The organism is Belnapia sp. AC561 (assembly GCF_979252845.1).
The window spans coordinates 57672-165589 of the sequence record NZ_CEEDBP010000005.1 but is presented as its reverse complement, the minus strand read 5'-3'; the positions used below and the strand labels follow the sequence as shown (position 1 = coordinate 165589).

Genomic DNA, 107918 nt, shown 5'->3' with positions numbered 1-107918 from the left:
CGGGCCCGCCATGCCGGCGCTGGAGGCGGCCGCCCGGCCGCATGCGACGGTGGTCCAGGCCGAGCGCCTCGGCACCGGCCATGCCGCCGCCCAGGCCGCCGGGCTGCTGCGGGACTTCCCCGGCGACGTCGCGGTGCTCTATGCCGACAACCCGCTGATCCCGGTCGAGACGCTCCGCCGCCTGGTCGCCCGCCGCGCCGAGGCCGGCCTCGCCCTGCTGGCCATGTGCCCGGCCGACCCGGGCCGCTACGGCCGCGTGGTGACCGATGCCGCCGGCGACGTCGCCGCCGTGGTCGAATGGGCCGATGCGACCGAGGCCCAGCGGGCCATCCCGCTCTGCAATGCCGGCGTCGTCTGCGGCCCCGCCGCCGATCTGTTCCGCTGGCTGGACGCGGTGCGGCCGGAGAATGCCAAGGGCGAATACTACCTGACCGACATCGTCGCGCTCGCCGCCGCCGATGGCCGCCGCGTGGTCGCCGAGGAAGCCGCCGAGGCCGACCTCGCCGGCGCCAACAGCCGGGCCGAGCTCGCCACCCTGGAGGCCGGGATGCAGTCCCGTCTCCGCGCCGCGGCGATGGCGGGCGGCGCCACGCTGGTTGCGCCGGACACCGTCTTCCTCGCCTGGGACACCGTGCTGGGCCAGGACGTCACCATCGGCCCCCACGTGGTCTTCGCCCCCGGCGTGACGGTGGAGGACGAGGTCGAGATCCGCGCCTTCAGCCACCTCGAGGGCTGCCTGGTCCGCCGCGGCGCCGTCATCGGCCCCTATGCCCGGCTGCGCCCCGGCACCGAGGTCGGCGAGGCCGCGCATGTCGGCAATTTCGTCGAGCTGAAGGCCACCACGCTCGGGCGCGGCGCCAAGGCCAACCATCTGAGCTACCTCGGCGATGCGGCCATCGGCGCGGGATCCAACATCGGCGCCGGCACCATCACCTGCAACTATGACGGCGTGAACAAGCATCGCACCGAGATCGGCGCCGGCGCCTTCATCGGCAGCGATACCGCGCTGGTCGCGCCGGTCCGGGTCGGCGACCGCGCCCTGGTCGCCGCCGGCAGCGTCATCACCGAAGACGTGCCGGATGATGCGATGGGCATCGCCCGGGGACGGCAGGCGAACAAGCCGGGGCGCGGCTTCAAGGGCAAGAAAGGCTAGTCATCATGTGCGGCATCGTCGGCGTCATCGGCAAGGCGAGCGCGGCACCCCTGCTGCTGGAAGCGCTGCGCCGGCTGGAATACCGCGGCTATGACAGCGCCGGCATCGCCACCCTGGTGGAGGGCGAGATCGACCGCCGCCGTGCCGAGGGCAAGCTCGGCAACCTCGCCGCCGTGCTGGAGCGCGACCCGCTGCCCGGCACCACCGGCATCGGCCATACCCGCTGGGCAACCCATGGCGCCCCCACCGAGCGCAACGCCCATCCGCACAGCACCGCCCGCGTCAGCGTCGTGCATAACGGCATCATCGAGAACCACGCCGAGCTGCGCGCCGAGCTGGAAGGGAAGGGCGCCGTCTTCGAGACCGAGACGGATACCGAGACCTTCGTCCGCCTGGTCGATGACTTCCTGCACCAGGGCTATACCCCGCAGGCCGGCTTCGCCGCCGCGCTGAAGCGGGTGCATGGCGCCTTCGCCCTCGCCGCCATCTTCGCCGGCCACCCGCGCCTGCTGCTGGCCGCGCGCCAGGGCGCGCCGCTCGCCATCGGCTACGGGGAGGGCGAGATGTTCGTCGGCTCCGACGCGCTGGCGCTCGCCCCGCTCACCCGCCGCATCGCCTATCTGGAAGAAGGCGACTGGGCCGAGCTGACCGACGACGGCGCGCAATTCTACGACGCGACCCATCAGGCCGTCTCGCGCAAGGTGGTCGTCACCGCCGTCTCCGGCGCCGCGGTCGGCCGCGGCAACTACCGACACTTCATGGAGAAGGAGTTGCACGAGCACCCCGCGGTGCTCGGCGATACGCTGCGGCAATATCTCGACCCGAAGACCCTGGAGGTGCGCCTGCCGCGGCTGCCCTTCGACCCCGCGAAGATCACCCGCCTCACCATCTCCGCCTGCGGCTCCGCCTTCCTCGCCGGCATGGTCGGCCGCTACTGGATCGAGCAGCTCGCCCGGCTGCCGGTCGATGCCGATGTCGCCAGCGAATTCCGCTACCGCAACCCGCCGCTGGCCGAAGGGGGTGCTGCCATCCTCATCAGCCAGTCCGGCGAGACCGCGGACAACATGGCCGCGCTCCGGCTGCTGAAGGACGCGGGGCAGCATGTTCTCTCGGTGGTCAATGTCCCGGAATCCTCGATGGCGCGGGAAAGCCATGGCGCGCTGCTGACCGTCGCCGGGCCGGAGATCGGCGTCGCCTCGACCAAGGCCTTCACCGCCCAGCTCGCCGTGCTCGCCTGCCTCGCTATCGGCTTCGGCCGCGCCCGACGGGAGCTCTCGACGCTCGACGAGGGCCGCCTGGCCCAGACCCTGCTGGAGGTGCCGAGCCAGGCCGCCGCCATCCTCGAGCAGGATGCCCAGATCCGGGCCCTGGCGGTGGAAGTGGCCAAGGCGCGGGACGTGCTTTTCCTCGGCCGCGGCGCGCTATTCCCTATCGCCCTCGAGGGCGCGCTGAAGCTGAAGGAGATCAGCTACATCCACGCCGAGGGCTATGCCGCCGGCGAGATGAAGCATGGCCCGATCGCCCTGATCGACAGCGAGGTGCCGGTCATCGCCCTCTGCCCCTCGGGACCCTTGTTCGAGAAGACCGCGAGCAACCTGCAGGAAGCCGCGGCCCGCGGCGGCCGGGTCATGGCCTTCACCGATGCCGATGGCGCGCCGGCCCTCTCCCGTTTCGCCGAGCGCGTCATCATCCTGCCGAAGGTCGGCGAATTCTCGACGCCGATCCTCTACGCCATCCCGGTGCAGCTGCTGGCCTATCACGTGGCGGTGCTGAAGGGCACGGACGTGGACCAGCCACGCAACCTGGCGAAGAGCGTGACGGTCGAATAGGGCGCCTAGCCGTCGAGGATCGCCACCGCCCGGGTCCAGCCGGCCGAGCCTTCATGCACCTTCACCGGGAAGCAGGAGACCATGAAGCCATCGGCCGGCAGCGCCTCCAGGTTGTGCAGCTTCTCGATGTGGCAATAGCCGATCTCGCGCCCGGCCCGGTGCCCCTCCCAGATGATGTCGGGTGAGGCACCCTCGGCCAGCCGCCGCTTGGTCACGCTGAAGGGCACGTCCCAGGACCAGGCATCGGTGCCGCAGAGCCGGATGCCCTGCTCCAGCAGGAACATCGTCGCTGCCTTCCCCATGCCGCAGCCGACATCGACGTAGTCGTCCTCGCCGTAGCGCAGCCCCGCCGCGGTATTGACCACCACGATCTCGAGCGGCGCCAGCACATGGCCGATCCGCCGCAGCTCCGCCGCCACGTCGTCCGGCTGCACCGTGTAGCCATCGGGGAAATGGCGGAAATCCAGCTTCACCCCCGGCTGGAAGCACCAGTCGAGCGGCACCTGGTCGATCCGCATCGAGGGCTCGCCGCCCGGCACCAGCCTCTCGTTCATGCGGGGGAAGAAATGATAGGGGCTGTCCAGATGCGTCCCCGCATGGGTCGAGATCTGCACCTGCTCCCGCGCCGCATACTTGCCCTCCGGCAGCGCATCCAGCCCGATGCCAAAATAGGCGGCGATCGGCGGCGCCGTCATGTCGTGATCGTGGTACTCGATCTTCGGCAGCGCCCAGGGCGGGTCGGATTTGATCCCCGCCTTGAGCGGAACCGAGATATCGATGATGCGACGCGGCATGGGCGGGCTCTCCCGGATATTGTCCGGAGCCTAGAGCCTTTATCGCCCGCCGCACCAGCCAGCGTCGCCGGCCGCGCTAGGTCAGGGCCACCTGCGTGCCGAGGAAGGTCGCCGAGGCCGGGAAGTGCGTCACCAGCTGAATGTTGCTGCCGCCGGTGGCGATGACTAGCACCATCGTGGCGCAGGGCGAGGACTGCTTCGGAAAGACCCTGCCGCCACCCTCGAAGGTGAAGCCCGCGTAGCCCGTGGGGATGCCGACGGCAAAGAGGAATTTGTCGGCATCCCGGTTCACGTAGTAGGCCGGGCTCGCCATGTAGATCGAGGACCAGAGCATGTCCTTCTCCTCATCGATCGAGATGTCCGAGAGGGTTGCGACCGTCGAGTAGAGCGGTTGCGCGCTGGGCGGCTTGCCCCAGACGGTCTTCATGATCGTGCCGGTCTGGACCTGTGCGGTGCCGGTCTTCTGGTAATAACCCTGTGGTGCGTTCGGGTCGGCCGCGTCGTGGTTCGCGGCATAGGCCTTGGCGGCGCAACGGTGCTTGTCGTCATGGCCGGCGGCGTAGGACAGATAGGCCGCCTCCAGGGCGGATTTGCTGCGGAGCGCGGTGATTGCGCCCCTTGCGGTTGCCAGGCTCATGGAATTCCCTCCGGGGTTTAACAGCATGATGCCAGGGCAACGATGCGGTTCCCAGTGCTTTCCTGGCGTCACCTTCGCCAGCTCGGCCGGACGCTGACAGGCCGGGTCCCAGCGCCTATGTTCGGGCATCGGGAAGGAGACCCATCATGCTCGACGCGCTCTCAAAGCTGCCGCTCAAGGATCCGGAGCTGTTCCGCCAGGCCAATTGCATCGATGGCCAGTGGGTCCAGGCGGATAGCGGCAAGACCATCGCCGTCCGCAACCCCTCCACCGGCGAGGTGGTCGGCACCGTCCCCGCCATGGGCCAGGCCGAGACCCGCCGCGCCATCGAGGCCGCCCACCGCGCGCAGCCCGCCTGGCGCGCCATGCTGGCAAAGGACCGCGCGGTGATCCTGCGCAAGCTCTACGAGCTGATGCTGGCCAATACCGACGACCTCGCCGCCATCATGACCGCCGAGCAGGGCAAGCCGCTGGCCGAGAGCAAGGGCGAGATCGCCTATGCCGCCAGCTTCCTCGAGTGGTTCGCCGAGGAAGGCAAGCGCGTCTATGGCGAGACCATTCCCCAGAACGCCAAGGGCCGCCGCATCATCGTGACGAAGGAGCCGATCGGCGTCTTCGCGGCGATCACGCCCTGGAACTTCCCGGCGGCGATGATCACCCGCAAGACCGGCCCCGGCTGGGCTGCCGGCTGCACCGGCGTCATCCGCCCAGCCTCGCAGACCCCCTTCAGCGCGCTGGCGCTGGCGGTGCTGGCTGAGCGCGCCGGCATGCCGCCCGGCGTCTGCAACGTCATCACCGGCCCCTCCGGCGAGACCGGCAAGGAACTGACCAGCAACCCGCTGGTCCGCAAGCTGACCTTCACCGGCTCCACCGAGGTCGGCCGCCTGCTGCTGGCGCAATGCGCCCCGACCATCAAGAAGACCAGCATGGAGCTGGGCGGCAATGCCCCCTTCATCGTCTTCGACGATGCGGACCTCGATGCCGCCGTGGTCGGCGCCATGGCCAGCAAGTATCGCAACACCGGCCAGACCTGCGTCTGCGCCAACCGCATCCTGGTGCAGGACGGCGTCTACGACGCCTTCGCCGCCAAGCTGAAGACCGCGGTCGAGGCCCTGAAGGTCGGCGACGGCATGGAGCCGAACGTGACGCAGGGCCCGCTGATCAACCCGGAAGCGGTGGAGAAGGTGGAGGAGCACATCGCCGACGCGACCAAGCGCGGCGCGACCATCGTGACGGGCGGCAAGCGCCACAGCCGCGGCGGCAATTTCTTCGAGCCGACGATCCTCGCCAATGTCCCGCATGACGCGATGATCTTCACCGAGGAGACCTTCGGCCCGGTCGCCCCGCTGTTCCGCTTCAAGGATGAGGCGGAGGCCATCGCCCTGGCCAATGATACGCCCTTCGGGCTGGCCGCCTATTTCTACGCCCGCGACATCGGCCGCATCTTCCGCGTGGCCGAGGCGATCGAGAGCGGCATGATCGGCATCAACGAGGGGCTGATCAGCACCGAGGTCGCCCCCTTCGGCGGCGTCAAGCAATCCGGCCTGGGCCGGGAGGGCAGCAACCTCGGCATCGAGGAATACCTCGAGGTGAAGTACCTTGCCCTCGGCGGCATCGGCACCTGAGCCGAGTATCACGCTATGTGGGCGTGATTTCTTAGCCATGCACGGATAGCAGGGCGGGGTTTCGCGCCTCGTCCTGCTTTCCCTGGTGGAAAGCGGACCACGCCTGTCCTATTTCCCTCGGCACCACGCCAGGGAAAGCCTTGCCGATGTCCGCTTCCACCTATGCTGCCGCGCCGGCTCCGGCCCGGCCGGTCGCCATCAATGCCCCGGCCGCCTTGGCCTCCGGCGCCATCCTGCTGCTTGGCGCCGGGCTGCTCGGCCAGGTCGTCAGCCCGCGCCAGGCGGAGCTCTACCTGCTCGGCGCGGCGCTCGGCCTGGTGCTGTATCACGCGGCCTTCGGCTTCACCTCCGCCTGGCGGGTCTTCATCGCGGATCGCCGCGGCGCCGGGCTGCGCGCCCAGATGGTCATGCTGGCCGTCGCCGTGCTGCTGTTCTTCCCGGTGCTGGCGGCCGGCAGCCTCTTTGGCCAGCCGGTGCAGGGGCTGGTGGCGCCGGTCGGCGTCTCGGTCGTCGCCGGTGCCTTCCTGTTCGGCATCGGCATGCAGATGGGCGGGGGCTGCGCCTCGGGCACGCTCTATACGATGGGTGGCGGCTCGGTGCGGATGCTGCTGACGCTGGCCGCCTTTGTCGCCGGCTCGGCCCTGGGTGCCGCGCATCTGCACTGGTGGTCGGCGCTGCCGCATCTGCCCCCCATCTCCCTGGTCCAGCTCTGGGGCCCGGTCCCCGCCATTGCCGTCAACCTCGCCGTCTTCGCCGGCATCGCCTGGCTGACCATGGTGCTGGAGCGCCGCCGCCATGGCCGGCTAGTCGAGCCCGAGGCCGCGCCGCGCCAGGGCCTCGCCCGGCTGCTGCGCGGGCCCTGGCCGCTGGTCGCCGGCGCCGTCGCCCTGGCCCTGCTGAACTTCGCCACCCTGGCGCTGGCCGGCCGGCCCTGGGGCATCACCTCCGCCTTCGCCCTCTGGGGCTCCAAGGCCGCGGCCCTGGTCGGCTTCGACCCGGCGAGCTGGCCCTTCTGGTCCAGCCCGGCCCAGCGCTTGGCGCTGGAGTCCAGCGTGCTGCAGGACGTCACCTCGGTGATGGACTTCGGCATCATCTTCGGCGCCCTGCTAGCCTCGGCGCTGGCCGGCCGCTTCGCCCCGAAATGGGGGGTGCCGCTGCGCTCGGCCCTGGCCGCGGTCTTCGGCGGGCTGCTGCTCGGCTACGGCGCCCGGCTGGCCTATGGCTGCAACATCGGCGCCTATTTCTCCGGCATCGCCTCGGGCAGCCTGCATGGCTGGGTCTGGATGGTCGCCGCCTTCTTCGGCAACGTCCTCGGCACCCGCATCCGGCCCCTCTTCGGGCTGGAGGTCGAGCGGCTGCCGCGCCAGACGGGGTGCTGAACCGGCTGCTCCATGGGCCGGGGTTACCATCGGCGGCCTTCCGTCGCATATGATGGCCGAAACGGAGGGCTGACCATGGCTTACGACTTCGACCTCTTCGTCATCGGCGGCGGCTCCGGCGGCGTCCGCGCCGCCCGCATCGCCGCGACCCATGGCGCCCGGGTCGGCATCGCCGAGGAGCGCTTCTGGGGCGGCACCTGCGTCAACGTCGGCTGCGTGCCGAAGAAGATCATGGTCAATGCCGCCGAATACGGGATGTGGGCCGATGACGCCGCCGCCTTCGGCTGGGAGGTCACGAAGGGCCCCTTCGACCTCGCCAAGCTGGCAGCACGGCGGGATGCCGAGGTCGCCCGGCTGAACGGCATCTATGGCCGCCTGCTCGGCGGCGCCGGCGCCACCAGCTTCGATGCCCGCGCCACCTTCATCGATGCCCATACGCTGGACGTCGGCGGCAAGCGCGTCACCGCCGAGAAGATCATCATTGCCGTCGGCGGCCGCGCCACCCGCCCGGACCTGCCCGGCGCCGAGCTCGGCATGCTCTCCGACGATGTCTTCACCCTGCAATCCGTGCCGAAGCGGCTGCTGGTGATCGGCGCCGGCTATATCGCGCTCGAATTCGCCTGCGTCTTCCAGGCCCTCGGTGCCCAGGTCGATGTCGTCTTCCGCGGCGACCTGCCGCTGCGCGGCTTCGACCAAGATATCCGCGAGGCATTGCCCGAGGCGCTGGAGGCCCAGGGCATCCGCCTGCACCCCAATACCAAGCCGGCCCGGCTGGACCGCCAGGGCGATCACCTCCGCCTCAGCATTCTCGGCGGCGCCAGCCTCGAGGCCGATGCCGTGCTGTTTGCCACAGGGCGGGAGCCGAATACCCATGGCCTCAACCTCGCCGCCGCCGGCGTCGACTGCACCACCAACGGCGCCATCGAGGTCGATGCCGACCACCGCACCACCGCCCCGCATATCTGGGCGATCGGCGATGTCACGGACAAGCTGAACCTCACCCCCATGGCGACCGCTGTCGGCCATGCCCTGGCCGATACCCTCTTCGGCAACAAGCCGCGCCGGGCCAGCTACGAGAACGTGCCGACCGCGGTCTTCACCTCGCCGCCCATCGGCACCGTCGGGCTGACCGAGGCCGATGCCGTGGTGCATGGCCCGGTCGATATCTACCTCGCCCGCTTCAATACCATGCGCCACGTCATGACCGGCCGGCCTGGCCGCAAGACGCTGATGAAGCTCGTCGTCTGCCAGCAGAGCCGGAAGATCCTCGGCGCCCATATGCTGGGGGAGGATGCGGCCGAGATCATGCAGGGCATCGGCATCGCCGTCGTCATGGGCGCAACGAAGGAGGATTTCGATCGCACCATCGGCATCCACCCGACCGCGGCGGAAGAATTCGTGACGCTCCGCACCCGCACCCGGGAAGCCGGGCTGCGTGCGGCCGCCGAATAGCCGCCCCTGCAGCCTGCGGGTTCACCAAGGCCGCGGCATGGGTTAGGCTGGGAAATTCCAAGGGAGAACGCAGTCAATGGTTGCGCGCGGCTGGCACCCCGGTAGCTGGCGGGACATGCCGATCCGGCAAGTGCCGGACTACCCCGATATGGCGAAACTCGCCGAGGTCGAAGCACGCCTGGCGCGCTTTCCCCCGCTGGTCTTCGCCGGTGAGGCGCGTCGCCTCGAGGCCGCACTGGCCCGGGCCGGCAATGGCCAGGGCTTCGTCCTGCAGGGCGGCGATTGCGCCGAGAGCTTCGACGACTTCACCGCCAATATCATCCGCGACACCTTCCGGGTGCTGTTGCAGATGGCGGTGGTGCTGACCTTCGGCGGCGGCACCCCGGTGGTGAAGCTCGGCCGCATGGCGGGCCAGTTCGCCAAGCCGCGTTCCTCGGATACCGAGACGGTCGATGGCGTCAGCCTGCCCTCCTATCGCGGCGACATCATCAACGGCCCCGAATTCAACGCGGCGTCCCGCATCCCCGATCCGTCGCGGATGGAATTCGCCTATATGCAGTCGGCCGGCACGCTGAACCTGCTGCGCGCCTTCGCCACGGGCGGCTATGCCGACCTGCACCAGGTCCATCGCTGGAACCTCGGATTCGTCGAGCGCAGTCCGCTCGCCTCCCGCTACCAGGACCTCGCCTCGCGCATCGACGAGACGCTGAGCTTCATGCAGGCCTGCGGCATGTCGGACAGCCCGCAGGTGCGGGAGACGGATTTCTATACGTCTCACGAAAGCCTGCTGCTGCCCTATGAGCAGGCGCTCACCCGCGTCGATTCCACCACGGGCGACAGCTATGCCTGCTCGGCGCATTTCCTCTGGATCGGCGACCGCACCCGCCAGCCGGATGGCGCGCATGTCGAATTCCTGCGCGGGGTGAAGAATCCCATCGGCATGAAGGTCGGCCCGAGCATGGAGGCCGACGAGCTGGTGAAGCTCACCGAGATCCTCAACCCGGCCAATACCATGGGCCGCTTGACGCTGATCACCCGCATGGGCGCCGACAAGCTGGAGGCCAAGCTGCCGCCGCTGCTGCGCGCGGTGAAGCGGGCCGGCCGCAACGTGGTCTGGCTCTCGGATCCGATGCACGGCAACACCACCACCGTCGGCGGCTACAAGACCCGGCCCTTCGATGCGGTGCTGACCGAAGTCCGGCGTTTCTTCGATGCGCATGCCTCCGAGGGCACCCAGCCCGGCGGCGTCCATGTCGAGATGACCGGGCAGGAAGTCACCGAATGCCTCGGCGGCGCCCATCGCCTGAGTGAGGCCGATCTGGCGCTGCGCTACCAGACCTTCTGCGACCCGCGGCTGAATGCCGAGCAGTCGCTGGAACTGGCCTTCCTGATCGCGGCGGAGCTGAAGGCGCGGCGCGCGCCCAATGCCTCGCTGCCGGCCCAGGCTGCGCAGTAGGATGGACGCGCTGCCACCACCGGAAGACCCGGATGCGGCGATCACCAGCCACACCGACGTCTACTTCAACCGCACAAGGCACATCGTCCAGCGCTTCGGCGATTGCCAGGTCACCTATGCGGTCTTCCTCCGCCGTCCGGTGGTCAGCGCGCCGCGGCTCATGCTCGACTGGCTGGAAGGCGTGGCGCGCGACCGCGGCACGCAGTTCAAGATCGAGGTGATGCACCCCGAGGGTACCTGGGTCGGGGCCGGTGACCCGATCCTCTACCTCACCGGCTCCTTCGCCCAGCTCGCCGACCTCGAGACCCTCTATCTCCAGAAGCTCGGCCCGCCCTGCGTCGCCGCGCACAACGCCTACCAGATGTGCCTGGAACTGCCCGCCGTCTCCTTCCTCGCCATGGATGCCCGGCACTGCGCCGGGGCCGAGATGGCGAACATGATGGCCTATGCCGCCAGCGTCGGCAGCGCGGCGGCCAAGCGGGAAGGGGCCCAGGGCTTCGTCGGCAATGCGACCGACGCGACGGCGCATTGGTTCGGCGCCCCGCGCGGCTTCGGCACCATGCCGCATGCCCTCATCGGCTATGCCGGCAGCACCCTCCGCGCCGCCGAGATGTTCCACGAGAGCTACCCGGAGGAGAATCTCACCGTCCTGGTGGATTACTTCGGCCGCGAGGTGACCGATGGCCTGGCCGTCTGCCAGCGCTTCCCGGACCTCGCCGCCGCCGGCCGCATGGCCTTCCGGCTGGACACGCACGGCGGCCGCTTCCTCGAAGGCCTCGACCCGGCCGAGAGCTATGCCGTGCTGGAACGCCACGCCCCCGGCGCCATCCGCCGCTACCGGTCGGAGACCGAGCTGCGCCATCTCGTCGGCACCGGCGTCTCGGCGGCGGCCATCTGGAAGATGCGGGAATCCCTGGATGCCGCCGGCTTCCCCAAGGTCCGCATCGTCGCCTCCTCCGGCTTCGGCGTCGGCAAGTGCCGGGTGATGGCCGAGGCCCGGGCGCCGATCGATGTCGTCGGCACCGGCAGCTTCATCCCCGATAGCTGGTCGGAAACCTATGCCACGGCTGATATCGTCGCCTATGACGGGGTGCCGCGGGTGAAGCTCGGCCGCGAATTCCTGCTGCGCCGCAACGGCGAGCGCAAGCGAAACGGCGGCGCCCGCTAGGCGGGCCTTCCGCTCAAGCCGGCACGGGCGCCTTCGGCTTCTCCAGCACGCAGAAGGACTGGCCGAGCACATGCATGCCGGCCGGTACCTTCTCGGTCGCCGTCTCCGGCGTCACCTCGATCGCCGCCTCATCCCCGCGCTTCATCGCCACCACCCGGAAGCCGAGCCGCTTGGCCCATATGCGCAGGTCGGCGGCATGCATGAAGACGTTGATGTGGCCGAGGAAGGAGCGCTTGCGCACCCAGTCCACATTGCCCTCGAAGACGCTCCACTGGTTCTCCACCGCGAATTCGAAGAAGGAGAAGACCACCCGGCCGCCCGGCGCCAGCACCCGGTAGGACTGCTCCAGGTAGGCGTAGGATTCCTCATGCAGCAGATGCGTGAAGACCGAGAAATAGGTGATGAAATTGGCCCAGTCGTCCGGCGCCGGGATGGTATTGCCAGCCACCAGCTCCAGCCGGAAATCGGACCGCGCCGCCTTCCGCCGGTTATAGTCCAGCAGCTCCGGCACCACATCGAGCCCGATGTACTGCAGCTTCGGATAGGCGGCCAACTGCTTGGTCAGCCGGCCGGCGCCGCAGCCGACATCCACCACCTTGTTTTTCGGCTTCAGCCCGTATTGCTTCAGCAGGCTGTGCTCCAGCACGCCGAAATGCTCGAAGGCCCCGCCCACCGCGCGGGCCACCGCCTCGTCTTCCGGATAGGCCGCCAGATAGGCCCGCACCATGGCGGCGTAGCTCTGCACATACTGGAACTGGGTGCTCATGCGCGCTCCGGCCCGATCTGGACGGGGAAATGTCCCGGCCGGCTGCTATCATGGCGTGCACCGCCAGGTCCAGGCATGCGCCAGGCCCCGGCACCTGGCCCTGGACACCTGGCCCCGGACACCTGACCCTGGGCACTTGGCCGTGCCACCTGGGCCATGCCCGCGCGTTGACCCCGGCGGACCGCGGCGAATACAACCCGCCCTGGCCAATCGGCCGCGCGCCTGCGGGCCCAGCCTGCCTTCTGCGACCTTCCACTGCCAAGCGGGGCTGCCATCGTGAGCGACGACGACGAGGATCCGATCTTCCAGCCCAACCCCTTCCTGCAGAACGGATTGTCCGTCCGCATCATGGACCTCTCCGGCGCCAATGGGGCCGAGCCGGTCGAGACCGTGACCGGCTTCCGCACCTTCGAGCATGCCAATGCCTTCGCCCGCCGCTATGTCCGGGACAGCGTGGAGCGGTGCCGCGCCCCCGGCCTCAAGCCGGATGAGGTGATGTCCACCTGGTTCGCCTTCGGCGAGGACGCGACGGTGGAAGGCGCCGGCGAGCACGCCTGGACCAGCGCCGCCGAGCTGGCCGATTTCGCCGCCCAGCCGGTGCGCGACGCCGAGGACCGGAACTGGCGCGCCCTCGACCCCCGCCGCGACGAGGACGACCTGCCGGCGGAGGAGCCGTCCGGCGAGGAGGAGCCGTGACCCGTCACGCCGTCCGCTGCGGCGACTACGCCGATTTCGGCGACCCGGACGAGGAATGGCTGGTCGAGGGCTTCCCGAGCGCGGAGGCCGCCGCCGAATATGCCCGCCGCTTCGTCCGCGCCCAGATCGAGGATTTGCGGGCCGAGGCCGGCACCGCCGAGGAATTGAAAGACATGTACTTCCGCTTCGGCGAATATGCCTTCGCCGCCGGGCTCGACCACGATGCCTGGGTCGCCCATTGCATCGCGACGCCGGCCGGCCGCAAGGCCGAGGTCGATTACGCCGCCGCTGAGCCGAAGGGCCGTGGCGCATGAAGCTCCGCTTCGCCCCGTCGCCGACCGGCCTGCTGCATGTCGGCAATGCCCGCGCCGCCCTGGTCAACTGGATGTTCGCCCGCCAGCGCGGCGGCACCGTACTGCTCCGCCTCGACGATACCGACCTCGAGCGCTCCAAGGCCGAATACGCCGTGGCGCTGGAGGAGGACCTGCGCTGGATGGGCCTCGACTGGGACGAGAGCTTCCGCCAGTCCGACCGTCTGCCCCTGTATGCCGCTGCGGCGGAGAAGCTGAAGGCCAGCGGCCACCTCTACCCCTGCTTCGAATCCGAGGACGAGCTGCGGGTCAAGCGCGAGCAGCGCCTGAAGCAGGGCCGCCCGCCGCTCTATGACCGCGGCGCCCTGAAGATGACGCCGGAGCAGTTCGCCAAGGCGGTCGCCAACGGCAAGTCGCCCTACTGGCGCTTCAAGCTGAACAACCGCACCGTCGAATGGCAGGATGGCGTGCTCGGCAAGCGTGGCGTGAAGCTGCCCAGCCTGTCCGACCCGGTGCTGATCCGCGCCGATGGCTCGCCGCTCTATACCTTCACCTCGGTGGTGGACGACCTCGACAGCAAGGTCACCCACATTATCCGCGGCGAGGACCACGTCACCAATACCGGTGTTCAGCTCGATATCTGGGAGGCCCTCGCCGGGCCGAAGGATATCCGGGCGGAGGCGCTGTCCTTCGCCCATCTGCCGCTGCTGACCGATGCCGATGGCGGCCCGCTCTCGAAGCGTCTCGGCAGCCTCTCGCTCCGCCAGCTCCGCCGCGACGGGGTGGAGCCGGCGGCGCTGGCCGGCTACCTCGCCGCCCTCGGCACCTCGCAGGACCCGGTGGTCGGCATGCCGGCCGAGCTGGTGCCCGGCTTCGCGCTGACCGCCATCTCCCGCTCCCCGGCCCGCTTCGATGTGCAGCAGCTGCTCGGCCTGAACCGCAAGCACCTGCATGCCGCCCCCTTCGAGGCGGTGCGCGCGCATCTGCCGGACGGCGCCGACGAGGCCTTCTGGCAGGTCATCCGCGGCAACCTCGACCTGCTGGGCGAGGCCAGGTCCTGGTTCGAGGTCACCAACGGCACCGTGGTCCCGCCGGTCCAGGACGGCGAGGCCGAATTCCTCCGCACCGCCCTGGCCGCCCTGCCGGCCGAGCCCTGGGACACCACCACCTGGGGCGCCTGGACGGATGGGCTGAAGGCCAGCACCGGCCGCAAGGGCAAGGCGCTGTTCCTGCCGCTGCGCCTGGCCCTGACCGGGGAGGATCACGGTCCCGACCTCAAGGCCCTGCTGCCGCTGATCGGGCGGGAGCGGGCGGCACTGCGGCTCAGGCTCGGCGCCGAGGCTTGAATTTCCGCGCCCGAGCGGCGTAGAATGTCAGCCATGTTCCAGGGCTGTCGCTGCCGCTGCTGATCTCACCCCGCGCGCGGGCTTGACCCGCGCGCCCAGCCGCGTGCCTGTTGCGACCAAGCCATGGATGCCCCGATGCCCGACCTTCTGCTGCACAATAGCCTGACCCGCGCCAAGGAAGCCTTCGCGCCGATCGACCCCGCGCATGTGCGGATGTATGTCTGCGGCCCGACCGTCTACGACCTGGCGCATCTCGGCAATGCCCGCCCGGTCATCGTCTTCGACGTGGTCTTCCGCCTGCTGCAGCGGCTGTATCCGCGGGTGACCTATATCCGCAATATCACCGACGTGGACGACAAGATCAACGCCCGCGCGGCCGAGAGCGGCGAGTCCATCGCCGCCATCACCGCCCGCACCACGGCGGATTTCCACGCCGACATGGCCGCGCTCGGCAACCTGCCGCCGACCGACGAGCCCCGCGCCACCGCCGCCATCGCCCCGATGATCGCCCTCATCGGGAAGCTGATCGACCGCGGCCATGCCTATGCCGCCGAGGGCCATGTGCTGTTCAGCGTGGCCTCCTACCCCGACTACGGCGCCCTCTCGGGCCGCACCCCGGACGAGCTGGTCGCCGGCGCCCGCGTCGAGGTCGCGCCCTACAAGCGCGATGCCGGCGACTTCGTGCTCTGGAAGCCCTCGGACGAGGCGACGCCCGGCTGGGACAGCCCCTGGGGCCGCGGCCGCCCGGGCTGGCACATCGAATGCTCCGCCATGTCCTGGCAGGCGCTGGGCGAGGTCTTCGACATCCACGGCGGCGGCCATGACCTGCTCTTCCCGCACCACGAGAACGAGGTGGCGCAGAGCCGCTGCGCCTTCGGCACCGCCGCCATGGCCAATACCTGGCTGCATAACGGCATGCTGCGGGTCGACGGCGAGAAGATGTCGAAGTCGCTCGGCAATTTCCTGACGGTGCGGGACATCCTGGCGCGCGGGTCCTGGGCCGGTGAGGCCTTCCGCCTGCTGGTGCTGAAGACCCACTACCGCTCGGCGCTCGACTTCACCCTGGCCGGCCTGGATGAGGCCAAGGCCGAGCTGGACGACGACTATGCCATGCTCGCCCGCGCCGTGACGGCGCCCGACCTCGAGGTGCCCCGCGCCGAGATGGTGGCCTGGGCGCTGGAGCCGCTGCACGACGACCTCAATACCGCCCTGGCGCTGACCCGGCTGCGCGACCTCCGGACGCTCGAGAATGTCGCCAGCGTCGGCGGCAGCGCCGCGACCGTGTTGCACCGCGCCGGCAAGCCCTGGCCGGTCGTCCCCGGCCTCGCCGCCAGCGCCTTCCGCGAGGTCGCCGGCGTGCTCGGCCTGACCCCCTCCGATCCGCAGGCTTGGCTGCGCGGCGGCGACGACCATGCCTGGGTGGATGCGGCCATCGCCGCCCGCCTCGCCGCCCGCAAGGCGCGCGACTTCGCCGAGGCCGACCGCATCCGCGCCGACCTCACCGCCAAGGGCATCATCCTGGAAGACGGCCCGCAGGGGACGGTCTGGCGCCGCGCGTGAGCCAGACCGCCGAGGACTGGATGGATGCGCTCAAGCGCATCGCCCTGACCGACCCGAAGCGGGCCTGGCTCCGCGCCCACCTGGATGCGCCGGACTGCACCGCGACCGAGGCTGTCCTGGCCGCGGCCGCCGGCCAGCCGATCGCCGACTACCATGCGCTCGCCGCCGAATTCGCGGTGGCGCTGGACGTGGACCTGCCGGCCGCGCCGCTGGACCTGCTGGCCGAGCGGGCCCAGGGGAGCATGGGGGAGGCCTGGCGCCTCCGCACCCCACTGGCCTTCGCGCTCGGCATCCACCGCGTCGTACCGGATGCCTGGACCCGCGGCGGCAAGGAAGCGGCCAAGCTGCAGGCCGCGCCGGGCGAGAGCCCCATCGTCGTGCTGGTCCGGCCGCAGCTGGCCGAGAACATCGGCACCACCGCCCGGGCCATGGCCAATGGCGGGCTCTTCCACCTCCGCCTCGTCGCCCCGCGCGACGGCTGGCCGCAGGATCGCGCCTGGCGCACCGCCTCCGGCGCCGATGCCATCCTCGAAGCCGCCGAGGTCTTTCCCGACGTCCCCAGCGCACTGGCCGATTGCCACCGGGTCTTCGCCACCTGCCCGCGGCCGCGCCACATGATCAAGCCGCTGCGCACCGCCCGCGCCGCCGCCGAGGATACCCGCGAGATCAACGGCCGCGGGCTCCGCTGCGCCGTGATGTTCGGTCCGGAGCGTGCGGGGCTGGAGGCCGAGGACATGGCCCATGCCGATACCCTGGTCCGCTACCCGCTGAACCCCGCCCATATGTCGCTGAACCTGGCCCAGGCGGTGATGATCTTCGCCTATGAATGGTGGACCGCGACCGAGCCGACCCCGGCCCGGAAGCTCGTCACCAATGGCACACCGGTGGCGACCAAGGGGCTGCTCGAGGGCTTCCTCGACCGCCTCATCAGCGAACTCGATGCCTCCGGCTTCCTCGAGCCGGAGAAGAAGCGGGCCAACATGGTCCGCAACCTGCGCCACTGGTTCGAACGCGGCGAGGTGACGGAGCAGGAGCTCCGCACCCTGCATGGGGTGGTGACCGAACTCTCCGTCGGCCGGATGCGGCGCGGCCGGCCGGACTAGCGGGGCGCGGGCTTAGCGGGGCGTGGGCGCGAGCTTCTTCGCCAGCTTCCGCGCCAGGGCATAGCCCAGCATGCCGGCGACCGGCCCGGCCGGCAGCACCAGCAGCCAGCCGATATGGACGTTGTTCACCACCAGCCCGAGCCCGACGCCGAGCATCAGCCCGCCCACCAGGCTGCCCACCACGCCCGCCGTCAGGCCGAGCACCAGGATTTCTTCGCGTGTCACCATGCAGCGGATTAGGCGCTGCGCCGCCGGTTTGACAAGCATCCCCCCGGACCCTATACGCCCCGCTCTTCCTGGGAACGCGGACGCAGCTTCGGGCTGTGCGCCCGTCCTTGCCTGTTCGGGGCTTGGGCCTACCGGGACAACATCGCGATGAAGGGCCGCAGCCGGAAACCGGCGTGGCACACTGGACCGTATGACCAAACGCGCTGAATCCAAGTACAAGATCAATCGCCGCCTCGGCGTCAACCTCTGGGGCCGCGCCAAGTCTCCGATCAACAAGCGTGAGACGATCCCCGGCCAGCATGGCGCCCGCCGCAAGCAGAAGCCGACCGACTTCGGCGTGCAGCTGATGGCGAAGCAGAAGCTGAAGGGCTACTACGGCAACATCGGCGAGAAGCAGTTCCGCAAGTATTACGAGGAGGCCGTGCGCCGCAAGGGCGACACCTCCGAAAACCTGATCGCCCTGCTCGAGCGCCGCCTGGATTGCGTCATCTACCGCATGAAGCTGGCCGTCACGCCCTTCGCCGCGCGGCAGTTCGTCAACCACGGCCATGTCACCATCAACGGCCGCCGCCTCAACATCCCCTCCTACCAGGTCAAGGACAACGACCTGATCGAGGTGAAGGAGAAGTCGAAGCAGCTCACCGCCGTGCTCGATGCGGCGCAGAGCGGCGAGCGCGACGTGCCGGAGTACCTGGAGATCGACCATCGCGCGATGCGTGGCCGCTTCCTCCGTGCGCCGAAGCTCTCCGATGTGCCCTATCCGGTGCAGATGGAACCGAACCTGGTGGTCGAGTTCTACTCCCGCTAAATCGGCCACAACCGATCCTGGAAAGCGCCGGTCCCGCGAGGGGCCGGCGTTTTTCGTTTGGAAAGCCGCATCTCTCGGGCCATCTCGTCGGGATGCCCCTGCTCAACCTGCTGCTTGCCGCCCTGCTGCCGGTCGCCGGCGTCCTGTCCAGCCTGCTCGGCATCGGCCATCCGCTCTGGGCCATGCCCGGGGTGCGCACCCTGGTGGTGCCGGCGCCCTATGCCTTCAGCATCTGGGGGCCGATCTTCGTCCTCGCCCTGGCCTGGGGCTTCTGGCAGGCCCGTCCGGCCCAGCGTGCGGATCCGCAGGTCGCCCGGCTGCGCGGCCCGGCCGCCGCGGCCTTCGCCGCGATGCTGGCCTGGATGGTCGCCGCCCAGCTCACCCTCAATGGCTGGCACCTGCTGGCCATCATGCTGGTCCTGCTGGCGGCGGCCCTGCTGGCGCTCGGCCGCGCCACCGCGGCAGCGCGCGACACCCCCGGCTGGCGCTGGATCGCCCGTCCGCTCTTCGGCCTGCTCGCTGGCTGGATCTCCGCCGCGGCGGTGGTGAACCTCTCGGGCGCCGCGGCGGCGGAGGGCTTCGGCTGGTTCGGCCTCGCCCCCAGCGTCGTCGCCATGGGCCTGGTGCTGCTCGCCGCCTGGATCGCCACCACCGTCCTGCGCCGCAACCGCGGCGACCGCTGGTATGCCGGCGCCGTGCTCTGGGCCCTGGCCGCCATCATCGCCGCCCAGCTCAGCGCCCGCATGCCGGACTATGCCGTCGCCCTGATCGCTGCCCTGGGCCTGCTGATGGTCGCCGCCGCCAGCCGCCTCGCCGGCCGCCAGCAGCCCGGGGTGCAGCCGGAAGCCTATCCGGGATAGGCGGCGAAGGGCCCATGCAGCGGCCGCGGCAGCAGCGGCATCGCATGCGCCGCCGCCAGCAGCACCGCCCGCTTCGGCGAGGGCGCCGCCGCCACCGAGGCCCGCAGCCGCTCCAGCCCGCTGGCCCGCTCGCCGTGCCGGATCAGCTCCCGCCCGACGATCCAGGCATTCTCCGCCTCCGCCCGGCGCCGCATGCGTTCCAGCCGGCCGGCGCCGAGCCGGTCCGCCAGGGCCGCGCTGCCGTAGATGGCCGCCATGGCCGGGGCGAAGGCCGCCGGATCATGCGCCATGCGCCGATAGGCACTGCCCTGGCGCTCCCGCACGTACAGCAGCGGCTCGCTGCCCTCGACGCCGACGAAGGGCCCCTGCAGGGCCAGCCGGATCCAGTATTCCCAGTCCTCGCCGTAGCGCAGCTTCGCCAGGAAGGGCCCGGCCCGCAGCAGGGCCTCCCGCCGCAGCAGCATCTGCCCGCCGTTGACGAAGAGGTTCTGGATCAGCAGCCGATGCAACAGGTCGCCGCTGGGGGAGGGGCTGGCCTTCAGCCGCAGCGGCGCATCGCCCGGCCCGGCGCTCTCGGCCATGACCGCATAGCCGCCATGGGCGCCCACCGCCTGCGGCTGGCCGGACAGTGCCGCGACCAAGCGTTCCAGCGCATCCGGCGCCAGCCAGTCATCCGCATCGAGGAAGAGCACCGCCTCGCCCCGCGCCTCCGCCATGGCCCGGCTGCGGGCCGCCGAGACGCCCTGGTTCTCCTGCCGCAGCAGCCGCAGCCGGGGATCCTGCCGCGCCGTCACCTGCTCGGCGGTGCCGTCGCGGGAGCCGTCGTCGACCACCAGCATCTCCCAGTCGGGAAAGCTCTGGCCGATCACGCTATCGACCGCGGTGCCGATGAAGCGGGCCACGTCATAGGCCGGGGTCACGATGGAGACGGCGGGTGCCGGAAGGGTAAGGTCGCGCATGGTGCAGCGTTGGCACGCCGCACCGCCGCGGCGGAATCACGGCCGCGGGGGCGCGCGATCTTGTGTGGGCTTTAGGGCGGCAATGCCCCCGGCAGCCCCGCGCGGGAAGGCCCTCCTCCGGCCTAGAGATAGACCCCCTTCATGCCCCCCGCCGGATACCGCGTCCCCGCCGCCGCCCCGGCCGGGACGGCCGCCGCCAGCCGCGACACCTCCGCAGCGCTCAGCGTCACCGCCAGCGCCCCGAGGTTCTCCTCCAGCCGCGGCCGGTAGCGGGTGCCGGGGATGGCCACCACATCCTCTCCCTGCGCCAGCAGCCAGGCGAGGGTGAGCTGCGCCGGGCTGCAGCCCTTCTCCGCCGCCATCGCCTCCACCTGCGCCACCAGCGCCCGGTTGGCGGCGAAATTCGCCTCCTGGAAGCGGGGATGCGCGGCGCGGCGGCCGTCCACCTGGGCGAAGTCCTGGATCGCTCCGGTCAGGAAGCCCCGCCCGAGCGGCGCATAGGCGACGAAGCCGATCCCCAGCGCCCGGGTGGTGGCGCGGGTCTCCTCCGCCTCCTGCCGGTAGAGCAGCGAGTATTCGGTCTGCACCGCGGCGATGGGATGGGTCGCATGCGCCCGGCGGATGGTCTCCGGCGCCGCCTCGGACAGGCCGAGGAAGCGCACCTTCCCCTGGTCCACCAGCCGCGCCATGGCGCCGACCGTCTCCTCGATCGCCACCTTCGGATCGACCCGGTGCTGGTAGTAGAGATCGATCACCTCGACCCCCAGCCGCTTCAGCGAGGCCTCGCAGGCCGCCTGCACATGGGCCAGCGAGCCATCCACGCCATTCGGCCCGCCCGGGTTCTGGACCTGCCCGAACTTGGTCGCCAGCACGACCTTGTCCCGCAGCCCCTTCAGCGCCCGGCCCAGCACGCCCTCGTTGTGCCCCCAGCCATACATGTCGGAGCTGTCGAAGTGGTCGACCCCCAGCGCGACGGCATCCCGGATCAGCGCCTCGGAGGCGGCATCATCCGCCTCCCCGTAGACCCCCGAGAGCGACATGCACCCAAGCCCGATGCTGCCGACCGCCAGGCCGCCGAGGTTGCGCTTCGGGATGGTCACCATGGGCCTCTCCTTTGTCTCAGGCGGCGCGCAGCACCCGCCCCGCCACCGCATCCAGCTTCGCCAGCATCGCCGGGTCCCGCTTCTCGGGCGCGGTGATCAGCGCATGATCCAGCGCCCGGTCGCAGCCGGCGGGGCAGGGGCCCCTGGTCGGGTGGGGCGGGGCGGCCAGCTTCGGCACCACCGCCTTCACCAGGGCCCGCGCCTTGTCGGCATTGGCGAAGAGCACCTTCACCACTTGGTCCACGGTGACATGGTCATGGTCGGGGTGCCAGCAATCGAAATCCGTCACCATGGCGACGGTCGCGTAGCAAAGCTCCGCCTCGCGGGCGAGCTTGGCCTCGGGCATGTTGGTCATGCCGATGACGCTGCAGCCCCAGGACCGGTAAAGCTCGCTCTCGGCCTTGGTGCTGAACTGCGGGCCTTCCATCACCAGGTAGGTGCCGCCCCGCGTCACCGGCAGCGACAGCCCGCGCGCCGCATCCTCCAGCGCATCGCCGAGCCGCGAGCAGACCGGATGCGCCACCGAGACATGCGCCACGCAGCCGCAGCCGAAGAAGCTCTTCTCCCGGGCGAAGGTGCGGTCAATGAACTGGTCGACGATGACGAAATGCCCCGGCGGCAGCTCCGCCTTCAGGGACCCGACGGCCGAGAGCGAGAGGATCTCGGTCACGCCCGAACGCTTCAGCGCATCGATATTGGCCCGGTAGTTCAGCGCGCTCGGCGGCGTCGGATGCCCCCGGCCATGCCGCGGCAGGAAGACGCAGCGCACCCCGTCGAGCCGGCCGAACAGCAGCTCGTCCGAGGGGTCGCCCCAGGGCGTCTCCACCTTGCGCCATTCCCGATCCTCCAGCCCGTCGATGTCATAGAGGCCCGAGCCGCCGATGAGGCCGATGACGGGTTCGATGCGGTCGGACATGGAATGCTCCTCGGGGGGTCGTGCAGCGGCTTTTGGAACACGGTGGCGCCGGGATCAACCGCATGCTGCGGCGCGGCGGTGGCCGGGCGGGCGATCCGCAGGCATCCTGGTCCGGCCCCCGCGACCGGCGGGGCCTGATCCGGAGCCCCGCCATGACCCCCCGCCTCGCCCTGCTCCTCGTCGTGGTGGCGCTCACCGCCTGCGGGCCGACCACTGCGCCGATCGAAAGCAAGCTCATCGAGCGCGGCACCGCGCTGCCGCCGCCCGGCCTCACTCCACCAACCCGGAATTGAAAAGAGCCGCCCGAGGGCGGCTCCTTCCGTCAAGCTGGGACTTGGTGCCAAGCCCTAGTGGACGTCGGCCCAGACCTTGCGCTTCACCGCATAGGCCAGCCCGCCGAGGATCGTCAGGAAGAGGATGATCTTCACCCCCATGGCCTTCCGCTGCTCGAGCTCCGGCTCGGCCGCCCAGGTCAGGAACTGGGAAACGTCGCGCGCCATCTGCTCGACCGTCGCCTTGGTCCCGTCGTGGTACTCGACCTGGCCGTCGGAGTTCAGCGGCGCTGGCATGGCGATCTGATGGCCGGGGAAGTACTTGTTGTAGTGCATCCCTTCGCCAAGCTGCATGCCGGCCGGCGGATCCTCGTAGCCGGTCAGCAGGGCGTGGAGGTAATCCGCACCGCCTTCGCGGGCCTTGGAGATCACCGACAGATCCGGCGGATAGGCGCCGTTGTTGGCGGCACGGGCCGCTTTCTCATTGGGGAAGGGCGCGCGGAAGCGGTCCGAGGCGCGGCCCGCCCGCTCGGCGAACTGGCCCTCGTCGTTCGGCCCGTCCATCACCTGCACGGTGGCGGCGATGCCGGCGACCTCGTTCTCCGACAGGCCCAGCTCCCGCAGGTTGCGGTAGGAGAGCTGGTGCATGGCGTGGCAGGAGGAGCAGACCTCCTTGTAGACCTGGAAGCCGCGCTGCGCCGAGGCCCGGTCGAAGTGGCCGAAAAGCCCATCGAAGGAGAAGCGGGTATCCGGCAGGTGGATTTCCTCGCCCGCGGCGAAGGCCGGGGCCTGGACCCCGAGGCCGGCCACGAGGCCGACCCCGAGAACCAGTGCCTTGAGGCTAGGGGCCTTCAGGCTGCGAAAACCGACCATCAGGCCTTCTCCATCGGCTTGCTCATGGCGCCGGCGGGCAGCGGCCCACCGCCGCGCAGAACCGGAAGGGAGATGCTTTCCGGCAGCGGCAGCGGCCGCTCCAGCCGCCCGAGCAGCGGCAGGATCACCAGGAAGTACAGGAAGTAGTAGGCCGCCGCGACGCGGCTGACGGTCACGTAGGGCTCCTCGGCCGGCTTGCCGCCGCAGTAGAGCAGCACGAAGAAGGACACGACCCAGACGATGAAGAAGGGCCGCGCCAGCGGGCGGAAGCGCATGGAGCGCACCGGCGAGGTATCCAGCCAGGGCAACACGAAGAGGACGGCGATGGAGCCGAACATCATCAGCACGCCGCCGAGCTTGTCCGGCACCGCGCGCAGGATCGCGTAGAAGGGCAGGAAGTACCATTCCGGCACGATATGCGGCGGCGTCACCATCGGGTTGGCCGGGATGTAGTTGTCCGGGTGGCCCAGCGCATTCGGGAAGAAGAAGACCAGGATGGCGAAGACGGCGAGGTAGGCGACGATGCCGACGCTGTCCTTGGCCGTGTAGTAGGGGTGGAAGGGCAGGGTATCCTGCGGCCCCTTCGGGTCAATGCCGAGCGGGTTGTTGGACCCGGTGATGTGCAGCGCCGCCACGTGCAGGAACACGACGCCGAAGATCACGAAGGGCATCAGGTAGTGCAGGCTGTAGAAGCGGTTCAGGGTCGGGTTGTCGACCGAGAAGCCGCCCCAAAGCCAGGTGACGATCGTCTCACCCACCAATGGGAAGGCGCTGAAGAGGTTGGTGATGACGGTCGCGCCCCAGAAGGACATCTGGCCCCAGGGCAGCACGTAGCCCATGAAGGCCGTCGCCATCATCAGCAGGAAGATGACCACGCCCAGCATCCACAGCAGCTCGCGCGGGGCCTTGTAGGATCCGTAGTAGAGGCCGCGGTAGATGTGGATATAGACCACGATGAAGAACATGCTGGCGCCGTTCGCATGCGCGTAGCGCAGCAGCCAGCCGTAGTTCACGTCCCGCATGATGCGCTCGACGCTGTCGAAGGCCATGCCGGTATGGGCGGTGTAGTTCATCGCCAGGAAGATGCCGGTGGCGATCATGATCAACAGGTTGATCATGGCCAGGGCGCCGAAATTCCAGAAGTAGTTGAAGTTGCGGGGCGTCGGAAACGTCCCGTACTCCTTCTGCATCATGGTGAAGATCGGCAACCGGCTATCGACCCAGCGGATGACCGGGTTGGCAAAGTCGCTCTTGTGAAGGCCGATGGACATCGATTGCTCCTCAGCCGATCCGGATCTGCGTATCGGAGGTGAAGGCGTAGGTGGGCACCGCCAGGTTCAGCGGCGCCGGCCCCTGGCGGATACGGCCGGAGGTGTCGTAGGCGCTGCCGTGGCAGGGGCAGAACCAGCCGCCATAGGGGCCGCGCTGGTCGGTCGGCCGCTGCCCGGACGGGATGCAGCCCAGATGGGTGCAGATGCCGATCAGCACCAGCCACTGGTCCTTCTTCACCCGCGACTGGTCGGTCTGCGGGTCCTTCAGCTCGGACATCGGCACGTCGCGTGCCGCCTTGATCTCGGCCTCGGTCCGGCTCCGGACGAAAACCGGCTTGCCGCGCCAGACCACCGTGATGGCGGCGCCGGCGGCGATCGGTTTCAGGTCGACATCGGTGGTGGAGACGGCAAGCACGTCGCGGGCCGGATTCATCGAATTGACGAACGGCCAGGCGAGGGCGCCGACGCCCACCGCCACGAAGGAGCCTGTCACGAGTTGCAGGAAATCCCGGCGGGTCTCGCCGTCCTGCGGCGCCCCATGCTGTGACGCCGTTGGCGCCAGACTATCGGCCATGCCTCATCGTCCCTGATCGCGGCCACGCCTCTGTCCCGGGGCGGGACGGGCGGGGGCCGAATGCGATTGTTGCGCTCGGGAGTTAAGGGTCCGGCCAAGTCTGGACCCGCGCTCCCCAACGCGCCGCGCCGCATATAAAGGTACGCTATGCAGGGTGGCAATCCGCCGGGGTCGCAATCAAGCTGCTATCTTCGGCGGTTTTCGCCCGACCGGCCCGCCAGGAGGAAACAGTGACCGAGGCTTCCCACGCCACCCCCATGCCCCCCTCGCACGCGGCGCCACTGGGTCCTCCCCCCGGCGACCACCGCCTCGCCGTTCCGGCCCGTGCCTGGTTCGAGGAATTGCGCGACCGCATCTGCGCCGCCTTCGAGTCGCTGGAGGATGCCTGCGATACCGGTCCCCATGCCGACCTGCCTCCCGGCCGCTTCGTCCGCACCCCCTGGCAGCGGGAGGGTGGCGGCGGCGGCACCATGGCGGTGATGAAGGGCCGGGTCTTCGAGAAGGTCGGGGTGAATTGCTCCACCGTCCACGGCGAATTCTCCCCGGAATTCCGTGCCAATATCCCGGGCGCCGAGGCCGACCCTCGCTTCTTCGCGACCGGCATCTCGCTCGTCGCGCATCTGCGCAGCCCCCGCGTCCCGGCCGCGCATATGAATACCCGCTTCCTCTCGACCTCCCGCGCCTGGTTCGGCGGCGGCGGCGACCTGACGCCGATGGCGATGGATGCGCCCGAGTCGCTGGCGGATGCCGCCCGCTTCCATGCCGGCTTCAAATCCGCCTGCGACCGGCACGACCCGGCCTACTATCCCCGCTTCAAGCAGTGGTGCGAGGAGTATTTCTACCTGCCGCACCGGGGGGAAACCCGCGGCCTCGGCGGCATCTTCTACGACTGGCTGGGCGACCGCACGCCCGGCCACGGCGCCGATGCCGACTTCGCCTTCACCAGGGACGTCGGCCTCGCCTTCCTCGAGAGCTATGCCGGGATCGTCGTCGACCGGATGCGGGAGCCCTGGACCGCGGCCGAGCGGGAGCACCAGCTCATTCGCCGCGGCCGCTACGTCGAGTTCAACCTGCTGCACGACCGTGGCACGCTGTTCGGTCTGAAGACCGGCGGCAATGTGGAGGCGATCCTGATGTCGCTGCCGCCCGAAGCGAAATGGCCATGAAGGGATACGAAACGCCATGAAGGCAATCTGGTACGACCGCCAGGGCCCCGCCGCCGAGGTCCTCACCTATGGCGAGCTGCCCACCCCGACTCCCGGCCCCGGGGAGGTGCTGGTCCGCCTCGCCACCTCCGGCGCCAATCCCTCGGACTGGAAGTCCCGCAGCGGCAAGGGCCGGCCCATGGCCTTCCCCCGGGTCATCCCCCATAGCGACGGCGCCGGCCAGATCGAGGCGGTGGGCGAGGGCGTCCCCCGCCAGCGCGTCGGCCAGCGGGTCTGGATCTGGAACGGCCAGTGGAAGCGCCCCTTCGGCACCGCCGCCGAATACATCGCGCTCCCCTCCGACCAGGCGGTGCCGCTGCCGGAGACCGTCGGCTATGCCGAAGGTGCCTGCCTCGGCATCCCGGCGCTGACCGCCCTCCATGCCGTGCTGACCGATGGCGGCGTCACCGGCCAGCGGGTGCTGGTCACTGGCGGCGCCGGCTCGGTCGGCCACTACGCCATCCAGTTCGCCCGGCTGCTCGGCGCCGCCCAGGTCATCGCCACGGTCAGCGGGGAGGCCAAGGCCGCCCATGCGATGACCGCCGGCGCCGACTACACGGTGAACTACCGCAGCGAGGACACGGTCGAGCGCGTCACCGCCCTGACCGGCGGCCATGGGGTGGACCGGGTGGTCGATGTCGATATCTCCGGCACCGCGCCCATGCTGCCGGGCCTCATGGCGCCGGGCGGGATCTGCGCCGCCTATGGCGCCAATGCCGGCACCTCCACCATCAACTTCGGCGCCGCCATCATGAAGGGCATCGCGGTCCGCCACTTCATCGTCTACGAGCTGAACGCCACCCAGCGGGCGACGGCGATCGGCGCGCTCACGCCCTGGCTGGAGCGCGGGATGCTGACCCATACCATCGCCGCCCATGCGCCGCTGGCGGATTGCGCCGCGGCGCATGATGCGGTGGAGCGCGGCGACTACATCGGCAACCTCGTGTTGGACTGCTGAGCCGCCGGCAACCGCGCCTGGATCGCCGCCAGCTTCTCCGGATTGCGGATGATGTAGATGGCGGCGATCCGGCCTTCCCGGATCTCCAGCGCCGTGGTCTGCGGCAGCCCGTCCGGCTCCAGCGTCACGAAGCCGGGCAGGCCGTTGATCCGGCCGAGATGAAGCAGCGGGGCAGGGGGTAGCTGCCCCTTCCGCGCCAGCCCGGCGAAGAACCGCCCGACCTTCGCCTCGCCGAGGATCGGGTTGAGCGCGGCCGGGCGGATGCCGCCGCCATCCGTGTGCAGCACCACGTCCCGCGCCAGCAGCGCCCGCAGCCCCGCCTCGTCCCCGCCGCGGGAGGCCGCGAGGAAGGCCCCGGCGATCCGCTGCCCCTCCGCCTCGCTCACCGCCTGGCGCGGCACCGCCTCGCCCAGCCGGACCCGCGCCCGCTCCGCCAGCTTGCGGCAGGCGGGTTCGCCGCGGGCCAGCAGCGCGGCGATCTCGGCGAAGGGCGTCTCGAAGAGGTCGTGCAGGATGAAGACCGCCCGTTCGGCCGGGGAGAGCCGCTGCAGGGTCAGCAGGAAGGCGACCGAAAGATCCTGGGCCTGGGCATGCGCCGCCTCCTGCGGCGGCGTCTCCTGCTCCAGCAGCGGCTCCGGCAGCCAGGGGCCGACGTAGCGTTCCCGCCGCACCCGGGCGGACTTCAGGTGGTCCAGGCTCAGCCGGGCGGCGGCCTTCAGCAGCCAGGCGCGGGGCAGGTCCACCCGGCCGCGGTCGGTGCCGTGCCAGCGCAGGAAGACATCCTGGGCGATGTCCTCCGCCGTCGCCAGCGACCCGGTCATGCGATAGGCGAGGCCGATCAGCTCGGCGCGGAGGGGGGCGTAATCCGCGGCCGGATCGGCCTCGCCCGGCATGCTCAGGCCACCTGGCCGGCCGCGGGCACCGCCCGGAAGCCGATCGCCAGCCGGTTCCAGGCATTGATCGTGGCGATCAGCAGGGACAGCTTCACGATCTCCTCCTCGGAGAAATGCGGCAGCAGCCCGGCGTAATCCGCATCCGGGGCATGGGTCCGGGCCACCAGCGTCAGCGCCTCGGTCCAGGCCAGCGCCGCCCTCTCCCGCGGGGTATACTGCGGTGCTTCCCGCCAGGCATCGAGCAGGAAGAGCCGCACCGGCGCCTCCCCGGCCTTCAGCGCATCCCGCGTATGCATGTCGATGCAGAAGGCGCAGCCGTTGAGCTGCGAGGCACGGGTCTTCACCAGCTCGATCAGGCTGTGCTCCAGCCCGCTGGAGACGACCGCCTTCTCCAGCGCCAGCATGGGCTGCAGGGCCTTGGGGGCGGCGGCGAAGTAGTCGAGGCGCGGCGTCATGGCGACCATCCTATGCGAGGGGTTCGGCCATAGGACGAGGCAGCGGGGCCGGATGTGACGGCCCGGCCGCGGAATTGCGAACCGGCCCCGGCATGCGCTTGCAATTCTCCCCTCGATACGGCATAGGAAATATATCCTCGATACCATCGCCGACCGGCCGGGCCCCGCCATGGCCAGGGTGCGCCTGTCCGGCCCGATAATAAATTCGCTCCGCGTAAGGCCTTGATCGCGGCCGATTTTATCGCGGAGATCGGCCGGAAATTGAGCCGAATTGAGCGAAATTTAGCAGAATTTAGTCGAATTGAGCTGGTTTGAGCGATGTTGAGCAGGATTGCGCGGCGGCGGTTCCGGCTCGCCCTGGCATCTTCCACCCATGCCGGTCCGGGCCCATTCTCATCGGCAAGACCTGTCCATGCCGGGAGAAACAAAACCATGATCGATCGCCGCACCCTGCTGCTGGGTGCCCCCTTGGCCGCGGCCTCGCTGGCCGCCCCCGCCCTCGGCCAATCCTACGGCGACTGGCCCAACCGGCCGATCCGCGCCATCATCCCCTGGCCGCCCGGCGGCTCCACCGATGTCCTGGCGCGGCTGGTCTGCGAACAGCTCGGCACCCGCCTCGGGCAGAATTTCGTGCTGGAGAACCGGCCCGGCGCCGGCGGCAACATCGGCATGGACGCGATCGCGAAATCCGCCCCCGACGGCTATACCCAGGGGCCGGCGACCATCGCCAACCTGTCCATCGCCCAGTTCCTCTACGCCAAGCTGCCCTTCGACCCGGAGAAGGACTTCTCCGTCATCTCGATGCATTGGGAGTTGCCCAATGTCCTGGTCGCCCCGGCGCAATTCTGCCCGGCCAATACCGCACAGGAATTCATCGCCTGGGCCAAGTCGCGCCCCAATGGCGTCAGCTTCGGCAGCCCCGGCGTCGGCACCACCGCGCATCTCTCGGGCAGCATGTTCTGCGACCGGCAGAAGATCGATGGCCAGCACGTCCCCTTCCGCGGCGCGGCACAGATCATCCCGGCCATGCTCTCGGGCGACCTGACCTTCGCCCTCGACAACCTCGCCAGCTACATGCCGGTGATCCAGGAGGGCCGCATGAAGGCCTTCGCCGTCACCAGCCCGGAGCGCTGGCCCTCGCTGCCGCAGGTGCCGGTCATGGCGGAGGCGGGCATCCCGGATTTCGTCATCACCTCCTGGTGCACCTGGGTCGGCCCGGCCGGCATCCCGCGCCCGATCGTCGACAGGATGAACGCCGCGCTGAAGGACGTCGCGGCCGACCCGGCGATGCAGGCCCGCTTCCTGCAGACCGGCGCCAAATGCGTCTGGAGCACGCCGGAGGCCGCCAGCGCCTATGCCGCCAGCCAGCGGCCGATGCTGAAGGAGATGGTCCGCATCTCCGGCGCCCGCATGGAATAGGGGCCGGTCACCGGGTGCCGCAGGCGGCACCCGGCTTCGGCGTCAGGATTTTTCCTTGGTGTCGTGGACGTGGTGGCGGTCGCGTTCGCCGCCGCCGCCCGAGACCCGGCTGCGGTCCGGGTTGGTCGATTCGCCCGGCACCGGGCCCTGATCGTCGCGGTCCCGATGCGCCGCGCCATGCGCGCCGCCCTGATGGCTGCTGCCCGGCCCGCCCTTGTCGCGCTGGACCTCGTGCTCGCCGCGTTGCTGCGTCATCTCACCGATCCTGCTGATAGCCCTGGTTGGTGGTATTCTGCTTGATGTCGCCCTGGCGGCCCTGCTCGGCCAGGTTGCGGTCGTGGCCGGACTTGTTGGCCTCCGCGGCCTGGGCGGAGAGATCGCCCTCCTTGCCCTGGGCACCCGGCCCATGCGGACTGCGATTGGCCGGCGGCACCGGCGGCAGATGCGATTTCGTCGACATGGCCTTGCCTCCCTGTTGCGACGGGCCCGGCTCCTCGCCCCGGGCCACCGCCCATCGAACGCCCCGCCGCGGGCCACCGTTCCCCGGCCGGGCACCTGTGTCTGTGCCGAGGTCTTTTATTCGCCCCGGCTTCGCCCCATACCCCGGGAATGTCCGCATCCCCCGCCGAGGCCGCCCCGGGCCGCCAGGCCTGGCTCAACAGCCTTTTCGTCGACCATTCCCTGCTGCGGCTCGGCTGGCGCAATTGGGGGGTGGTAGCGCCGGGCCGGCTCTATCGCTCGAACCACCCGCTGCCCTGGCAGCTGCGGGCGGCGACCCGGCGGCTCGGCCTGCGGACGGTGATCAACCTGCGCGGCGAGCGGGTGGACTGCGGCTCCGACCGGCTGGCCCGGGCGGCGGCCGCGGACCTCGGCCTGGTGCAGATCGATGCTCCCTTCGAGAGCCGCGGCGCCCCGCACAAGGACCGCATCCTGCGCCTCGCCGCGATCTTCCGCGGGCTGGAGGAGCCGGCGCTGATGCACTGCAAGTCGGGCGCCGACCGCACCGGCCTCGCCGCTGGGCTCTGGATGCTGCTGCAGGGCCGCCCGCCGGCCGAGGCGCGGGCCCAGCTCTCGCTGCGCCACGGCCATATCCGCCAGAGCCGCACCGGCATCCTGGATGCCTTCTTCGCCGCCTATGCCGCCGCCCATGCCGAAACCGGCAAGCCCTTCCTCGACTGGCTGCAGGAGGACTATTCCGAGGAGGCGCTGCGCCGCGGCTTCCAGTCCCAGGGCTGGGCCGACCGGCTGGTGGATGGCGTGCTGCGGCGGGAATAGCCTAGCCGAGCAGCCCGAAGCGCAGCGCCCACTGGTGGATGCGCCCGACCAGCAGGTTGCACAGCACCGTCCGCGTCAGGTGGAAGCCCAGCACCAGCGGCACCCCGAGCTCGAGCGCCTTGGCGGTCAACGCCATCTCCGGCATCCCGCCCGGCGCCATGCCGAGGATCATCGCCGCGCTGGGCAGCCCGGCCAGCCAGCCGATGCCGACCGCCAGCAGCGTCAGCAGCACCGAGAGCACCCCGGCCGAGATCACCGAGGCGATCGCCAGCCGGCGCGAGGACATCAGGAAGCTGCGGGTCAGCCGGGTGCCGAGCGAGGCGCCCATCGCCACCTGCGCCGCATCCACCAGGCCGGAGGGCACGCCGGAGGGCAGGTGCCCGGTCGCCGCCAGGGTGATGCCGAGCGCGCAGGGCCCGAGCATCCAGGGATTGGCCAGCCCCAGCAGCCGCAGCGGCCAGGAGGCCAGCAGCCCCGCCGCCACCATGAGCGCGAGGCCCGGCCACCAGACCGCCACCCGCGCGCCAGTGAAATCCGAGAAGTCGCCATGCGGCGCCAGCCAGCCGAGCAGCGGTGGGAAGGTCAGCACCACCACCAGCACCCGCATGGTCTGCGCCAGGGTGACGGTGGCGACCGAAGCGCGGGCCTCCTGCGCCAGCACCGCCATGACGATGACCCCGCCGGGCACGGCGCAGAAGAAGCCGGTCTGCAGGTCCGTCCCGGCCATGCGGGTGAAGAGCTGCGCCACCACCAGGCCCGAGAGGATGGCGAGCACGCCGCAGCCCAGCATCACCGGCAGCGCCGCCGTCACCGCCGCCAGCACCGGCCCGGTGAAGGTGCTGCCGAGCCCGAGGCCGAGGAAGATCAGCCCCGCCGGCCGGGCCCAGCCCGGCACCGCCACCGGGCGATGCCAGGCCAGCGCCGCGGTCGCCGTCATGGCGCCGATCATCCAGGCGAGCGGCACGTGCAGCAGGTGCATCAGCCCGCCGCCGAGCGCGGCGGCGGCCATGGTGAGGAGCTGGATGCGATGGCGGGGGGGCGGGGCAGGGAGCGACAAGGCCGCTACCCTCGCGCCGCTGGTGCAGCGCGTCAAACCAGGACGGCTTTACGCTTCGTTCATCCGGCCCGGGATAGTCTCCGGCTCAACCGCCATGATAACCCCCAGCGCCACCCCCCCGACCACCGGCCGCACCACGGAGCCCCTGCACGGGACCTCCTCCGGTGCGGGGATGCCGCCACCCGCGGCGGCCAGGCCGAAAGCGACCGAGGCCGATGCGGCCTCCGCCTGGCCCAATCCCAGCCTGCGGCTGGACCCGGCGCTCGGCATCATCGTGATGGAATTCCGTGACAAATCCGGCGGCGTCGAATCGACCCTACCGACCCAGCGGGAGCTGGATGCCTATCGCTCCGCCGCCAGCCGCAGCCACCCGGATGCGGCCGGATCGACGGCGCAGGCGCCCGAGGCGCCACGCCATGCACCGGTCGCCCCCAATGCGGACCAGGCCTCACTCACCCTCGGCGGCTAGCGCTTCGGGCGGCTGGTGATGGGTGCTGCACGCATGTCCCGTCATCCCGCATCAACCTGCAGGGCGCTTGCCGGGGCGGCCAAGTCCTGGCCGCCACGCCCTCTGGCGCCTCAGGGATAGGGTACCGGAAGCGGCCGTGCCTCGCCCTCCGGCCGGGCCGTCGCCTGCCGGGCCGGCGGCACCGGGGCCAGGCCCAGCACCTCCTCCTCATGCCGCATCACCCGGCGGGCCAGCTTCAGCGCCTGGTAGCAGTCATCGGCCTCGGCCAGGATCAGCGCCTGGTGCAGCATCTCCCGCGCCAGGCCGGAGGTGGTCGCTACCTGGAATTCGGCGATCAGGGCCCGGGCGGCGTCCAGCCCGCCGGCGCGCTCCTCATCGGTGCCGATGTAGGCGGTCTGCAGCGCGAAATAGATCCGCCGCGCCGGCGTGGTCGCGGCCTCCGGCGGCATGATCTGCTTGCCGAAGAGGAAGCGGGCCTTGGCCGCCAGCTCGATGCGGGTGCGGTTGCGGAAGCGGATCGGCGCGCCGTTGACGACCATCATGTCGCCCTGCCGCAACTCGAGGACCAGCGTGGACATTCTTGTTCCTTTCGAATCCGCGCCGCGGAGATTTGGCGGATGGTCGCATGGCGGGCTTAACGGCGGCTGAAACCGGGGCGCCGATGCGGCGCCGCCTCATCGCAGGAAACGGCTGAGGCTGAGGGTGCCGAGCGTGCCGATGGCGTTGTAGCTGGCCTCCAGCGTGGTCCGGGTCGATTGCAGCCGGGTCAGCACGGCGGCGAGGTCGATCTCCTCGATCCCGGCCAATTGCTCCTGCAGGCTGTCCCGCATCTGGACATGGCGGGTCTGCAGGCCGGTCAGCTGTTCCTCGGTCAGGCCCAGCGCCCCCTGCTCGTCGGCCAGGGCATTCGCCGCGCTCTGCAGCCCGCCCCGGATGGTGCCGGCGAGCTCGGTGAAATCCGTCGGCCAGGCGGCCGAGGCCGGGGTCAGCGCGGCGATGCTGGCCAGGCCGCGCAGCAGATCCCGCGCCCAGCTTCCCGTCGTCTCCCCGGTGGAGGTCGCCGCCGCGTTGCGGCTGGCGAAGAGCCCGATCTCGGTGCTGGTGCCATCGGCCGAGGGCAGGCTGCGGCGCGGCTCCCCGCCGCCGGCCGCCGGGTCGACGATGAAGGCGGAAAACGGCGTGATGCCGGCGCTGTCGTCGAGCGCCGCGGCCCGGGTCGCGGCGGCGATCGAGGCCGCATTGCCCGGGCCGATGCTGCCGATGGCGGCGGCGATCCGCGTCGCCAGGCCGCCGGCCGGCAGCGCCGCCGGGTCCGGCACCGGCGGATTGCCGAAGTCGCTGCCGCCGAAGATGTATTCGTCGCCGGTCTTGGTGTTCAGCAGCTGGCCGACCTCGACCATGGCATTGCGCGCCTGGGTCGCGGCGAAGGTCAGCGAGGCCGGGTCGTTGGCATCCAGCTTCATGGCGACGGTATCGCCGAATTGCCGGGCGATGGCGCCGAGCCGCGCCAGGGTCGATTGCGCCGCGGTGGTGCGCGACAGCGCCTGGCCGATCGCGGTGCCATAGGTATCGCGCCGGCCGATCTCGGCCCGCAGGTCGAGCGCCCGGGGCATCTGCGGCGCCAGGTCGCCGACCGCCTCGGCCTTCAGGCCGGTGGTCACCTGCCGCGTCAGCGACTGCATCCGGGCGCGCAGCACGGCGGCATCCGCATCCAGCCGGCCCATTGTGTCGATCCGCGCCACTGGCTCCTCCTACCCGCCCTGCCGGCTCATGGCTTGGCGGCGAACAGCGCATCCCACATGGCCTGCAGGGTGCTGATCACCTTGGCATTGGCCGCATAGGCATTCTGCAGGGTCACCATCCCCGCCATCTCCGCATCCACGTCGACGCCGGAGCCGCGGGCGAAGCGCGCCTCGAGCGCCGTCTGCAGGCTTTCCGCCCCCGCCTTCGCGGTGGTGGCATCGGCCCGGTCGCCGAGCTGGGCGACGGTGACGCCATTGGCATAGTCGGCGATGGTGGCGGGCGGGGCGAAGGGCGAGCGGAGGCTGCCGTCCGGGCCGAGGCCGGCGCTGGCGATCGGCGTCCAGGGCCTGCCCGCCGCGGCCTCGCCGCCGAGGCTGAAGGTTAGCACCCGGTCGAGCAGGCCGGTGAAGCCGGCCGGGCCATCCGGCGGATTGGGGGTGAAGGCATCCGGCCCGCCCGCGCTGGCCGCCACCGACTGGGTGCCGTCGCGCAGCAGCTGCGGCGTGCCGACCACCGCCTGGCCGACCCGCAGCCGCCCGGCCAGCCCGATCTGCGGGCTGCCGGCATAGGGCTGCGACGGCTCCGGCACCGTCGTGCCATCCGCATCGGTGAACAGCGCCAGGCCCTGGCGGGCGAAGCGATCCGCCAGCGTCGCCGCCACCAGGTCGGTCTCCGCCTGGTAGCGCGGCAGGGTCCTGTCCCGCAGCGCGATGTATTCGCCGAGCCGGCCGCCGGTGATCTGGCTGGTGATGTCGCTGCCGTTCAGGCTGATCCCGGGCAGGGAGCCACCGGGGCCGCGATAGGTTTCCGGGCCCGCCGTCGCCTGCGCCGTGCGCAGCACGTCCCGGCCGGGGTCGAGCGGCAGCACGACGCCGCCGCGGGCGATCAGCATCAGGTCGCCGTTCGGCTTGCGGATGGCCTGGACCTCCAGGCTTTCGCCGAGGCTGCTGATCGCCAGGTCGCGCTGGTCCTCCAGCCCGGCAGTGCCGCCGGCCGGGTCGGACTTGATCTGGATGGTGAGCGCGGCGATGTCGCGCAGCGCCGCATTGGCCGAGGCGACTTCCGCCACGATGCCGTCCTGCGCCCGCTGCCGGGCGGTGCCGATCGCCTTCGAGACGTCCTGGAGCCGGGTGGTCACCGTGGTCGCGGCGACCAGCACCGCATGCTGCTGGCCGGCGTCGGCCGGCGCCGCCCGCAGCAGGGTGAAGGCATCGCCCAGCGCCGCGACCGCATCGCCCAGCGTCGCGCCATCGCCGGCGGCGCCATGCGCCTGCTCGATGCCCTGCAGCAGGGCTTCCCGCACCGTCGCGGCGGCGACCGCGCCGCGGCTCTGGTCGAGCTGGGCCAGCACCGCGGTATCCACCGCGCGCTGCGCATCGGTGTTGCGCAGGCCGAGCGGCATGTCCCCCGCCACCAGGGCCTGCTGCGGGACGGTCTTCCGGGTATAGCCGGGGGTCTCCGCATTGGCGATGTTCTGCGCCGTCTGCGCCAGGTTGCGCTGGATCGAGGCGAGGCCGCTGCGGGCGATGGTGAGGGCGAGGTCGAGGCTCATGCCGGGCTATCCACCGGCGCCTCAGCGCCGCATGTTGATGGTGTCCTGCAGCATCTCGTCGCTGGTGGTGACCACCTTGGTATTGGCGGAATAGGCGCGCTGGGCGACGATCAGCTTGGTGAATTCGCTGGCGATATCAACGTTCGACTTCTCGATCGAGCCGATGACCAGCTTGCCGACGCCGTTCGAGGCGGCATCCGTCACCTTGGCGTCGCCCGCTTCCGGGGAGCGCAGGAAGGCCTGGCCATCCTGGCGCTGCAGCTTGTCCGGGTTGTTGAAGGAGACCAGCGGGACGCGCGCGATGACCCGGCTCTGGCCGTTGTCGTAGCTGACCGCGACATCGCCGTTGGTGCGGGTGGTGAGGCTGGAGAAGGCGCCGAGCGGCACGCCGTTCTGTTCCAGGTTGCGGAGCGAGAATTCGGTGCCGGCATATTGCGTCAGCCCGGTCGCCTTGCCGAAGTCGCCGAGCGAGAGGCTGACGGTCTGCGAGCCCTGGCCGAAATCCACCGCGAAGGTGACCGCGGCCGGATCCCCCAGCGCATTGGTGGCCGGCGCGGTGAGCGAGCCGGTGACCGAGCCGATGGTGCCGATGGTGCCATCGGCGGCGACCGGCGTGGCACCGGTGCCGAAGTCCAGCGCCGCGGTCCCGCGCGCGGTATTGTTGATGTCGTCGGGCACGTCGATCGACATGCTCCAATGGTTCTGCAGGGCGCTGGTGAAGGTGAGGTTCACCGTGTGCAGCCCGCCGAGCGAATCATAGAGCTGCGCCTGGGTGGTGATCGGGTCGGCCGGGATCACCGCCGGCAGGTTGGCCGAGAGGGTGATCTCGGTGGTGGCGACCGGGTTGAAGACCTGCTGGTCCACCTGGATCGGGTTGATGGTGGTGCGGTCCGGGTTGCCGGTCGCATCCACCGTCCAGCCCTTGAGGTAATAGCCTTCCGAATTCTTCAGGTAGCCATTCTCGTCGCGGCTGAAGTCGCCGGCCCGGGTGTAGAATTCGCGGTCGTCGAAGGTCGGCTTGCCGTTGAGGGTGCCCTTCGAGAGCGCGACGTTGAAGAAGCCCTGGCCGCCGATGGCGAGCGCGAGCTGGTTGTCCGAAGCCTCGATCGTGCCCTGCACCGTATTGGTATAGGCGGGCCGGGCGATGACCGAGCCGGGCCGGTTGTCGGTCTGGCTCGAGGCGGTGATGTAGGACTGGAAATTGGTATCGACCCGCTTGTAGCCGGTGCTTTGGCTATTCGCGATATTGTCGGAGATATTGCCCAGCGCGCGGCTTTGCGCCGTCAGGCCACTGATGGCCGCGGTCAGTGAGCCGAACAGGGACATAATCCAACCTCCGTCGTGCGCCATGGCCCAGGGCCGCCCGGCCTCCAGCAGGCACCGTGCCAGCCCTGGGGCCGGGCCGGGCTGCGGCAGCTGCCGGGCGGGCGGCAGGCTTTGCCGGTGGTCCGGCGAGGCTTGCCGGCGGCTGGCATGCCGAGGCTGGCCCGGCGCTCGCATCGACCCCGGCGCAGCTGGACCGGACCGAGATGGACAATACCGCGACCCTTCCGCCGCCCGCGGCCCATGCCGCCGGTCCCGCCATCCGCCGGCGCGAGGGCGCGGCCGGGGAGGGCTTCGCGGCCGCCCTGAGGCTGGCCGAGGCGCCGGGTGCCCCGGCGGCTGCGGCGGCCGGGCCGGGTCCTCCGGCTGGTCCCGTGGCAGCGGCAGGTTTGCCCGCGGTGCCCGGCCAGGCGGCCGCGGTCCCGGTGCTGCCCCAGCCTGACGGGACGCCGGTGAACCCGGCGCCGGTGGCGGGGGAGGCTACGGTCCCGGCCAGGCCCGATGTCCCGCCCGATACCGCCCAGGTGCCGCTCTCCGCGGTGCATCCGGCCTCGCTCCATGCGGAGAAGCGCCCACCGGTCCCCCATCTTCTGCAGGGTGCGGCCGTGGCGGCGCCACCGCCGATGCTGCCGGTCCCGGATGCCGCGGTGGATCCGGCTCCGGACCGGGAGGTCCTGGCCCTCGAGGAGCCTGCCGGGCCCGACGCCGTGCCTTCCATGCCCGAGGCCATGCCCGAGGCGCTGCCACCACCCTTGCCGGTGGCAGCGCCACTGCTGCCAACCCCGATGGTGACCTTACCGGAAGCCGCCCCCGGCCGCCCCGAAGCCGCGGAGGCGGCGCCTGTCGCGGCTTCGGGGCCAAGCGGCGCGCGGCGCCCGCTGGAGGCGACGGATCGCCTCGCATCGGCCGCGCCCGCTGCTCCGGGCGCGGCGCCGCGCCTCAGCATGACCGACCCGGGCGCCATTCCCGGGTCCCAGCCGATGGGCGACGCGAGGCCCGCCGCTCCGACCATGGCCGCCATGCCGGAGACTGCTCCCGTCACCGATGCCGAGGCACGGGGCCAGGCCAGCGTACCGGACGCCACCAGGCCAGCGGCGACCGGCCTGACGGCGGTGGCACGGCCCGGCCAGCGGGTGCCTGATGCGGCATCGCCGCCGTCCGGCACTGTCCCGGCCCAGCCTTCGGTGGCATCCAGCCCTCCGGCCGCCGCGGCCCATGGCCTCCAGCCGGACCCGCCGCCCAGGCCTGCGCCCGGGACCGGCAGCCGGGCCGGACCCTTGCCACGCGACCGGCCGATGATGGTGGCTGCGACGACGGGGCAGGCGGCTGCCATCCAGGCCACGGCCGAGGCCGCGCCGGCCGCCGTCACGGCCGAGGCTCCCCCGGAGCGCCTGGTGGAGCCCCTTGCCCTGGCCGAGCCTCCCTCCGCCGGCGCCACGCTGCCGCGGCCCGAGGCGCCGTCGCCGGCCAGCCCGAGGCTGCAGGCCGCCGAGGCCGGCATCGCCGCCCCCGCCGGACCGGGCCCGGCGCCGGCCGCCGCCCCGGCCGAAGCTCCCGCCCCCAGCCGCCCCGCGACGCCGCCGCCGGCCCGGCAGGTCGCGCAGGTCGCCATCGCCCTCTCGCTCGGCACCGGCCGGGCGCCGCGGCTGACGGTGACGCTGGAGCCGGAGGCGCTGGGCCGGGTGGAAATCCGCGTCGAGCGCGGCGCCGAGGGCGAGGCAGCCTCGGTGCGCGTCCTGGCGGAACGGCCGGAGACCCTGGCCCTGCTGCAACGGGATGCGCGGTCGCTGGACCAGGCGCTCGGCCAGGCAGGGGTGCCCCTGGCCGAAGGCGCGCTGCAATTCGGCCTGTCCTCCGGCGACCCGAACCAGGGCGGCGGCCGGCAGCCTTCCGGATCGGGCGGTGGTGGCGGCTGGGGGCCACGCAACCCGGCCCTGCCGCCGGAGGCGACCCGGCCGGCGCCGCTCGCCCTCTCCCTTCTCGATATCGCGGTATGACGGAGCACGACCGATGAGCGGCACCATCCAGGCAGGCGGCGCCGGCACCGCGGCGGCGGCGGCCACGGCGGCCAAGCCGGCCGGCATCGCCGGGGATTTCAACACCTTCCTCACGCTGCTGACGACGCAGCTGAAGAACCAGGACCCGACCAAGGCCATGGACACCAACGAGATGACCAACCAGCTCGTCGCCTTCGCCTCGGTCGAGCAGCAGATCGCCGCCAACAGCAACCTCACCAGGCTGATCGGCCTGCAGCAGACGGCGCAGCTCACCGCGGCGGCGCCGCTGATGGGACAGACGGTCGAGGTCAGCAGCGACCGGCTCAGCCTGCAGAACAGCGTGGCGACCCTGCGGCTGCCCGCGGCGGATGCGGCGAAGCAGGCGACGGTGCGGGTGACGGATGCGGGCGGGCGGATCCTGCGGGAGGATACGGTCGCCCTCGGCACCACCACCCAGGACTGGCGCTGGGACGGCAGGAATGGCGCGGGCGTGCGCCAGCCCGATGGTGCCTATGGCTTCGCCGTGGCCGGGCGGGATGCCGCCGGCGGGGCGCAGCCGGTCACCGCCACCGTGGTCGGCACCGCAACCGCGGCGGCCCGGCCGAGCGGCGCGGAGCTGCAGCTCATGCTCGGCCGGCTCGCCGTGGGCTTCGATGCGGTGCGGGGGCTGGCCGCGAAATAGCCGGCTGCCGCCTCAGCGCGGCGGCAGCGCCGGCGGCGTATTCACCGAGAGCGGCGGGGGCGCGGCCTCCGCCAGCGGCTGGGCATTGGCGACGACGGTGCGGACGCCGCTCGCCGCTTCCTCCGCCACCGCATAGGCGATGTCGCCCCAGAAGCGGGCGAGCCGGCCGGTCGGGACCTCGTTGATCTGGACCACGCGGCCCAGCTCCTCGCCATCCCGGCGGCTGACGATCCACTGGATCTCGACCCGCTGCACCCGCGGCGTCGCGGCGGTGGCCAGGGTGACATCCGCCTCCAGCGCATAGGCGGCGCCATCGGCCACGTCCTGCACGATGAAGCCTTCATTGGCCAGGAATTCGCGCATCCGGGCGGCCAGCGCGACATTGCCGTCGCCGGTCGCGCCCTTGACCTCGGCCAGGCGGATGCGTGGCGGGCCGGCCGCGAGGGCCTGCGGATCGGTCGACTTGCGCGCCGCCTCCACCTGCATCAGCAGCCGGGTCAGGCTCGGCACCGCCTGGGCGGCGACGGTGTTGAACATCGGGGTGGAGGCCTCGGCCCAGGTCCCGATCGGCACCGGCTGGCCTTCCGTCGCCGCCTGCAGCTTGCCATCCGCATCCAGCAGCCGGAAGCGCGGCAGCACGGCTTCGCCGCGGCGCTCGGCCAGGATCTCCACCTGCCAGTCGAGCGGCAGGGGCCGGGGCAGGGCGATGGCGGGCACCTCCTCGGCCTGCAGCGCGGCGGCGACCCGTTCGGAGAGCTCCTGCGCGCCGGCATCGGTCAGCAGCGCCTCGCTCGGCGGCGGCACCACCAGGCGGATGGCCAGCGGCACCGCCAGGCGCGTCGCCTGCGCCCCCGGCCGGCCGCGGAAGGGCTGGGGCAGGTCGCCGCAGCCGGCGAGCACCAGGGGCAAGAGCAGGAGGAGCCTAGAGAATTGCACAGGCGACCATGATGGTGAGAAGGGTGAGGACGAAGAACTGAACCATGTAGGGCACGACAGGCCTCCCTCAGGCCGGAATGGCAATGGCGGAGAGCTGGTGCCCGATCGGCCCGCCCCCCGCCAGGGTGCGCCGCCGGTGGCTGAAGAAGCGCTCGGTCTCGGCCAGGGTATCGGTATCGGCCGTCTCCACCGTGCCGATGCCGGCGGCGGCGAGGCGGGCGGCGCAATAGCCCTGCAGGTCGAATTGCCAGCGGTCCGGTCGCAGGCCCGGGCCGAAGTGGCGGGCATCGGCCGCATCGCGGGCCAGCACCGCATCGCGCAGGTCGGCGCCGACCTCGTAGCTCGCCTGGCCGATGCAGGGGCCGACCGCGGCCAGCATCCGGCCGGGGTCGGCGCCCAGCGCGGCCATGGCGGCGATGGTCGCCTCGATGACGCCGCCGACCGCGCTGCGCCAGCCGGCATGGGCGGCGCCGATGACACCGGCGACCGGATCGGCGAAGAGCACCGGGGCGCAATCGGCGGTGACGATGCCGAGCACCACGCCGGGACGGCGGGTGACCATGGCATCGGCCCGCGGCCCCTGGCCTTCCAGCCAGCCGGCGGCATCGACCTCGGCCACCGCGATCCCATGCACCTGGGTCAGCCCATGCAGCGCCGCCAGCGGCAGGCCGAGTTCCCCGGCGGCGCGGCGGCGGTTCTCCCGCACCCGGTCGCGGTCGTCCTGGCCCGAGAGGGAACAGTTCAGCGCCGCCCAGGGGCCTTCCGAAACCCCGCCACGGCGGGTGAAGAAACCGTGCCGCAGGCCGGCGACGGCGCCGAGCGCCGGGGTGGTCAGGAATTCAGCGGAATTCATGCTGGCTCGAAGCCCGGAGGAATGGCGAGCCCGGGATGGCACAGGCAGAGCGCCTTGAACAGCCGCCCCATGCCTTCGGGCGCCACCAGGCGCTCCGCACCCGACAGGATGGTCCCGGCATGGCGGGGCGAGAGCCGGGCCAGGATCGCCGCCCGGCTCATCAGCCCGAGGCGCTGCAGGAAGAGGCCCATCGGCAGCGGGCCATGCGCCGCGGCCCCGGCCTCCCGCGCCGCCGCCGCCAGTGCCGGGAAGGCGACATGGGCGGTAAGGTCGACGCTGCCGGGGGCGGCGAGGGGATCGGCCCGGCGATGCGCCGCCATGGCCTGGAGGCTGTCGCCGAAGCCGGCCTCGGCCGGGCCGTAGTCGATCGCCAGCAGGGTGGCGCCGCGTGCCGCGAGCTGCCGCACCATGGCGAGTGCCGCCGCGCAATGCTCCAGCACCGCGCCCTCCGGGGCGGCCTCGGGCAGGGGGGGCGCCGCCTCGGCCGGCTGCTCCCGCCAGTGCCCGGCCTCGACGAAACGCTCCTGCCAGCCCCCGCCGCGGCGGATGAACTGGCGGATCGGCAGGGCATCGAAGAACTCATTGGCGAGGACGATGGCGGGGCCGGGCGGCAGCGCCTCGATCCCGTCGTGCCAGGTGGCATCGGGCACCAGCCGGGCCTGGGCGGCGCGGAGGGCGGGGGAGGCCTCGACCAGATGCACCGAGAGGGCGGCGCGGAAATCCGGCATCATCTCGGCGATGGCGCGCAGCGCATCGGCCATCAGGGTGCCGCGGCCGGGGCCGAGCTCGGCCAGCAGCACCGGCACCGGCCGGCCCATGAGCTCCCAGGTGACGGCGGCCCAGAGGCCGAGGCATTCGCCGAAGGCCTGGGAGATCTCCGGCGCGGTGGTGAAGTCGCCGGTCGCGCCGAAGGGGTCGCGCCCGGCGTAATAGGCCGCCGCGGCCCGCGCCATGAAGGCGTCGAGGCGCTCCGGCCCCGTCGATGCCGGGCCGGTCAGGCGGCGACCGCCGGGGCCGGTTTCGCCCGCAGCATCAGCCAGGCGCCGACCAGCACCATCGGGACGGAGAGCAGCTGCCCCATGGTGGCACCGGCAAACAGGAAGCCGAGATAGGCATCCGGCTGGCGGAAGAACTCGCCGATGCCGCGGGCCACGCCGTAGCCGGCCAGGAAGGCGCCGGCGACGAAGCCGCGGCGGGCCCGGATCGACGGGATATGCACCAGCACCTGCAGCAGGACGAAGAGCGCCACGCCCTCCAGCCCCGCCTGGTACAGCTGGCTGGGATGCCGCGGCTCCGGCCCGCCGGTCGGGAAGACCATGCCCCAGGGGACATCGGTGACGCGGCCCCAGAGCTCGCCATTGATGAAATTGGCCAGCCGGCCGAAGCAGAGGCCGATCGGCACCACCGCCGTCACCCGGTCGCCGAAGGCCAGCGGATCCAGCTTCTGCTGCCGGCAGAACAGGAAGACCGCGACGAGCACGCCGAGCGCGCCGCCATGGAAGCTCATCCCGCCCTGCCAGACCGCGAGGATCTCCAGCGGATGGAACAGGTAGTAGTCCGGCCGGTAGAAGAGCACATAGCCGAGCCGGCCGCCGAGGATGATGCCGAGTGTGGTCCAGGTGACGAAGTCGTCGATCTGCTGGCGGTTGGCGACGACCGGGGGCAGGGCGACCAGCCGCCGCGCCAGCCACCAGCCGCCGACGATGCCGGCGATATAGGCCAGCGCATACCAGCGGATGACCAGCGGCCCGACCGCGACCAGCACCGGGTCGATGACGGGGAAGGGAATGGCGAACAACATCAGCGGAATGGGTCTTCCTGCATGAGGAAATCCTGCACGGTGCGGCGGACGCCATCCTCGAGCGGCGTCATCTGGGCGTTGAAGCCCGCCGCGCGCAGCCGGTCCAGCGGCGCTTCCGTGAAGTACTGGTACTTGCCGCGCAGGTCGGCCGGCATGTCGACGTAATGGATATCGGCCGGGCGGCCCATCGCGGCGAACATCGCGCCCACCAGGTCGCGGAAGGTCCGGGCCCGGCCGGAGCCGAGGTTGAACAGGCCGGAGACGCCGGGATTGTCCAGCAGCCAGAGCATCACCGCGACGCAGTCATCCACATGGACGAAGTCGCGCCGCTGCTCGCCATCGGCGATGCCCTCGCGGTCCGAACGGAACAGCGTCGCCGGCTCGCCCCGCATCACCTGCTGGTACTTGTGGAACAGCACGCTGGCCATGCGGCCCTTGTGCGCCTCGTTCGGGCCATAGACGTTGAAGAAGCGCAGCCCGGCCCATTGCGGCGGGCAGGGCGCGCCGCGCCGCAGCAGGTCGGCGACGCGGCGGTCGAAGGCCAGCTTCGACCAGCCATAAAGGTTGAGCGGCCGCAGCCGGGCCAGTGCCGCGGGCGCGGCATCATCCTCGAAGCCGAGCGCCCCATCGCCATAGGTCGCGGCGGAGGAGGCATAGATGAAGGGGATGCCGCGCGCGGCGCAGCCGGACCAGAGCCAGAGCGGCAGGGTCAGGTTGGTCGCGGCGACAAGGTCGGCATCGGTCGCCGTGGTGGCGCTGATGGCGCCGAGGTGCAGCACGGCGGTGATGGGCGGCCGGGCGGCCCAGAAATCCTCCAGCGCCTCCGGCGGCAGGATGCCGGCGATAGGGTGCTTCGCGAGGTTGCGCCATTTCTCGCCCTGGCGCAGGCGGTCCACCACCATCACCTCTGCACCGCGGCCACACAGCGCCGCGACAAGGTTGGAGCCGATGAAACCGGCCCCGCCGGTGACGAGATACATCGGGCAACCCCCAAGATTCCTGGCGCCGATTGGTTCCGCCGGGCGGCGGGGGTATAGGCCCCGGCGATACGGGCTGTGAAGAGGAACAGGACCATGAGCGACACCAGCGGCAGCGGCAAGAAGCGCGGCGGATTGTTCGATGACCTCGCCGGAGTGGCCGGCGGCGCCTTCTCCGCCCTGGCCGGCGTGCGGGGGGAGGTGGAGGCGGCGGTGCGCAGCCAGGTGGACCAGATGGTCCAGCGCCTGGAGCTGGTGAAGCGGGAGGAGCTGGACGCCGCGATGGAACTGGCCCGCCGGGCCCGCGAGGCGCAGGAGCTGCTCGAGGCCCGCGTCGCCGCGCTGGAGCTGAAGCTGGCCGCGGCGGCCCCGCCGGCCGCGCCGGAGGATACCTCCGAGGTTGCCCCGGCGGCGATCCATCCGGAGGCGACCGGCAGCAGCACGTCGAGCCCGCCGCCGATCAGCGGCACCATGACCAACCCGCCGCCGATCGGCGGCGGCTGACCCGCCGCTTGCTCCCGACCCGCCGGTGACAAGGCCGTGGCCAGACTTGCAGCCGCGTTTGTCCCCTGCGTAGTCTAGCCCTGGTGGTTCCCGGCGCCGATTCACCCAAGATATCGGCGCCGGTGCCCTTCGGACGAGTGAGGAGGTGCGCGATGTCTGGCCTGCTGGCCCTTGAGCGCGAACACGCGATCAACCCCCTCGATATCCTCGAACAGATCATCGCCGCCAATGAGTGGTCCTTCGAGCGCCGCTCGGATGGCGAGATGGCGGCCGAGGCGCCGGGCAAGTGGTGCGACTATGGGCTGTACTTCTCCTGGTCCTCGGAGATCAGCGCCATGCATTTCTCCTGCGCCTTCGACCTGAAGGTGCCGCCGGAGGGCCGAGCCAAGCTGTTCGAATTGCTCGCCTTGGCGAACGAGAAGCTGTGGATCGGCCATTTCGGCCTGGAATCCGAGGATGGCGTGCCGGTCTTCCGCCATTCCGTGCTGCTCCGCGGCGCCCCCGGCGCCAGCGCCGAGAGCCTGGAGGACATGGTCGACATCGCCCTGACCGAATGCGAGCGCTTCTTCCCGGCCTTCCAGTTCGTGCTCTGGGGCGGCAAGCCGCCGGCCGATGCCCTGCAGGCCGCCATGCTGGACTGCGTCGGCGAGGCCTGACAGCCTGCCTCCGAATCGAGGGGATGGGCCATGGGTGAGACTGCATTGCCCCCGCTGCTGCTGGTCGGCTGCGGGAAGATGGGCGGGGCCATGCTGGCGGGCTGGCTGGAAAACGGCCTGGCCGATTCGGTGGTGGTCGAGCCCTTCGCCGCCGCGGTCGCCGGCTTCGCCGGCCGGGTGACGCATGTCGCCAGCCCGGCGGAGATTCCTGCCGGCTTCCGCCCAGACGCCGTGGTCCTCGCCATCAAGCCGCAGGAAGCCGCCGCCACCCTGCCGGCCTTCGCCCATCTGGCCGGGCCGGAAACCCTCTTTGTCTCCATCATGGCCGGGCGCAACACCGCCGGGATGCGCGCCCTGTTGGGCGAGGGTGCCGCCGTGGTGCGGGCCATGCCGAATACGCCCGCCGCCGTGCGCCAGGGCTTCACCGTCGCCTTCCCCGGACCCGGCGTGACCGCGACGCAGCGGGCGCTGGCCGACCGGCTGCTCTCCGCGGTGGGGGAGGTGGCCTGGGTCGAGCAGGAATCGCTGATCGACCCGGTCACCGCCGTCTCCGGCGGCGGTCCCGCCTATGTCTTCCTGCTGGCCGAGGTGATGGAGGCGGCGGCGATCGAGCAGGGCCTGCCGCCCGATCTCGCCCGACGCATGGCCCGCGCCACCGTCGCCGGCTCCGGCGCCCTGCTCGGCGCCAGCCAGGATGATGCGGCGACCCTGCGCAAGGCGGTCACCAGCCCCAAGGGGACGACGGAGCGGGCGCTGGCCGTGCTGATGGAGAGCACCGCCTGGCCGGCGCTGATGTCCCGCGCCATCGCGGCGGCGACCGAGCGTTCGCGCGAACTCGGTGGCTGAACCCCCTTCCACCGCTGCGGGCTATGCCCACACTCTATGGCCATGAGCGAGACATACGAGACCGATAGCCGCCTGGTCGCCGGCCTGTGGCAGGTGGTGGCGGCCCATGGCTGGCCCGGGTTGAGCATGCGCCGGGTCGCCAATGCCTCCGGCGTCCCGGCGGCCGAGATCCGCCGGCGCTGCCCGAGCCCCTGCGACCTGCTGGCGCTGCACGGCAAGGTGATGGACCTGGCGGTGCTGGAAGGCACCGTCCCTGGCGCGCCGGTCGATACCAATACGCCGCGCGACCGGGTCTTCGACGTGCTGATGCGGCGGATCGACGCCATGCAGCCGCATCGCGCCGGCATCCTGCGGCTGTTCGAGGACCTCAAGCAGGATCCGCTGCTGGCGCTGCTGCTGCTGGCCTCCCTGCCGAAATCCATGGCCTGGATGCTGGAGGCGGCGGGGCTCGGCTCGGGCGGGCTGGCCGGGCTGGCCCGGGCCCAGGGGCTTACCGCCGTCTGGCTGGCGGTGGTCCGGGCCTGGAAGGATGACGACACCGCCGATCTCGGCCCGACCATGGCGGCGCTGGACCGGGCCCTGGACCGGGCCGAGCAGGTGGCGCGCAGCCTGCGGCTGAGCCCGGACGAGACCGCCTGAGCGGATTTTGTTGCGGTGCAGCATTCGCTTTGACCCCTGCGCGGCGAAGGGGTAGCGTGGTTCCGCCAACTGGCGGATGGGCCGCGGGCACTTGGGGCCGGCGGCGAACAGGGCGGAGAAAAGCAATGTCAGACAACAGCGGCTTCAAGCCGGAAACCGATATCATGCGGATGCTTGCCGATTTCCGCCTGCCCGGCATGCCGGACATGGAGGCCCTGGCCTCCGCCCAGCGCCGCAACCTCGAGGCGCTGTCGGCGGCCAACCGGGTCGCCCTGGAAGGCGCCCAGGCGGTGGCCCGCCGGCACATGGAAATCCTGCAGTCCGCCATGTCCGAGATGACCGACGTGGTGAAGGCCATGTCGTCCCAGGACACCCCGCAGGCCAAGGCGGCCCGCCAGGCCGAGCTGCTGAAGAGCGCCTATGAGAAGGCGGTCGGCAACATGCGGGAGGTCGCCGACCTCATCCAGAAGTCCAATACCGAGGCGCTGAGCCTGCTCAACCACCGCTTCACCGAGGCGATGGACGAGGTGAAGTCCCTGGTCGCCAAGCAGGGCTGAGCCCGGCCGGGTTCAGATCCGCGTCGCCATGGCGATGGCGGGGGGCTGCCGCCCACCGGTCGGCCGTCCCGCCGCGCCATAGGCGCCGCTGCCGCTGCGGGGCAGGGCCGCCCCCGCGATGGTCTCGATCACCCGGGACTGGATGGCGATGGCCCGTTCCAGCAGCCGGCGGTTCTCCTCGCCGAGGTGCTGCAGCCGGTCGGTGAGATCGGCGGCGGTGCGGCGCTCCGGGCCCTCGGCCCGGGCGCCGGTCTTGCGGGCCGCGGCGAAGGCGGCGGCGAAGGCATCCGCCGCCTGCATCTTGGCGGTGGCGAGCCCCGCCGCACTGGGCAGGTCGAGCGCCGAGAGCGCCTCGTTCTCCGCCCGCAGGGCTTCGGCGAGGCGCTGGCCGGTGGCCAGCAGGGCATCCATCATCGATCGGTTTCCCCATTCCGGGCGCCGGCGGATTGCCAGCGCAGCATTTCCCGCAGCACCGCATCGGCCAGGCCGAGGCCCCGGCCGGCCCGGGTGATCGATTGCGCCATGGCATCCACCAGCATCGGCTGCCACTGCGCCTCCGCCATGCCGCCGCCGAAGGTGGATTTGCCCGGCTGCAGCGTGGCGAAGATCGGCTGCAGCATCTGGCCGAGCGCCTGGGCCTCAAAGGCGCGGGCGGCGCGGCGCAGGCTGGCCATCTGGACGGGTGGGGCCGCGGCCTCCCGCGCGGTGAGCGGCGCGGGCATCAGCGCAGCTCCATCTCGGCCTGCAGGGCCCCGGCCGCCTTCACCGATTGCAGGATGCTGATCAGGTCGCGCGGCCCGACGCCGAGCGCATTCAACCCGCGCACCAGCTCCTGCAGGGAAACCCCGCCGCTCAGCACGCCGACCCGGCGCTCCGCCTGGTCGTCCACCTCGATGCCGGTGCGCGGCACCTGCTGGGTCTCGCCCTGGCCGAAGGCATTGGGCTGGCTGACCTGCGGCGTCTCGGTGATGCGGATGGTCAGGTTGCCCTGGGCGATGGCCACGGTGGAGACCCGGACATTGGAGCCCATGACGATGGTGCCGGAGGCTTCCTCGATGACGACCCGGGCGACCTGGTCCGGCTCGACCCGGTACTGCTCGATCTCGGCCAGGAAGCCGACCGGCTCCCGCCCGGCCATGGCCAGCACCACGGTGCGCGGGTCGGTCGCCGTCGCCGCGGTGCTGCCGGTGCCGCGGTTGATGGCGGCGGCGATGCGCCGTGCCGTGGTCAGGTCCGGGTTGCGCAGCGCCAGGCGGATGCTCGGCCGGCCGGTCAGCGCATAGGGCACCTCCCGCTCGACGATGGCGCCGCTGCTGATCCGGGCGCTGGTCGGCACGCCGCGCTGCACGCTGGCCCCGGCGCCGCGCGCCGCGACCGCGCCGGTGGCGACGGCGCCCTGGGCCACCGCATAGACCTCCCCATCGGCGCCGAGCAGGGGGGTGACCAGCAGGGTGCCACCCTGGAGATTGGTCGCATCGCCCAGCGCCGAGACGCCGATGTCGATCCGGCTGCCGGGGCGGGAGAAGGCGGGCAGGTTGGCGGTGACCATGACGGCGGCGACGTTGCGGGTATCCAGCCGCGCCTCGTTGTCCCGCGTATTCACGCCCAGGCGTTCGAGCATGCCGATGAGGGATTGCCGGGTGAAGATGGCGGTCCGCAGCCGGTCGCCGGTACCGGCCAGGCCGACCACCAGCCCATAGCCGACCAGCTGGTTGTCCCGCACGCCCTCGATATCCGCGATATCCTTGATGCGGACCGATTGCGCCGCCGCCCCGGCCGGAAGCACGGCCGCCAGGACGAGCAGGCCCCAGGCCATGAACATCCGGGCCATGGCCATCTTCGCCCTTGCGTAAGCAATTTTCGCCACGCTGCACTCCGCCTCAACGACAGCGGGTTTCAGCAATGCCCATGCCAGCGAAAGCCCGGGGTCGGGCCGGCAAGGCTTGCCGGGCGGGGCGGAACAGGGGGCAGATCATGCAGGGTATCGGCAGGATTGCGGGGGCCAGGGGCCCCGGCGCGGCGCGCGGCACCGGCCGGCGGGGCAGCGGCTTCCAGGTCCAGGCCGAGGCCGGCGTCACCACCACGGAGGCTTCGGCGACGGCCGAGGTCGCGGCGCCCGGCCTCGGGCTGCTGTCGCTCCAGGAATCCGGCTCGGATGCCGAGCGCGATGCCGCGGCACGGCGTCGGGCCGGCGACATCCTCGAGGCGCTGAACGGCCTGCAGATCGACCTGCTGGCCGGCGGTACCGGTGACCCGGCCCGGCTGGCACGGCTGGCGGCGCTGGAGTCGGGGGAGGACGGGGCCGATCCCGGATTGCGGGCGGTGGTTCAGGCTGTCGTGCTGCGCGCAAAGATTGAATTGGAAAGGCGAAACCGCGGCAGCGCTACGACGCTTTCGTGAATGGAGCCGTTATCAGCAATTTGCGTTGCTGCAACCCCTTGGCGTGGAGGCGGGCCTACTTGTATGGTCCGGCCGCCTTCGGTGCCAGGGCGGTGGGCCCCGGTCTCCGGCGGAATTGGGGCCGTCCAGACAATGTTGATCACCCTGCCGCCCGATTATCGTCCGACAGACGACGAAGAATTCATGAACGCCCGTCAGCAGGAATACTTCCGTCAGAAGCTTCGGCGCTGGCGGCACGACTTGCTGCGTGAGGCTGGCGACACGCTGGCCAGCCTTTCCGCCGGCGGCATCTCCGAGGCGGACCTGACCGACCGGGCCAGCGTCGAGACCGACCGGGCGCTGGAACTGCGGACCCGGGACCGGGCCCGCAAGCTGGCTTCCAAGATCGACCAGGCGCTCGAGCGCATCGACAACGGCACCTACGGCTATTGCGAGGAAACCGGGGAGCCGATCGGCCTGCGCCGGCTGGAAGCCCGGCCGATCGCCACCCTGTCGATCGAGGCGCAGGAGCGGCATGAGCGCATGGAGCGGGTCCACCGCGACGACTGACTTGCGCCCATCCGCGTGATGGCGACAGCCTGCCCCACCAGGATGGGGGGGCGGCGATGCGGTTGCAGGGACGACATGCGGTGATCACCGGGGGCGCCTCCGGGATCGGCCTCGCCAGCGCCCGGGCCTTCCTGCGGGAAGGGGCGCGGGTTGTTCTGCTGGACCGGGATGAGGCGGCGCTGGCCGCCGTGGCGGCCGGACTGGGCGTGGCCGGCATAACCGTGGACGTGGCGGAACCGGGCTCGACCCAGGCCGCGGTCGCGGCAGCCGCCGAGGCGCTCGGCGGCATCGATGCGGTGGTGAATGCCGCGGGCATCAGCCGGCTGGCCCCCTTCGCCGAGACCGGCCCCGCGCTCTGGCGCCAGGTGATGGCGGTGAACCTCGACGGCCCCTTCCATGTCTGCAGCGCCGCCCTGCCGTATCTGCGCGCCGCGGGCGGCGGCAGCATCGTCAACCTGGCCTCGGCGGCGGGGCTGACGCCGCGGCCGAACTATTCGGCCTATGGCGCTTCCAAGGGCGGGCTCATCATGTTCACCCGCAGCCTGGCGCTGGAGCTCGCGGCCGAGAATATCCGCGCCAACGCGGTCTGCCCCGGGGCGATCGAGACGCCGATGCTGGCCGCCACCATCGCCGATGCGAACGAGGCCGCCATCCTCGCCCGCTATGCCCTACGGCGCTTCGGCACGGCGGCGGAGGTTGCCAACCTCGTGTTGTTCCTGACCAGCAGCGAGGCCAGCTACGTCACCGGCGCCGCCTATACGGTGGATGGCGGCTCGGTCTTCCACTGAGCCTCAGGGCACGCGGATGTTGCGCGCCTTGATGATGCCGGCCCACTTGGCATTCTCCCGGGTGAAGTAGTCCGGCCATTGCTCCGGCCCCTCGGCCAGGATGGTGATGCCGGCGGCTTCCAGCTTGGCCTTCACCTCCGGCGCCTGCAGCGCCGCGGCGCTGGCGGTGGCGAGCTTGCGCACCACCGCATCCGGCATGCCGGCAGGGCCGAGGAAGGCGAAGTCGGTCGAGGACTCGAAGCCGGGCAGCCCGGCCTCGGCGATGGTCGGCACCGCCGGCGCCAGCGCCGCGCGGCGCAGGGTGGAGGTGCCGAGCGCCCGGACCTGGCCGCTGGCGATGAAGGGCAGGGCGGTGATCAGGTCGATGAAGGTGACCCTGGTCTCCCCGGTGAGCAACGCCTGCGCCGCCGGGCCGCCGCCGCGATAGGGCACGTGCAGCATGCTGATCCCGGCCATGGCCATCAGCATCTCCGTCGCCAGGTGGCTGGTGCCGCCGATGCCGGAGGTGCCGAAGCTGAAGGCATCCGGCCGGGCCTTCGCCAGGGCGAGGAACTCCTTCAGGTCCCGCACCGGCACCGCGGGATGCACGCAGAGGATCTGCGGGCTGCTGGCCACCAGGGAGATGCCGGCGAAGGCGGTCGCGTTGTCATAGGGCAGCGAGGTCGTCAGATGCGGCGCGATGGCATAGGTGCTGTTGGTGCCGAGCAGCAGGGTGCCGCCATCCGGCCTGGCGCGGGCGACGTAGTTGTGTCCCAGGGTCCCGGTCGCGCCGGGCCGGTTCTCCACCACGAAGGGCTGGCCCAGGTCGGCCGACATCCGCTGCATGAGGATGCGGGCGACGCTGTCCGAGGAGCCGCCGGCCGGCCAGGGATTGACCACCGTCACCGGCCGGTCCGGATAGGCTTGCGCCTGCGCCCGGGCCAGCCCCGGCGCGACCGCGAGGCCGAGCAGTAGTCCGCGCCGCCGCATCACGCCGCCTCCAGCACGAGGTTGAGGTCGCCATCCACCGAGACCTGCGTCGCCGGGCCGATGACGCAGGTGGATTCCCGTTCCTCGACCAGGGCCGGCCCGTCGAAGCGCATGCCCGGCCGCAGCGCGTAGCGGTCATAGACCGGGCAGGCCAAGGGGAGGCCATTGGCGCCATGGCCCTCGAAGGTGACGGGCCGCTCGCCGCGCGGGGTCGGCTGCCCGCTGGCCGGGGCCGCGGTGCCGCCGAGGCGGATGCGGATATCCTGGCCCGGCGCGGCGCAGGCGAGGCGCCAGGACAGCGCCTCGATCGGCTGGTCCTCGACGATGCGGCCGAAGCGGGTGCGGTAGCTGTCGAAGAAGTTTTGGCGGATCGCCGCGATATCGGCGTCGCTCAGCGAGATGCCCGGCAGCGGGACCGAGATCTCGAAGCCCTGGCCGACGTGGCGCATGTCGGCGCTCGGCTTCAGGATGATGGTCGCCGGATCGGCTCCGGCCTCGGCCAGCAGCGCGCGGCCGGCCGCCGCCATCTCGGCGAACAGTCCGTTCACCACCGCCCAGTCCAGCCGGCCGAGCCGCCCGACATGGCTGCGCACCATGTCGGTCGCCGGCGGCGCCACCAGGAAGCCGAGCGCCGAGGCGACGCCGGCGCCGAGCGGCACCAGGATGCGCCGGATCTTCAGCAGCCGGGCCAGGTTCCAGGCATGCACCGGCCCGGCGCCGCCGAAGGCGATCAGCGTATAGTCGCGCGGGTCGCGGCCCTTCTCGGCCAGATGCATCCGGGTCGCCGCCGCCATGGTCTCGTCGACGATCCGCTGCACGCCAAGCGCGGCATCGACCGGCGCGAGGCGCAGGCTTTCCGCCACGCCTTCGGCGAAGGCGCGGCGGACCCGGTCGGGGTCGAGCGCCATCTCGCCGCCGAGGAAATAGGCCGCATCCAGCCGGCCGAGCAGCAGGTCGGCATCGGTCACGCAGGGCTCGGTGCCGCCGCGGCCGTAGCAGACCGGGCCCGGCATGGCGCCGGCGCTGCGCGGGCCGACCTTCATCAGCCCGGAGCCCGGCTCGATCCGGGCGATGGAGCCGCCGCCGGCGCCGATCTCGATCATGTCCACGACCGAGACCTTGAGCGGCAGCCCGCTGCCCTTGACGAAGCGGCGGACACGGCCGGCCTCGAAGTCGAATTTATGATCCGGTGCTCCATCCTCCACCAGGCACATCTTCGCCGTGGTGCCGCCCATGTCGTAGGAAACCACGCGGTCGAGCCCTGCCAGCTTGGCAATGAAGGCCGCGGCCATGGCGCCGGCGGCGGGGCCGCTCTCGATCAGCCGGATCGGGAATTCCTTCGCCTCCCGCACCGCGGCGATGCCGCCGCCCGAGAGCATGACATAGAGCCGCCCCTCAAAGCCGATGCCGGCGAGGTCGGCCTCCAGCTTGTCGAGGTAGCGGCGCATGCGCGGCTGGACATAGGCATTGGCGCAGGCGGTGGAGCTGCGTTCGTATTCGCGGATCTCGGGCGCGACCTCGGCCGAGAGGGTCAGCGCCAGCTTCGGGTACAAGGCCCGGACGATCTCCCCGGCGCGCCTCTCGTGCCGGGGATCGCGGTAGCTGTGCAGGAAGCCGATCGCCAGCGCCTCGATCCGCTCGCCCTCGACCAGGTCGGTGACCTCGCGGGCGATGGCGATCTCGTCCAGCGCCAGCAGCTCGGCGCCATCGGCATCGAGCCGGCCGGGGATCTCCCGCCGCAGGTGGCGCGGCACCAGCGTCGGCGGCGCTTCCAGGAAGAGGTCGTAGAGATCGTAGCGAATCTCCTTGCCGATCTCGATGGAATCGCGGAAGCCCGCCGTGGTCAGCAGCCCGACCTTGGCACCGGTGCGTTCGATGACGGTATTCGTCACCAAGGTCGTGCCATGGACGATGCTGTGCAGGTCGGCCGGCACCAGCCCCGCCTCGCGCAGGATGCGCTGCGTGCCCTCGATGATGGCGCGGGAGGGATCGTCCGGCGTGGTCAGCAGCTTGCCGGTATGGACCCTGTCCCGCTGCGGATCATGCAGCACCAAGTCGGTGAAGGTGCCGCCGACGTCCACGCCGATGCGCGCCGTGCCCGCCATCTCAGCGCTCCCCATAGGGCGCGGCGTCGGTCACGTAGCCGTCGCGCAGATCGGCCGCCAGCGCCGCCGGGTCGCGCGCCGAGGCCGGGCCATAGCCGCCGCCGCCGGCATAGCGCATGACCAGCTTCGTCCCGGGATCGATGGTGGTGCGGGACTTCGGATGCGGCTTCGTGCCGTCGCTCATCACGATCTCCGCCGCGCCGCCCGGCCCGCCGCCGAGCACGCCCTGGGCCGGATGCTCACGCCGGTCCGACAGCAGCGAGAGGCGCAGCGGCGCCGGCGAGCGCACCTCGATCACCGCCTCCTGCCCCAGCCCGCCGCGGAACTGCCCGGCGCCGCCGCTGTCCGGCCGCAACTGCTTCGCCCAGACCACCAGCGGTGCGACGCTTTCGAAAGCCTCGATGCTGCCGGCGCCGGCATTGGTCGGGAAGGCGGTGGTCGCCAGCCCGTCGCGGTGCGGGCAGGCGCCCATGCCGCCCGAGGCGAACAGCACCTGGCTGAACCGGTCACCCTGCCGGTCGAGACCGGAGAACAGCGCCCGCATCGTCGGCGCACCGCCGCATTCGGCGATGACCTGGCCGGGAATGACCGGGCTCATCGCCTTGTAGATCGCGCCCGCCAGAAGGTGACCGGTGAGCTGCCGGGCACTGACCGGGGCGGGGAAGCGCGGGTTGAGGATGCTGCCCTCCGGCGCGCGGACCTCGATGGCGCGGTAGCTGCCCTCGTTGCGCGGGGTAAAGGGGTCGAGCGCGCATTTCACCGGATAGACCGCATAGGCATGCGTGTAGTTCATCACGCAATTGATGCCGCGGTCGATCTGCGGGCTGCTGCCGGCGAAGTCGAGCAGCATGGTATCGCCGCTGACCGTCACGGTGACGGCGATGGTGGTGACATGCTCGTCGAAGCCATCCGCCTCGATGGTCGCGGACCAGCTACCGTCGGGCAGCGCTGCGATCGCCTGGCGCATGGCGCGGTCGGCCCGCGCATGCAGCGCGCGGCCGAGGCCCTGCATATCCGCCAGCTTGGCGTCGTCGAGGAATTCGGTGACGCGGGTGGCGCAGACCTCATTGGCAGTGATCTGCGCCTCGAGGTCGCCCAGCACCTGGTTCGGCACCCGGACGTTGTTCAGGAACAGCTCCAGCAGCGCCTCGTTGCGCTGGCCCTCGCGGATCAGCCGCATCGGCGGGATGCGGACGCCTTCCTCGAAGACTTCCCGGCAATCCGCCGACCAGAGGCTGCCGCCGACATCCGGGCTATGCGCGATCGATCCCGCGAAGCCGACCAGCGCGCCGGCGTGAAAGATCGGGGTGACGGCGGTGATATCCGGCAGGTGGCCGGTCGCCAGCCAGGGGTCGTTGGTGATGACGCAATCGCCCGGGCGCCAAGTTTCGGCCGGGAATTTCGCCAGGAAATGCTTGGTCGTCTTCGGCAGGATGCAGGAGAAGCTGGCGATGCCGCCGGTATTCTCCGAGATGCTGTCGCCGTTGCGGTCCATCAGCACGCAGGCGAAGTCGTTGGACTCGCGGACGATGGTGGAGAAGGCAGTGCGCAGCAGGGCCGCCGCGGCCTCGTCGGCGATGGAGATCAGCCGGCTCCAGAGGATCTCCAGCGTGATCGGGTCGAAGCCCTCATCGTCAGCCATGCAGACCATCCCTTCGCAGTTGCGGAACGGTAGGGCGCGGCGCCGGGCCGGGCAAGGTGGCGGCATCCGATTGACACCGGAGCCCGGGCCATGCTCGCCTTCGTATCAAGCCCGCGCAGAGGGCAGGAGGACGCGCATGCCCGGCTCCCTTTCCGCCGCCGAGGTCGAGGCGTATCGCCGCCGCGGCTACCTCTCCCCGCTCCGTGCCTTCAGCCCGGAGGCAGCGGCCGGCCAGCTCGCGGGCCTCCGTGCCGCGGAGGCCAGGCTCGGCGGCAGGCTGGAGGGGCGGATGAACCAGAAGCCGCATCTGCTCTTCCCCTGGATGCACGAGCTGGTCTGCCATCCCGCGGTGCTGGATGCGGTGGAAAGCGTGATCGGCCCCGACATCCTCTGCTGGGGCAGCCAGTTCTTCATGAAGGGCGCGGGCGACAGCGCCTTCGTCTCCTGGCACCAGGACGGCACCTATTGGGGCCTCTCCTCCCCGGATGTGGTCACCGCCTGGGTGGCGCTGACGCCGAGCGTGCCGGAAAGCGGCAACATGCGCGTCGTCCCCGGTACGCACCTCGCCCCGGTGCCGCATGCCGATACCTATGCGAAGGACAACCTGCTCTCCCGCGGGCAGGAGGTGACGGTGGAGGTGGACCCGGCCACGGCGGTCGACATCACCCTGCAGCCCGGCGAGATGAGCCTGCACCACGTCCTCATCGTGCATGGCTCCGAGCCCAACCATGCGAGCTGGCCGCGCATCGGCTTCGCCATCCGCTACGTGCCGACCCATGTACGGCAATTGTCCGGGGAGAAGGACAGCGCGATGCTGGTCCGCGGCACCGATACCCACCATAATTTCGAGCATGAGCTGCCGCCGGAGGCCGAGCTGCATCCCGATGCGCTCGCCCGGCACGCGGCAATCCTCGACCGCCAGCTCGCCATCCTCTACCGCGGCGCGCAGCAGGCGGGGAAGCTGGGGGCGACCGTCCAAGCGGGGTGAACCCGCGGGCCTTGGGGAGACGCAAGAATGATAAGAAAACGCACGCTGCTGGCCGCCACCCTGGCGATGCCGGCCATCGCCCGCGCCCAGTCCGAGATCCGCATCCGCTTCGCCCATAGCCTCTCGACCGTCGAGCCGGCGCATCAGGCGGCCGAATTCTTCGCCCGCAACATGGCGGCCCGTACCAACAACCGTGTCCGCATCGAGGTCTTCCCCGGCGAGCAGCTCGGCTCCGGCCGCGACGTGAACGAGATGATCCGCCAGGGCGCCAATGTGATGAACATCACGGACCCCGGCTACCTCAGCGATTTCGTCCCCGATGTCGGCATCCTCAACGGCCCCTATCTGGTCGACAGCCACGGCCAATTCGCCAAGCTGCTGAACAGCGACTGGTACCGCGCGGTCGATGCCAAGCTGCAGCAGGGCGGCTTCCGGATGATCATGCAGGGCGCCTATTTCGGCGCCCGCCACATGATCGCGGAGAAGCCCATCCTGAAGCCGGCCGACATGGCGGCGATGACGGTGCGGGTCCCGCCGAACCAGATGTGGATCGAGACCTTCCGCAGCCTCGGCGCCCGGCCGACCACGGTGCAGTGGAGCGAGATCTACAACGCACTGCAGCAGAACGTGGTGCAGGCCGCCGAGGCGCCCTATGGCTCGCTCTGGGGCGCGCGGCTGCAGGAGGTGCGCAAGGTCATCTCCACCACCGGGCATTTCCAGGCCCTCACCGGCTGGCCGATGAGCAATGCCGCCTTCAACCGCCTGCCGGCCGAGATCCGCACCATCATGTTGGAGGAAGGCGCCAGGGCCGGGCTCGAGCAGACCCGCCTGACGAACGAGCAGGAAGCCGGCTTCGTCGAGCGCTTCAAGGGCGCCGGCGTGCAGATCGCCACTGATGTCGATACCGCCGCCTTCCGCGAGGCCTCGGCGCCGACCTACCGTGCCTTCCCGAAATGGACCCCGGGCCTGCACGAGACGGTGCGGAAGATCCTCGGCACATGAAGCGCCAGATGGCCCAGGCCTGGCGCGCCCCGGACGAGGTGATCGCCGTCGCCGCGCTGCTGGTCACGGTGGGCGCGGTCGGCTGGGGCGTCGTCACCCGCTACGTCACCGCGCAGCCGGCGGTCTGGGCCAGCGAGGTCGCCGCCATCGCCTTCGCCTGGCTGACCTTCTTCGGCGCCAGCGCCTGCTTCCGGCACAATGCGCATCCCTCGATCGACACGCTGGTGGGGCGGCTGCCGGCCGGGCCGCAGCGTGCGGTACGCGTCGGCGTGGATGCGCTGGTCGCCGCCTTCCTCGGCTATTTCTGCTGGATGGGCGTCGCATTCTCCATCGCCGCCTGGGACAACCCGACGGCGGTGCTGCGGCTGCCGATGACCATCGTCTATGGCCCCATCACCTTGGCGACGGCGATGATGCTGGTCCGCCACCTCATCAACATGCGGCGGCCGGTGGTGCTGCCCGAGCGGGCGATGGCATGAGCGTCGCGCTGCCCTCCATCCTGCTCGCGGTGCTGTTCGCGCTGAACGTGCCGGTGGCCTTCGCCATCGCCATGTCGGCGCTGTCCTTCTTCTTCCTGACCGATGGGCTGCCGCTCGACATCTTCTTCCAGAAGATGGTCTCGACCACCGAAAGCTATCCGCTGCTGGCGGTGCCCTTCTTCGTCCTCGCCGGCAGCCTGATGAATGCGGCGGGCATCACCCGCCGGCTGCTGCATCTGGCGGATGCGCTGGTCGGCCACCTCACCGGCGCGCTGGCGCAATCCTGCACCGTGCTGGCGACGCTGCTGGGCGGCCTCACCGCCTCCTCCTCGGCCGATGCCGCCATGCTGGCGAAGCTGTTCGGGCCGGAGATGGTCAAGCGCGGCTATTCCGCGGCCTTCGCCGCCGCCATCACCTCCTCCGCCGCCATCATCACCGCGCTGATCCCGCCGGGCATCGGCCTGATCATCTACGGCTATCTCGCGGATGTCTCGGTCGGGCGGCTGTTCCTGGCCGGGGTGGTGCCGGGGATGCTGCTGGCGGGCTCGCTCTTCCTCACCACCTGGATCATCGCCAAACGCCGCGGCTATGCGCCGGCGCGGCCGCATTTCGCCGGCTGGGCGGAGGTCGGCGCGGCGGCGAAGGATGCGGTCTGGGCGCTGCTGATCCCGGTCTTCATCATCGTCGGCCTGCGCTACGGCCTTTTCACCACGACGGAGGCCGGCGCCATCACCGTGGTGGTCACCATCGTCATCGGCGCCTTCATCTACCACGAGCTGACCTGGGCCAAGGTGCCGCTGGTGCTGCGGGAGACGGTGCTCGATACCTCCTCCGTCATGCTGCTGATCTGCGCCGCCTCCGCCTTCGGCTTCTACCTGGCCTGGGAAAGGCTGCCGCCGCAGATGGCGGCCTGGATGGTCGGGCTGACCAGCGACCCGACCATGCTGCTGCTGATCATCAACGTCATGCTGATCGTCCTCGGCACCGCGGTGGAGGGCACCGCGGCGCTGATCATCCTGACGCCGATCTTCGTGCCGGTGATCATGAAGTTCGGCATCGATCCGGTCCACTTCGGCATCGTCCTCGTCACCAACCTGACCATCGCCGGCATCACCCCGCCGGTGGGGCAGATGATGTTCATCTCCTGCGCGGTGCTGCGGGTGCCGATGGAAGTCTATACGGTGGAGATCATGCCCTTCCTCTTGGCGACCTGCGCCGTCCTGGGCATCATCACCTTCGTGCCGGGGGTCTGCCTCTGGCTGCCCGACCTCATCATGGGACCGTGATCATGCCAAGCATCGTGCCGACCGGCGGCATCCTCGGGGCCGATGTGCTGGGCCTCGACCTCGCCCGGCCGCTGGCCGATGCGGATTTCGCCCTGCTGCTGCGGGCGCTGGGCGAGCACGGCGTGCTGCGCGTCCCCGCCCAGCGGATCGATGCGCGGGCGCTGCGGGACTTTTCCCTGCGCTTCGGCCCGATCCAGACCGGCGTCGCCGACCGCTTCCGCGACCCGGAGGTGCCCGAGGTCGGCATCCTCTCCAATATCCGCCGCGACGGCGCGCCGATCGGCCTGGCGGATGCCGGGCAGGATTGGCATACCGACATGACCTATACCGCGACGCGCGGCTTCGTGAACGTGCTCTATGCCGTCGAGGTGCCGATGCGGGACGGCCGGCCGCTGGGCGATACCCTCTTCGCCAATATGCACGCCGCCTACGACGACCTGCCGGCCGGGATCAAGGCGCGGCTGGACGGCATGACGGCGACGCACGACTTCAACATCTTCTGGGAACGCATGCGGACCCGCCCCGGCAGCAGCCGGCCGCCGCTGAGCCCGGCGCAGCGCGCCGCGCGGCCGCCGGCGGTGCATCCGGTCTTCCTCACCCACCCGATCACCGGCCGCCGCGTGCTCTACTGCAACCCCGGCTATGCCGAGCGCATCAACGAGCTGGAGGAGGCCGAGAGCGCCCGCATGCTCGAATTTCTCTTCGCCCATCAGCTCCAGCCGAAGTACCAGCATGCGCATCGCTGGTCGGTCGGCGACGTGCTGCTCTGGGACCATCTCGGCACCCTGCACAATGCCATCCCCGACTACGGCCCGGACGAGCATCGCCTGATGCTCCGCTGCCAGGTGATGGCCGGGCAGATCTTCGACCCCGCTTTCCGGCAGCATTGGCTGAAGGCCGCCTGACCCCATGAAGTTCACCCCATGAAGATCATCAGCTTCTCCACCATGTCCGGGCCCTCCTTCGGCCTGGTCACCGAGGCCGGCATCAGCGACGTCGGCGCCCGGCTGTTCGGCCGCTTCGCGGATATCTCCGCCGTGCTGGCGGCCGGCGCCCTGGACGAGGTCGCCCGCCACATCGGCGCGACGCCGGATTTCGCGCTGGAGGACGTGACCGTCCTGCCGGCGGTGCCCTCGCCGCTGCGCAAGGTGCTCTGCGTCGGCCTGAACTACCGCGCCCATGTGGCGGAATCCGCGGGCCGCGCGGTGCCGGAGCAGCCGCGCATCTTCGCCCGCCTCGCCGATACCATCATCGGCCATGGCGAGCCGATGTGGTGCCCGCCCAATTCCTCGCATTTCGACTACGAGGGCGAGCTCGCCGTCGTCATCGGCAAGGCCGGGCGGCGCATCCCGGCCGCCCGCGCGCTGGACCACGTCGCCGCCTATACCTGTTTCAACGACGGCAGCCTGCGCGACTACCAGAAGCACTCGGTCACCGCCGGCAAGAACTTCCCGCGGACCGGGCCGCTCGGTCCCTGGCTGGTCACCAAGGACGAGATCCCCGATCCCGCCGCGCTGACCCTGACCACGCGCGTCAACGGCGAGCAGCGCCAGCGGACCAGCACCGGCGACATGATCCTCGATGTGGCGGCGCTGATCGAATACATCTCCGCCTTCACCCCGCTGAGGCCCGGCGACGTCATCGCCACCGGCACGCCTGAGGGCGTGGCGCATGCCCGCAAGCCACCGCCCTGGCTGGTGCCGGGCGATGTCGTCGAGGTCGAGATCAGCGGCATCGGCATCCTGCGCAACCCCGTGGTGGCCGAGCCATGATCGGCCGCCGTCCGCTCCTCGCCGCCGCACTCGCGGCACCTGCCATTGCCCGGGCCCAATCCGGCTGGCCCAACCGCCCGGTGCGGGTGGTGGTGCCATTCCCCCCCGGCGGCTCCAACGACGTCATCGCCCGGCCCCTGGCGGAGCGGCTCCAGGCCAGGCTCGGCCAGGCCTTCGTGGTGGAGAACCGGGGCGGGGCCGGTGGCGCCATCGGCGCCGGCCAGGTCGCCCAGGCGGCGGCGGATGGCTATACGCTGATGGTCACCTCCTCCTCCTTCCCCACCACCGCCGTGCTGCAGAAGACGCCCTGGGATGCCGAGGGCAGCTTCGACGCGGTGGCGCTGCTGGCCCGCGCGCCCTTCTTCCTGATGGTCAACCCGGGCTTCGCCCCGCGCAACGTCGCCGAGCTGGTTGCCCTGGCGAAGGCCAGGCCCGGCAGCATCGACTACGGCACCTCCGGCGCCGGCGGCATCAACCACTTCATCTCGGAGTATTTCTGCCTGGCGGCCGGGATCAAGATGAACCACATCCCCTATCGCGGCACCGCCCCGGCGGTGACGGACCTCGTCGCCGGCACCATCCCGCTGATGATCACGACGGTCGCCAGCGCCAATGCCGCCATCCGCGAGGGGCGGGTGAAGGTCATCGCCGCGACCGCCGAGGGTGGCGGCCTGCCGCCCGACGTGCCGCCGGTCACCACCGTGCAGCAGCAGGGGCTGGACTACGAGGTCTCCATCTGGTGGGGCCTGCTGACGCCGAAGGGCGTGCCGCCGGAGATCCGCGCCGCCATCCATGCCGCGACCAATACCGCGCTGGCCGATGCCAACCTCAAGCGCATCTACGACGCCGAAGGCGCCACGCCATCGCCGGTCGGCCCCGATGAATTCGCCAAGGTCCTCCACGCCGATCTCGCCCGCTGGCGCGAGGTCGCCCAAGCCGCCAATATCCGCGCCGAATGACCCCGCATCGCCACCAATTCGACCCCGCCGCCACCGGCGCCCTGCAAGGGCTGCGGGTGGTCGATCTCTCCCGCCTCGTCGCCGGCAACATGCTGACCAAGGTGCTCGCCGACCACGGCGCCGAAGTCATCAAGCTGGAACCCCCGGAGGGCGACACCCTCCGCGCCTGGCGCATCAAGGGCATCTCCACCACCTGGAAGACGCTGTCGCGCAACAAGCTCTCCGTCTGCCTCGCGCTGCGCGACCCGGCCGCCATCGACATCGTCAAGCGGCTGGTCACCGATGCCGCCATGCTGGTCGAGAGCTTCCGCCCCGGCGTGCTGGAACGCATGGGCCTTGGGCCCGAGGTGCTGCATGCCATCAACCCGGCGCTGGTCATCGTCCGGGTCAGCGGCTGGGGCCAGACCGGGCCCTACCGGCACAAGCCCGGCTTCGGCACCCTGGTGGAGGGCTACTCCGGCTTCGCCGCGGTGAACGGCTTCGCCGACCGCGAACCCGTGCTGCCGCCGATGTACATGGCGGATGGCTATGCCGGGCTCTATGGCGCGGCGACGGCGATGATCGCGCTGCGCCATGCCGAGGCGACCGGGCAGGGGCAGGTCATCGACCTGACGCTGTTCGACCCGATCTTCACCATGATGGAACCGCAGCTCGCCAACTGGAAGCTGAACCAGACGCTGAAGCCGCGCACCGGCAGCCGCAGCACCAATGCCGTGCCGCGCAATGCCTACCAGACGAAAGATGGCGGCTGGGTCTGCCTCTCGGCCAGCACCCAGGGCATGACCGAGAAGCTGCTGCGCAGCATCGACCGCGCCGAGCTCATCACAGACCCGCGCTTCCGCACCAACGTGGACCGCGTGCAGCACGGCGTGGAGCTGGATGCGATCATCGCCGGCTATATCGCCGAGCGCGACCTCGCCACCGTGCTGGCGCATTTCGACGCGGCCGGCGTCACCATCGGCCCGATCATGGATGCCGAGATGCTGGAGCACGACGCTTACGTGATCGAGCGCGAGGCGGTGGTCGAGGTGCCGGACGACGAGATGCCCGACGGCTGGCTGCCCATGCATGGCATGGTGCCCCGGCTCTCCGGCACGCCGGGCATCCTGGCCCGCCCGGCGCCGAGGCTCGGCGAGCACAATGCCGCCATCCTCGGCCCCCTGCTGGGCGAGGCAGAGGTTGCCCGGCTGCGCGCCGCCGGGGTCATCCGGGAGGGCTGAAGACCCGCTTCCGGAACCATCCGCTCCCCCCGCTGTTGTGCCGCCGCAGGCGGAGGGTGGATGATGCGGCTCGGGGATGAACGCGAAAGCGGCAATATCGAAGATCGGCGCGGCAGCGGCGGCGGTGGCGGCGGCCGTGGCGGCCTCCCCATCGGGATCGCCGGCGGCGGGATCGGCACCGTGGTGCTGGTGCTGGTGGCGCTCTTCTTCGGGGTGGATCCCTCGGTGATCCTCTCGGGCGGCGGCGGCGAGCCGCAGCAGCAGGGCCCCGTGGTGCAGCAGCAGGGCGCGCCGCCCGATGCGGCTCAGGATGCCAACCGCCGCTTCGTCGCCCAGGTGCTGGCGACGACCGAGGATGTCTGGACCGACACCTTCCGCCGCGCCGGCAATACCTACCGGCCGCCCAACCTCGTGCTCTATACGGGCGGCACCCAGTCGGCCTGCGGCTTCGCCCAGACCGCGACCGGCCCCTTCTATTGCCCGGGCGACCAGAAGGTCTACCTCGACCTCGGCTTCTTCCGCGACATGGAGCGCAAGCTGAACGCGCCCGGCGATTTCGCCCGCGCCTATGTGATCGCACATGAGATCGGCCACCACGTGCAGAACCAGATCGGCACCCTGCGCCGGGTGGAGACCGAGCGGCGCGGCCTGGACGAGCGCGAATCCAATGCGCTGCAGGTCCGCGTCGAGCTGCAGGCGGACTGCTTCGCCGGCGTCTGGGCCAATCGCACCCAGCAGCAGCGCCCGGTGCTCGAGCAGGGCGATATCGAGGAAGGCATCAATGCCGCGGCGGCGGTCGGCGACGACCGGCTGCAGCGTCAGGCGCGCGGCACGGTGGTGCCGGAAAGCTTCACCCATGGCAGCTCCGCCCAGCGGGTGCGCTGGTTCCGCCGCGGGCTCGAGGCCGGCGATCCGCGCCAGTGTGACACTTTCGCGGGCGAGCCCTGAGCCTCGTCGGCGGTCGCATCGCCGTTAGCTGAATGACGGCAGCGGAACGCCTGGCGAGGAAGGCCGTTAGGTCCACGTACGGCATGCAGCGCGCATGCCACGAACAGCACACGGGAAGCAGCAAGAATGCAAAGCACGATCCGAAGCCTGGCCATTCTCGGCGCCGTTCTTGCCGTTCCGGCCTATGCGCAGGTCGCGCCTAGCCAGCCGAACCGCACGACGACCGCGCCGGCCGTGACGGCACCCGATAGCCGCACCGGCACCACCACGATGCCGCCGCGCGCCGAGAGCACGCCGCCGGCGGCCACCATCGACAACGGCACCCGCACCAGCGCAGCGCCGGTTGCCGGCGCCAATAGCTTCACCGAAGCCCAGGCGAAGAATCGCATCGAAGCCGCAGGCTTCACCGGCGTCGACCAGCTCTCGAAGGACGACCAGGGCATCTGGCGTGGCCGCGCTCAGCGCAATGGCCAGCAGGTTTCCGTGTCGCTCGACTATCAGGGCAACGTTTCGACCCGCTGAGCTGCGCCGCATCGAACAGGAGTGACATTCATGGCCAATCGTACCATCGCACGGCTTTTCGAGAGCTATTCGGACGCGACCGCCGCTGTCCGCGACCTCGAGGCCGCCGGCTTCAAGCATGACGACGTCAGCCTGCTGGCGCGCGGCAACGAAACCGCTTCGACCACCGATGCCACCGGCACCACCACGACCGGCACCGAGGCGGATGCCGCGACCGGCGGCGGCACGGGTGCCACGCTCGGCACGCTGGTCGGCGGCGGCGCCGGCCTGCTCGCCGGCATCGGCGCCCTGGCCATTCCCGGCATCGGCCCGATCGTCGCCGCGGGCTGGCTCGTCGCCGCCCTGACCGGCGCCGGCGTCGGCGCCGCGGCGGGTGGCCTGCTGGGTGCACTCACCCAGGCCGGCATCGGCGAGGAGCAGGCCGAGGTCTATGCCGAGGGCGTCCGCCGCGGCGGCAACCTCGTCACCGTCCGCACCGACGACAGCCGCGTGGCGGAGGCCGAGGCGATCATGCAGCGGCACAATGCCGAGGCGCATGACTCCAGCACCGGCCGTTGGGGCGAGAGCGGCTGGGAGCGCCACGACGCTACCACCACCTCGGGCCTCGGCATGGGCACCGCGGCCGGCGTCGGCGCGGGGACCGGTTTCGGCAGCGCGACGGGTATCGGCACGCCGGATGGCACGCCGGGCAATCCGCCGGGCACCATGGCCTCGCGTGGCTTCGACAAGGTCGCCGGCACCAATGTCAGCGGCGCGCATCCGGAGAACGAGCGGACCGACCTGCGTCCGGACGGCACGCCGGGCAATCCGCCGGGCACCAAGCTGTCGCGCGGCATCGATGAGGTCGCCGGCACCAATGTCAGCGGCGCCCATCCGGAGAACGAGGTGAACCCGAACCGCAACCCGAACCCCGCGCGGTAAGGGTCGGGTTCAGGACCGGGCCGGTCGCGCGATAACCGCGACCGGCCCACCACCATCCGGGCCCTGGTGCTCGGCACCGCCGCTGACGAAAAGATCCGTCCGGCCGACCGCCCCGGCGATGACACCGCCGACCAGCGCCCGTGCATGGCGCGTGGCATTGATGTCGCTATCGTCCAGCATGATGTGCCGGCGCCCGCGGATCTGCCCGCCGGATGACGGTTCCGCCTTGGCCAGCACGGCGATGAGCCGATCGGCGGCATGGGCGCAAACCTGGCCATCCTCGGTCGGCAATCCGGCCAGCCGCAGCGCCCGATGCACCGCCGGCAGGTCGATCGCATCCTGCATCACCGCATGCGCGATCCGCAGGTCACCGGCCCAGGCCTTTGAGTTCCCCAATACGATGATCTCGTTCCGCGTCAGCTCGACGCCGGCCGAGGCGCTCGCCCGGCCGGAGAATTTCGACCAGTCCGCGCCGATATCGGTGTCCTGAACATCGCCGAACTCACCCAGCGCCTGCGCCACGCCGAGCGCCGAGGCGCCCCGCGAGAGGCCCATCGAGACATAGGTATCCTCCGTCGCCACCGCGGCGCCGCGCGCTCTGGCCTCGGCCATGCGCTCGCTGGTCAGCAGCGGGCATTTCACCTGGACGTAGTGGACTTCCGTCGGGTCGGTGATGCCGGCCTCCGCCATGGCCGCCCGCACCGCCGCGGCCGTCGCCGTCACCTGGGCCATCCGGCCGATCTCCTCCGGCGCGAAATCACCAGTGAAGGCGGTGCCGATCGCCAGCGCGCCGCCCGGCGCCGGCACCTCGCCCGCTTCCACCGCCAGCACCAGGAAATGCGGCGACAGCCCGCCTTCCGTCCCGCCCGACATGACCAGGGCGATCCGTGCCTGGACCGCCTCGGCACGGCTGCCGAGCCGCCGCGCCAGCATCTGCGACAGCGCCTGCACCGCATAGGCGCGGGTGAAGTCGTTCACGCAGCCATTGCCCTCGGTCTTGCCGAGAATGGCGACCACCGCACCCGGGTCCAGGGTGCCGGCATCGAACAGGGCCTCGATGGCGCTGGTATCGCCCGGGTGGCGCATCGGCACGCGATGCACCGCGGCGCGGCGAGGGTTCGGCATGAAGGGGGCTCTCCGGCGGCTGGTTTCGGTGGCACCATACCGGGACGCAGGAGGCTTGGCATGTACACCACCATCGAGCGGCCCGAGGCCGGCTACCGCTTCATCCCCGCCGTCTTCCAGTATTCCGGCGGCGTCGCCGCGCTGCCGGGCTGGCGCCTTGAACGCGCCCGCTTCGCCGAGCCGGTGGCGCTGGACGAGGGCTTCAACCGCATCGCCGCGCATCTCGGCACGCTGGGCCTGCCGCTGACCGCCTTCTGCGCCTGCGAGCTGCGCTCCCCCGCACCCTTCACCGAGGATGGCTTCCGCACATTCAACCAGGCCTATGCCGCGGTGCTGGAGGACTGGGGCGTGCTGGTCGACGGCAAGAACCCGGTGGCCCGCAGCAACGTCTGCCCCGAGATCGCACCGCCCGGCACGCCCAGCTTCCACGCCTTCAGCTATGCCGTCCCCGATGCCGGCGCCGCCCCCAGCTTCGTCGTCGCCGGCAGCGGCGAGAGCGTGGAGGGGAAGGGCACCTATGCCGAGAATACCATCGCCTTCCGCGACCTGACCCCCGCCGGCATCCGCACCAAGGCGCAATACGTCCTCGGCGAGATGGAGCGGCGCATGACGGCGCTCGGTGCCGACTGGTCGAGGACCACGGCCGTGCAGGTCTATACCGTGCACGACATCCACCCCTTCCTGGGCGACGAACTGGTGGCCTGCGGCGCCGCCCGCCACGGCGTCACCTGGCAGCATTGCCGCCCGCCGGTGGTGGACCTGGAATACGAGATGGACTGCCGCGGCCTGCCGCTGGAGCGGGTGCTGCCCGCCTAGGCCGCCGCCGCCCAGCCCCGGGCGCCACGGCCGGCCACCGCGCCCACCAGCAGCAGCGCCGGGCCGCCGGTCACCCAGGCCGGCGCCTCGGCGGTGATGCTCTCCAGCGTGCCGCGCAGCACCCGCTGCCGGTCGGTCCCGCCGCGCTCCACCACCGCGGCGGGCGTGGCGGGGTCCAGGCCCTCGGCCACCAGCGCGTTCCGCAGCGGGCCCAGCGTGGCGATGCCCATGTAGATCGCCAGGGTCTGCCCCGGCCGCACCAGCCCGGCCACGTCCACCCCACCGTCGCGCCGGTGGCCGGTGACGAAGGTGACGGCCCGGGCGCAATCCCGGTGGGTCAGCGGGATGCCCGCCCCGGCGGCGCAGGCCAGCGCCGCGGTGACGCCGGGCACCACCTCGCAGGCGATGCCGGCCGCGGCCAGCGCCTCCGCCTCCTCGCCGCCGCGGCCGAAGACCAGGGGGTCGCCGCCCTTCAGCCGCACCACCCGCTTGCCCTCCCGCGCCAGGCGGACCAGCAGCGTGTTGATATCCGCCTGCGGCACGCAGTGGTTGGCCCGGGCCTTGCCGACGAAGATCCGCTCGGCGTCGCGCCGGGCCATGCCCAGCACCGCCTCGGTGCCGAGCCGGTCGTGCACGATGACATCCGCCTCGCCCAGCAACCGCAGCGCCCGGAGCGTCAGCAGGTCCGGCGCGCCCGGCCCGGCGCCGACCAGGTGCACCACGCCCTGCGGCGCCGCCTCGGCCGTCTCCAAAGCCGCGGCGAAGGCGGCATCGGCCTCCGCCTCCCGCCCCGCCAGGGCGAGGTCGGCCGGCGGGCCGCCGAGCACGCCATCGAGGAAGCGCCGCCGCGCCGCGAGGTCCGGCAGCCGCCGCCGCACCGCCGACTTGAACCGCTCCGCCAGCGCCGCGACCCGGCCCAGGCCCGGCGGCAGCACCGCCTCGATCCTCTGCCGGATCATCCGCGCCAGCACCGGTGCCGCGCCGTCGGTCGAGACCGCGATGGTCACCGGCGCCCGGTCGATGATCGCCGGCATCAGCGCGGTGCAGAGGGCCGGGCGGTCCACCACGTTCACCGGCACCCCGCGCGCCCGGCAGGCCGCCGCCAGGGCCTGCAACTCGGCCTCCGGCGCATCGGCGCCGATGGCGAAGGCGCAGCCCTCCAGCAGGTCCGGGGCGAAGGCCGCGGCGAAGCGCACCGCGGCCCCGGCCTCCCGCACCGCTGCCGCCTTGCGCTCCGCCACCTCCCCCGTGCCCAGCACCAGCACCGGCCGGCCCTGGAGGTCGAGGAAGATGGGAAAATGCTGCATCAGGCGGGTTCCGGGATTCGCTGCGCCACAAGTAGTGCGGCGATCTCCGGCTTGCAGGACCCGCAGCCGGTCCCGGCCCGCGTCGCCGCGCCGACCTGGGCCAGGGTCCGGGCCCCGGCGGCGATGGCCTGACAAATACTGGCGCTGCCGACCCCATGGCAGACGCAGATGGTGGGGGAGGGGACCGGGCCATCCGCCGGCGCCCCGGCCAGCAGCGCCCGGCGGGCGGCGGCGCCGATGGTCGCCTCGGCAAACAGACCGACCAGCCAGTCCCGCGCCGGCAGCGCCGGGTCCGGGCCGAGCACGATGCAGGCCAGCAGCCGGCCCTCCCGCAGCAGCGCGGCGCGGTGCAGCCCGGCGGCGGGGTCCTCGAGCAGCACCCAGGCCGCCTCCGGCTCCGCCACCAAGGTGCGCAGCCGGGCGAAGGCCTCGGCCGGGGCCTCCCCGCCGGCCAGCTCGTGCCGCCAGACGCCGGCGGCGGCGGGCAGCAACGCGGTCCAGGCCGCCAATTCGGTGCCGAGGGAGCGCCGGGCCAGGACGAAGCCGTGCCAGGCCATCGGCACCGGAAGCAGCCGCACCGGGGTATGCTTCAGCTCGGGCTGGCCGCTGATCGGATCGACCGCCGGATTGACCGCGGCGTTGATCCGCGCCGCCGGGGCGAAGCGGTCGGTCCAGTGCATCGGCACGAAGACGCTTCCCGCGGCGATGGCGGGGTCGTGCCGCAGCCGCAGCACCGCGCTGCCCCAGGCGGTTTCCACCCGGACGAGGCTGCCATCCACCAGCCCGGCCGCATCGGCCGGGTTGAGGCTGGCCAGCGGTTCTGGGCTATGCGCCATCAGCCTCGGCACCGCACCGGTGCGGGTCATGGTGTGCCACTGGTCGCGCAGCCGCCCGGTCAGCAGCCGCAGCGGAAAGGCCGGGGAGGCGGCATGGGCCGGGGCCCGGAAGGGCGTGGCGACGAAGCGGGCCGGCGGCGTGAGGCGCCCTCCCGTCTCGCCCGGCCGCGCCACCGGCCAGCGGGTCGGCGCCAGGGCGCCATAGGCCGCATCGCTCAGGCCCGAGAGGCCGGAAATATCGAAGGCCCGCGCCGCCGGCCGCGCCAGGCCGGTGACGGCGGCATGCTCCCGGAAGATCGCCGCCGGCCCGTCCCAGGCGAAGGCCTCGCCCCAGCCGAGCCGGCCGGCGACCTGGGCGACGATCCACCAGTCCGGCCGCGCCTCGCCCGGCGCCGGGCGGAAGCGGCGCTGGCGGCTGATCACCCGCTCCGAATTGGTCACCGTCCCATCCTTCTCGCCCCAGCCGAGCGCCGGCAGGCGGATCCGGGCGAGGTCGACGGTATCCGAGTCCCGGCTGCAATCCGAGGCGACGAGGCAGGGCACCCGCCGCATCGCCGCCCGCACCGCATCCGAGTCCGGCAGCGAGACCGCCGGGTTGGTCGCCATGACCCAGAGCGCGCCGATCTTGCCGGCCCCGGCCGCCTGGAACAGCTCCACCGCCTTCAGCCCCGGGCCGGTGGCGAGGTTGGGCGCCTGCCAGAAGCCGCGCAGCGCCGCGACCTCCGCCGGCCGGTCCCAGTCGAGGTGCCCGGCCAGGGTCGTCGCCAGGGCGCCGACCTCCCGCCCGCCCATGGCATTGGGCTGGCCGGTGACGCTGAAGGGGCCGGCACCGGGCTGGCCGATGCTGCCGGTCAGCAGGTGGCAGTTGATGATCGCATTGGCCTTGTCGGTGCCGCTGCTGGACTGGTTGGTGCCCTGGCTGAACAGGGTGACCGTGCGCGGCGTGGTGGCGAACCAGCCGTAGAAACGCGCCAGCAGTGCCGGGTCGAGGCCCGTCTCGCCCCCCGTTGCCGCCAGCGCCGCCTCCAGCCCCGGCGCGGTGCTGCGATGGCCATCGGCGTGCAGCCAGGCCAGCAACCCGCCGAAGAGCGCGACATCGCTGCCCGGCGCCAAGGGCAGATGCAGGTCGGCGCCTTCGCAGGTCGCGGTGCGGCGGGGGTCGACCACCACCACCCGCATTCCCGGCCGCGCGACCCGCGCCGCCTGCAGCCGCTGGAACAGCACCGGATGGCACCAGGCGAGGTTGCTGCCGACCAGCACGACGAGGTCGGCGAGCTCCAGGTCCTCGTAGATGCCGGGGACGATGTCCTCGCCGAAGGCGCGCTTGTGCCCGGCCACGGCACTGGCCATGCAGAGCCGCGAATTGCTGTCGATGTTGCCGGTGCCGAGGAAGCCCTTGGCCAGCTTGTTGGCGGCGAAGTAGTCCTCGGTCAGCAACTGGCCGGAGACGTAGAGTGCGACGCCGGCCGGGCCATGCTCGGCCAGCGCAAGGCGGAAGCCCTCCGCCACCGCATCCAGCGCCGCATCCCAGCTCGCCCGCCTGCCATCCACCTCCGGGTGCAGCAGCCGCCCCGGCTGGTTCAAGGTCTCGCCCAGTGCCGTGCCCTTGCTGCAGAGCCGGCCGCGATTGGCCGGATGCTCCGGGTCGCCGCGCACCGCACCGCCCGGCGAAACCAATACGCCGCAGCCGACGCCGCAATAGGGGCAGGTGCTGCGGGTCTCGGCCATCAGTAGACGTCCCGCTGGTAGCGATGCTGCCGGGCCAGCGCCACGATCCAGTCGCGCGCCTGGTCGGCATTCATGCCGCCCTGCTGCATGGCGATGCCGCGCAGCGCCGCATCCACGTCCTTCGCCATACGGGAGGCATCGCCGCAGACATAGACATGCGCGCCATCCTGCAGCCAGCGCCAGAGGTCGCCGGCTTCCTCCTGCATGCGGTCCTGGACATAGATCTTCTTCGCCCCGTCGCGCGACCAGGCGAGCGAGAGCTTCGTCAACGCGCCCTCTTTCTGCCAGGCCGTCAACTCGTCGCCGAACAGGAAATCGGTCGCCCCGCGCTGGTCGCCGAAGAACAGCCAGGACCGGCCGCGGGCACCGGTCGCCACCCGGTGCTGCAGGAAGGCGCGGAAGGGCGCGATGCCGGTCCCGGGACCCACCATGATGACCGGCGTCTCAGGATCGGCGGGCAGGCGGAAGTGGCTGGTCTGCACATAGGCGCGCAGCGGCAGCCCCGGCGCGGCGCGGAAGCCGAGGTGGCAGGAGGCGACTCCATCCCGCACCCGCCCACGCCGCTCGGCCCGCACCACGCCGACGCAGAGCTCCACCTGCCCCGGCACCGCGAGCGGCGAGGAGGCGATGGAATAGAGCCGCGGCTTCAGCGCCGGCAGCGAGGCGATCAGGTCGGCGACGGGCGGCCGGGCCGAGGGAAAGGCCGTCAGCAGGTCCAGCAGGTCGGCCTCCTTCGGCTCGGCATCGTCGTCGCCGTCCGAGAGCTTGCGCAGCATCGCCGCCTCGCGCGGGGTCTTCGCCGCACCGGCCAGAAGATCCGTGGTGCGGTCGAGCGGCCGGGCGATGTCCTTCTCCGCCGCCAGCACCGGTCGCAGCGCCGCATCGGCGCCGAGCGCGGCCAGGACCGCATCGACCAGCGCCGGGTCGTTCTCGACGATGACGCCGAGCGAATCGCCGGGCTGATAGGTCATGCCGCTGCCGGCAAGGTCCAGCACCACCTGCCGCACATCCTTGGCCGAGCCCGCCCCGGTCAGCCGCTTCGCCGCGAGGAAGCCGACCGTCTCGCCCACCGGGCCGGCGGGCCTGGCCACCGGGGCCGGCGCCGCCGCGGGCGCCGCCTCGGCCAGCAGCGCCTTCAGCGCCTTGCTGGTCGGCTTGCCGCCGGGCACGCAGAGCCCGGCCGAGGTCTCGGCGCCGGAGGCCAGCGCTTCCGCATAGGTCTGGCAGACATAGCCGCATTGGCCGCAATCGAGCTGGGCCATGGCCGCCATCAGCCTGCGCGGGCGTGGCGCGGCCGCCGCGAGGCTCAGGCGCTCCTCCAGCTCCAGCGCCGGGTCGTGCCAGGGGAAATCTTCCGCCACCGGCGCGGCGGCGGGCGCGGCATCGCCCGGCGCACCGGCACCGCCATAGAGCCCGGCGAGGAAGCCGTTCAGCCAGGCCCGCTGCGCCGGGCTGAAGGGTGCGCTGTCGGGGATCAGCGGCACCGGGGCGGGGCCGGGGATCGGCGAGATGGCGTTCATGCGTCCTCCAGGACCCTGAGGCCGGCCAGCGCCGCGTCGGACTGGCGTGCCGACCAGAGGTGGAAGGTATCGTCCGGTCCGCTGCGCCCGGTCATCCAGGCCTGCAGCAGGCCCAGCACCACCGGCCCCAGCTCATCCTGCGCCACGCCCTTGCGGACCAGCCGGCCGATCTTCTGCTCGGGACCGGCGCCACCGCCGACATGCAGGTCGTAGCCCTCGACCATGTCCTCGCCGCGTTCCACCTTGGCGCCGAGCAACCCGATATCGGCGATGTAGTGCTGCGCGCAGGAGTGGTGGCAACCGGTCAGGTGGATGTTGACCGGCGCATCCAACGCGATATGCGCCTCGAGGAAATCGGCCAGCGCCGCGCCATGCTGCTTGGTGTGGCTGGCGGCGAATTTGCAGCCCGCCGCGCCGGTGCAGGCGACCAGCCCGCCGCGGATCGCGCTCGCCGCCCAGCCCAGGCCGAGCGCCGCGATGGCCGCCTGCGCCGCCGGCACCTGCGCCTCGGGGATGTCCGACAAAAGCAGGTTCTGCCACACGGTCAGCCGGATGGTGCCGCTGCCGAAATCCTGCGCCACATCGGCAAGGCCGCGCAGCTGCGCCACCGTCAGCCGGCCCATGGGCGTGGTCACGCCGATGTAGCGGAGCCCCGGCTGCTTCTGCGCATGCACGCCGACATGGCCATGCTTGGCCGGCGCCCGTGCCGCACCCAGCACCGGCAGCCGCGCCAGCCTGCGGCCGAGCCGCGCCTCGACGGCCTCCAGGAAGCCCTCCACCCCCATCCGGTCCAGCACGTATTTCAGCCGCGCCTTGGCCCGGTCGGTGCGGTCGCCCTCGGCGATGAAGACGCGGAGGATGGCGTCGCAGACCGCGACCACCTCCGCCTCCGCCACCACCACGCCGGTCTCCCGCGCGAAATCCCGATGGCCGGTGATGCCGCCGAGGTTCAGCCGGAAGCGGATGCCCTCCGCCGTCTCGACCGCGGCCAGGGCGATGTCGTTGGTCTCCTCCAGCACCTCGACCGCGCCGCCGCCATTCACGGAAATATTGAACTTGCGCGGCAGGCCGAAGAGGTCCCGCGTGTTGAGGATATGGTGGTGCAGCGCGCGGACCAGCGGCCGGGTATCCACCAGCTCCGCCGCATCGATGCCAGCGGTCGGGCTGGCCGTGATGTTGCGGATGTTGTCGGCCCCGGTGCCGCGCGGCAGCAGCCCGATCTCGCCGAGCCGCATCACCACCTCAGGCCCCTTGTCGGCCGGGATCTCGCGGTACTGCAGATTGGCGCGCGTGGTCACATCGGCATAGCCGCCGGCACAGTCCGCGGCGATATCGGCGACGCCGCGCAACTGCCAGGCATTCAGGATGCCGCCCGGAATCCGCAGCCGGCACATGAAGCTGTTCTGCACCGGGCCGACGAAGAACAGCCCGTGGAAGCGGCCGACGAAATCATCGATCGGCTTGGGGAACTTCCCCTCCGCTGCACGCGCCGTCAGCTCGTCCCAGCGGTCGAGCGGGTGCTTGTCGCGCTTGGCCTGCTCCTGCGGCACCAGCTTGCCGCCGGCGGCGAGCGTGCGGTCCTGCGCCGCGCGCAGCGCATCGGCCGGCGCACCTCCGCTGCCGGCGGCCGGCGTCAGCGCCCCGCGCCGCGCCTCGACCCCGGCCATGAAGCCCTTCAGGTATTCCTGCTGCTCCGGGTTGAAACCATCATCCGGCATCACGCCGCCTCCCGCACGAAGGCCGGGCCGAAGGGCAGCACCGACCGGAACCCCGCCACGCTGCGGCGCGAGGTGATGAGATCGAGGTAGAATCCGGCATCCGCCGTATCGCCATACAACACGGCACCGACGAGCCGGCCGTCGCGCAGCGAGAGCCGCCGGTAGCGCTCCTCCGCATCGTCGTGCAGCACGATGCAATCATCGCCCGCAGTGGCGATCTCGCCGGCCGACCAGACCGCAGTGCCGGAGACCTTCAGCGCCGCCGCATCGGCGCGCGGCGCCCAGGCGCAGACCTCCCCGGCGATGGCCCGGGCGGCGATCTCCGCCTGCTCCAGCGCCGGGGCGACCAAGCCGATGGTGCGGCCCTGATGCTCGGCGCATTCGCCGATGGCGTAGATGGCCGGATCCTCGGTGCGCATCGCGTCATCCACCGTGACGGCGCGGCCGACCGGCAACCCGGCCTCCCGCGCCAAGGCCACGCTCGGCCGGATGCCGACTGCCATGACCACGAGGTTGGCCGGCACCAGGCGCCCATCCGAAAGCGTCACCCCTGTCGCCCGGGCCTCGCCCGCGACGCCCATGGTGCTGGCCGGCATGGCGAAGCGGATGCCGCGCAGGCCGAGCCGCTGGGTCAGCAGCGCGCCCGCCGCCGGATCGAGCTGCCGCTCCATCGGCCAGCCGACGGCATGCACCACCGTCACCTTCATGCCCCGCGCCGCCAGCCCGACGGCGGCTTCCAGCCCCAGCAACCCGCCGCCGATCACCACGGCCGCGCCGCCCCCGGCCGCGGCCCGCAGCATCGCCCGCACGTCGTCCATGTCCCGGTAGAGCACCACGCCCGGCAGCGTCGCCCCCGGCAGCGGCAGTCGGATCGCCGAGGACCCGGTCGCCAGCACCAGCCGGTCATAGCCCAGCCGCTCGCCCCGCGCCGTCACCGCCGCGCCCGCGGCACGGTCGATGGCGGCGATCGGCGTCGCCGGGCGGTAGGCGATCCCCAGCCCGCGCAGCATCGCCAGCGGATGGGTGATCAGCCCCTCGACGGTCGCATCGCCGGCCAGCAGCTTCGAGAGCGCCACCCGGTCATAGGGCAGCGCCGCCTCCGCCCCGGCCAGGGTTATGGCCGATCCCGGCAGCCGTTCCGCCAGCCGGACCGCGCCGCGGGTGCCGGCCGGGCCGGCGCCGATGACGAGGATGCGCATGGCGTCGCTCAGGCCGCCGCCAGCGCCGGGTTGGTATGCCGGGCATGGAGGAATTCCAGCACCGCCGTCCGCGCCGCGACGAAGCGCGGGTCGGCCGCCAGCGCCAGCCGGTCGCGCGGCCGCGGCAGGTCGACCTCCAGGATCTCACCCACCCGCGCATTCGGCCCATTGGTCAGCATGACGATTCGGTCGGAGAGCAGCACCGCCTCGTCCACGTCATGGGTGATCATCACCACGGTGGTGCCGAGGCTGGCATGGATCGCCATCACCTGGTCCTGCAGATGCGCCCGCGTCAACGCATCCAACGCGCCGAAGGGCTCGTCCAGCAGCAGCACCTTCGGCTTCATCGAGAGCGCCCGGGCGATGCCGATGCGCTGCTTCATCCCCCCGGAGATCTCGTTCGGCCGCTTGTCCTTCGCCGTCGTCATTCGCACCAGCGCCAGGTTCTCCAGCACCCAGTCGTGCCGCTCGGCGCGCGACATCGCCTTGGACAGCGTCTGGTCCACCGCCAGCTTGACGTTCTCGTAGCAGGTGAGCCAGGGCAGCAAGCTGTGGTTCTGGAAGACCACGGCGCGGTCCGGCCCCGGCCCGTCGATCTCGCGGCCTTCCAGCACCACGCCGCCGGCGGTCGCCGGCAGCAGCCCAGCGATGACGTTCAGCAGGGTGGACTTGCCGCAGCCGCTATGGCCGATGACGGCGACGTACTCGCCGCGGGCGATCTGCAGGTCGATCTCCCGCAGCACCGGGACCGGCGCCTTGGGGAAGGCGACGGAGAGCTGGGAGATCTCGAGGAAGCGTTCCATCGTCATGCTCTCCCTTACGAAGCCGAGGTGCCGCGGGTGGCGAAGCGGCCGGCGAGCGCCACGATCCGGTCCAGCGCGAAGCCGACCAGACCGACATAGGTGAGCGCCACGATGATGTCGGAGAGGTTGGAGCTGTTCCAGGCATCCCAGATGAAGAAGCCGATGCCGACGCCGCCGATCAGCATCTCGGCGGCGATGATCGCCAGCCACGAAAGCCCAATGCCGATCTTGAGCCCGGTGAAGATGTAGGGCGCCGCCGCCGGCAGCACGATCTTCCAGAAGAAGGCGGGGCCGCGGAGGCGGATGACGGCGGCGACGTTGCGATAGTCCTGCGGCACGTTCCTGACGCCGACGGCAGTGTTGATGATGATCGGCCAGATCGAGGTGATGAAGATCACGAAGATCGCGCTCGGCTGCGCCTCCCGGAAGGCGGCGAGCGCCAGCGGCAGCCAGGCCAGCGGCGGCACCGTCCGCAGCACCTGGAAGATCGGGTCAAGCCCGCGCATGGCGAAGTCGGAGGTCCCGACCAGCAGCCCGAGCAGGATGCCGGCGACGGCGGCCAGCGCGAAGCCCAGCGCCACCCGCTGCAGGCTGGCCAGCAGGTGCCAGAACAGCCCCTTGTCCAGCCCGCCGCGGTCGTAGAAGGGGTCCACGATCAGGTCCCGCGCATCGGCCCAGACCTTGGTCGGCGGCGGCAGCGTGGCATTCGGCCCGCTGGCGAGGAACTGCCAGGCGGCGATCAGCACCGCCAGCACCAGCAGCGGCGGCAGCACCTGGGCGATGATGGGCCGGATGCGGGAGACCTTCGGCATCGCCGCGAAGACCGGGGTGGAGACGACCGGCGCGATGGCCGCCGGCTTGCTGGCCTGGATGTTCATGCTTAGGCCCCCGCGAGCTTCTTGATGGACAGCGAGGCGAGATAGGCCGCCGGGCTCTCGGGATCGAAGACCTTGCCGTCGAAGAAGGTCTCCCGGCCGCGGCTGGTCCCGGTGGGGGTCTCGCTAGCCGGCACGCCCGCCCGCTCGGCCGCGGCGCGCCAGATCGCCTGGCGGTTCACCTGCGCCACCAGCGCCTTGGTATCGGTCGCCTCCGGCAGCACGCCCCAGCGGATATCCTCGGTCAGGAACCAGAGGTCATGGCTCTGGAAGGGGTAGCTGGCATGGTCGCGCCAGAACTTCATCAGCAGCGGGCTGCCTTCGACCTTGCGGCCGTCGCCGTAGTCGATGTTGCCCAGGCTGCGGTTGAGGATATCCGCGACCGGCACGTTGAACCAGGCGCGGCGGCCGATGATGGCGCACATCTCCGCCTTGTTCGCCGGCTCGTCGCACCAGCGTGCTGCCTCGATCACCGCGGCGGTCAGGGCCACCGCCGCATTCGGGTGCCTCTCCACCCATTCGGCCCGCATGCCGAGCGATTTCTCCGGATGGTCGCGCCACAACTCGCCCGTGGTCAGCGCGGAATAGCCGAGCTTCTGGTTGACCAGCTGGTCGTTCCAGGGCTCGCCGACGCAGAAGGCATCCATGGTGCCGACCTTCATGTTCGCCACCATCTGCGGCGGCGGTACGACGATGGTCTGCACGTCCTTGTCCGGGTCGATCCCGCCGGCCGCCAGCCAGTAGCGCAGCCACAGGTCATGGGTGCCGCCGCGGAAGGTCATGGCGACCTTGCTGTCCTGGTTCAGCGCCTTCTTCAGCGGCGAAGCATCCAGCCGGGCGCCGAGCGCCTTGTGCTTCTCGGCGACCGAGATCGCCTGGCCATTGGTGTTCAGCCGCGCCAGGATCGCCATCGGCACCGGCTGGTTGTTTTGGGTGATGCGCCCCGCCGTCATCAGATAGGGCATCGGCGTCAGGATATGCGCGCCGTCGATCCCGCCCCGCTCGCCGCCCAGCACCAGGTTGTCCCGCGTAGCGCCCCAGCTCGCCTGCTTCGAGACCTCCACATCGGGCATGCCGTGCCTGGCGAAGAAGCCCTTCTCCTTGGCGATGATCAGCGGGCTGGCATCGGTCAGCGCGATATAGCCGAGCGTCGCCTTCCGCACCTCCGGCGTGGTCGTGCCCTGCGCGAAGGCGCCGCGCGGCGTGGCGGCGCGGGCGGCGGCGAGGATCGCCGCGGTGGCGGCGATGGCATGGCGGCGGGTCAGGCTCATCGGCTGGGCTCCTGGGAATCGGGCGAGGATGGCGGCGGGGAGGGGGCGGGCGGTTCGGCCTCGCGCAGCCGGGTCGCGGCGGCGCGCCAGATGTCCTGCCGCCAAGCGGCGAGGGCGGTGCTGTCGCTGATCTCGGCCGGCATGTGGCCCCAGCGGCGCATCTGCCGCAGCCACCAGGCAGCCTGCTCGCGCCGCGGCAGGGTGGCGTTGTGGAAGCGCAGCGGCGCCGCCAGCGGCAACCCCTCCGCCATGCCGGCGAAGGCGGCGGCGATCTCGGTGCGGTCCAGCCGGGGGAAGGCGCGGCGGCGGAGGATGTTCACCGCCTCGGCCTGGTTGCCCGTCTCATCCAGCCAGCGGGCGGCGGCGATGACGGCGGCGGTGCAGGCGGTGGCGCTCTCGGGATCGCCCTGTGCCTGCTCGGCCGTGAAGCACAGCACCTTCTCCGGATGGTTCGGCCAGATGTCGCCGGAGGACAGGGCGATCCGCCCGGCCCCCAGGGCGGCGGCATGGCTGCCCCAGGGCTCCCCGGCGCAGAAGCCGTCGATCGCCCCGTCCAGCAGCCGCTGCGCCACCATCGGCGGCGGCACCACGGTCAGCCGCAGGTCACGGTCCGGGTCCAGCCCGCCCGCGGCAAGCCAGTGCCGCAGAAGGTAGTTGTGCGAGGAGAAGGGGAAGACCACCGCCAGGGTCAGCGGCCGGCGGCCCTGCTGGGCGCGGCGGCGGACCACGGCTGCGAAGGCGGCGGCGGCCAGCGGCGGCTTGAAGCGGCCGACCTCCTGCATCAGCGCATTCGAGAGGGTGATGGTATTGCCATTGGCGCCGAGCCCGGCGGCGACCGTGACCTGCGCCTTCACCCCGCCCAGCCCGGCAGCGAGCGCGATCGGCATCGGCCCCAGCAGATGCGCCGCATCCAGCGCGCCGAAGGCCAGCTTGTCGCGGATCGCGGCCCAGGAGGCCTCGGCCGAAAGCTGCACCCGCAGGCCGACCGCATCGAACAGGCCGAGTTCCTGCGCGACGAGCAGCGGCGCCGCATCCGTCAGGGGCACGAAGCCCAGGCGCAGAGTGCGCAGGACCGGGCGTCGCAGGCCGGCGCGGGCGGGGGCTTCCGTGTCCAGAGGCAAGGCGGCGGTCCTCCGGCCTGAAGAGGCCAGGTGCGGACCGCCATTGGGCCGCGGGATGCAGGGCAGGCGGGAACTCCGGAGGTCCGGAGCGATGCACCTCGTTGCGCATCAACCCGATGCGGCTATGCACCATGGACGACCGAGGAGCGTCAAGTAGAATTGCGAGGAAATTGTGCAAATGGTTTGAATGGGCACAAGAATGTCTATTTCAAAAGCCTATAGCCTAATTGATATCCACTATCGCCGCGGCGACCGCGGCGATCCTTTGCCCCCGGTCCATCGCCATCCGCCGCAGCCGCCGATAGGCCTCCGGCTCGGTCAGCCGGTGCCGCGCCATCAGCAGCGCCTTGGCCTGGTCCACCAGCTTCCGCTCCGCCAACCCCTGCCGCGCCTCGGCCAACTCCTCCCGCAGCGCCTGGTGGGCGCGGAAGCGCCGGATGGCGATCTCGATCACCGGCCGCACCCGCGCGGGGGCCATGCCCTCCACCACATAGGCGGCGACGCCGGCGGCCAGCGCCGCCTCGATCTGCTCCGGCTCGGCCTTCTCGGCAAACAGCACCACCGGGCGGGGCTCGTCCCGGTGCAGGGCCCGCATGCCCTCCAGCTCATCGCGGGAGGGATCGTCGAGGCCGCAGACGATCACCTCCGCCCGGGTATCGCGGACATGCCGGGTCAGCTCCTCCGTCCCGGCCGCGATCGCCACCACGGTGCAACCGGTCGCGGTCAGCCCCGCCTGCACGGCGGCGGCGCGGTCCGGGTCACTGTCCACCAGCAAGACGCGCAGCGGAATGCTCCTGCCCCTGGGATCGCGGGGCAGGGGCCCCGATGCCGATCCGTTGCATACGACAGGCGGTCCCGAAGCACGGATCGTGCCGCGAGACGGTTGCCCGCGGCCGGCGCCTGCGGCAGGCTCGGCGGGGAGGAGATGTCATGCAGAAGCGGATCGGGCGGCGCCCGCTGCTGGCGGCCCTGGCGGCGCCGGCGGTGGCCCAGGCCCAACCTCATGGCGACACCTGGCCCCAGCGCCCGGTGCGCATCATCGTCCCCTTCACCCCGGGCGGCAGCAACGATGCCATGGCCCGCCCGCTGTGTGAGCAACTGCACGCCCGCTTCGGCCAGCCCTTCATCGTCGAGAACCGGCCCGGCGCCGGCAGTGCGGTGGGGGTCGGCCTGCTCGCCCAGAGCCCGCCGGATGGCTATACCCTGCTGGTCACCACCTCCTCCATCGCCGCCATCGGCCCGGTCCAGGGCACCGGCTTCAACCCGGCCGCGGAGCTGGATGCGGTGGCCCTGCTGGCGAAATCGCCGCTGGTGGTGCTGACCCCGCCCCATTCCCCGATCGACAGCATCGAGGCCCTGGTCCGCGCCGATCGCGCCCAGCCGGGCCTGCTGCACTACGCCAGCTCCGGCCCCGGCAGCACGACCCATATCGTCGCGGAGCTGTTCAACCTCCGCGCCGGGACCCGCCTGCAGCACGTCCCCTATCGCGGCACCGCCGGGGCGCTGACCGACCTGGTCGCCGGCCGGGTCGACGTGATGTTCACGACCATCGCCAGCGCCGCCGGCCAGATCAAGGGCGGGCTGCTGCGCGTCATCGCCTATACCGGGGAGGAGCGGCCGCCCGGGACGCCCGCGGCGCCGACCGTCCGCGCCGCCGGAATCGACTACGAAAGCGGCATCTGGTGGGGCCTCTTTGCCCCGCGCGGCCTGCCGCCCGCCCTGCGCGCGACGCTGAATGCCGCGACCAATGCCGCCCTGGGCAATGCCGGCTTCGCCCGCTACCTGGCGGGCGAGGGCGCCATCCCGGCCCCGCTGCCGCCCGAGGGCTTCGCCGCCTATCTGCGCGCCGAGGTCGATGCCATGCGCGAGGTGGTCGCCGCCGCCCGCATCCGCGCCGACTGACCCGGCCGCACCCCAAGCTTGACCTGGGCCTGCCGCCGCCCAGTATGGGGCGAGGCAGGCGGAGGTGACATGAGCGGCATTCTGGTCATCGGCGGCGGGATCGGCGGGCTGACCCTGGCGCTGTGCCTGCACCGCAACGGCATCCCCTGCCGGGTGGTCGAGGCGGCGGCGGAGATCAGGCCGCTCGGCGTCGGGGTGAATATCCTGCCCCATGCCGCCGCCGAGATGGCCCGGCTCAGCCTCGATGCCGACCTGTTGCGCTATTGCATCCAGACCGACGAGGCGAATTTCTTCAACCGCTTCGGCCAGCTCGTCCACCGCGAGCCGCTCGGCCGCGCCGCCGGCTATGCCCATCCGCAGATGTCCATCCACCGCGCCGACCTGCACCGGGTGCTGCTGAACGCCGCCCGCGACCGGCTGGGCGAGGCGGCCATCCTGCTCGACCACCGGGTCGCGCGGGTGGAGCAGGACGAGGATGGCGTGACCATCCACTTCACCCCGGACAGCAAGGGCGCCACGCCGGAGCCGCTACGCGGCGCGGCCGCCATCGGCAGCGACGGCATCAATTCCGCCCTCCGCAGGCAGCTCTACCCGCATGAGGGCGACCCGAAATACACCGGCTACAACATGTGGCGCGGCGTGACCCGCTGGCCGCCCATCCTGACCGGCGCCAGCATGACCCGCGCCGGCTGGCTGAAGAACGGCAAGATGGTGATCTACCCGATCCGCCCGGACGTCGATGAGGAAGGCCGCTGCCTGCTGAACTGGGTCTTCGAGGTGGAGACCGCCACCCATCGTTCCCGCCGCGACTGGAACCGCCCCGGCGACGTGGAGGATTTCATCCCCCATGTCCGGGACTGGGTGTTCGACTGGCTGGATGTCCCGGCCATGGTCCGTGCCTCCGAGGTCGTGCTGGAATTCCCCATGGTGGACCAGGATCCGCTGCCGCGCTGGACCTTCGGCCGCCTCACCCTGCTGGGCGATGCGGCGCATCCCATGGTGCCGCGTGGCTCGAACGGCGCCGGGCAATCCATCCTCGACGCGCGCTGCCTGGCGGACCTGCTGGCGAAGCACGGCGACGACCCGGAAGCCGCGCTGAAGGCCTACGAGGCCGAGCGCCTGCCGGCGACCACCGCCGTGGTCCTGGCCAACCGCCGGACCCCGCCGGACGTCATCCTGCGCGAAGTCTATGAACGCACCGGCGACCGGCCCTTCGACCGCATCGAGGACGTCATGTCGACCGAGGAAATGCTGGCCATCACCAGCGGGTACAAGCGCGTCGCCGGCTACGACCTGGCGACGCTGGCCGCCCGCCCGAACTGAGGACACCCCGATGGAAAACACCGAACAGATCTGGCGCCTGATCGACGCCAAGAAGCCCGACTTCGAGGCATTGTCCGACCGCATCTGGCACATGCCCGAACTCGCCTATACCGAGACGCGTTCCTGCGCCGAGCATACCGCCATGCTGCAGCAGCAGGGCTTCCGGGTGACCGAGCAGGTCGCCGGCATCCCGACCGCCGTCATGGGCGAGGCGGGGGAGGGCGGTCCCGTCATCGCCATCCTCGGCGAATACGACGCGCTGCCGGGCCTCAGCCAGGAAGCCGGCGTCGCCGAGCCGCGGCCGCTGCCCGGCCCCGGCTTCGGCCATGGCTGCGGCCATAACCTGCTGGGCTCCGCCTCGCTGCTGGCGGCGACGGCGGTGAAGGACTACCTGGCGGAGCACAAGATCCCCGGCCGCGTCCGCTACTACGGCTGCCCGGCCGAGGAAGGCGGCGCCGCCAAGGGCTTCATGGTCCGCGACGGCGCCTTCTCCGATGTGGACATCGCCATCTCCTGGCACCCCGCCGCCTTCGCCGCGGTGCAGGAAGCGATCAGCCTCGCCAATACCCGCATCGACTTCTCCTTCGTCGGCCGTGCCTCGCACGCCGCCGCCGCGCCGCATCTCGGCCGTTCCGCGCTGGATGCGGTGGAGCTGATGAATGTCGGCGTGAACTACATGCGGGAGCACATGCCCTCCGACGCCCGCATCCACTACGCCTATCTCGATGCCGGCGGCGTCGCGCCGAACGTGGTGCAGCCGACCGCCAAGGTCCGCTACCTCATCCGCGCCCGTGACCTGGTCGAACTCAAGCGCCTCATCGAGCGGGTCCGCAAGATCGCCGATGGCGCCGCGCTGATGACCGAGACCAAGGTCGAGGCGCAGATCGTCTCCGGCGTCTCCAACCTGATGGGCAACCTGCCGCTCGAGCGCGCCATGCAGGCGAATTTCGACCGCCTCGGCCCGCCGCCCTTCGACGATGCCGACCGCGCCAAGGCCGCCGAATTCCAGGCGACCCTGACCGAGGAGGATGTCACCGCCTCCTGGCGCCGCATCGGCCTGCCGGTGCGCAAGGGCGTGACCCTCTGCGACGTGGTCGTGCCGCTCGAGGTGCGCGGCGCGCCGATGATGGGCTCGACCGATGTCGGCGACGTGAGCTGGGTGGTGCCCACGGTGCAGGCCCGCGGCGCGGTCTATGCCATCGGCACGCCGGGCCATTCCTGGCAGCTCACCGGCCAGGGCATGCTGCCCGCCGCGCACAAGGGCATGGTGCATGTGGCCAAGGTGATGGCCGGCACCGCCGTCGACGCCATCCTGAACCCCGCGATCATCGAGACCGCCAAGGCCGACCTCGCCGAGCGCACCGCCGGCAATCCCTATACGCCGGTGCTCTCGCCCGACGTGCAGCCGCCCTTCGACATGTCGAAGGCCACCGCCTGATGCCGCGCCTCGATGAGACGGCGTCCGGCGTCTATGTCATCGCGCCGACGCCCTTCACCGAGGGGGGCGCGCTGGATCTCGCAAGCACCGACCGCATGGTCGATGCCTATCTGGCGGCGGGGGCCAGCGGCCTGACCATCCTCGGCATCATGGGCGAGGCGCCGAAGCTGGATGCGGCCGAGGCGCTGGCCTTCACCGGCCAGGTGCTGAAGCGCGTGGCGGGGCGGGTGCCGGTGGTGGTCGGCGTCTCCTCGCCCGGCTTCGCCAGCATGAAGGCGCTGGCCCGCGGCGCGATGGAGGCGGGTGCGGCCGGGGTGATGATCGCCCCGCCGCCCGGCCTGCGCGGCGACGATGCCGTGGTGGCCTATATCGCCCAGGCGGCCGAGGCGGTCGGCGAGGCGCCCTACGTCCTGCAGGACTATCCCCAGGCGACCGGCATCTTCATGTCGGCCGAGATGATCCGCCGCATGGCCGAGGACCCGCGGCTGGTGATGCTGAAGGCGGAGGACAACCCCGGCCTCGACAAGCTCACCGCCCTCCGCCGGATGACGGCGGAAGGGCGGATGCGCCGCATCGCCATCCTCGGCGGCAACGGCGGGCAATTCCTGGTCGAGGAATTGCAGCGCGGCGCCGATGGCATCATGACCGGCTATGCGGTGCCGGAGATGCTGGACCGGGTCTGCCGCCTGGTCGCGGCCGGCGACCATGCCGCGGCGCATGACCTCTTCGACCTGCACCTGCCGCTGATCCGCTACGAGCTGCAACCGGTGCTGGGCCTCGCCGTCCGCAAGCATGTGCTGGCCCGCCGCGGCATCATCGCCAGCGCCGCGCTGCGCGCCCCGGGGCCGAAGCTGACGCCGGAGACCCGGGCGGAGGTGGATGCGCTCTACGACCGCCTCGCCGCCCGCGATCCCGTGCTCAGTCGCTGAAATCCGGCGGCGGGTCGTCGAGGCCCGCCGGCGGCATCGCCAGCGGATCGCGCTCCAGCAGCCGCGCGTCGTTCTCCGCCACCTTGTTCACCCGCGGGCTGACCGGCCAGGCCAGCACCTGCTCCGGCGGGCAGGGCCGCAGCAGCGCGAGCAGCGCCGAAGGCTCCGCCGGCACCTCGCCCAGCCACAGGGGCCAGGCCTCGCGCGGCAGGATCATCGGCATGCGGTGATGCATGGCCGAGAGCTTCTCGTTCGCCTCGCCGGTGACGATGGTGCAGGTCCGCATGATGCTGCCATCCGGCGCCCGCCAGCCTTCCCACAACCCGGCGAGCGCCATGGGCTCGCCGCCTGCGAGGCAGATGGCGAAGGGCTGCTTCGACTTGCCCTCGGTGCGCCATTCGTAGAAGCCATCGGCGGTCACCAGGCAGCGCCGCTTGCGGAAGGCCTCGCGGAAGGAGGGCTTCTCGGTGATCCCCTCCGACCGCGCATTGATCATCTTGCTGCCCACGGCGGGGTCGCTCGCCCAGCGCGGCACCAGCCCCCAGCGCAGCGGGTCGAGGTGCCGCGCCCCGGTCTCCGGATGCCGCCGCACCACCAGCGCATCCTGGGTCGGCGCCCGGTTCCAGCTCGGCGGCGTATTCGGCACCGGGTTGGTCGTCTCGAAATAGCGCGCGACCGAGGCGGTCCCGCGTTGCTGGAAATAGCGTCCGCACATGCACCCATCCTATACCAGCCGGACGAACAGGGGAGACACCGATGGCGGAGCTCGAGATCATCGGCGTGGCGCGCAGCAACTACGTCTGGACCTGCCGCATCCTCTGCGAGGAGAAGGCGGTCCCCTATACCCTGACGCGGGGCTTCCCGCAGTCGCCGGAGATGCGGGCGCTGCACCCCTTCGGCAAGATCCCGGTGCTGCGGCATGGCGCGGTGGTGCTCTATGAATCCAAGGCCATCTGCACCTACATCGACCGCCGCTTCCCCGGCCCGAAGCTGATCCCCGAGGATCCGCTGGCCGGCGCCCTGGTCGAGCAATGGGTCTCGCTGGTGAATACCACCATCGATCCCCTCTGCATGCGGCGCTACCTCTATGGCCATGTCTTCCCCGGCACCGCCGACGGCAGCCCGGACCGGGCGCGGATCGACGCCGCCCTGCCGGAGGTCGAAGGCCAGCTGGCGCTGCTGGCCCGCAGCATGGAGGCGACCGGGCATCTGGTCGGCGAGGCCTTCACCCTGGCCGATGCCAACCTGGTGCCCATCCTCTACTACCTGGCGAAGCTGCCGGAGGCCGGGGCGATGATCGCCGCCTCGCCCGCGCTCAGCGGCTACCTCGCCCGCCATCTGGCACGGCCCAGCGTGGCGGCCAGCGAGCCGCCGCCGCCGCGGCGCGGCTAGAACGGCAGGATCGCGTCCATGAGCTGCTGCCCATAGCGCGGCTGCTGCAGGTCCGAGAGCGTCCCCCGCCCGCCATAGCTGATGCGCGCCTCGGCCAGCCGGTCGTGCCGGATGGTATTGTCGCTGGCCACGTCCTCCGGCCGGATCACCCCCTGCACCGCCAGCTCGCGCAGCTCGGCGCTTACCCGCACCTCCTGCTTGCCGGAGACGACGAGGTTGCCGTTCGGCAGCACCTGGATGACCGTCGCCGCCAGCCGCAGGTTCACCGTCTCCCCGCGCTTCACCGTGCCATTGCCGTCCGAGGTCTGCGCCCCGGAGGAATCGATCAGGCTCGACGGGCTGGCGGCGCGCGGCAGCCAGCGGGTCTGCATGCCGAAGATCTGCGGCAGGCCCATGCTGTCGGTGCCGTTGCGGGTCCGCTGGGTGCGGTTCTGCAGCTGGGCATCGTCCGAGATGCTGACCAGGATGGTGACGAGGTCGCCGACCTGGGCCGCCCGCTGGTCCCGCAGGAAGGTCCGGCTGCCCGGCCGCCACAGGCTATTCGCCACCGAGGGTGCCTCATGCGCCGCGGGCATCGGCATGGTCACCGGCCGCCAGGCCGGATCGGCGGTCGGGTTCTGCACCGCCGAGGTTTCCGGCGCCCGCCCGATGCGGGACAGCCGCTCGAGGCCGCCGCAACCGGCAAGGAGCAGCAGCGGCAGGATCAGCAACAAGCGCATCGCGGCCTCCCTCAGCGCCGCAGCGGCGCGGCGCCCATCGCCACCCGCACCCGCCCGGGTCCCATCACCTCGCCCTCCACCACCGTCCGGCTGGCGAGGTTCATCACCGGCACCAGCCCGCCGCGCGGCGCCGCTTCCAGCGCCCGGCCCTGGGCGCTGAGCGACAGCCCCGGCGCCTCCAGCACCATGGTCACCAGCGCATTCCGCTCGACGACGGCGGGCGGGCCGAGGTCGGCGGTGAAGACCGGCGCCTCCGCCGCCAGCGGCCGGTGCAGCTGCAGCCCGATCACCTGGTCCGGCCGCTCCGCCGTGCCGGCCCGCACCCGGTCCGCCCGCAGCCGCTGCATCCGCACGTCGCGGGGGCCGATGACCTCGCCGATCGCCATGCGGCGGGCGGCGACCATGGCCAGCAGGGTCGGCGTCGCCCGGCCCGAAAGCCGCAGCCGCTGCACCGCCATCCCCTCCGCCATCACCACCAGCGTGGCGCCGAAGCGGCCGCTGGGGGCATCGAGGCTCACCGCCTCGGCGCTGAGCTGCGCCGGGGCGGCGGGCGGGACCAGCGGCATCGCCAGGGCGCCGAGATCCAGCGCCGCCTCCGGCTCCATCCCCAGCCGCAGCAGCTCGTCGCGCAGCACCGCCTCGATCTCCTCGCGCGGCACCGGCCGCCCCGGCCGTTCCACCACCACCCGCTCATGCGGGGAGGCGGGCCGCCAGCCGAGCCCATGCAGCCGGGCGATCGCCGCCAGCTGCGGCACCTCCAGCACCAGCCGGCGGCCGGGGGCCGGGCTGGCGCCGATCGACAGCCCGGCGCGCGGCCCGGCGCCCTCGAAGATGTCGCCCAGCCGCAGGGTCGGGTCCTCGACCGTGGCGAGCGGCCGGGCGGCGGCGAATTCCTGCGCCATGGCCGGCGCGGCGAGGAACAGCAGGGCGGCGAGGAGGCGCATGCTCCGCCTCCTCAGCGCATGCGCGAGAGGGTGGAGAGCATCTCGTCGCCGGCGGTGATGACCTTGCTGTTCATCTCATAGGCGCGCTGCGCGGTGATGAGCTGGGTGATCTCCTGCACCACGTTGACGTTGCTGGTCTCGATGAAGCCCTGCAGCACCTGGCCATGCCCCGGCTGGCCCGCCGCGGCGAGCTGCGCCTGGCCGGATGCGGGGGTCGCCAGCAGGGTATTGTCGCCGATCGCTTCCAGCCCGCCCTCGTTGGCGAAGATCGCGGTCTGGATCTGCCCGACATTGGCCGGCGCCACCTGGCCATCCAGCTTGGCCAGCACCTCCCCGGTCGCGTTGATGGTGACGTCCACCGCCGCGGCGGGAACGGTGATGGCGGGCAGCACGAGGAAGCCCTCCGCCGTCACCAGCTGGCCTTCGGCGGAAAGCCCGAAGGTGCCGTCGCGGGTATAGCCGGTCTCGCCCGAGGGCATCTGCACCTGGAAGAAGCCGTTGCCGCGGATGGCGACGTCGAAGCGGTTGTCGGTCTGCGACAGGCTGCCCTGCTCGCCGATGCGGTAGATGGCGGCGGTCTTCACCCCCAGCCCGACCTGCGCCCCGGCCGGCAGGATCGAGCCGTTCTCCGAGGACTGCGAGCCGACGCGCCGCATGTTCTGGTAGAGCAGATCCTGGAATTCGGCCCGCCGCCGCTTGTAGCCGGTGGTGCTCATATTGGCGATGTTGTTCGAGATGACCTCAACGTTGGTCTGCTGGGCCATCATGCCGGTGCTGGCGATCTGCAAGGCACGCATGTCGTTCACTCCTGAAGGGGCGGGGCGCCGAAGGGCGGGTGGCCGAGGGGAGGGGGGCCGGCGTCAGCTCCGCCGGCGCAGGATCCGGTCCACCGCGCTGGACAGCCGATCGCCCTCGCGCTCGGCGAATTGGGTGGCGAATTGGAACTGGCGGACCTGCTCGGTCAGTCGGGTCATCTCGCCGATGGCGCTGACGTTGCTGCCCTCCACCGCGCCCTGCACGAGCTGCGGTCTCGGCACGTCCTCCGGCGCATCTTCGGTGGAGAACAGCCGCGCGCCCTCGGCCCGCAGCCGCTGCGGATCGGCGAAGCGCACCACGCGGACTTGGCCAATGACGCCATTCTCGCTGCGCACCGTGCCATCGCCGAGGATCTCGATCCGGCTGTCGCCCGGTGCCAGGGTGATCGGCGAGCCGCGCGGATCGAGCACGGCATTGCCATCCGGATCGGTGATGCGGCCGGAGGGATCGAGGGTGAAGCGCCCCGCCCGCGAGTAGCGCTCGCCATTGGGGGTTTCCAGCACGAAGAAGCCGTCGCCGCGCAGCGCCACGTCGAGCGGATTGCCGGTGGTGGCGATGGGCCCCGGCTGGGTGTCCCGCCAATTCGCCCGGTCCAGGCTATAGGCGACCTCCCCGCCCAGGTCCTGGCCCCGCGCCCGGCTGATGTAGCTGGCGAAGACCGGCCGCTCCGCGCGGTAGCCGGGCGTATCGGCATTGGCGAGGTTGTTCGCCAGCACCTGGGTCGCCCGCAGCTGCGCGCTGAGGCGGGACAGAACGACATAGCCCGGCTGGTCCATGGTGGCCTCCTGCCCGGGCCCCACCGCAACCCCCATGCCAGCCCGGATGCGCGCCGGGGCAGCCCGATCCTGCCTGCGGCCCGGCCAGGATTGCCGCGCCCGGCAGCTCCTGCCGGTCCGCGCCGCACCCCCCCTCTCAAGCCTTCCTTAAGTCGTCCCGAGTCACACTCCCCCCAGGCGGACCGGGGTGGCCCATGTCGGAAGAGGCAAAACCAGCGAAGAAGGGGGGCAAGGGCAAGCTGCTCCTGCTTGCCCTGCCGCTGGTGCTCGCCGCCGTCGGTGCCGGGCTGTGGTTCAGCGGCATCCTGCCCAATCTGCTGGGCATGGGCGCACCCGCCGCCGAAGCCGCCGCGCATGGCGATGCGCATGCGCCGGCCGCCGGACATGGCGGCTCCGGCCACGGGGCCCCGGCTGCCGCCGGCCACGGCACCGCGCCCGCCCCCGCGGCCGGCGGCGCCGCGCGTTCCCCGGTCTTCTTCGACATGCCGGATATCGTCGCCAATCTCAGCGCCACCGGCCGGCGCGCCAGCTACATCAAGCTGCGCAGCAAGCTGGAGCTGACCAAGGCGGAGGATGCCGGGGCGATCCAGGCCGCCATGCCGCGCCTGCAGGACCTCTTCACCACCTACCTGCGGGAGATGCGGCCGGAGGAGCTGCGCGGCAGCAGCGGCACCCAGCGCCTGCGGGAGGAGCTGATGGCCCGCGCCAACCTCGCCGTCGCCCCGGTCCGCGTCGCCGATATCCTCTTCATCGAGCTCCTGCTGCAATGAGCACGGAGGACGACGATCTCGCGGCTGCCTGGGGCGATGCGCTCGAGGCCGAGGGGGAGGCGCCCGGCGATGCCGCCGCCAGCCTCGACCAGACCCGCGTGCTCAACCAGGCCGAGATCGACAGCCTGCTCGGCGTCGGCGACGGCCCGGCCAACCAGGAAGGCCTCTCCGGCATCCAGCGCGTCGTCAGCGCCGGCCTGGTCTCCTACGAACGCCTGCCGATGCTGGAGATCATCTTCGACCGGCTGGTGCGCATCATGTCCACCTCGCTGCGCAATTTCACCAGCGACAACGTCGAAGTCTCCATCGACAGCATCGTCTCCCTGCGCTTCGGGGACTACCTGAACAGCGTGCCGCTGCCGGCCATGCTGGCGGTCTTCAAGGTGGACCAGTGGGACAACTACGGCCTCATCGTCGTCGATAGCGCGCTGATCTATTCGGTCGTCGACGTGCTGCTCGGCGGCCGCCGCGGCACCGCCGCCATGCGCATCGAGGGCCGGCCCTACACGACCATCGAGCGCACCCTGGTCGAGCGCCTCATCACCGTGGTGCTGGCCGATCTGACGGATGCCTTCAGCCCGCTCTCGCCGGCGAATTTCCGCTTCGAGCGGCTGGAGGTGAACCCGCGCTTCGCCGCCGTCTCCCGCCTCTCCAATGCCTGCATCCTTTCGCGCCTGCGGGTCGACATGGAGGACCGCGGCGGCAAGATCGAGCTGCTGCTGCCCTATGCCACCCTGGAGCCGATCCGCGAATTGCTGCTCCAGCAATTCATGGGCGAGAAATTCGGCCGCGACAGCATCTGGGAAACCCACCTCGCCGAGGAGCTGCGGCACACCGAGCTCTCGATGGACGTGGTGCTCGATGAGCAGACCATGCCGCTCGCCGCCATCATGTCGCTCCAGCGCGGCGACCGCATCACCCTGAATGCCGCGCCCGGCGCGCCGGTGCGGCTGCGCTGCGGCGACGTGCCGATGTTCGAGGCCGAATTGGGCCGCCGCGAAAATCGCCTGGCGGTGCGGATCATGCGCGAGCTGCGCCAAAAGGCGGAGGTCTGAGATGGGCTGGTTCGAATGGTCGGCGCAATTGCTGCTGATCCTGCTGCTGCTGGCGGCGATGCCCTTCATCATCCGGCTGGAACGCGGCCTGGCCTCGGTGCGGCGCGACCGCGTCGCGCTGGAAGCGAGCGCGGCCGGCCTCGGCGACGCCACCCGCATGGCCGAAGCCGCCGCCATCCGCCTGCGCGCCTCGGCCGAGGGTGCCGGCCGCCAGGTGGCAGAGAAGCTGGCGGCGGCCGAGCCGATGCGCGACGACCTCCGCTACCTCGTCGAGCGTGCGGAGGGCCTGGCCGACCGGCTGGATGGCCTGGTCCGCCTCGCCCGGCCGCTTGCGGCGACCGACGCCGCCCCTGCCCATGCCGCAGCGATGCCCGGGCAAAGCCAGGCGGAGCGCGACCTGCTGCGGGCCCTCACGCAGGGCACGCTCGGCCAGGGCGTCGCGCGCCCGGTGGCGCGGGGCGGCCGCTGATGCGCTGGCGCCCCCGCCTGCTGCCGGCTGCTCTGGCCGCGGTGCTGCTGCTGCTGGTGGCCAAGGTCAGCGCCCTGGTCATGGGCCTGCCGCAGACGCAGGCGGCACTCCTGCCCATGGCCCAGGCGAGCAGCCCGGCCCCGCCACCGGCCGCCGCGCCGCCACCCCCGGCGCCGCCCCCGGTGCCGGAGGGGCCGACGCCCGAGCAGCGCGCCGAGCGCCTGCTGCTCGAAGGCCTGCGCGCCCGCCGCACCGAGCTCGAGACCCGCGACGAGGCACTCGCCGCGCGGGAGATGGTGCTGGCCGCCGCCGAACGCCGGCTCGGCCAGCGCATCGAGGAGCTGGGCGCGCTGCAGCAGCGGCTGGAAGCCATCGACCGCGCCCGCTCCGAGCGGGAGGAGGCCGGCTGGCGGCAGATGGTGAAGCTCTACGAGGGCCTGCGGCCGCGCGACGCGGCGGCGATCTTCGACGACCTCGAGATGCCCGTTCTGGTCCAGCTCATGGACCGGATGCGGGAGGCGAAGGCGGCACCGGTGCTCGGCGCGATGAAGCCCGATCGCGCCCGGCTGCTGACCGCGGAACTGGCTCGGCATCGTGCCCGGCCGGCGGAGTGAGTGACGGACAACGGCGAACCAGGCTGAGGAGCCCGCGAGGATGGCAATGGACAAGACCACCAACGTGTTGATCGTGGACGACTACAAGACGATGCTGCGGATCATCCGGAACCTGCTGAAGCAGCTCGAATTCGACAATGTCGAGGAAGCCTCGGACGGGCAGGAGGCGCTGGCCAAGCTGCGCGCCGGGCAGTTCGGCCTGGTGATCAGCGACTGGAACATGCAGCCGATGACCGGGCTCGACCTGCTGAAGGAAGTCCGGGCCGATGCGCGGCTGAAGGAAACCCCCTTCATCATGATCACCGCCGAGAGCAAGACCGAGAACGTCGTTGCCGCCAAGGCCGCCGGCGTCTCCAACTACATCGTCAAGCCCTTCAACGCCGAGACGCTGCGCGGCAAGATCGAGAAGGTGCTGACCGATGCCTGACGGCGAGGCCGGCGGAGACCGGATCGAAGAAGCCGTGCGCGCGGTGCTCGGCAGCATGGCCGGCGACATGACCGTGACCGAAGTGGCGTTGCTCGGGGAGCTGGAGGCGCTCGGCCGCGAGGTTGCCCGCGCCAAAAGCGAGATCGCCGCGCTGCGGGTCGACGACATCAACGCCTCGCATATCCCCACCGCGACCGACGAGCTGGATGCGGTGGTCAGCCATACCGCCACCGCGACCAACGAGATCCTCGACTGCTGCGAAACGCTGGAGGGGCTGCAGGCCCGCCTGACCGGCGCCGATGCGGAGGTCCTGTCGGGCGCGGTGACCCGCATCTACGAGGCCTGCAGCTTCCAGGACATCACCGGCCAGCGGATCGGCAAGGTGGTCTCCGCGCTGAAGTCGATCGAGAAGCGGGTGGCCGCGGTGACGCAGAGCTTCGGTCGTGGCGGCGCACCGCCGCCGGAACCGGATGCCCCGGCGACGCCGCGCACCGAGGGCCAGGAATTGGCGAACGGGCCCCAATTGCCCGGCTCCGGCACCTCCCAGGCCGAAATCGACCGCCTGCTGGCGAGCTTCGATTGATGCTGGCTTGGCCCCCGCGAGGGTGGCTGCGGACTGGGGCGGCGCTGCTGCTCTGGGCCCTGGCCACCGTCGTGCCGGGCCCCCCGGCGCGGGCGCAGGATAGGGTCGCGGTCCGGGTGGGCGACCATCCCGGCCATGGCCGCATCGTCCTCGACTGGCCCGCGCCGCCCGCCTTCACCCAGGAGGAGGCGGGGAGGCGATGGTCCTGCGCTTCCGCGGCGGCGCCGTCTTCGACCTGTCGGCGGCGCGCCGGCCGCCGCGCAACGTCGCCAGCCTGACCGCCGAAGCGGATGGAATCCGCATCGGCCTGCGCCCCGGCGCCCGCGCCCGGGTCTTCCGGATCGGCCCCAAGCTCGTCGTCGATATCCAGGATCCGGTCGCCCCGGCCGCGGCGGCGGCCCCCACGCCGCCGCCGCAACCCCGGGCCGCGACGCCGACGGCCGAGGCCAGCCCCCGCAACCGCGCGGCCCGGCGCGATCCGCCAGCGCCCAGCCCGCCAGCGGCTTCCCCTGTCGCGTCCCCTTTGCCGCCCAGCATCGCGCCGGCTGCCCAGCCTGCCGCGGCCCCGCCCGCAGCGGTCCCGCCCGAGGCTGCCGCCGCGCCTGCGCCGCCGCCCATGGTCCTGCCGAGCGCCGCTGCCCTGGTGGTGCGCGTGCTCGCCCCGCCGGGCCGGGACCGTGCCATCCTGCTGCCCTATCCGGCCGGCACCGGCGCCGCCGTGCTCCGCCGCGGCAGCCTCATCCTCGCCCTCTTCGACAGCGCCGAGCCGCTGAATGTCGCGGCCCTCCGCAACGACCCGGTCTTCGCCGGGCTGGAGGTCGATAGCCTGCCCGGCGCCACCCTGCTGCGCTTGCCGCTGGCCCCGCCCGCCATCCTCCGCGCCCGGCGCGAGGCCGCCGGATGGGTGCTCGAAGCCGCCCGGCCGAGCGAGCAGCGGGATGCCGCAGGCACCGACCGCACCATGGCGCTGGAAGCCCAGGGCGGCGCCACCCCCCGCATCACCATCAGCGCCACCCAGCCCAATCGCGTGGTTCCGCTGACCGATCCGGAAACCGGCATGCCGCTGCTCTTCGGCACGGTGCGGGCTGCCGGCCAGTTCATGCCCATCGCCCGCCGCCTGCCGGAGCTGGACCTGCCGCCGACCCTGCTCGGTGCCGCCGTGCTGGCACGGGCGGATCAGGTGACCATGCGCACCGGGCCGGAGCAATTCGTCATTGCCGCCGGCAGCGGCCGCCTCGCGCTCGACCTCGCCGCGGCGCAGCCGGCGCCCAGCGATGCTATGACCCGCAGCTTCGACCTGCCGCGGCTGCCGCCGGCGCAGCTGCTGGAACGGCTGCGCGCGCTGAATGCCAGCATCGCCGCCGCCCCGCCGCTGACCCGCCTGCCGCTCCGCCGCGCCGCCGGCGAAACGCTGCTGGCGCTCGGCCTGCCGCAGGAAGCGCAAGCCCTGCTCGGCCTGGCCCCCGGGGAGGATCCGGAGGCCGCGACCGATCCGCGCCTCGCCGGTTTGGTCGGCGTCGCCGCGCTGCTATCCGGCCGGCTGCCCCAGGCCATGGCCTTGCGCACCGCGGATCTGCCGGAAACCGATGAGCTGACCCTCTGGCGCGCCCTCCTCGCCGCGGCGCTCGGCGATGCCCGGGCCGCGGCGCCCGGCCTCGCCGCCACGCTGCCGCTGCTCTTCGACTATCCCCAGGGCCTGCGTGCCCGGCTATTGCCGCCCATCGCCCTGGCCCTGGCCGAGGCCGGGGCGACGGCCGGCCTGAAGCAGCTGCTCGACCGCGCCGGTCCCTTGCCCGAACTCGCCCTGCCACGGGCGATGCTGGCGGAAGCCGAAGGCGATCCCGCGGCGGCGCTGGCCGGCTACGACCAGGTGGCCCAGGGCCGTGACCGCATGGCCCGCGCCCGCGCCCTGCGCCGGGCGGTGGAACTGCGCCTCGCCACCGGCAAGATCGACAAGGCGCAGGCGGCCAGGGCGCTGGAGGCCACGATCCATGCCTGGCGCGACGAATCGGAGGAAACCGGCATCCGCATCCGCGTCGCCGAGCTGCGGCGCAACTCCGGCGATGCCCGCGGTGCCCTGGCCCTGCTGCGGGAGACGGAGGTACTTTTTGCCGATCGCGCGGCGCAGTTGCGTCCGGCGATCGGCACCGCCTTCCTCGGCGCGCTCCAGCAGGCGGAACCGCTCGCCGCCGTCGCCCTCTTCGATGCCTATCCCGAGCTGCTGCCGGGCGACCAAGCGGGCGAGGCCGCCATGCTCATGCTCGCCGATCGGCTGGTGGCGCTCGATCTCGCCGAACGTGCCGCCACGTTGCTGGGCCAGGCTGCGGCGCGGACGCAGGGTGTCGCCCGCGCCGCGCTGGGGCTGCGCCAGGCCGCGCTGCGCTTCCTGGATGGCGATGCCGGCGCCACCCTTGCGGCGCTGGACGCCAGCCTCGCCGAACCCTTGCCCGAGGCGCTGACGCGGGAGCGCCGCATCCTCGCCGCCCGTGCCCAGGGGCGCCTCGGCCAACGCGAGGAGGCGGTCGCCGCCCTCCGCACCCTCGGTCCCGCAGGCGCCGAGCCGCTGAGCCAGATGCTGATCGAGCTGCAGGACTGGGCGGGCGCCGCCGCCGCCTTCGCCGGCGTCCTGCAGGCGTCGCTGCCGCCCGCGCCGGCGCCGCTCGATGAATCGCAGCGCCGCCTCGTGCTGCGCCAGGCCGCCATGCTGGTGCTTGCCGGCGACGACGCGGCGCTCGCCGCTTGGCGTGGCGACTTCGCCCCGCGGTTGCAGGGCGGGCCGCTGGCCGAGGCCTTCACCCTGCTCACCGCCGACCCGCAGCGCGGCCTCGCCGACCTGCCGCGGCTGCAGCGGGAGCTGCAACTCTTCCGGTCGATGCCTTCCCGGCTGGAGGCATTGCGGGCGGGCGGCCCGGTCACGCGATAAGTCCCGCGTCTGATGCGGGGGAGGGCGGCAAAAATTTCGGCGACCCAGCTTCGATTTCCGCTTGCGTCCTACCCCCCCTTGCCCCATATCCGCGCCCCGTTGACCTGATCAATCCTGATCTTCCTGGTCATCTGCTGGTGGGAATAGGAGCCCGCGAATGGACGCTCTTCTCCAACTGGGGATGGTCTCGGAGTTGCTCCCGAGCGAAGCCCAGAATACTGAAACCTCGGCGAGCGAGGCCAAGGACTACTTTGTCGTGCGTGACGGCGTGAAATTCGCCGGCACGCATCTGATCATCGACCTCTGGGACGCGACCAACCTCGCGGATCCGGAACACATCGATGCGGTGCTGCGCGAAGCGGCGATCGCCACCGGTGCGACGATCCTGCATGGCCACTTCCACCATTTCGGCCCGAATGCCGGCGTGTCCGGCGTGCTGGTGCTGGCGGAAAGCCATGTCTCGATCCACACCTGGCCGGAGCGGGACTACGCCGCGCTCGACATCTTCGTCTGCGGCGATTGCAATCCGTACAAGGCGATCCCGGTGCTGAAGCGCGGCTTCATGCCGGGCAGCGTCCAGCTGAACGAGCACAAGCGCGGCATGATCGGCTGACATCAAGCCGAGCGTGCAGGAACCAGGGCGGGGCCTTAGGGTCCCGCCCTTCTTCGTTTGATGGGGGCCTCGATGGCGACCGACTCTTGGGTGAATGAGACGCTCTATCCCGACTGGGGCCAGCGCTTCCGGGTGAAGCGCGAGCTCGCGCGGGTCCAGAGCGATTTCCAGGACATCATGGTCTTCGAGAGCGAATCCCATGGCCGGGTGATGCTGCTCGACGGCGTCGTGCAGATCACCGAGGCGGATGAATTCGTCTATCAGGAGATGCTGACGCATGTGCCGCTGCTGGCGCATGGCGCGGCCAGGCGCGTCCTCATCATCGGCGCCGGCGATGGCGGCGTGCTGAAGCGCGTCCTTCAGCACAGCACGGTCGAGAAGGCCGTGATGGTCGAGATCGATGGCGAGGTGATCCGCCTCGCCAAGGAGCATCTGCCGATGATCGCCGGCGAAGCCTGGACCGATCCGCGCGCCGAGGTCATCGTCGGCGACGGCATCGACTACGTCCGCCAGGCGGCCGATGCCAGCTTCGACGTGGTCATCGTCGACAGCACGGACCCGATCGGCGTCGGCGAGGTGCTCTTCACCGATGAATTCTACGCCAATTGCGCCCGGCTCCTCTCGGATCGCGGGCTGGTGGTGAACCAGTGCGGCGTGCCCTTCATGCAGGCGGATGAGCTGCACGAGACCAGCCTGCGCCGCGCCAAGGCCTTCGCCGATGTCTTCGCCTATGTCGCGGCGGTGCCGACCTATGTCGGCGGCTTCATGACCCTGGGCTGGGCCGCCAAGGATGCCGGCCTGCGTGCCGTGCCGCTGGCCGAGATCCGGGCCCGTGCCCAGGCCGCCGGCATGCTCGGCCTGACCCGCTACTGGACGCCGGAGATCCACCTCGGCGCCTTCAACCTGCCGCCCTATATCGCGCAGCACCTGCCGAAGGCCTGAGCATGGCGGTGGCGGTCAGCCGCCGGCGAAGCCCTGCACCAGGCTTCCCGCCACCAGCCGCCAGCCATCGACCAGCACGAAGAAGATCAGCTTGAAGGGCAGCGAGACCACGCTGGGCGGCAGCATCATCATGCCCAGCGACATCAGCAGGCTGGCCACCACCAGGTCGATGACCAGGAAGGGCAGGAACAGCAGGAAGCCGATCTCGAAGGCACGCTTCAGCTCCCCCACCAGGAAGGCCGGCAGCAGGGCGCGCCAGGCGAGCTGATCCGGCGCCGCGCCCTCGGCCGGCTGCGGCAGCCCCGCCAGGTCATGGAACAGCGCCAGATCGGCGTCCCGGACCTGGGAGGCCATGAAGCCGCGGAAGGGCTCCGCCGTCTTCGCCAGCCCCTCCAGCTCGCTCAGCCGTCCCTCCATCATCGGCGCCAGCCCCTCCTGCCAGCTCCGCTCCAGGACCGGCTGCATGACGAAGGCGGTCAGGAACAGGGCCAGCCCGATCAGCACCGGATTCGGCGGCACGCCCTGCGCCCCGATCGCGCTGCGCAGCAGGGAGAGCACGATGGCGATCCGGGTGAAGGCCGTCGCCATCACCAGCAGCGACGGTGCCAGCGACAGCACGCCGATCAGCGCGGTGAGCTGCACCAGCCGCATGGTGGCGCCGGGCTGACCCGCGGCGCCGAGATCGATGCTCACGCTCTGCGCGGCCGCCGGCAGCGCCATGGCCGCCAGCAGCACCCCAAGCCCCAGCCGCCTCATGCCGCCGGCCCCTTCGCCGCCGCCTCGGGCAGCCATCCCAGCACCGCATCCTGCGCGCCGCCGGTCAGCACCAGGACCTCACGCCCGTCGCAGCGCAGCAGCAGCAGGCGGCGCCGCGGATCCAGCGCCAGTACCTCCTGCACCGCCAGCCGCCGGCCTTCCCGCGGCGCCAGCCCGCCCCGGCGCAGGCCGCGCGAGAGCAGCCAGATCAGCAGCACCACCGCGGCCAGGGCGCCTGCCGCCTGCAACCATTGTCCGGCATCGATCGTCATGCGGCATCCTGCCAGCGTTGGGGTGGGACATCTCGGCGCCGCGCGTCAGGGCAGCGGCGGCGGCAGCGATGCGGCAAGGCCATCGACCTCGCGCGCCAGGGCTTCGAGCGCCGGCCGCAGCGGCCGGGCCGCGGCCGCCGGCAGCCCCGCCACCGCCAGGCAGACCCCCTCGGCCTCCGTATCCAGTCCGGAGAGATCCACCTGCCGCCCGGTCGAGACCAGGGCACGGGCCATCATCACTGTGCCGTGCAGGGCCTCGATGGCGGCGAGGGTCGAGGCATCGGGGCTGCGGCCATGGGTCATGCCGGCACCATGCCGCCGCCGCGGTTAACAAAGCCCTGCCCCGCCGCCGCCCCGCCGATTCACCGATTCTTTCCAACTTCGCGGCCAGGATGCCGCATGGACCTGACGCGCACATCAACGGTCGCTTTGGCGGAACGCCGGATCGCCTGGCTCGAGGAACGCCAGCGCGTCCTGGCGCAGAACATCGCCAATGCCGATACCCCCGGCTACCGCCCGCGCGACATCGGCAGCTTCCAGCGCAGCCTGGCCGGCGCCTTCGCCATGACCCAGACCGCCAGCCAGCACCTTCCCGGCGCCGGTGGCGCAGCCCGCACCCGGGTGGACCGCACCACCACCGACCGCTCCCCCAATGGCAATGCCGTCTCGCTCGACCGCGAAGCCATGCGGGTCGCGGATACCGATACGGCGCATGCCCTGGCCACCGGCCTCTATCGCCGCTGGGTCGGCCTGTTTCGCACCGCCCTCGGGCGGCCGCAATAACCCTGACGGAGCCTGACCATGGACCTCGAAAACGCCCTGCGCATCTCGGCCGCCGGCATGCAGGTGCAATCCATGCGCCTGCGCGTGGTGGCGGAGAACCTCGCCAACCAGGACAGCACCGGCCAGTCCCCCGGCGCCGATCCCTATCGCCGCAAGACCGTCAGCTTCGGCAACAGGTTGGACCGCACCATGGGCGCCGAATCGGTCGAGGTCCGCCGCATCGGCACCGCCCCCGGCGATTTCCCCCAGGTGCACGACCCGGCGCATCCGGCCGCCGATGCCCGCGGCTACGTCAAGCAGCCGAATGTCGACAGCCTCATCGAGATGATGGACATGCGGGAGGCGCAGCGCAGCTATAGCGCCAACCTTTCGGTGCTCGAGACCACCCGCGGCATGCTGACCCGCACGATCGAGGCGCTGCGCTGATGCCGGGTGCGGTCGCCCCGGTCACGGCCGCCGCCGCCTATCGCGCGACGCAATCCCCCATCGCCGAGCCCGGCGGCGACGGCGGCTTCGGCGCCACCATGGCCCGCGCCGTCGAAGGCGCCGTCCAGCTCGGCCGCAGCGCCGATGCCGCCAGCACCCAGGCGCTGCTCGGCCAGGGCAGCGTCTCCGACGTGGTGCTCGCCGTCTCCCGCGCCGAGCTCGCGCTGCAGACCGCGGTCGCGGTGCGGGACCGCGTCGTCTCCGCCTATCAGGACGTCATGCGCATGCCGATCTGACGCCGGTCCGCCGCGCGTCCACCGCAGGAGGCGGTGCTGCCATGGAGAACCAGACCGCCCTCGCGGTGCGGGAGGCGCTGTGGATGGCCCTGCAGCTCGGCGGCCCGCCGCTGGGCGCCATGCTGGCCATCGGCCTCGTCATCTCCCTCATTCAGGCACTGACCCAGATCCAGGAATCCACCCTGGCCTTCCTGCCGAAGCTGATCGTGCTGGGCGTGGTGCTCATGCTGCTCGGTCCCGCCATGGTGGGTGCCATGCGCGGCTATGCCGCCTCCCTCTTCGACCGCGTGGTCGCCATCGGCGGCCTGCCCTGATGCCCTCCGCCCTGATGCTGGACACGCTGCCGGCGCTGGCCTTCCACTTCGTGCTGCTGGTGGCCCGGCTCGGCGGCGCGGTGCTGCTGCTGCCCGGCCTGGGGGAACAGGATGTGCCGCCCAGCATCCGGCTCGCCCTGCTGCTGGCGCTGGTCGCGCTGCTGCTGCCCGGCCTCGCGCCGATGCTGCCCGCCCAGCCGGAGCAGGTGCCGGAGCTGCTGCGGCTGATCCTGCTGGAGACCGCCATCGGCCTCTGGCTCGGCCTGCTCGCCAGGCTGGTCGCGCTGGCGCTGGGCCAGGCGGGGCAGGTGGTCGCGCTCATGGTCGGCCTCGCCAGCCCCTTGCAGACGGATCCCATCCTCGGCGCCCAGTCCACCGCCTCGGGCCGGCTCTTCTCCCTGCTGGCGGCGACCCTGGTGCTCTCGACCGGGCTCTATGCCCTGCCGTTGCGGGCACTGGCCGAAAGCTACGCGGTGCTGCCGCCGGGGGCCGCGCTCTCCTTCGGCCGCACCGCCGAATCCGTCGCCCGGGCGGTGGCCGATAGCCTGGCCCTGGCGCTGCGGCTGGCGGCGCCGCTGGTCCTCGCCGCGGTGCTCGGCAATTTCGCGCTCGGCCTGCTGGCCCGCGTGGCGCCCCAGGTCCAGGTCTTCACCATCGCCGCCCCCGGCCAGATCATCGCCGGGCTGCTGCTGCTCGGCCTGCTGCTGCCCGCCATCATCGCCGTCTGGCTGGCCGGCGCCGGCGAGGCCCTGCTGCTGCCGGGCACCGGCTGAGCCATGGCCGAGGGCGACGACGGCAGCAGCGGCGACCCGACGGAAGCCCCCTCCCAACGCCGGCTGGACCAGGCCCAGCGGGAAGGCCAGGCGCCCGTCTCGCGTGAGGCCATCGGCTTCGCCACCCTTCTGGCCGGCACCATGGCCGGCTTCCTGGCCCTGCCGCCGCTCGGCCTCGAATGGCTGCGGACCATGCGGGCCATGCTGGAGGCGCCGGATGCCGGCGAAGGCATGGCCCTGGTTCCCGCGCTGCTGCGGCATTCGGCGCTGGCCCTGCTGCCGGTCCTCGGTCTGGTGGTCACCGCCGGCATCCTGGTCAGCATCGCCCAGACCGGCCCGCTGCTGCGGATGGAAGCGCTGGCGCCGCAATTCGCCCGGGTCGATCCCTTCGCCGCATTGAAGCGCCTGCTCGGTCCGGAAGGCCTGGCCGAGCTGCTGCGGACCCTGCTGAAGCTGGCCCTGGTCGCCGCCGCGCTCTGGCATGCGGTGGATTTGGGCGAATTGCAGGCCGCGCTGCACGAACCCGCCGCGATCCTGCTGCGGCAGGCCGGCCATGGTGCCCTGCGCCTGCTGGTCGCCGCGCTCCTCGCCTTCGGCGGCATCGCCCTGCTGGACCTGCTCTGGGTCCGCTGGCGCCACCTGCGGAAGATGCGGATGAGCCGGGAGGAGCTGAAGCAGGAACACAAGGACAGCGAGGGCGATCCGCAGATCAAGGCCCGGCTGCGCCGGCTGCGGGAGATGCGGGCGCGGCAGCGGATGCTCTCGGCCGTGGCGAAGGCAACGGTTGTCGTCACCAACCCAACTCATTACGCTATCGCTCTGACCTACGCGCAGGGGCAATCCTCGGCGCCGAGGCTGGTGGCCAAGGGGGTCGATGCCATGGCAGCCCGCATCCGGGCCGCGGCGGTCGAGCATGGGGTGCCGATCGTCGAGAATCCGCCGCTCGCCCGCGCCCTCTGGCGGCTGGAGCCGGATACCGAGATCCCGGCCGAGCACTGGCAGGCGGTCGCCGAGATCATCGCCTATGTCTGGCGCCTCCAGGGCACGCGGCATGGCTGAGCGCGGCTTCTTCCGCCGCGCCGGTACGGCGGATGCCGCCTTCCGCGGGTTGTTCGACGCGGCGCCGGACGGCATGGCGCTGCTCGACCGCGAGGGTGCGATCCTCGCCGCCAATCCGGCGCTCGGCCGGCTGGCGGGGCCGACCCTGGCGCTGCGCCCCGGCCTGCCCGCCGCACGGCTGGTCGCCCCGGCCGATCGCCCCGGCCTGGCGCTGCTGCTGGCCGCACGCCAGGGAACCGAGCCGCTTCGGGTCGAGCCGTTCCGCGCCGCCCCGGCCGACCCGGCCGCAGCCCCCGACGCCGAATGGAGCCTGACCGTGGAGCCGCTGCCGGGCGGCGATCGGCTGCTGCTGCGGGTGCTGGACCGCACCGCGGAACGCCGCGCCGAGGCCCGCCTCGCCGCCAGCGCCCGGCTCGAGACCATCGGCCGGCTGGCCGGCGGCATCGCGCATGATTTCAACAACCTGCTGACCGCCATCCTCGGCGGCGCCGACGCCCTGCGCGGCGGCGGCCTGGCCCCCTCCGCGCTGGCGGAGCTGGCGGGGATGGAGGATGCCGCCCGCCGCGGCGCCGCCCTCGTCGCCCAATTGCTAGCCTTCGCCCGGCAGCAGCGGCTGCAGCCGCGCATCCTGGCGGTGAACCAGGCCATCACCGCCATGGCCCCGCTGCTGCGCCGCCTGCTGGGCGATGGGCTGCGGCTCGACCTGGCGCTGGAGGAACCCGGCCGCCGCATCCGGGTGGACCCCACCCAATTCGACCAGGTCCTGCTCAACCTCGCGGTGAATGCGCGGGAGGCGATGCCCGGCGGCGGCACCCTCACCATCGCCACCACCCATGCGCTGGTACTGCGGCCGGAGGCGGAAGGGGCCGCCGGCCTGCCGCCCGGCCGCTACGTGGTGCTGGAGGTGAGCGACACCGGCTGCGGCATCCCGCCCGAGGCGCTGCCGCGGCTCTTCGAGCCCTTCTTCACCACCCGCCCGGACAAGGGCGGCACCGGCCTCGGCCTCGCCACCGTGCAGGGCATCATTGCCCAGTCCGGCGGGCAGATCGCGGTCGAAAGCCGGCCCGGCGCCGGCACCCGCTTCCGCATCCACCTGCCGCGCCAGGATGCCCCGGCCGATCCGCTGCCTGCGGCGGTGCCGGCCGCCGCCGCTCCGGCCCCGCCCGCCGCCGCCGGCCTGCTGGTGCTGGTGGAGGACGAGGATCCGCTGCGCCGCCTGGCGGAGCGCGTCCTGACCCGGGCCGGCCACACCGTCCTGCCGGCCGATTCCGCCGAAGCGGCCCTGGCCCGGCTCGAGGCGGCGCCGCGTCCCGCCCTGCTGGTGAGCGACGTGGCCATGCCCGGCATGGATGGGGTGGCACTCGCCCGTGCCCTGCGCCAGCGCTGGCCGGACCTGCCCGTCGTGCTGGTCTCCGGTTATGCCCAGGCCGCCCTGCAGGCCGATCTGGCCGGGGAGGGCTTCCATTTCCTGGCCAAGCCCTACGCCCCGGCCGAGCTGCTGGCGACCCTGGCGGAGGCCTTGCGGCCCGCCTTCGCCGCCGCCTGAACGGCGTCCGTGTTTACTAAATGTTCTTGTTTTTCCCGGGTCCAGGGACCATACTCTGGTCATGGCCACCGCAAGGTGGCGGAGTGGTTTTCGATACTATTTCGTTCCGATTAAGGGGCGTGTTAGGCTGACGGGCGTTGCAACCCTCGGCCGTACCCGCTTCAGTCACTGCAAGCGCTGTGGCCGTTGAACGACCTCGGATCGAGCCAGCATCAGGCCAGTCGCTAGGGCCAGTAGCCAGGGATAGCCAAAATGGACAAGGGAAAGGCGCTCGACGCCGCGCTCAGCCAGATCGAGCGGGCTTTCGGCAAGGGCTCCATCATGAAGATGGGCGCCCGTCAGGCGCAGGATGGCGAGATCGAGGTCGTTTCCTCCGGCTCGCTCGGGCTCGACATCGCGCTCGGCATCGGCGGCGTGCCGAAGGGCCGCATCATCGAGATCTATGGCCCGGAAAGCTCGGGCAAGACCACGCTGGCGCTGCACATCATCGCGGAAGCCCAGAAGAAGGGCGGCACCTGCGCCTTCATCGACGCCGAGCACGCGCTCGACCCCGGCTATGCCAAGAAGCTCGGCGTCGATATCGACAACATGCTGATCAGCCAGCCGGATGCCGGCGAGCAGGCGCTCGAGATCTGCGACACGCTGGTCCGCTCGGGTGCGATCGACGTGCTGGTGGTCGATAGCGTCGCGGCGCTGGTCCCTCGCGCCGAGCTCGAGGGCGAGATGGGCGACAGCCATGTCGGCCTGCATGCCCGGCTCATGTCCCAGGCCCTGCGCAAGCTGACCGGCAGCGTTTCCCGCTCCAACTGCCTGCTGGTCTTCCTGAACCAGATCCGGCTGAAGATCGGCGTCATGTTCGGCAACCCGGAGACCACCACCGGCGGCAATGCGCTGAAGTTCTACGCCTCCATCCGGCTCGAGATCCGCCGCATCGGCGCGATCAAGGACCGGGAGAGCGTGGTCGGCAACCAGACCCGGGTGAAGGTCGTCAAGAACAAGATGGCCCCGCCCTTCCGCCAGGTGGAATTCGACATCATGTACGGCGAGGGCGTCTCCAAGGTCGGCGAGCTGGTTGACCTCGGCGTCAAGGCCGGCGTGGTCGAGAAGTCCGGCGCCTGGTTCAGCGCCGAGGGCCAGCGCATCGGCCAGGGCCGCGAGAACGCCAAGCAGTTCCTGCGGGACAACCCGGCGATGGCCCATTCCATCGAGGCCAAGGTCCGCGCCCAGGCCGGCATCGTCGCCAATGCGATGCTGGTGGGCGAGAGCGACGGCGGCAGCGAGGACGAGGCCGCCGCCGCCGAGTAGACGCCTCCCGTCGCGCGCGGTAGGAGGCTGGAAGGCCATGGGCGTCAGCCGGTAGGGCCGGGGAGGGACGTGTTCCGTCCCCGGCCCCCTACCGTGTCTGCCCGGCCAAGGGGCAGACAGGACCGGCGATGACCAGCAGCAACGATATCCGCGCGACGTTCCTCGGCTACTTCGGCCGCAACGGCCATCAGGTGGTCGAAAGCTCGCCGCTGGTCCCGCGCAACGACCCGACGCTGATGTTCGCCAATAGCGGCATGGTCCAGTTCAAGAACGTCTTCACCGGCCAGGAAAAGCGTCCCTACGTGCGGGCCACCACGGCGCAGAAATGCGTCCGCGCCGGCGGCAAGCACAACGACCTGGACAACGTCGGCTACACCGCCCGCCACCACACCTTCTTCGAGATGCTGGGGAATTTCTCCTTCGGCGACTACTTCAAGGAACAGGCGATCGGCCATGCCTGGGAGTTGCTGACCCGCGATTTCGGCCTCGCCAAGGACAAGCTGCTGGTCACCGTCTATTCGGAGGACGAGGAGGCGCCGGTCTTCTGGAAGAAGATCGCCGGCCTGCCCGACAGCCGCATCATCCGCATCCCGACCGCCGACAATTTCTGGCGCATGGGCGATACCGGCCCCTGCGGCCCCTGTTCCGAGATCTTCTACGACCACGGCGACCATATCCCCGGCGGCCCCCCCGGCTCCCCGGACGAGGACGGCGACCGCTTCATCGAGATCTGGAACCTGGTCTTCATGCAGTACGAGGAGGGGCCGCCCGGTACCCGCGTCGGCCTGCCGCGCCCCTCGATCGACACCGGCATGGGCCTCGAGCGCTTCGCCGCCATCCTCCAGGGCAAGCACGACAACTACGACACCGACACCCTCCGCGCCCTGATCCTCGCCAGTGCCGAGGCGACCGGCCAGGACCCGGACGGCCCCTGGCGCACCAGCCACC

114 protein-coding genes (2 of these 114 cut by a window edge) are annotated in these 107918 nt (G+C 71.5%); 65 read left to right on the top strand and 49 right to left on the bottom strand.

Annotation, left to right across the window (positions count from 1 at the left end):
* Both glmU and glmS read left to right on the top strand, forming a co-directional pair.
* Positions 1 to 1153 carry the 3' portion of a bifunctional UDP-N-acetylglucosamine diphosphorylase/glucosamine-1-phosphate N-acetyltransferase GlmU gene (gene glmU / locus AC0IW9_RS06275; RefSeq protein WP_471647354.1) on the top strand. The gene continues 152 nt to the left of window position 1, outside the view, so 1153 of the gene's 1305 nt are visible here — the last part of the coding sequence; its start codon lies off the left edge, out of view; it ends in the stop codon at positions 1151 to 1153.
* 5 nt (positions 1154 to 1158) lie between these two features.
* A complete protein-coding gene (glmS, locus tag AC0IW9_RS06270) occupies positions 1159 to 2982 on the top strand; it encodes a glutamine--fructose-6-phosphate transaminase (isomerizing) (RefSeq protein ID WP_471647353.1) in 1824 nt (607 codons plus the stop codon).
* Between the two features lie 5 nt (positions 2983 to 2987).
* Here glmS and AC0IW9_RS06265 read toward each other — a convergent pair whose 3' ends face one another.
* On the bottom strand, positions 2988 to 3776 hold the full coding sequence (locus AC0IW9_RS06265) for a cyclase family protein (protein ID WP_471647352.1): 789 nt from the start codon (positions 3774 to 3776) through the stop codon (positions 2988 to 2990).
* Between the two features lie 76 nt (positions 3777 to 3852).
* The gene (locus AC0IW9_RS06260; RefSeq protein ID WP_471647351.1) at positions 3853 to 4413 is read right to left on the bottom strand and encodes a hypothetical protein; all 561 of its coding nucleotides are present in this window, start codon (positions 4411 to 4413) and stop codon (positions 3853 to 3855) included.
* 146 nt (positions 4414 to 4559) lie between these two features.
* Between AC0IW9_RS06260 and AC0IW9_RS06255 the strand changes: the two genes are divergently transcribed.
* The 5 genes from AC0IW9_RS06255 (at position 4560) to AC0IW9_RS06235 (ending at position 11493) form a co-directional block, all read left to right on the top strand.
* Positions 4560 to 6038: an NAD-dependent succinate-semialdehyde dehydrogenase gene (locus tag AC0IW9_RS06255; protein WP_471647350.1), complete on the top strand. Its 1479-nt coding sequence runs from the start codon at positions 4560 to 4562 to the stop codon at positions 6036 to 6038.
* 146 nt (positions 6039 to 6184) lie between these two features.
* A complete protein-coding gene (locus AC0IW9_RS06250; RefSeq protein WP_471647349.1) occupies positions 6185 to 7417 on the top strand; it encodes a YeeE/YedE family protein in 1233 nt (410 codons plus the stop codon).
* Between the two features lie 75 nt (positions 7418 to 7492).
* Complete coding sequence (gene gorA, locus AC0IW9_RS06245; protein WP_471647348.1) at positions 7493 to 8869, top strand: glutathione-disulfide reductase; 1377 nt, start codon at positions 7493 to 7495, stop codon at positions 8867 to 8869.
* A gap of 76 nt (positions 8870 to 8945) precedes the next feature.
* Complete coding sequence (locus AC0IW9_RS06240) at positions 8946 to 10325, top strand: class II 3-deoxy-7-phosphoheptulonate synthase (protein ID WP_471647347.1); 1380 nt, start codon at positions 8946 to 8948, stop codon at positions 10323 to 10325.
* Between the two features lies 1 nt (position 10326).
* Positions 10327 to 11493 (top strand): beta/alpha barrel domain-containing protein, encoded by a 1167-nt coding sequence (locus tag AC0IW9_RS06235; protein WP_471647346.1) that lies wholly within the window; start codon positions 10327 to 10329, stop codon positions 11491 to 11493.
* Positions 11494 to 11506: 13 nt separating this feature from the next.
* Here the strand turns inward: AC0IW9_RS06235 and AC0IW9_RS06230 are convergent, their stop codons facing one another.
* Positions 11507 to 12259, bottom strand: coding sequence for a class I SAM-dependent methyltransferase (locus AC0IW9_RS06230; RefSeq protein WP_471647345.1), 753 nt, complete (start codon positions 12257 to 12259; stop codon positions 11507 to 11509).
* A 276-nt stretch (positions 12260 to 12535) separates the two neighbouring features.
* Between AC0IW9_RS06230 and AC0IW9_RS06225 the strand changes: the two genes are divergently transcribed.
* The 5 genes from AC0IW9_RS06225 to AC0IW9_RS06205 all read left to right on the top strand — a co-directional run bounded on the left by AC0IW9_RS06225 (position 12536) and on the right by AC0IW9_RS06205 (position 17275).
* Positions 12536 to 12955, top strand: a complete 420-nt coding sequence (locus tag AC0IW9_RS06225) for a hypothetical protein (RefSeq protein ID WP_471647344.1) — start codon at positions 12536 to 12538, stop codon at positions 12953 to 12955.
* Positions 12952 to 13269, top strand: a complete 318-nt coding sequence (locus AC0IW9_RS06220) for a hypothetical protein (protein ID WP_471647343.1) — start codon at positions 12952 to 12954, stop codon at positions 13267 to 13269. The genes AC0IW9_RS06225 and AC0IW9_RS06220 overlap by 4 nt, the downstream gene beginning before the upstream one ends.
* Positions 13266 to 14612, top strand: coding sequence for a glutamate--tRNA ligase (gene gltX / locus AC0IW9_RS06215; protein ID WP_471647342.1), 1347 nt, complete (start codon positions 13266 to 13268; stop codon positions 14610 to 14612). Before AC0IW9_RS06220 ends, gltX begins: the two co-directional genes overlap by 4 nt.
* A gap of 135 nt (positions 14613 to 14747) precedes the next feature.
* On the top strand, positions 14748 to 16172 hold the full coding sequence (gene cysS, locus AC0IW9_RS06210; RefSeq protein WP_471647341.1) for a cysteine--tRNA ligase: 1425 nt from the start codon (positions 14748 to 14750) through the stop codon (positions 16170 to 16172).
* Positions 16173 to 16516: 344 nt separating this feature from the next.
* Positions 16517 to 17275, top strand: a complete 759-nt coding sequence (locus tag AC0IW9_RS06205) for an RNA methyltransferase (RefSeq protein WP_471647420.1) — start codon at positions 16517 to 16519, stop codon at positions 17273 to 17275.
* A gap of 12 nt (positions 17276 to 17287) precedes the next feature.
* On the opposite strand, the gene AC0IW9_RS06200 is transcribed toward AC0IW9_RS06205, so the two are convergent.
* On the bottom strand, positions 17288 to 17503 hold the full coding sequence (locus tag AC0IW9_RS06200) for a hypothetical protein (protein ID WP_471647340.1): 216 nt from the start codon (positions 17501 to 17503) through the stop codon (positions 17288 to 17290).
* Positions 17504 to 17693: 190 nt separating this feature from the next.
* Here AC0IW9_RS06200 and rpsD point away from each other — a divergent pair, with 190 nt between their 5' ends.
* The gene (gene rpsD / locus AC0IW9_RS06195) at positions 17694 to 18311 is read left to right on the top strand and encodes a 30S ribosomal protein S4 (RefSeq protein ID WP_471647339.1); all 618 of its coding nucleotides are present in this window, start codon (positions 17694 to 17696) and stop codon (positions 18309 to 18311) included.
* A 92-nt stretch (positions 18312 to 18403) separates the two neighbouring features.
* Positions 18404 to 19171, top strand: coding sequence for a hypothetical protein (locus AC0IW9_RS06190; protein ID WP_471647338.1), 768 nt, complete (start codon positions 18404 to 18406; stop codon positions 19169 to 19171).
* On the opposite strand, the gene AC0IW9_RS06185 is transcribed toward AC0IW9_RS06190, so the two are convergent.
* The 3 genes from AC0IW9_RS06185 to AC0IW9_RS06175 form a co-directional block, all read right to left on the bottom strand.
* Complete coding sequence (locus AC0IW9_RS06185; protein ID WP_471647337.1) at positions 19159 to 20130, bottom strand: glycosyltransferase family 2 protein; 972 nt, start codon at positions 20128 to 20130, stop codon at positions 19159 to 19161. The genes AC0IW9_RS06190 and AC0IW9_RS06185 overlap by 13 nt on opposite strands.
* Positions 20131 to 20252: 122 nt before the next feature.
* The gene (locus AC0IW9_RS06180; RefSeq protein WP_471647336.1) at positions 20253 to 21233 is read right to left on the bottom strand and encodes an aldo/keto reductase; all 981 of its coding nucleotides are present in this window, start codon (positions 21231 to 21233) and stop codon (positions 20253 to 20255) included.
* Positions 21234 to 21249: 16 nt separating this feature from the next.
* Positions 21250 to 22149: an S-methyl-5'-thioadenosine phosphorylase gene (locus AC0IW9_RS06175; RefSeq protein WP_471647335.1), complete on the bottom strand. Its 900-nt coding sequence runs from the start codon at positions 22147 to 22149 to the stop codon at positions 21250 to 21252.
* A 152-nt stretch (positions 22150 to 22301) separates the two neighbouring features.
* Between AC0IW9_RS06175 and AC0IW9_RS06170 the strand changes: the two genes are divergently transcribed.
* A complete protein-coding gene (locus tag AC0IW9_RS06170) occupies positions 22302 to 22442 on the top strand; it encodes a hypothetical protein (protein WP_471647334.1) in 141 nt (46 codons plus the stop codon).
* 54 nt (positions 22443 to 22496) lie between these two features.
* On the opposite strand, the gene AC0IW9_RS06165 is transcribed toward AC0IW9_RS06170, so the two are convergent.
* The 3 genes from AC0IW9_RS06165 to petA are packed head-to-tail and all read right to left on the bottom strand — an operon-like array spanning position 22497 to position 25139.
* A complete protein-coding gene (locus AC0IW9_RS06165) occupies positions 22497 to 23294 on the bottom strand; it encodes a cytochrome c1 (RefSeq protein WP_471647333.1) in 798 nt (265 codons plus the stop codon).
* The gene (locus AC0IW9_RS06160; RefSeq protein WP_471647332.1) at positions 23294 to 24565 is read right to left on the bottom strand and encodes a cytochrome b; all 1272 of its coding nucleotides are present in this window, start codon (positions 24563 to 24565) and stop codon (positions 23294 to 23296) included. Before AC0IW9_RS06160 ends, AC0IW9_RS06165 begins: the two co-directional genes overlap by 1 nt.
* 10 nt (positions 24566 to 24575) lie before the next feature.
* Positions 24576 to 25139 carry a ubiquinol-cytochrome c reductase iron-sulfur subunit gene (gene petA / locus AC0IW9_RS06155; protein ID WP_471647331.1) on the bottom strand — a complete coding sequence of 188 codons (564 nt, stop codon included), beginning with the start codon at positions 25137 to 25139 and terminating at the stop codon, positions 24576 to 24578.
* Between the two features lie 257 nt (positions 25140 to 25396).
* On the opposite strand from petA, the gene hemF reads away from it, so the two are divergent.
* Together hemF and AC0IW9_RS06145 are read left to right on the top strand one after the other, a co-directional pair.
* On the top strand, positions 25397 to 26305 hold the full coding sequence (hemF, locus tag AC0IW9_RS06150) for an oxygen-dependent coproporphyrinogen oxidase (protein ID WP_471647419.1): 909 nt from the start codon (positions 25397 to 25399) through the stop codon (positions 26303 to 26305).
* Positions 26306 to 26321: 16 nt separating this feature from the next.
* Positions 26322 to 27302 carry an NADPH:quinone reductase gene (locus AC0IW9_RS06145; RefSeq protein WP_471647330.1) on the top strand — a complete coding sequence of 327 codons (981 nt, stop codon included), beginning with the start codon at positions 26322 to 26324 and terminating at the stop codon, positions 27300 to 27302.
* Here AC0IW9_RS06145 and AC0IW9_RS06140 read toward each other — a convergent pair.
* Both AC0IW9_RS06140 and AC0IW9_RS06135 read right to left on the bottom strand, forming a co-directional pair.
* A complete protein-coding gene (locus tag AC0IW9_RS06140) occupies positions 27272 to 28195 on the bottom strand; it encodes a sigma-70 family RNA polymerase sigma factor (protein WP_471647329.1) in 924 nt (307 codons plus the stop codon). The genes AC0IW9_RS06145 and AC0IW9_RS06140 overlap by 31 nt on opposite strands.
* Before the next feature lie 2 nt (positions 28196 to 28197).
* Positions 28198 to 28650, bottom strand: a complete 453-nt coding sequence (locus AC0IW9_RS06135) for a carboxymuconolactone decarboxylase family protein (RefSeq protein WP_471647328.1) — start codon at positions 28648 to 28650, stop codon at positions 28198 to 28200.
* A gap of 432 nt (positions 28651 to 29082) precedes the next feature.
* On the opposite strand from AC0IW9_RS06135, the gene AC0IW9_RS06130 reads away from it, so the two are divergent.
* The gene (locus AC0IW9_RS06130; protein ID WP_471647327.1) at positions 29083 to 30069 is read left to right on the top strand and encodes a Bug family tripartite tricarboxylate transporter substrate binding protein; all 987 of its coding nucleotides are present in this window, start codon (positions 29083 to 29085) and stop codon (positions 30067 to 30069) included.
* Positions 30070 to 30111: 42 nt separating this feature from the next.
* Here AC0IW9_RS06130 and AC0IW9_RS06125 read toward each other — a convergent pair whose 3' ends face one another.
* Positions 30112 to 30324 carry a hypothetical protein gene (locus AC0IW9_RS06125; protein WP_471647326.1) on the bottom strand — a complete coding sequence of 71 codons (213 nt, stop codon included), beginning with the start codon at positions 30322 to 30324 and terminating at the stop codon, positions 30112 to 30114.
* 1 nt (position 30325) lies between these two features.
* Complete coding sequence (locus AC0IW9_RS06120) at positions 30326 to 30529, bottom strand: hypothetical protein (RefSeq protein ID WP_471647325.1); 204 nt, start codon at positions 30527 to 30529, stop codon at positions 30326 to 30328.
* 149 nt (positions 30530 to 30678) lie between these two features.
* On the opposite strand from AC0IW9_RS06120, the gene AC0IW9_RS06115 reads away from it, so the two are divergent.
* A complete protein-coding gene (locus AC0IW9_RS06115; protein WP_471647324.1) occupies positions 30679 to 31344 on the top strand; it encodes a tyrosine-protein phosphatase in 666 nt (221 codons plus the stop codon).
* A 1-nt stretch (position 31345) separates the two neighbouring features.
* Here AC0IW9_RS06115 and AC0IW9_RS06110 read toward each other — a convergent pair whose 3' ends face one another.
* A complete protein-coding gene (locus AC0IW9_RS06110; RefSeq protein WP_471647323.1) occupies positions 31346 to 32401 on the bottom strand; it encodes an AbrB family transcriptional regulator in 1056 nt (351 codons plus the stop codon).
* 94 nt (positions 32402 to 32495) lie between these two features.
* On the opposite strand from AC0IW9_RS06110, the gene AC0IW9_RS06105 reads away from it, so the two are divergent.
* Entirely contained in the window at positions 32496 to 32870 is a 375-nt protein-coding gene (locus AC0IW9_RS06105) for a hypothetical protein (protein WP_471647322.1), read from the top strand.
* 110 nt (positions 32871 to 32980) lie between these two features.
* On the opposite strand, the gene AC0IW9_RS06100 is transcribed toward AC0IW9_RS06105, so the two are convergent.
* The 4 genes from AC0IW9_RS06100 to flgE all read right to left on the bottom strand — a co-directional run bounded on the left by AC0IW9_RS06100 (position 32981) and on the right by flgE (position 37491).
* Entirely contained in the window at positions 32981 to 33448 is a 468-nt protein-coding gene (locus AC0IW9_RS06100; RefSeq protein WP_471647321.1) for a flagellar biosynthesis repressor FlbT, read from the bottom strand.
* Between the two features lie 96 nt (positions 33449 to 33544).
* On the bottom strand, positions 33545 to 34612 hold the full coding sequence (locus tag AC0IW9_RS06095; RefSeq protein ID WP_471647320.1) for a flagellin: 1068 nt from the start codon (positions 34610 to 34612) through the stop codon (positions 33545 to 33547).
* Positions 34613 to 34638: 26 nt separating this feature from the next.
* Entirely contained in the window at positions 34639 to 36165 is a 1527-nt protein-coding gene (locus AC0IW9_RS06090; protein WP_471647319.1) for a flagellar hook-associated protein FlgK, read from the bottom strand.
* A 21-nt stretch (positions 36166 to 36186) separates the two neighbouring features.
* Positions 36187 to 37491, bottom strand: a complete 1305-nt coding sequence (flgE, locus tag AC0IW9_RS06085; protein ID WP_471647318.1) for a flagellar hook protein FlgE — start codon at positions 37489 to 37491, stop codon at positions 36187 to 36189.
* Positions 37492 to 37547: 56 nt separating this feature from the next.
* Between flgE and AC0IW9_RS06080 the strand changes: the two genes are divergently transcribed.
* Together AC0IW9_RS06080 and AC0IW9_RS06075 are read left to right on the top strand one after the other, a co-directional pair.
* A complete protein-coding gene (locus tag AC0IW9_RS06080) occupies positions 37548 to 39485 on the top strand; it encodes a flagellar hook-length control protein FliK (protein ID WP_471647317.1) in 1938 nt (645 codons plus the stop codon).
* A gap of 13 nt (positions 39486 to 39498) precedes the next feature.
* Positions 39499 to 40167 carry a flagellar hook assembly protein FlgD gene (locus AC0IW9_RS06075; protein ID WP_471647316.1) on the top strand — a complete coding sequence of 223 codons (669 nt, stop codon included), beginning with the start codon at positions 39499 to 39501 and terminating at the stop codon, positions 40165 to 40167.
* A gap of 12 nt (positions 40168 to 40179) precedes the next feature.
* Here the strand turns inward: AC0IW9_RS06075 and AC0IW9_RS06070 are convergent, their stop codons facing one another.
* From AC0IW9_RS06070 to rfaD, 5 genes are all read right to left on the bottom strand, one after another.
* Positions 40180 to 41076: a hypothetical protein gene (locus AC0IW9_RS06070; RefSeq protein WP_471647315.1), complete on the bottom strand. Its 897-nt coding sequence runs from the start codon at positions 41074 to 41076 to the stop codon at positions 40180 to 40182.
* A gap of 94 nt (positions 41077 to 41170) precedes the next feature.
* Positions 41171 to 41956, bottom strand: a complete 786-nt coding sequence (gene pgeF / locus AC0IW9_RS06065; protein ID WP_471647314.1) for a peptidoglycan editing factor PgeF — start codon at positions 41954 to 41956, stop codon at positions 41171 to 41173.
* A complete protein-coding gene (locus AC0IW9_RS06060; protein WP_471647313.1) occupies positions 41953 to 42909 on the bottom strand; it encodes a class I SAM-dependent methyltransferase in 957 nt (318 codons plus the stop codon). The genes pgeF and AC0IW9_RS06060 overlap by 4 nt, the downstream gene beginning before the upstream one ends.
* Positions 42910 to 42950: 41 nt before the next feature.
* Positions 42951 to 43757 (bottom strand): prolipoprotein diacylglyceryl transferase, encoded by an 807-nt coding sequence (lgt, locus tag AC0IW9_RS06055; protein WP_471647312.1) that lies wholly within the window; start codon positions 43755 to 43757, stop codon positions 42951 to 42953.
* Positions 43757 to 44737 carry an ADP-glyceromanno-heptose 6-epimerase gene (gene rfaD, locus AC0IW9_RS06050; RefSeq protein WP_471647311.1) on the bottom strand — a complete coding sequence of 327 codons (981 nt, stop codon included), beginning with the start codon at positions 44735 to 44737 and terminating at the stop codon, positions 43757 to 43759. Before rfaD ends, lgt begins: the two co-directional genes overlap by 1 nt.
* 93 nt (positions 44738 to 44830) lie before the next feature.
* Between rfaD and AC0IW9_RS06045 the strand changes: the two genes are divergently transcribed.
* The 5 genes from AC0IW9_RS06045 (at position 44831) to AC0IW9_RS06025 (ending at position 47936) form a co-directional block, all read left to right on the top strand.
* Positions 44831 to 45238 carry an accessory factor UbiK family protein gene (locus AC0IW9_RS06045; RefSeq protein ID WP_471647310.1) on the top strand — a complete coding sequence of 136 codons (408 nt, stop codon included), beginning with the start codon at positions 44831 to 44833 and terminating at the stop codon, positions 45236 to 45238.
* A 152-nt stretch (positions 45239 to 45390) separates the two neighbouring features.
* Complete coding sequence (locus tag AC0IW9_RS06040) at positions 45391 to 45894, top strand: type III secretion system chaperone family protein (protein ID WP_471647309.1); 504 nt, start codon at positions 45391 to 45393, stop codon at positions 45892 to 45894.
* A gap of 30 nt (positions 45895 to 45924) precedes the next feature.
* A complete protein-coding gene (gene proC, locus AC0IW9_RS06035; protein WP_471647308.1) occupies positions 45925 to 46740 on the top strand; it encodes a pyrroline-5-carboxylate reductase in 816 nt (271 codons plus the stop codon).
* A gap of 42 nt (positions 46741 to 46782) precedes the next feature.
* Entirely contained in the window at positions 46783 to 47379 is a 597-nt protein-coding gene (locus tag AC0IW9_RS06030; protein WP_471647307.1) for a TetR family transcriptional regulator, read from the top strand.
* A gap of 125 nt (positions 47380 to 47504) precedes the next feature.
* Positions 47505 to 47936 (top strand): phasin family protein, encoded by a 432-nt coding sequence (locus AC0IW9_RS06025; protein ID WP_471647306.1) that lies wholly within the window; start codon positions 47505 to 47507, stop codon positions 47934 to 47936.
* A gap of 12 nt (positions 47937 to 47948) precedes the next feature.
* On the opposite strand, the gene AC0IW9_RS06020 is transcribed toward AC0IW9_RS06025, so the two are convergent.
* Genes AC0IW9_RS06020 through AC0IW9_RS06010 form a run of 3 tightly spaced genes read right to left on the bottom strand, consistent with a single transcriptional unit; the run spans position 47949 to position 49767 of the window.
* Complete coding sequence (locus tag AC0IW9_RS06020) at positions 47949 to 48350, bottom strand: hypothetical protein (protein WP_471647305.1); 402 nt, start codon at positions 48348 to 48350, stop codon at positions 47949 to 47951.
* Complete coding sequence (locus AC0IW9_RS06015; RefSeq protein WP_471647304.1) at positions 48347 to 48658, bottom strand: rod-binding protein; 312 nt, start codon at positions 48656 to 48658, stop codon at positions 48347 to 48349. The genes AC0IW9_RS06020 and AC0IW9_RS06015 overlap by 4 nt, the downstream gene beginning before the upstream one ends.
* Positions 48658 to 49767 (bottom strand): flagellar basal body P-ring protein FlgI, encoded by a 1110-nt coding sequence (locus AC0IW9_RS06010; RefSeq protein ID WP_471647303.1) that lies wholly within the window; start codon positions 49765 to 49767, stop codon positions 48658 to 48660. The genes AC0IW9_RS06015 and AC0IW9_RS06010 overlap by 1 nt, the downstream gene beginning before the upstream one ends.
* Before the next feature lie 143 nt (positions 49768 to 49910).
* Between AC0IW9_RS06010 and AC0IW9_RS06005 the strand changes: the two genes are divergently transcribed.
* The 3 genes from AC0IW9_RS06005 (at position 49911) to AC0IW9_RS05995 (ending at position 51673) form a co-directional block, all read left to right on the top strand.
* Positions 49911 to 50336 carry a flagellar assembly protein FliX gene (locus AC0IW9_RS06005; protein WP_471647302.1) on the top strand — a complete coding sequence of 142 codons (426 nt, stop codon included), beginning with the start codon at positions 49911 to 49913 and terminating at the stop codon, positions 50334 to 50336.
* A 132-nt stretch (positions 50337 to 50468) separates the two neighbouring features.
* Entirely contained in the window at positions 50469 to 50885 is a 417-nt protein-coding gene (gene dksA, locus AC0IW9_RS06000) for an RNA polymerase-binding protein DksA (RefSeq protein ID WP_471647301.1), read from the top strand.
* A 56-nt stretch (positions 50886 to 50941) separates the two neighbouring features.
* Positions 50942 to 51673 carry an SDR family NAD(P)-dependent oxidoreductase gene (locus AC0IW9_RS05995; RefSeq protein WP_471647300.1) on the top strand — a complete coding sequence of 244 codons (732 nt, stop codon included), beginning with the start codon at positions 50942 to 50944 and terminating at the stop codon, positions 51671 to 51673.
* Between the two features lie 3 nt (positions 51674 to 51676).
* On the opposite strand, the gene AC0IW9_RS05990 is transcribed toward AC0IW9_RS05995, so the two are convergent.
* The 3 genes from AC0IW9_RS05990 to AC0IW9_RS05980 are packed head-to-tail and all read right to left on the bottom strand — an operon-like array spanning position 51677 to position 56389.
* A complete protein-coding gene (locus AC0IW9_RS05990) occupies positions 51677 to 52642 on the bottom strand; it encodes a Bug family tripartite tricarboxylate transporter substrate binding protein (RefSeq protein ID WP_471647299.1) in 966 nt (321 codons plus the stop codon).
* Complete coding sequence (locus tag AC0IW9_RS05985; protein ID WP_471647298.1) at positions 52642 to 54747, bottom strand: hydantoinase/oxoprolinase family protein; 2106 nt, start codon at positions 54745 to 54747, stop codon at positions 52642 to 52644. The genes AC0IW9_RS05990 and AC0IW9_RS05985 overlap by 1 nt, the downstream gene beginning before the upstream one ends.
* 1 nt (position 54748) lies before the next feature.
* Positions 54749 to 56389: a hydantoinase B/oxoprolinase family protein gene (locus AC0IW9_RS05980; RefSeq protein WP_471647297.1), complete on the bottom strand. Its 1641-nt coding sequence runs from the start codon at positions 56387 to 56389 to the stop codon at positions 54749 to 54751.
* Between the two features lie 136 nt (positions 56390 to 56525).
* Here AC0IW9_RS05980 and AC0IW9_RS05975 point away from each other — a divergent pair, with 136 nt between their 5' ends.
* The 11 genes from AC0IW9_RS05975 (at position 56526) to AC0IW9_RS05925 (ending at position 66486) form a co-directional block, all read left to right on the top strand.
* A complete protein-coding gene (locus AC0IW9_RS05975; protein WP_471647296.1) occupies positions 56526 to 57377 on the top strand; it encodes a phytanoyl-CoA dioxygenase family protein in 852 nt (283 codons plus the stop codon).
* Between the two features lie 27 nt (positions 57378 to 57404).
* Positions 57405 to 58379, top strand: a complete 975-nt coding sequence (locus AC0IW9_RS05970) for a C4-dicarboxylate TRAP transporter substrate-binding protein (protein WP_471647295.1) — start codon at positions 57405 to 57407, stop codon at positions 58377 to 58379.
* Complete coding sequence (locus tag AC0IW9_RS05965) at positions 58376 to 58858, top strand: TRAP transporter small permease (RefSeq protein WP_471647294.1); 483 nt, start codon at positions 58376 to 58378, stop codon at positions 58856 to 58858. Before AC0IW9_RS05970 ends, AC0IW9_RS05965 begins: the two co-directional genes overlap by 4 nt.
* The gene (locus AC0IW9_RS05960; protein WP_471647293.1) at positions 58855 to 60144 is read left to right on the top strand and encodes a TRAP transporter large permease; all 1290 of its coding nucleotides are present in this window, start codon (positions 58855 to 58857) and stop codon (positions 60142 to 60144) included. Before AC0IW9_RS05965 ends, AC0IW9_RS05960 begins: the two co-directional genes overlap by 4 nt.
* Positions 60145 to 60146: 2 nt before the next feature.
* The gene (locus tag AC0IW9_RS05955; RefSeq protein WP_471647292.1) at positions 60147 to 61049 is read left to right on the top strand and encodes a TauD/TfdA dioxygenase family protein; all 903 of its coding nucleotides are present in this window, start codon (positions 60147 to 60149) and stop codon (positions 61047 to 61049) included.
* 18 nt (positions 61050 to 61067) lie between these two features.
* Positions 61068 to 61916 (top strand): fumarylacetoacetate hydrolase family protein, encoded by an 849-nt coding sequence (locus AC0IW9_RS05950; protein WP_471647291.1) that lies wholly within the window; start codon positions 61068 to 61070, stop codon positions 61914 to 61916.
* A complete protein-coding gene (locus AC0IW9_RS05945; RefSeq protein ID WP_471647290.1) occupies positions 61913 to 62875 on the top strand; it encodes a tripartite tricarboxylate transporter substrate-binding protein in 963 nt (320 codons plus the stop codon). Before AC0IW9_RS05950 ends, AC0IW9_RS05945 begins: the two co-directional genes overlap by 4 nt.
* On the top strand, positions 62872 to 64095 hold the full coding sequence (locus AC0IW9_RS05940) for a CaiB/BaiF CoA transferase family protein (RefSeq protein ID WP_471647289.1): 1224 nt from the start codon (positions 62872 to 62874) through the stop codon (positions 64093 to 64095). The genes AC0IW9_RS05945 and AC0IW9_RS05940 overlap by 4 nt, the downstream gene beginning before the upstream one ends.
* A gap of 60 nt (positions 64096 to 64155) precedes the next feature.
* The gene (ypfJ, locus tag AC0IW9_RS05935) at positions 64156 to 65043 is read left to right on the top strand and encodes a KPN_02809 family neutral zinc metallopeptidase (RefSeq protein ID WP_471647288.1); all 888 of its coding nucleotides are present in this window, start codon (positions 64156 to 64158) and stop codon (positions 65041 to 65043) included.
* 126 nt (positions 65044 to 65169) lie between these two features.
* Positions 65170 to 65565, top strand: coding sequence for a hypothetical protein (locus AC0IW9_RS05930; RefSeq protein ID WP_471647287.1), 396 nt, complete (start codon positions 65170 to 65172; stop codon positions 65563 to 65565).
* A gap of 30 nt (positions 65566 to 65595) precedes the next feature.
* Positions 65596 to 66486 carry a general stress protein gene (locus AC0IW9_RS05925; RefSeq protein ID WP_471647286.1) on the top strand — a complete coding sequence of 297 codons (891 nt, stop codon included), beginning with the start codon at positions 65596 to 65598 and terminating at the stop codon, positions 66484 to 66486.
* Between the two features lie 9 nt (positions 66487 to 66495).
* On the opposite strand, the gene atzD is transcribed toward AC0IW9_RS05925, so the two are convergent.
* Positions 66496 to 67611, bottom strand: a complete 1116-nt coding sequence (atzD, locus tag AC0IW9_RS05920) for a cyanuric acid amidohydrolase (RefSeq protein ID WP_471647285.1) — start codon at positions 67609 to 67611, stop codon at positions 66496 to 66498.
* A 60-nt stretch (positions 67612 to 67671) separates the two neighbouring features.
* Between atzD and cnbZ the strand changes: the two genes are divergently transcribed.
* Positions 67672 to 68427 carry a 2-amino-5-chloromuconate deaminase CnbZ gene (gene cnbZ / locus AC0IW9_RS05915; protein ID WP_471647284.1) on the top strand — a complete coding sequence of 252 codons (756 nt, stop codon included), beginning with the start codon at positions 67672 to 67674 and terminating at the stop codon, positions 68425 to 68427.
* Here cnbZ and cysG read toward each other — a convergent pair.
* The 10 genes from cysG to AC0IW9_RS05865 form a co-directional block, all read right to left on the bottom strand.
* On the bottom strand, positions 68424 to 69734 hold the full coding sequence (gene cysG / locus AC0IW9_RS05910; RefSeq protein ID WP_471647283.1) for a siroheme synthase CysG: 1311 nt from the start codon (positions 69732 to 69734) through the stop codon (positions 68424 to 68426). The genes cnbZ and cysG overlap by 4 nt on opposite strands.
* The gene (locus AC0IW9_RS05905; protein WP_471647282.1) at positions 69734 to 72298 is read right to left on the bottom strand and encodes a nitrate reductase; all 2565 of its coding nucleotides are present in this window, start codon (positions 72296 to 72298) and stop codon (positions 69734 to 69736) included. Before AC0IW9_RS05905 ends, cysG begins: the two co-directional genes overlap by 1 nt.
* The gene (locus AC0IW9_RS05900) at positions 72298 to 73818 is read right to left on the bottom strand and encodes a sulfite reductase subunit alpha (RefSeq protein ID WP_471647281.1); all 1521 of its coding nucleotides are present in this window, start codon (positions 73816 to 73818) and stop codon (positions 72298 to 72300) included. The genes AC0IW9_RS05905 and AC0IW9_RS05900 overlap by 1 nt, the downstream gene beginning before the upstream one ends.
* On the bottom strand, positions 73815 to 75536 hold the full coding sequence (locus AC0IW9_RS05895) for a NirA family protein (RefSeq protein WP_471647280.1): 1722 nt from the start codon (positions 75534 to 75536) through the stop codon (positions 73815 to 73817). Before AC0IW9_RS05895 ends, AC0IW9_RS05900 begins: the two co-directional genes overlap by 4 nt.
* Entirely contained in the window at positions 75536 to 76735 is a 1200-nt protein-coding gene (locus AC0IW9_RS05890) for an NAD(P)/FAD-dependent oxidoreductase (RefSeq protein ID WP_471647279.1), read from the bottom strand. Before AC0IW9_RS05890 ends, AC0IW9_RS05895 begins: the two co-directional genes overlap by 1 nt.
* Before the next feature lie 8 nt (positions 76736 to 76743).
* Positions 76744 to 77538 (bottom strand): ABC transporter ATP-binding protein, encoded by a 795-nt coding sequence (locus AC0IW9_RS05885; protein WP_471647278.1) that lies wholly within the window; start codon positions 77536 to 77538, stop codon positions 76744 to 76746.
* 14 nt (positions 77539 to 77552) lie between these two features.
* Positions 77553 to 78416 (bottom strand): nitrate ABC transporter permease, encoded by an 864-nt coding sequence (gene ntrB / locus AC0IW9_RS05880; protein WP_471647277.1) that lies wholly within the window; start codon positions 78414 to 78416, stop codon positions 77553 to 77555.
* A gap of 2 nt (positions 78417 to 78418) precedes the next feature.
* Positions 78419 to 79684 carry a CmpA/NrtA family ABC transporter substrate-binding protein gene (locus tag AC0IW9_RS05875; RefSeq protein ID WP_471647276.1) on the bottom strand — a complete coding sequence of 422 codons (1266 nt, stop codon included), beginning with the start codon at positions 79682 to 79684 and terminating at the stop codon, positions 78419 to 78421.
* Positions 79681 to 80805 carry a CmpA/NrtA family ABC transporter substrate-binding protein gene (locus AC0IW9_RS05870; protein ID WP_471647275.1) on the bottom strand — a complete coding sequence of 375 codons (1125 nt, stop codon included), beginning with the start codon at positions 80803 to 80805 and terminating at the stop codon, positions 79681 to 79683. Before AC0IW9_RS05870 ends, AC0IW9_RS05875 begins: the two co-directional genes overlap by 4 nt.
* A 223-nt stretch (positions 80806 to 81028) precedes the next feature.
* Positions 81029 to 81574 (bottom strand): ANTAR domain-containing response regulator, encoded by a 546-nt coding sequence (locus AC0IW9_RS05865; RefSeq protein ID WP_471647418.1) that lies wholly within the window; start codon positions 81572 to 81574, stop codon positions 81029 to 81031.
* A 161-nt stretch (positions 81575 to 81735) separates the two neighbouring features.
* Here AC0IW9_RS05865 and AC0IW9_RS05860 point away from each other — a divergent pair, with 161 nt between their 5' ends.
* The 4 genes from AC0IW9_RS05860 to AC0IW9_RS05845 all read left to right on the top strand — a co-directional run bounded on the left by AC0IW9_RS05860 (position 81736) and on the right by AC0IW9_RS05845 (position 86397).
* Positions 81736 to 82707 carry a Bug family tripartite tricarboxylate transporter substrate binding protein gene (locus tag AC0IW9_RS05860; protein ID WP_471647274.1) on the top strand — a complete coding sequence of 324 codons (972 nt, stop codon included), beginning with the start codon at positions 81736 to 81738 and terminating at the stop codon, positions 82705 to 82707.
* 69 nt (positions 82708 to 82776) lie between these two features.
* Entirely contained in the window at positions 82777 to 84030 is a 1254-nt protein-coding gene (locus AC0IW9_RS05855) for a flavin-dependent oxidoreductase (RefSeq protein ID WP_471647273.1), read from the top strand.
* A 10-nt stretch (positions 84031 to 84040) separates the two neighbouring features.
* Positions 84041 to 85468 (top strand): M20 family metallopeptidase, encoded by a 1428-nt coding sequence (locus AC0IW9_RS05850; RefSeq protein ID WP_471647272.1) that lies wholly within the window; start codon positions 84041 to 84043, stop codon positions 85466 to 85468.
* Positions 85468 to 86397 carry a dihydrodipicolinate synthase family protein gene (locus AC0IW9_RS05845; protein WP_471647271.1) on the top strand — a complete coding sequence of 310 codons (930 nt, stop codon included), beginning with the start codon at positions 85468 to 85470 and terminating at the stop codon, positions 86395 to 86397. Before AC0IW9_RS05850 ends, AC0IW9_RS05845 begins: the two co-directional genes overlap by 1 nt.
* Here the strand turns inward: AC0IW9_RS05845 and AC0IW9_RS05840 are convergent.
* Positions 86387 to 87112 carry an SOS response-associated peptidase gene (locus AC0IW9_RS05840; protein WP_471647270.1) on the bottom strand — a complete coding sequence of 242 codons (726 nt, stop codon included), beginning with the start codon at positions 87110 to 87112 and terminating at the stop codon, positions 86387 to 86389. The two genes, AC0IW9_RS05845 and AC0IW9_RS05840, sit on opposite strands and share 11 nt — an antisense overlap.
* A gap of 41 nt (positions 87113 to 87153) precedes the next feature.
* Here AC0IW9_RS05840 and AC0IW9_RS05835 point away from each other — a divergent pair, with 41 nt between their 5' ends.
* Positions 87154 to 87789, top strand: a complete 636-nt coding sequence (locus AC0IW9_RS05835) for a glutathione S-transferase family protein (RefSeq protein ID WP_471647269.1) — start codon at positions 87154 to 87156, stop codon at positions 87787 to 87789.
* On the opposite strand, the gene flgH is transcribed toward AC0IW9_RS05835, so the two are convergent.
* The 4 genes from flgH to flgF form a co-directional block, all read right to left on the bottom strand.
* A complete protein-coding gene (gene flgH / locus AC0IW9_RS05830) occupies positions 87786 to 88508 on the bottom strand; it encodes a flagellar basal body L-ring protein FlgH (protein WP_471647268.1) in 723 nt (240 codons plus the stop codon). The genes AC0IW9_RS05835 and flgH overlap by 4 nt on opposite strands.
* An 11-nt stretch (positions 88509 to 88519) precedes the next feature.
* Positions 88520 to 89452: a flagellar basal body P-ring formation chaperone FlgA gene (gene flgA / locus AC0IW9_RS05825; RefSeq protein WP_471647267.1), complete on the bottom strand. Its 933-nt coding sequence runs from the start codon at positions 89450 to 89452 to the stop codon at positions 88520 to 88522.
* A gap of 11 nt (positions 89453 to 89463) precedes the next feature.
* Positions 89464 to 90249 (bottom strand): flagellar basal-body rod protein FlgG, encoded by a 786-nt coding sequence (gene flgG / locus AC0IW9_RS05820; RefSeq protein WP_471647266.1) that lies wholly within the window; start codon positions 90247 to 90249, stop codon positions 89464 to 89466.
* A gap of 63 nt (positions 90250 to 90312) precedes the next feature.
* Complete coding sequence (gene flgF, locus AC0IW9_RS05815) at positions 90313 to 91044, bottom strand: flagellar basal-body rod protein FlgF (RefSeq protein WP_471647265.1); 732 nt, start codon at positions 91042 to 91044, stop codon at positions 90313 to 90315.
* A gap of 194 nt (positions 91045 to 91238) precedes the next feature.
* On the opposite strand from flgF, the gene AC0IW9_RS05810 reads away from it, so the two are divergent.
* The 9 genes from AC0IW9_RS05810 (at position 91239) to speE (ending at position 99440) form a co-directional block, all read left to right on the top strand.
* Entirely contained in the window at positions 91239 to 91814 is a 576-nt protein-coding gene (locus AC0IW9_RS05810) for a flagellar basal body-associated FliL family protein (protein WP_471647264.1), read from the top strand.
* Positions 91811 to 92869, top strand: coding sequence for a flagellar motor switch protein FliM (gene fliM, locus AC0IW9_RS05805; RefSeq protein WP_471647263.1), 1059 nt, complete (start codon positions 91811 to 91813; stop codon positions 92867 to 92869). The genes AC0IW9_RS05810 and fliM overlap by 4 nt, the downstream gene beginning before the upstream one ends.
* Position 92870: 1 nt before the next feature.
* Positions 92871 to 93338, top strand: a complete 468-nt coding sequence (locus AC0IW9_RS05800) for a DUF6468 domain-containing protein (RefSeq protein WP_471647262.1) — start codon at positions 92871 to 92873, stop codon at positions 93336 to 93338.
* Complete coding sequence (locus AC0IW9_RS05795) at positions 93338 to 93952, top strand: MotE family protein (protein WP_471647261.1); 615 nt, start codon at positions 93338 to 93340, stop codon at positions 93950 to 93952. The genes AC0IW9_RS05800 and AC0IW9_RS05795 overlap by 1 nt, the downstream gene beginning before the upstream one ends.
* Before the next feature lie 46 nt (positions 93953 to 93998).
* A complete protein-coding gene (locus AC0IW9_RS05790) occupies positions 93999 to 94379 on the top strand; it encodes a response regulator (protein ID WP_456307267.1) in 381 nt (126 codons plus the stop codon).
* The gene (locus tag AC0IW9_RS05785) at positions 94372 to 94962 is read left to right on the top strand and encodes a protein phosphatase CheZ (protein WP_471647260.1); all 591 of its coding nucleotides are present in this window, start codon (positions 94372 to 94374) and stop codon (positions 94960 to 94962) included. The genes AC0IW9_RS05790 and AC0IW9_RS05785 overlap by 8 nt, the downstream gene beginning before the upstream one ends.
* 199 nt (positions 94963 to 95161) lie before the next feature.
* Positions 95162 to 97885 (top strand): hypothetical protein, encoded by a 2724-nt coding sequence (locus tag AC0IW9_RS05780; RefSeq protein ID WP_471647259.1) that lies wholly within the window; start codon positions 95162 to 95164, stop codon positions 97883 to 97885.
* 157 nt (positions 97886 to 98042) lie between these two features.
* Positions 98043 to 98498: an adenosylmethionine decarboxylase gene (gene speD, locus AC0IW9_RS05775; protein WP_471647258.1), complete on the top strand. Its 456-nt coding sequence runs from the start codon at positions 98043 to 98045 to the stop codon at positions 98496 to 98498.
* A 72-nt stretch (positions 98499 to 98570) separates the two neighbouring features.
* Positions 98571 to 99440, top strand: a complete 870-nt coding sequence (gene speE / locus AC0IW9_RS05770) for a polyamine aminopropyltransferase (RefSeq protein ID WP_471647257.1) — start codon at positions 98571 to 98573, stop codon at positions 99438 to 99440.
* Between the two features lie 15 nt (positions 99441 to 99455).
* Here speE and fliP read toward each other — a convergent pair whose 3' ends face one another.
* From fliP to AC0IW9_RS05755, 3 genes are read right to left on the bottom strand one after another with little or no spacing between them, the layout of a single operon-like run.
* Positions 99456 to 100196: a flagellar type III secretion system pore protein FliP gene (fliP, locus tag AC0IW9_RS05765; protein ID WP_471647256.1), complete on the bottom strand. Its 741-nt coding sequence runs from the start codon at positions 100194 to 100196 to the stop codon at positions 99456 to 99458.
* A complete protein-coding gene (locus AC0IW9_RS05760) occupies positions 100193 to 100468 on the bottom strand; it encodes a flagellar biosynthetic protein FliO (protein WP_471647255.1) in 276 nt (91 codons plus the stop codon). The genes fliP and AC0IW9_RS05760 overlap by 4 nt, the downstream gene beginning before the upstream one ends.
* A 45-nt stretch (positions 100469 to 100513) precedes the next feature.
* Positions 100514 to 100771, bottom strand: coding sequence for a hypothetical protein (locus tag AC0IW9_RS05755; RefSeq protein ID WP_471647254.1), 258 nt, complete (start codon positions 100769 to 100771; stop codon positions 100514 to 100516).
* 96 nt (positions 100772 to 100867) lie between these two features.
* Here AC0IW9_RS05755 and flgB point away from each other — a divergent pair, with 96 nt between their 5' ends.
* The 9 genes from flgB to alaS form a co-directional block, all read left to right on the top strand.
* Positions 100868 to 101251, top strand: a complete 384-nt coding sequence (gene flgB / locus AC0IW9_RS05750; protein ID WP_471647253.1) for a flagellar basal body rod protein FlgB — start codon at positions 100868 to 100870, stop codon at positions 101249 to 101251.
* A gap of 18 nt (positions 101252 to 101269) precedes the next feature.
* Complete coding sequence (gene flgC, locus AC0IW9_RS05745; RefSeq protein WP_471647252.1) at positions 101270 to 101677, top strand: flagellar basal body rod protein FlgC; 408 nt, start codon at positions 101270 to 101272, stop codon at positions 101675 to 101677.
* Positions 101677 to 101973, top strand: coding sequence for a flagellar hook-basal body complex protein FliE (gene fliE / locus AC0IW9_RS05740; protein WP_471647251.1), 297 nt, complete (start codon positions 101677 to 101679; stop codon positions 101971 to 101973). Before flgC ends, fliE begins: the two co-directional genes overlap by 1 nt.
* Before the next feature lie 41 nt (positions 101974 to 102014).
* The gene (locus AC0IW9_RS05735) at positions 102015 to 102287 is read left to right on the top strand and encodes a flagellar biosynthetic protein FliQ (protein WP_471647250.1); all 273 of its coding nucleotides are present in this window, start codon (positions 102015 to 102017) and stop codon (positions 102285 to 102287) included.
* Positions 102287 to 103060 carry a flagellar biosynthetic protein FliR gene (locus tag AC0IW9_RS05730; protein ID WP_471647249.1) on the top strand — a complete coding sequence of 258 codons (774 nt, stop codon included), beginning with the start codon at positions 102287 to 102289 and terminating at the stop codon, positions 103058 to 103060. Before AC0IW9_RS05735 ends, AC0IW9_RS05730 begins: the two co-directional genes overlap by 1 nt.
* A gap of 3 nt (positions 103061 to 103063) precedes the next feature.
* Positions 103064 to 104119 (top strand): EscU/YscU/HrcU family type III secretion system export apparatus switch protein, encoded by a 1056-nt coding sequence (locus tag AC0IW9_RS05725; protein ID WP_471647248.1) that lies wholly within the window; start codon positions 103064 to 103066, stop codon positions 104117 to 104119.
* On the top strand, positions 104112 to 105665 hold the full coding sequence (locus AC0IW9_RS05720; RefSeq protein ID WP_471647247.1) for an ATP-binding protein: 1554 nt from the start codon (positions 104112 to 104114) through the stop codon (positions 105663 to 105665). The genes AC0IW9_RS05725 and AC0IW9_RS05720 overlap by 8 nt, the downstream gene beginning before the upstream one ends.
* Positions 105666 to 105917: 252 nt before the next feature.
* Positions 105918 to 106970: a recombinase RecA gene (gene recA / locus AC0IW9_RS05715; RefSeq protein WP_471647246.1), complete on the top strand. Its 1053-nt coding sequence runs from the start codon at positions 105918 to 105920 to the stop codon at positions 106968 to 106970.
* A gap of 128 nt (positions 106971 to 107098) precedes the next feature.
* Positions 107099 to 107918 carry the 5' end (the start) of an alanine--tRNA ligase gene (gene alaS / locus AC0IW9_RS05710; RefSeq protein ID WP_471647245.1) on the top strand. The gene runs 1829 nt beyond the window's last position, so the window shows 820 of its 2649 coding nt (coding positions 1-820); its start codon is at positions 107099 to 107101; its stop codon lies beyond the right edge, outside the window.

What these genes read in the sequence shown, in the direction of transcription:
- pgeF (WP_471647314.1), bottom strand. Translation starts at nt 41,956, where the DNA reads ATGAATTCCGCTGAATTCCTGACCACCCCGGCGCTCGGCGCCGTCGCC.
- glmS (WP_471647353.1), top strand. Translation starts at nt 1,159, where the DNA reads ATGTGCGGCATCGTCGGCGTCATCGGCAAGGCGAGCGCGGCACCCCTG.
- AC0IW9_RS05930 (WP_471647287.1), top strand. Translation starts at nt 65,170, where the DNA reads ATGCAAAGCACGATCCGAAGCCTGGCCATTCTCGGCGCCGTTCTTGCC.
- AC0IW9_RS05955 (WP_471647292.1), top strand. Translation starts at nt 60,147, where the DNA reads ATGCCAAGCATCGTGCCGACCGGCGGCATCCTCGGGGCCGATGTGCTG.
- AC0IW9_RS05965 (WP_471647294.1), top strand. Translation starts at nt 58,376, where the DNA reads ATGAAGCGCCAGATGGCCCAGGCCTGGCGCGCCCCGGACGAGGTGATC.
- AC0IW9_RS05800 (WP_471647262.1), top strand. Translation starts at nt 92,871, where the DNA reads ATGGGCTGGTTCGAATGGTCGGCGCAATTGCTGCTGATCCTGCTGCTG.
- AC0IW9_RS05780 (WP_471647259.1), top strand. Translation starts at nt 95,162, where the DNA reads ATGGTCCTGCGCTTCCGCGGCGGCGCCGTCTTCGACCTGTCGGCGGCG.
- AC0IW9_RS06020 (WP_471647305.1), bottom strand. Translation starts at nt 48,350, where the DNA reads ATGATGGATGCCCTGCTGGCCACCGGCCAGCGCCTCGCCGAAGCCCTG.
- AC0IW9_RS06045 (WP_471647310.1), top strand. Translation starts at nt 44,831, where the DNA reads ATGAGCGACACCAGCGGCAGCGGCAAGAAGCGCGGCGGATTGTTCGAT.
- AC0IW9_RS05960 (WP_471647293.1), top strand. Translation starts at nt 58,855, where the DNA reads ATGAGCGTCGCGCTGCCCTCCATCCTGCTCGCGGTGCTGTTCGCGCTG.
- flgC (WP_471647252.1), top strand. Translation starts at nt 101,270, where the DNA reads ATGGACCTCGAAAACGCCCTGCGCATCTCGGCCGCCGGCATGCAGGTG.
- AC0IW9_RS06175 (WP_471647335.1), bottom strand. Translation starts at nt 22,149, where the DNA reads ATGTCCGACCGCATCGAACCCGTCATCGGCCTCATCGGCGGCTCGGGC.
- proC (WP_471647308.1), top strand. Translation starts at nt 45,925, where the DNA reads ATGGGTGAGACTGCATTGCCCCCGCTGCTGCTGGTCGGCTGCGGGAAG.
- AC0IW9_RS06115 (WP_471647324.1), top strand. Translation starts at nt 30,679, where the DNA reads ATGTCCGCATCCCCCGCCGAGGCCGCCCCGGGCCGCCAGGCCTGGCTC.
- recA (WP_471647246.1), top strand. Translation starts at nt 105,918, where the DNA reads ATGGACAAGGGAAAGGCGCTCGACGCCGCGCTCAGCCAGATCGAGCGG.
- fliM (WP_471647263.1), top strand. Translation starts at nt 91,811, where the DNA reads ATGAGCACGGAGGACGACGATCTCGCGGCTGCCTGGGGCGATGCGCTC.
- AC0IW9_RS06185 (WP_471647337.1), bottom strand. Translation starts at nt 20,130, where the DNA reads ATGCGCGACCTTACCCTTCCGGCACCCGCCGTCTCCATCGTGACCCCG.
- AC0IW9_RS05860 (WP_471647274.1), top strand. Translation starts at nt 81,736, where the DNA reads ATGCAGAAGCGGATCGGGCGGCGCCCGCTGCTGGCGGCCCTGGCGGCG.
- AC0IW9_RS06235 (WP_471647346.1), top strand. Translation starts at nt 10,327, where the DNA reads ATGGACGCGCTGCCACCACCGGAAGACCCGGATGCGGCGATCACCAGC.
- AC0IW9_RS06230 (WP_471647345.1), bottom strand. Translation starts at nt 12,259, where the DNA reads ATGAGCACCCAGTTCCAGTATGTGCAGAGCTACGCCGCCATGGTGCGG.
- petA (WP_471647331.1), bottom strand. Translation starts at nt 25,139, where the DNA reads ATGGCCGATAGTCTGGCGCCAACGGCGTCACAGCATGGGGCGCCGCAG.
- AC0IW9_RS06130 (WP_471647327.1), top strand. Translation starts at nt 29,083, where the DNA reads ATGATCGATCGCCGCACCCTGCTGCTGGGTGCCCCCTTGGCCGCGGCC.
- AC0IW9_RS06005 (WP_471647302.1), top strand. Translation starts at nt 49,911, where the DNA reads ATGCAGGGTATCGGCAGGATTGCGGGGGCCAGGGGCCCCGGCGCGGCG.
- flgA (WP_471647267.1), bottom strand. Translation starts at nt 89,452, where the DNA reads ATGCGCCTCCTCGCCGCCCTGCTGTTCCTCGCCGCGCCGGCCATGGCG.
- AC0IW9_RS05925 (WP_471647286.1), top strand. Translation starts at nt 65,596, where the DNA reads ATGGCCAATCGTACCATCGCACGGCTTTTCGAGAGCTATTCGGACGCG.
- AC0IW9_RS05855 (WP_471647273.1), top strand. Translation starts at nt 82,777, where the DNA reads ATGAGCGGCATTCTGGTCATCGGCGGCGGGATCGGCGGGCTGACCCTG.
- AC0IW9_RS06060 (WP_471647313.1), bottom strand. Translation starts at nt 42,909, where the DNA reads ATGGCGCGGGCCGCGGCGGCCTATTACGCCGGGCGCGACCCCTTCGGC.
- rpsD (WP_471647339.1), top strand. Translation starts at nt 17,694, where the DNA reads ATGACCAAACGCGCTGAATCCAAGTACAAGATCAATCGCCGCCTCGGC.
- AC0IW9_RS06240 (WP_471647347.1), top strand. Translation starts at nt 8,946, where the DNA reads ATGGTTGCGCGCGGCTGGCACCCCGGTAGCTGGCGGGACATGCCGATC.
- AC0IW9_RS05845 (WP_471647271.1), top strand. Translation starts at nt 85,468, where the DNA reads ATGCCGCGCCTCGATGAGACGGCGTCCGGCGTCTATGTCATCGCGCCG.
- ntrB (WP_471647277.1), bottom strand. Translation starts at nt 78,416, where the DNA reads ATGAACATCCAGGCCAGCAAGCCGGCGGCCATCGCGCCGGTCGTCTCC.
- speE (WP_471647257.1), top strand. Translation starts at nt 98,571, where the DNA reads ATGGCGACCGACTCTTGGGTGAATGAGACGCTCTATCCCGACTGGGGC.
- AC0IW9_RS06100 (WP_471647321.1), bottom strand. Translation starts at nt 33,448, where the DNA reads ATGTCCACGCTGGTCCTCGAGTTGCGGCAGGGCGACATGATGGTCGTC.
- AC0IW9_RS06015 (WP_471647304.1), bottom strand. Translation starts at nt 48,658, where the DNA reads ATGCCCGCGCCGCTCACCGCGCGGGAGGCCGCGGCCCCACCCGTCCAG.
- dksA (WP_471647301.1), top strand. Translation starts at nt 50,469, where the DNA reads ATGTTGATCACCCTGCCGCCCGATTATCGTCCGACAGACGACGAAGAA.
- AC0IW9_RS06105 (WP_471647322.1), top strand. Translation starts at nt 32,496, where the DNA reads ATGATAACCCCCAGCGCCACCCCCCCGACCACCGGCCGCACCACGGAG.
- AC0IW9_RS05875 (WP_471647276.1), bottom strand. Translation starts at nt 79,684, where the DNA reads ATGAGCCTGACCCGCCGCCATGCCATCGCCGCCACCGCGGCGATCCTC.
- AC0IW9_RS05795 (WP_471647261.1), top strand. Translation starts at nt 93,338, where the DNA reads ATGCGCTGGCGCCCCCGCCTGCTGCCGGCTGCTCTGGCCGCGGTGCTG.
- AC0IW9_RS05885 (WP_471647278.1), bottom strand. Translation starts at nt 77,538, where the DNA reads ATGGAACGCTTCCTCGAGATCTCCCAGCTCTCCGTCGCCTTCCCCAAG.
- AC0IW9_RS05840 (WP_471647270.1), bottom strand. Translation starts at nt 87,112, where the DNA reads ATGTGCGGACGCTATTTCCAGCAACGCGGGACCGCCTCGGTCGCGCGC.
- AC0IW9_RS05980 (WP_471647297.1), bottom strand. Translation starts at nt 56,389, where the DNA reads ATGGCTGACGATGAGGGCTTCGACCCGATCACGCTGGAGATCCTCTGG.
- AC0IW9_RS05985 (WP_471647298.1), bottom strand. Translation starts at nt 54,747, where the DNA reads ATGGCGGGCACGGCGCGCATCGGCGTGGACGTCGGCGGCACCTTCACC.
- cysS (WP_471647341.1), top strand. Translation starts at nt 14,748, where the DNA reads ATGCCCGACCTTCTGCTGCACAATAGCCTGACCCGCGCCAAGGAAGCC.
- gltX (WP_471647342.1), top strand. Translation starts at nt 13,266, where the DNA reads ATGAAGCTCCGCTTCGCCCCGTCGCCGACCGGCCTGCTGCATGTCGGC.
- AC0IW9_RS05730 (WP_471647249.1), top strand. Translation starts at nt 102,287, where the DNA reads ATGCCCTCCGCCCTGATGCTGGACACGCTGCCGGCGCTGGCCTTCCAC.
- AC0IW9_RS05835 (WP_471647269.1), top strand. Translation starts at nt 87,154, where the DNA reads ATGGCGGAGCTCGAGATCATCGGCGTGGCGCGCAGCAACTACGTCTGG.
- AC0IW9_RS06075 (WP_471647316.1), top strand. Translation starts at nt 39,499, where the DNA reads ATGAGCGGCACCATCCAGGCAGGCGGCGCCGGCACCGCGGCGGCGGCG.
- fliP (WP_471647256.1), bottom strand. Translation starts at nt 100,196, where the DNA reads ATGAGGCGGCTGGGGCTTGGGGTGCTGCTGGCGGCCATGGCGCTGCCG.
- AC0IW9_RS05890 (WP_471647279.1), bottom strand. Translation starts at nt 76,735, where the DNA reads ATGCGCATCCTCGTCATCGGCGCCGGCCCGGCCGGCACCCGCGGCGCG.
- ypfJ (WP_471647288.1), top strand. Translation starts at nt 64,156, where the DNA reads ATGATGCGGCTCGGGGATGAACGCGAAAGCGGCAATATCGAAGATCGG.
- AC0IW9_RS06160 (WP_471647332.1), bottom strand. Translation starts at nt 24,565, where the DNA reads ATGTCCATCGGCCTTCACAAGAGCGACTTTGCCAACCCGGTCATCCGC.
- AC0IW9_RS06260 (WP_471647351.1), bottom strand. Translation starts at nt 4,413, where the DNA reads ATGAGCCTGGCAACCGCAAGGGGCGCAATCACCGCGCTCCGCAGCAAA.
- AC0IW9_RS05895 (WP_471647280.1), bottom strand. Translation starts at nt 75,536, where the DNA reads ATGCCGGATGATGGTTTCAACCCGGAGCAGCAGGAATACCTGAAGGGC.
- speD (WP_471647258.1), top strand. Translation starts at nt 98,043, where the DNA reads ATGGACGCTCTTCTCCAACTGGGGATGGTCTCGGAGTTGCTCCCGAGC.
- AC0IW9_RS06040 (WP_471647309.1), top strand. Translation starts at nt 45,391, where the DNA reads ATGTCTGGCCTGCTGGCCCTTGAGCGCGAACACGCGATCAACCCCCTC.
- cnbZ (WP_471647284.1), top strand. Translation starts at nt 67,672, where the DNA reads ATGTACACCACCATCGAGCGGCCCGAGGCCGGCTACCGCTTCATCCCC.
- AC0IW9_RS05790 (WP_456307267.1), top strand. Translation starts at nt 93,999, where the DNA reads ATGGACAAGACCACCAACGTGTTGATCGTGGACGACTACAAGACGATG.
- AC0IW9_RS05990 (WP_471647299.1), bottom strand. Translation starts at nt 52,642, where the DNA reads ATGCGGCGGCGCGGACTACTGCTCGGCCTCGCGGTCGCGCCGGGGCTG.
- AC0IW9_RS06120 (WP_471647325.1), bottom strand. Translation starts at nt 30,529, where the DNA reads ATGTCGACGAAATCGCATCTGCCGCCGGTGCCGCCGGCCAATCGCAGT.
- cysG (WP_471647283.1), bottom strand. Translation starts at nt 69,734, where the DNA reads ATGCAGCATTTTCCCATCTTCCTCGACCTCCAGGGCCGGCCGGTGCTG.
- AC0IW9_RS05900 (WP_471647281.1), bottom strand. Translation starts at nt 73,818, where the DNA reads ATGAACGCCATCTCGCCGATCCCCGGCCCCGCCCCGGTGCCGCTGATC.
- flgB (WP_471647253.1), top strand. Translation starts at nt 100,868, where the DNA reads ATGGACCTGACGCGCACATCAACGGTCGCTTTGGCGGAACGCCGGATC.
- AC0IW9_RS06140 (WP_471647329.1), bottom strand. Translation starts at nt 28,195, where the DNA reads ATGCCGGGCGAGGCCGATCCGGCCGCGGATTACGCCCCCCTCCGCGCC.
- AC0IW9_RS05785 (WP_471647260.1), top strand. Translation starts at nt 94,372, where the DNA reads ATGCCTGACGGCGAGGCCGGCGGAGACCGGATCGAAGAAGCCGTGCGC.
- AC0IW9_RS05950 (WP_471647291.1), top strand. Translation starts at nt 61,068, where the DNA reads ATGAAGATCATCAGCTTCTCCACCATGTCCGGGCCCTCCTTCGGCCTG.
- AC0IW9_RS06090 (WP_471647319.1), bottom strand. Translation starts at nt 36,165, where the DNA reads ATGAGCCTCGACCTCGCCCTCACCATCGCCCGCAGCGGCCTCGCCTCG.
- AC0IW9_RS05760 (WP_471647255.1), bottom strand. Translation starts at nt 100,468, where the DNA reads ATGACGATCGATGCCGGACAATGGTTGCAGGCGGCAGGCGCCCTGGCC.
- AC0IW9_RS05755 (WP_471647254.1), bottom strand. Translation starts at nt 100,771, where the DNA reads ATGACCCATGGCCGCAGCCCCGATGCCTCGACCCTCGCCGCCATCGAG.
- AC0IW9_RS06250 (WP_471647349.1), top strand. Translation starts at nt 6,185, where the DNA reads ATGTCCGCTTCCACCTATGCTGCCGCGCCGGCTCCGGCCCGGCCGGTC.
- rfaD (WP_471647311.1), bottom strand. Translation starts at nt 44,737, where the DNA reads ATGTATCTCGTCACCGGCGGGGCCGGTTTCATCGGCTCCAACCTTGTC.
- AC0IW9_RS06265 (WP_471647352.1), bottom strand. Translation starts at nt 3,776, where the DNA reads ATGCCGCGTCGCATCATCGATATCTCGGTTCCGCTCAAGGCGGGGATC.
- AC0IW9_RS05720 (WP_471647247.1), top strand. Translation starts at nt 104,112, where the DNA reads ATGGCTGAGCGCGGCTTCTTCCGCCGCGCCGGTACGGCGGATGCCGCC.
- AC0IW9_RS06025 (WP_471647306.1), top strand. Translation starts at nt 47,505, where the DNA reads ATGTCAGACAACAGCGGCTTCAAGCCGGAAACCGATATCATGCGGATG.
- AC0IW9_RS06255 (WP_471647350.1), top strand. Translation starts at nt 4,560, where the DNA reads ATGCTCGACGCGCTCTCAAAGCTGCCGCTCAAGGATCCGGAGCTGTTC.
- flgE (WP_471647318.1), bottom strand. Translation starts at nt 37,491, where the DNA reads ATGTCCCTGTTCGGCTCACTGACCGCGGCCATCAGTGGCCTGACGGCG.
- AC0IW9_RS05940 (WP_471647289.1), top strand. Translation starts at nt 62,872, where the DNA reads ATGACCCCGCATCGCCACCAATTCGACCCCGCCGCCACCGGCGCCCTG.
- flgG (WP_471647266.1), bottom strand. Translation starts at nt 90,249, where the DNA reads ATGCGTGCCTTGCAGATCGCCAGCACCGGCATGATGGCCCAGCAGACC.
- AC0IW9_RS05995 (WP_471647300.1), top strand. Translation starts at nt 50,942, where the DNA reads ATGCGGTTGCAGGGACGACATGCGGTGATCACCGGGGGCGCCTCCGGG.
- AC0IW9_RS06170 (WP_471647334.1), top strand. Translation starts at nt 22,302, where the DNA reads ATGACCCCCCGCCTCGCCCTGCTCCTCGTCGTGGTGGCGCTCACCGCC.
- gorA (WP_471647348.1), top strand. Translation starts at nt 7,493, where the DNA reads ATGGCTTACGACTTCGACCTCTTCGTCATCGGCGGCGGCTCCGGCGGC.
- AC0IW9_RS06125 (WP_471647326.1), bottom strand. Translation starts at nt 30,324, where the DNA reads ATGACGCAGCAACGCGGCGAGCACGAGGTCCAGCGCGACAAGGGCGGG.
- atzD (WP_471647285.1), bottom strand. Translation starts at nt 67,611, where the DNA reads ATGCCGAACCCTCGCCGCGCCGCGGTGCATCGCGTGCCGATGCGCCAC.
- AC0IW9_RS06165 (WP_471647333.1), bottom strand. Translation starts at nt 23,294, where the DNA reads ATGGTCGGTTTTCGCAGCCTGAAGGCCCCTAGCCTCAAGGCACTGGTT.
- AC0IW9_RS05945 (WP_471647290.1), top strand. Translation starts at nt 61,913, where the DNA reads ATGATCGGCCGCCGTCCGCTCCTCGCCGCCGCACTCGCGGCACCTGCC.
- AC0IW9_RS06190 (WP_471647338.1), top strand. Translation starts at nt 18,404, where the DNA reads ATGCCCCTGCTCAACCTGCTGCTTGCCGCCCTGCTGCCGGTCGCCGGC.
- AC0IW9_RS05735 (WP_471647250.1), top strand. Translation starts at nt 102,015, where the DNA reads ATGGAGAACCAGACCGCCCTCGCGGTGCGGGAGGCGCTGTGGATGGCC.
- fliE (WP_471647251.1), top strand. Translation starts at nt 101,677, where the DNA reads ATGCCGGGTGCGGTCGCCCCGGTCACGGCCGCCGCCGCCTATCGCGCG.
- AC0IW9_RS05905 (WP_471647282.1), bottom strand. Translation starts at nt 72,298, where the DNA reads ATGGCCGAGACCCGCAGCACCTGCCCCTATTGCGGCGTCGGCTGCGGC.
- AC0IW9_RS05850 (WP_471647272.1), top strand. Translation starts at nt 84,041, where the DNA reads ATGGAAAACACCGAACAGATCTGGCGCCTGATCGACGCCAAGAAGCCC.
- AC0IW9_RS06135 (WP_471647328.1), bottom strand. Translation starts at nt 28,650, where the DNA reads ATGACGCCGCGCCTCGACTACTTCGCCGCCGCCCCCAAGGCCCTGCAG.
- flgF (WP_471647265.1), bottom strand. Translation starts at nt 91,044, where the DNA reads ATGGACCAGCCGGGCTATGTCGTTCTGTCCCGCCTCAGCGCGCAGCTG.
- AC0IW9_RS05975 (WP_471647296.1), top strand. Translation starts at nt 56,526, where the DNA reads ATGCCCGGCTCCCTTTCCGCCGCCGAGGTCGAGGCGTATCGCCGCCGC.
- hemF (WP_471647419.1), top strand. Translation starts at nt 25,397, where the DNA reads ATGCCCCCCTCGCACGCGGCGCCACTGGGTCCTCCCCCCGGCGACCAC.
- lgt (WP_471647312.1), bottom strand. Translation starts at nt 43,757, where the DNA reads ATGTTGTTCGCCATTCCCTTCCCCGTCATCGACCCGGTGCTGGTCGCG.
- AC0IW9_RS06030 (WP_471647307.1), top strand. Translation starts at nt 46,783, where the DNA reads ATGAGCGAGACATACGAGACCGATAGCCGCCTGGTCGCCGGCCTGTGG.
- flgH (WP_471647268.1), bottom strand. Translation starts at nt 88,508, where the DNA reads ATGCGCTTGTTGCTGATCCTGCCGCTGCTGCTCCTTGCCGGTTGCGGC.
- AC0IW9_RS06145 (WP_471647330.1), top strand. Translation starts at nt 26,322, where the DNA reads ATGAAGGCAATCTGGTACGACCGCCAGGGCCCCGCCGCCGAGGTCCTC.
- AC0IW9_RS05725 (WP_471647248.1), top strand. Translation starts at nt 103,064, where the DNA reads ATGGCCGAGGGCGACGACGGCAGCAGCGGCGACCCGACGGAAGCCCCC.
- AC0IW9_RS05970 (WP_471647295.1), top strand. Translation starts at nt 57,405, where the DNA reads ATGATAAGAAAACGCACGCTGCTGGCCGCCACCCTGGCGATGCCGGCC.
- AC0IW9_RS06200 (WP_471647340.1), bottom strand. Translation starts at nt 17,503, where the DNA reads ATGGTGACACGCGAAGAAATCCTGGTGCTCGGCCTGACGGCGGGCGTG.
- AC0IW9_RS06180 (WP_471647336.1), bottom strand. Translation starts at nt 21,233, where the DNA reads ATGGTGACCATCCCGAAGCGCAACCTCGGCGGCCTGGCGGTCGGCAGC.
- AC0IW9_RS06010 (WP_471647303.1), bottom strand. Translation starts at nt 49,767, where the DNA reads ATGGCCCGGATGTTCATGGCCTGGGGCCTGCTCGTCCTGGCGGCCGTG.
- AC0IW9_RS05810 (WP_471647264.1), top strand. Translation starts at nt 91,239, where the DNA reads ATGTCGGAAGAGGCAAAACCAGCGAAGAAGGGGGGCAAGGGCAAGCTG.